This window comes from Oceanobacillus aidingensis, from assembly GCF_042654105.1.
GTDB lineage: Bacteria > Bacillota > Bacilli > Bacillales > Amphibacillaceae > Oceanobacillus > Oceanobacillus oncorhynchi.
This window is the reverse complement of record NZ_JBHSFT010000014.1, coordinates 115,344-230,686: the sequence shown is the minus strand read 5'-3', so window position 1 is coordinate 230,686 and position 115,343 is coordinate 115,344. Positions and strand designations below refer to the sequence as shown.

Annotated in this window: 114 protein-coding genes, 6 pseudogenes and 2 riboswitches (2 of these 122 cut by a window edge); of the genes and pseudogenes, 37 read left to right on the top strand and 83 right to left on the bottom strand. The window is 39.8% G+C overall.

Annotated features, from left to right (window positions below; translation table 11 throughout):
- The 10 genes from purM to ACFO3P_RS10605 all read right to left on the bottom strand — a co-directional run.
- Positions 1-746: the 5' portion of a phosphoribosylformylglycinamidine cyclo-ligase gene (gene purM, locus ACFO3P_RS10650; RefSeq protein ID WP_042533026.1), read on the bottom strand. Its footprint begins 274 nt before the window's first position; only the first 746 of its 1,020 coding nucleotides appear in the window; the start codon lies at positions 744-746; its stop codon lies off the left edge, out of view.
- 59 nt (positions 747-805) lie between these two features.
- Entirely contained in the window at positions 806-2,212 is a 1,407-nt protein-coding gene (gene purF, locus ACFO3P_RS10645) for an amidophosphoribosyltransferase (RefSeq protein ID WP_193063875.1), read from the bottom strand.
- The gene (gene purL, locus ACFO3P_RS10640; RefSeq protein WP_193063876.1) at positions 2,188-4,416 is read right to left on the bottom strand and encodes a phosphoribosylformylglycinamidine synthase subunit PurL; all 2,229 of its coding nucleotides are present in this window, start codon (positions 4,414-4,416) and stop codon (positions 2,188-2,190) included. Before purL ends, purF begins: the two co-directional genes overlap by 25 nt.
- Complete coding sequence (gene purQ / locus ACFO3P_RS10635) at positions 4,400-5,086, bottom strand: phosphoribosylformylglycinamidine synthase subunit PurQ (protein ID WP_193063877.1); 687 nt, start codon at positions 5,084-5,086, stop codon at positions 4,400-4,402. Before purQ ends, purL begins: the two co-directional genes overlap by 17 nt.
- A gap of 2 nt (positions 5,087-5,088) precedes the next feature.
- Complete coding sequence (gene purS / locus ACFO3P_RS10630) at positions 5,089-5,334, bottom strand: phosphoribosylformylglycinamidine synthase subunit PurS (protein ID WP_042533017.1); 246 nt, start codon at positions 5,332-5,334, stop codon at positions 5,089-5,091.
- The gene (gene purC / locus ACFO3P_RS10625) at positions 5,331-6,044 is read right to left on the bottom strand and encodes a phosphoribosylaminoimidazolesuccinocarboxamide synthase (RefSeq protein WP_193063878.1); all 714 of its coding nucleotides are present in this window, start codon (positions 6,042-6,044) and stop codon (positions 5,331-5,333) included. The genes purS and purC overlap by 4 nt, the downstream gene beginning before the upstream one ends.
- 13 nt (positions 6,045-6,057) lie before the next feature.
- Positions 6,058-7,353, bottom strand: a complete 1,296-nt coding sequence (gene purB / locus ACFO3P_RS10620; protein ID WP_042533014.1) for an adenylosuccinate lyase — start codon at positions 7,351-7,353, stop codon at positions 6,058-6,060.
- Positions 7,350-8,483, bottom strand: a complete 1,134-nt coding sequence (gene purK / locus ACFO3P_RS10615) for a 5-(carboxyamino)imidazole ribonucleotide synthase (protein ID WP_193063879.1) — start codon at positions 8,481-8,483, stop codon at positions 7,350-7,352. Before purK ends, purB begins: the two co-directional genes overlap by 4 nt.
- Positions 8,470-8,961, bottom strand: coding sequence for a 5-(carboxyamino)imidazole ribonucleotide mutase (gene purE, locus ACFO3P_RS10610; protein WP_212928277.1), 492 nt, complete (start codon positions 8,959-8,961; stop codon positions 8,470-8,472). Before purE ends, purK begins: the two co-directional genes overlap by 14 nt.
- Positions 8,962-9,349: 388 nt before the next feature.
- A riboswitch (purine riboswitch) is annotated at positions 9,350-9,450 on the bottom strand.
- A 65-nt stretch (positions 9,451-9,515) separates the two neighbouring features.
- Positions 9,516-10,136, bottom strand: coding sequence for a DUF2179 domain-containing protein (locus tag ACFO3P_RS10605; protein ID WP_042533008.1), 621 nt, complete (start codon positions 10,134-10,136; stop codon positions 9,516-9,518).
- A gap of 480 nt (positions 10,137-10,616) precedes the next feature.
- On the opposite strand from ACFO3P_RS10605, the gene ACFO3P_RS10600 reads away from it, so the two are divergent.
- Positions 10,617-11,147 (top strand): DUF4269 domain-containing protein, encoded by a 531-nt coding sequence (locus tag ACFO3P_RS10600; RefSeq protein ID WP_289584854.1) that lies wholly within the window; start codon positions 10,617-10,619, stop codon positions 11,145-11,147.
- A gap of 62 nt (positions 11,148-11,209) precedes the next feature.
- Here the strand turns inward: ACFO3P_RS10600 and ACFO3P_RS10595 are convergent, their stop codons facing one another.
- Complete coding sequence (locus tag ACFO3P_RS10595; protein ID WP_256705989.1) at positions 11,210-11,458, bottom strand: hypothetical protein; 249 nt, start codon at positions 11,456-11,458, stop codon at positions 11,210-11,212.
- A gap of 77 nt (positions 11,459-11,535) precedes the next feature.
- Positions 11,536-12,033, bottom strand: coding sequence for an MOSC domain-containing protein (locus ACFO3P_RS10590; protein ID WP_246528968.1), 498 nt, complete (start codon positions 12,031-12,033; stop codon positions 11,536-11,538).
- A gap of 157 nt (positions 12,034-12,190) precedes the next feature.
- Between ACFO3P_RS10590 and msrA the strand changes: the two genes are divergently transcribed.
- Together msrA and ACFO3P_RS10580 are read left to right on the top strand one after the other, a co-directional pair.
- A complete protein-coding gene (gene msrA, locus ACFO3P_RS10585) occupies positions 12,191-12,721 on the top strand; it encodes a peptide-methionine (S)-S-oxide reductase MsrA (protein ID WP_042533002.1) in 531 nt (176 codons plus the stop codon).
- Positions 12,722-12,745: 24 nt separating this feature from the next.
- The gene (locus ACFO3P_RS10580; protein WP_042533000.1) at positions 12,746-13,189 is read left to right on the top strand and encodes an SRPBCC family protein; all 444 of its coding nucleotides are present in this window, start codon (positions 12,746-12,748) and stop codon (positions 13,187-13,189) included.
- Positions 13,190-13,253: 64 nt separating this feature from the next.
- On the opposite strand, the gene ACFO3P_RS10575 is transcribed toward ACFO3P_RS10580, so the two are convergent.
- The 3 genes from ACFO3P_RS10575 to ACFO3P_RS10565 all read right to left on the bottom strand — a co-directional run bounded on the left by ACFO3P_RS10575 (position 13,254) and on the right by ACFO3P_RS10565 (position 16,470).
- On the bottom strand, positions 13,254-13,967 hold the full coding sequence (locus ACFO3P_RS10575) for a gamma-glutamyl-gamma-aminobutyrate hydrolase family protein (protein ID WP_042532998.1): 714 nt from the start codon (positions 13,965-13,967) through the stop codon (positions 13,254-13,256).
- Positions 13,968-14,142: 175 nt separating this feature from the next.
- Positions 14,143-15,447, bottom strand: a complete 1,305-nt coding sequence (locus ACFO3P_RS10570) for an NCS2 family permease (protein WP_042532997.1) — start codon at positions 15,445-15,447, stop codon at positions 14,143-14,145.
- 166 nt (positions 15,448-15,613) lie between these two features.
- A riboswitch (purine riboswitch) is annotated at positions 15,614-15,714 on the bottom strand.
- A 192-nt stretch (positions 15,715-15,906) separates the two neighbouring features.
- Complete coding sequence (locus ACFO3P_RS10565) at positions 15,907-16,470, bottom strand: LOG family protein (protein ID WP_042532995.1); 564 nt, start codon at positions 16,468-16,470, stop codon at positions 15,907-15,909.
- Between the two features lie 123 nt (positions 16,471-16,593).
- Here ACFO3P_RS10565 and ACFO3P_RS10560 point away from each other — a divergent pair, with 123 nt between their 5' ends.
- Entirely contained in the window at positions 16,594-17,250 is a 657-nt protein-coding gene (locus ACFO3P_RS10560) for an alpha/beta fold hydrolase (protein ID WP_289584855.1), read from the top strand.
- A 67-nt stretch (positions 17,251-17,317) separates the two neighbouring features.
- Here ACFO3P_RS10560 and ACFO3P_RS10555 read toward each other — a convergent pair whose 3' ends face one another.
- A complete protein-coding gene (locus ACFO3P_RS10555) occupies positions 17,318-19,213 on the bottom strand; it encodes an ABC transporter permease (protein ID WP_042532991.1) in 1,896 nt (631 codons plus the stop codon).
- Complete coding sequence (locus ACFO3P_RS10550) at positions 19,188-19,952, bottom strand: ABC transporter ATP-binding protein (RefSeq protein ID WP_042532989.1); 765 nt, start codon at positions 19,950-19,952, stop codon at positions 19,188-19,190. Before ACFO3P_RS10550 ends, ACFO3P_RS10555 begins: the two co-directional genes overlap by 26 nt.
- A gap of 292 nt (positions 19,953-20,244) precedes the next feature.
- On the opposite strand from ACFO3P_RS10550, the gene ACFO3P_RS10545 reads away from it, so the two are divergent.
- Positions 20,245-21,654, top strand: coding sequence for a catalase (locus ACFO3P_RS10545; protein ID WP_193063885.1), 1,410 nt, complete (start codon positions 20,245-20,247; stop codon positions 21,652-21,654).
- Between the two features lie 76 nt (positions 21,655-21,730).
- On the opposite strand, the gene ACFO3P_RS10540 is transcribed toward ACFO3P_RS10545, so the two are convergent.
- From ACFO3P_RS10540 to ACFO3P_RS10530, 3 genes are all read right to left on the bottom strand, one after another.
- On the bottom strand, positions 21,731-22,723 hold the full coding sequence (locus tag ACFO3P_RS10540; RefSeq protein ID WP_042532987.1) for a sensor histidine kinase: 993 nt from the start codon (positions 22,721-22,723) through the stop codon (positions 21,731-21,733).
- A gap of 76 nt (positions 22,724-22,799) precedes the next feature.
- Positions 22,800-23,237: a GNAT family N-acetyltransferase gene (locus ACFO3P_RS10535; protein ID WP_042532985.1), complete on the bottom strand. Its 438-nt coding sequence runs from the start codon at positions 23,235-23,237 to the stop codon at positions 22,800-22,802.
- A gap of 20 nt (positions 23,238-23,257) precedes the next feature.
- On the bottom strand, positions 23,258-23,956 hold the full coding sequence (locus ACFO3P_RS10530; protein ID WP_042532982.1) for a response regulator transcription factor: 699 nt from the start codon (positions 23,954-23,956) through the stop codon (positions 23,258-23,260).
- Positions 23,957-24,161: 205 nt separating this feature from the next.
- On the opposite strand from ACFO3P_RS10530, the gene ACFO3P_RS10525 reads away from it, so the two are divergent.
- The gene (locus tag ACFO3P_RS10525; RefSeq protein ID WP_193063886.1) at positions 24,162-24,503 is read left to right on the top strand and encodes a DUF1093 domain-containing protein; all 342 of its coding nucleotides are present in this window, start codon (positions 24,162-24,164) and stop codon (positions 24,501-24,503) included.
- Between the two features lie 111 nt (positions 24,504-24,614).
- Here ACFO3P_RS10525 and ACFO3P_RS10520 read toward each other — a convergent pair whose 3' ends face one another.
- The 3 genes from ACFO3P_RS10520 to ACFO3P_RS10510 are packed head-to-tail and all read right to left on the bottom strand — an operon-like array spanning position 24,615 to position 28,317.
- Positions 24,615-26,168: a PASTA domain-containing protein gene (locus ACFO3P_RS10520; RefSeq protein ID WP_042532978.1), complete on the bottom strand. Its 1,554-nt coding sequence runs from the start codon at positions 26,166-26,168 to the stop codon at positions 24,615-24,617.
- Positions 26,161-26,832 carry an ABC transporter ATP-binding protein gene (locus tag ACFO3P_RS10515; protein ID WP_193063887.1) on the bottom strand — a complete coding sequence of 224 codons (672 nt, stop codon included), beginning with the start codon at positions 26,830-26,832 and terminating at the stop codon, positions 26,161-26,163. The genes ACFO3P_RS10520 and ACFO3P_RS10515 overlap by 8 nt, the downstream gene beginning before the upstream one ends.
- A 15-nt stretch (positions 26,833-26,847) precedes the next feature.
- Positions 26,848-28,317: an ABC transporter permease gene (locus ACFO3P_RS10510; protein ID WP_193063888.1), complete on the bottom strand. Its 1,470-nt coding sequence runs from the start codon at positions 28,315-28,317 to the stop codon at positions 26,848-26,850.
- Positions 28,318-28,711: 394 nt separating this feature from the next.
- Between ACFO3P_RS10510 and ACFO3P_RS10505 the strand changes: the two genes are divergently transcribed.
- Both ACFO3P_RS10505 and fosM read left to right on the top strand, forming a co-directional pair.
- Positions 28,712-28,933: a hypothetical protein gene (locus ACFO3P_RS10505; RefSeq protein ID WP_193063889.1), complete on the top strand. Its 222-nt coding sequence runs from the start codon at positions 28,712-28,714 to the stop codon at positions 28,931-28,933.
- Between the two features lie 34 nt (positions 28,934-28,967).
- The gene (gene fosM, locus ACFO3P_RS10500; RefSeq protein ID WP_042536117.1) at positions 28,968-29,390 is read left to right on the top strand and encodes a FosM family fosfomycin resistance protein; all 423 of its coding nucleotides are present in this window, start codon (positions 28,968-28,970) and stop codon (positions 29,388-29,390) included.
- Between the two features lie 175 nt (positions 29,391-29,565).
- Here the strand turns inward: fosM and ACFO3P_RS10495 are convergent, their stop codons facing one another.
- From ACFO3P_RS10495 to ACFO3P_RS10480, 4 genes are all read right to left on the bottom strand, one after another.
- A complete protein-coding gene (locus ACFO3P_RS10495) occupies positions 29,566-32,160 on the bottom strand; it encodes an ABC transporter permease (RefSeq protein ID WP_193063890.1) in 2,595 nt (864 codons plus the stop codon).
- A complete protein-coding gene (locus ACFO3P_RS10490) occupies positions 32,157-32,831 on the bottom strand; it encodes an ABC transporter ATP-binding protein (RefSeq protein ID WP_226894902.1) in 675 nt (224 codons plus the stop codon). Before ACFO3P_RS10490 ends, ACFO3P_RS10495 begins: the two co-directional genes overlap by 4 nt.
- A 134-nt stretch (positions 32,832-32,965) precedes the next feature.
- Entirely contained in the window at positions 32,966-33,973 is a 1,008-nt protein-coding gene (locus ACFO3P_RS10485; RefSeq protein WP_042532968.1) for a sensor histidine kinase, read from the bottom strand.
- A complete protein-coding gene (locus ACFO3P_RS10480) occupies positions 33,960-34,661 on the bottom strand; it encodes a response regulator transcription factor (RefSeq protein ID WP_042532966.1) in 702 nt (233 codons plus the stop codon). Before ACFO3P_RS10480 ends, ACFO3P_RS10485 begins: the two co-directional genes overlap by 14 nt.
- Positions 34,662-35,018: 357 nt before the next feature.
- Here ACFO3P_RS10480 and ACFO3P_RS10475 point away from each other — a divergent pair, with 357 nt between their 5' ends.
- The 4 genes from ACFO3P_RS10475 (at position 35,019) to ACFO3P_RS10460 (ending at position 37,672) form a co-directional block, all read left to right on the top strand.
- Positions 35,019-35,510 (top strand): RNA polymerase sigma factor, encoded by a 492-nt coding sequence (locus ACFO3P_RS10475; protein WP_193063893.1) that lies wholly within the window; start codon positions 35,019-35,021, stop codon positions 35,508-35,510.
- A complete protein-coding gene (locus ACFO3P_RS10470; RefSeq protein WP_193063894.1) occupies positions 35,507-36,190 on the top strand; it encodes a zf-HC2 domain-containing protein in 684 nt (227 codons plus the stop codon). Before ACFO3P_RS10475 ends, ACFO3P_RS10470 begins: the two co-directional genes overlap by 4 nt.
- A 160-nt stretch (positions 36,191-36,350) precedes the next feature.
- Positions 36,351-36,824 (top strand): AraC family transcriptional regulator, encoded by a 474-nt coding sequence (locus tag ACFO3P_RS10465; protein WP_042532958.1) that lies wholly within the window; start codon positions 36,351-36,353, stop codon positions 36,822-36,824.
- Positions 36,825-37,111: 287 nt separating this feature from the next.
- A complete protein-coding gene (locus ACFO3P_RS10460) occupies positions 37,112-37,672 on the top strand; it encodes a biotin transporter BioY (RefSeq protein WP_193063895.1) in 561 nt (186 codons plus the stop codon).
- Positions 37,673-37,820: 148 nt separating this feature from the next.
- Here ACFO3P_RS10460 and ACFO3P_RS10455 read toward each other — a convergent pair whose 3' ends face one another.
- Positions 37,821-38,372 carry a recombinase family protein gene (locus ACFO3P_RS10455; protein ID WP_042532954.1) on the bottom strand — a complete coding sequence of 184 codons (552 nt, stop codon included), beginning with the start codon at positions 38,370-38,372 and terminating at the stop codon, positions 37,821-37,823.
- A gap of 87 nt (positions 38,373-38,459) precedes the next feature.
- Here ACFO3P_RS10455 and ACFO3P_RS10450 point away from each other — a divergent pair, with 87 nt between their 5' ends.
- The 4 genes and pseudogenes from ACFO3P_RS10450 to ACFO3P_RS10435 all read left to right on the top strand — a co-directional run.
- The gene (locus ACFO3P_RS10450) at positions 38,460-39,896 is read left to right on the top strand and encodes a SulP family inorganic anion transporter (protein ID WP_193063919.1); all 1,437 of its coding nucleotides are present in this window, start codon (positions 38,460-38,462) and stop codon (positions 39,894-39,896) included.
- A gap of 15 nt (positions 39,897-39,911) precedes the next feature.
- Positions 39,912-40,331, top strand: a complete 420-nt coding sequence (locus ACFO3P_RS10445) for a universal stress protein (protein WP_042532950.1) — start codon at positions 39,912-39,914, stop codon at positions 40,329-40,331.
- Positions 40,332-40,464: 133 nt separating this feature from the next.
- Entirely contained in the window at positions 40,465-41,691 is a 1,227-nt protein-coding gene (locus tag ACFO3P_RS10440) for a hypothetical protein (RefSeq protein ID WP_193063896.1), read from the top strand.
- Positions 41,692-41,824: 133 nt separating this feature from the next.
- A pseudogene (locus tag ACFO3P_RS10435) lies at positions 41,825-42,331 on the top strand (ArsB/NhaD family transporter); the annotation flags it as partial.
- Between the two features lie 220 nt (positions 42,332-42,551).
- On the opposite strand, the gene ACFO3P_RS10430 reads toward ACFO3P_RS10435, so the two are convergent.
- Positions 42,552-44,036: a hypothetical protein gene (locus ACFO3P_RS10430; RefSeq protein WP_042532946.1), complete on the bottom strand. Its 1,485-nt coding sequence runs from the start codon at positions 44,034-44,036 to the stop codon at positions 42,552-42,554.
- A 195-nt stretch (positions 44,037-44,231) separates the two neighbouring features.
- On the opposite strand from ACFO3P_RS10430, the pseudogene ACFO3P_RS10425 reads away from it, so the two are divergent.
- Positions 44,232-44,468 (top strand): annotated as a pseudogene (locus ACFO3P_RS10425) (ArsB/NhaD family transporter); the annotation flags it as partial.
- Here the strand turns inward: ACFO3P_RS10425 and ACFO3P_RS10420 are convergent.
- The 15 genes and pseudogenes from ACFO3P_RS10420 to ACFO3P_RS10350 all read right to left on the bottom strand — a co-directional run.
- Positions 44,463-44,807 (bottom strand): annotated as a pseudogene (locus tag ACFO3P_RS10420) (ArsB/NhaD family transporter); the annotation flags it as partial. The pseudogenes ACFO3P_RS10425 and ACFO3P_RS10420 overlap by 6 nt on opposite strands.
- A gap of 197 nt (positions 44,808-45,004) precedes the next feature.
- Positions 45,005-45,922 (bottom strand): heme o synthase, encoded by a 918-nt coding sequence (gene cyoE, locus ACFO3P_RS10415; protein ID WP_042532942.1) that lies wholly within the window; start codon positions 45,920-45,922, stop codon positions 45,005-45,007.
- 301 nt (positions 45,923-46,223) lie between these two features.
- On the bottom strand, positions 46,224-46,679 hold the full coding sequence (locus ACFO3P_RS10410) for a hypothetical protein (protein ID WP_193063898.1): 456 nt from the start codon (positions 46,677-46,679) through the stop codon (positions 46,224-46,226).
- Positions 46,680-46,905: 226 nt separating this feature from the next.
- Positions 46,906-47,820, bottom strand: a complete 915-nt coding sequence (locus ACFO3P_RS10405; RefSeq protein ID WP_193063899.1) for a glycine betaine ABC transporter substrate-binding protein — start codon at positions 47,818-47,820, stop codon at positions 46,906-46,908.
- A gap of 419 nt (positions 47,821-48,239) precedes the next feature.
- Entirely contained in the window at positions 48,240-48,947 is a 708-nt protein-coding gene (locus tag ACFO3P_RS10400; protein ID WP_193063900.1) for an ABC transporter permease, read from the bottom strand.
- Complete coding sequence (locus tag ACFO3P_RS10395) at positions 48,944-49,951, bottom strand: LytTR family transcriptional regulator DNA-binding domain-containing protein (protein WP_193063901.1); 1,008 nt, start codon at positions 49,949-49,951, stop codon at positions 48,944-48,946. The genes ACFO3P_RS10400 and ACFO3P_RS10395 overlap by 4 nt, the downstream gene beginning before the upstream one ends.
- A gap of 72 nt (positions 49,952-50,023) precedes the next feature.
- On the bottom strand, positions 50,024-50,248 hold the full coding sequence (locus tag ACFO3P_RS10390; protein ID WP_193063902.1) for a hypothetical protein: 225 nt from the start codon (positions 50,246-50,248) through the stop codon (positions 50,024-50,026).
- Positions 50,249-50,343: 95 nt separating this feature from the next.
- On the bottom strand, positions 50,344-50,841 hold the full coding sequence (locus ACFO3P_RS10385) for a small multi-drug export protein (protein ID WP_193063903.1): 498 nt from the start codon (positions 50,839-50,841) through the stop codon (positions 50,344-50,346).
- 327 nt (positions 50,842-51,168) lie between these two features.
- On the bottom strand, positions 51,169-52,656 hold the full coding sequence (locus ACFO3P_RS10380) for a sodium:solute symporter family protein (protein ID WP_193063904.1): 1,488 nt from the start codon (positions 52,654-52,656) through the stop codon (positions 51,169-51,171).
- On the bottom strand, positions 52,653-52,901 hold the full coding sequence (locus ACFO3P_RS10375) for a hypothetical protein (RefSeq protein ID WP_042532932.1): 249 nt from the start codon (positions 52,899-52,901) through the stop codon (positions 52,653-52,655). The genes ACFO3P_RS10380 and ACFO3P_RS10375 overlap by 4 nt, the downstream gene beginning before the upstream one ends.
- Positions 52,902-53,220: 319 nt before the next feature.
- A complete protein-coding gene (locus ACFO3P_RS10370) occupies positions 53,221-53,976 on the bottom strand; it encodes an alpha/beta hydrolase (RefSeq protein ID WP_193063905.1) in 756 nt (251 codons plus the stop codon).
- Between the two features lie 38 nt (positions 53,977-54,014).
- On the bottom strand, positions 54,015-54,926 hold the full coding sequence (locus ACFO3P_RS10365; RefSeq protein WP_193063906.1) for an iron-hydroxamate ABC transporter substrate-binding protein: 912 nt from the start codon (positions 54,924-54,926) through the stop codon (positions 54,015-54,017).
- A 37-nt stretch (positions 54,927-54,963) separates the two neighbouring features.
- A complete protein-coding gene (locus ACFO3P_RS10360) occupies positions 54,964-55,998 on the bottom strand; it encodes a FecCD family ABC transporter permease (protein ID WP_193063907.1) in 1,035 nt (344 codons plus the stop codon).
- Positions 55,995-57,029, bottom strand: coding sequence for a FecCD family ABC transporter permease (locus ACFO3P_RS10355; protein WP_042532925.1), 1,035 nt, complete (start codon positions 57,027-57,029; stop codon positions 55,995-55,997). Before ACFO3P_RS10355 ends, ACFO3P_RS10360 begins: the two co-directional genes overlap by 4 nt.
- A 46-nt stretch (positions 57,030-57,075) precedes the next feature.
- Positions 57,076-57,912 carry an ABC transporter ATP-binding protein gene (locus tag ACFO3P_RS10350; RefSeq protein ID WP_193063908.1) on the bottom strand — a complete coding sequence of 279 codons (837 nt, stop codon included), beginning with the start codon at positions 57,910-57,912 and terminating at the stop codon, positions 57,076-57,078.
- 748 nt (positions 57,913-58,660) lie between these two features.
- Here ACFO3P_RS10350 and ACFO3P_RS10345 point away from each other — a divergent pair.
- From ACFO3P_RS10345 to ACFO3P_RS10330, 4 genes are all read left to right on the top strand, one after another.
- Positions 58,661-59,281: a TetR/AcrR family transcriptional regulator gene (locus ACFO3P_RS10345; RefSeq protein ID WP_042532920.1), complete on the top strand. Its 621-nt coding sequence runs from the start codon at positions 58,661-58,663 to the stop codon at positions 59,279-59,281.
- A gap of 68 nt (positions 59,282-59,349) precedes the next feature.
- Positions 59,350-60,081, top strand: a complete 732-nt coding sequence (locus ACFO3P_RS10340) for an ABC transporter ATP-binding protein (RefSeq protein ID WP_042532918.1) — start codon at positions 59,350-59,352, stop codon at positions 60,079-60,081.
- A complete protein-coding gene (locus tag ACFO3P_RS10335) occupies positions 60,053-61,615 on the top strand; it encodes a hypothetical protein (protein WP_193063909.1) in 1,563 nt (520 codons plus the stop codon). Before ACFO3P_RS10340 ends, ACFO3P_RS10335 begins: the two co-directional genes overlap by 29 nt.
- A gap of 11 nt (positions 61,616-61,626) precedes the next feature.
- Positions 61,627-61,824: a DUF1648 domain-containing protein gene (locus tag ACFO3P_RS10330; RefSeq protein WP_244882379.1), complete on the top strand. Its 198-nt coding sequence runs from the start codon at positions 61,627-61,629 to the stop codon at positions 61,822-61,824.
- Between the two features lie 58 nt (positions 61,825-61,882).
- Here the strand turns inward: ACFO3P_RS10330 and ACFO3P_RS10325 are convergent, their stop codons facing one another.
- The 6 genes from ACFO3P_RS10325 to ACFO3P_RS10300 all read right to left on the bottom strand — a co-directional run bounded on the left by ACFO3P_RS10325 (position 61,883) and on the right by ACFO3P_RS10300 (position 67,074).
- Complete coding sequence (locus tag ACFO3P_RS10325; RefSeq protein WP_042532911.1) at positions 61,883-62,818, bottom strand: YitT family protein; 936 nt, start codon at positions 62,816-62,818, stop codon at positions 61,883-61,885.
- 409 nt (positions 62,819-63,227) lie between these two features.
- Positions 63,228-64,226 (bottom strand): acrylyl-CoA reductase family protein, encoded by a 999-nt coding sequence (locus tag ACFO3P_RS10320; protein ID WP_042532909.1) that lies wholly within the window; start codon positions 64,224-64,226, stop codon positions 63,228-63,230.
- A 57-nt stretch (positions 64,227-64,283) separates the two neighbouring features.
- Positions 64,284-65,081, bottom strand: a complete 798-nt coding sequence (locus tag ACFO3P_RS10315; RefSeq protein WP_193063910.1) for a MerR family transcriptional regulator — start codon at positions 65,079-65,081, stop codon at positions 64,284-64,286.
- Positions 65,056-65,985 carry a DUF2268 domain-containing putative Zn-dependent protease gene (locus ACFO3P_RS10310; RefSeq protein WP_193063911.1) on the bottom strand — a complete coding sequence of 310 codons (930 nt, stop codon included), beginning with the start codon at positions 65,983-65,985 and terminating at the stop codon, positions 65,056-65,058. Before ACFO3P_RS10310 ends, ACFO3P_RS10315 begins: the two co-directional genes overlap by 26 nt.
- Positions 65,986-66,169: 184 nt before the next feature.
- Positions 66,170-66,595 (bottom strand): DnaA N-terminal domain-containing protein, encoded by a 426-nt coding sequence (locus tag ACFO3P_RS10305; RefSeq protein WP_212928254.1) that lies wholly within the window; start codon positions 66,593-66,595, stop codon positions 66,170-66,172.
- A gap of 23 nt (positions 66,596-66,618) precedes the next feature.
- Positions 66,619-67,074: an 8-oxo-dGTP diphosphatase gene (locus ACFO3P_RS10300; protein WP_042532902.1), complete on the bottom strand. Its 456-nt coding sequence runs from the start codon at positions 67,072-67,074 to the stop codon at positions 66,619-66,621.
- Positions 67,075-67,215: 141 nt separating this feature from the next.
- Here ACFO3P_RS10300 and ACFO3P_RS10295 point away from each other — a divergent pair, with 141 nt between their 5' ends.
- Together ACFO3P_RS10295 and ACFO3P_RS10290 are read left to right on the top strand one after the other, a co-directional pair.
- The gene (locus ACFO3P_RS10295) at positions 67,216-67,851 is read left to right on the top strand and encodes a pentapeptide repeat-containing protein (RefSeq protein WP_042532900.1); all 636 of its coding nucleotides are present in this window, start codon (positions 67,216-67,218) and stop codon (positions 67,849-67,851) included.
- A gap of 519 nt (positions 67,852-68,370) precedes the next feature.
- Positions 68,371-69,303 (top strand): aldo/keto reductase, encoded by a 933-nt coding sequence (locus ACFO3P_RS10290; RefSeq protein ID WP_256705977.1) that lies wholly within the window; start codon positions 68,371-68,373, stop codon positions 69,301-69,303.
- Between the two features lie 60 nt (positions 69,304-69,363).
- On the opposite strand, the gene ACFO3P_RS10285 is transcribed toward ACFO3P_RS10290, so the two are convergent.
- The 7 genes and pseudogenes from ACFO3P_RS10285 to ACFO3P_RS10255 all read right to left on the bottom strand — a co-directional run bounded on the left by ACFO3P_RS10285 (position 69,364) and on the right by ACFO3P_RS10255 (position 74,399).
- Complete coding sequence (locus ACFO3P_RS10285) at positions 69,364-70,545, bottom strand: aminotransferase (protein ID WP_193064986.1); 1,182 nt, start codon at positions 70,543-70,545, stop codon at positions 69,364-69,366.
- On the bottom strand, positions 70,542-71,036 hold the full coding sequence (locus ACFO3P_RS10280) for an Lrp/AsnC family transcriptional regulator (protein ID WP_042532894.1): 495 nt from the start codon (positions 71,034-71,036) through the stop codon (positions 70,542-70,544). Before ACFO3P_RS10280 ends, ACFO3P_RS10285 begins: the two co-directional genes overlap by 4 nt.
- Before the next feature lie 223 nt (positions 71,037-71,259).
- A complete protein-coding gene (locus ACFO3P_RS10275; protein ID WP_042532892.1) occupies positions 71,260-71,886 on the bottom strand; it encodes a LysE family translocator in 627 nt (208 codons plus the stop codon).
- A gap of 18 nt (positions 71,887-71,904) precedes the next feature.
- Positions 71,905-72,327: a DUF2000 domain-containing protein gene (locus tag ACFO3P_RS10270; protein WP_042532890.1), complete on the bottom strand. Its 423-nt coding sequence runs from the start codon at positions 72,325-72,327 to the stop codon at positions 71,905-71,907.
- Positions 72,327-73,155 (bottom strand): annotated as a pseudogene (locus tag ACFO3P_RS10265) (AraC family ligand binding domain-containing protein). The gene ACFO3P_RS10270 and the pseudogene ACFO3P_RS10265 overlap by 1 nt, the downstream one beginning before the upstream one ends.
- 127 nt (positions 73,156-73,282) lie before the next feature.
- The gene (locus ACFO3P_RS10260; protein ID WP_193064987.1) at positions 73,283-73,705 is read right to left on the bottom strand and encodes a disulfide oxidoreductase; all 423 of its coding nucleotides are present in this window, start codon (positions 73,703-73,705) and stop codon (positions 73,283-73,285) included.
- Between the two features lies 1 nt (position 73,706).
- Complete coding sequence (locus ACFO3P_RS10255) at positions 73,707-74,399, bottom strand: thioredoxin domain-containing protein (protein WP_042532884.1); 693 nt, start codon at positions 74,397-74,399, stop codon at positions 73,707-73,709.
- 442 nt (positions 74,400-74,841) lie between these two features.
- Here ACFO3P_RS10255 and ACFO3P_RS10250 point away from each other — a divergent pair, with 442 nt between their 5' ends.
- Both ACFO3P_RS10250 and ACFO3P_RS10245 read left to right on the top strand, forming a co-directional pair.
- Entirely contained in the window at positions 74,842-75,045 is a 204-nt protein-coding gene (locus ACFO3P_RS10250; protein ID WP_042532882.1) for a helix-turn-helix transcriptional regulator, read from the top strand.
- Between the two features lie 7 nt (positions 75,046-75,052).
- Positions 75,053-75,520: a DUF2178 domain-containing protein gene (locus ACFO3P_RS10245; RefSeq protein ID WP_052485013.1), complete on the top strand. Its 468-nt coding sequence runs from the start codon at positions 75,053-75,055 to the stop codon at positions 75,518-75,520.
- Positions 75,521-76,182: 662 nt separating this feature from the next.
- On the opposite strand, the gene ACFO3P_RS10240 is transcribed toward ACFO3P_RS10245, so the two are convergent.
- The 6 genes from ACFO3P_RS10240 to pgsB all read right to left on the bottom strand — a co-directional run bounded on the left by ACFO3P_RS10240 (position 76,183) and on the right by pgsB (position 81,884).
- On the bottom strand, positions 76,183-76,815 hold the full coding sequence (locus ACFO3P_RS10240; protein ID WP_193064988.1) for a LysE family translocator: 633 nt from the start codon (positions 76,813-76,815) through the stop codon (positions 76,183-76,185).
- Between the two features lie 303 nt (positions 76,816-77,118).
- Positions 77,119-77,418 (bottom strand): hypothetical protein, encoded by a 300-nt coding sequence (locus tag ACFO3P_RS10235; RefSeq protein ID WP_042532880.1) that lies wholly within the window; start codon positions 77,416-77,418, stop codon positions 77,119-77,121.
- 20 nt (positions 77,419-77,438) lie between these two features.
- The gene (locus ACFO3P_RS10230) at positions 77,439-79,082 is read right to left on the bottom strand and encodes a gamma-glutamyltransferase family protein (protein WP_193064989.1); all 1,644 of its coding nucleotides are present in this window, start codon (positions 79,080-79,082) and stop codon (positions 77,439-77,441) included.
- The gene (locus ACFO3P_RS10225; RefSeq protein WP_193064990.1) at positions 79,072-80,235 is read right to left on the bottom strand and encodes a CapA family protein; all 1,164 of its coding nucleotides are present in this window, start codon (positions 80,233-80,235) and stop codon (positions 79,072-79,074) included. The genes ACFO3P_RS10230 and ACFO3P_RS10225 overlap by 11 nt, the downstream gene beginning before the upstream one ends.
- A gap of 11 nt (positions 80,236-80,246) precedes the next feature.
- The gene (gene pgsC, locus ACFO3P_RS10220) at positions 80,247-80,696 is read right to left on the bottom strand and encodes a poly-gamma-glutamate biosynthesis protein PgsC (RefSeq protein WP_042532875.1); all 450 of its coding nucleotides are present in this window, start codon (positions 80,694-80,696) and stop codon (positions 80,247-80,249) included.
- A 12-nt stretch (positions 80,697-80,708) separates the two neighbouring features.
- On the bottom strand, positions 80,709-81,884 hold the full coding sequence (pgsB, locus tag ACFO3P_RS10215) for a poly-gamma-glutamate synthase PgsB (RefSeq protein WP_193064991.1): 1,176 nt from the start codon (positions 81,882-81,884) through the stop codon (positions 80,709-80,711).
- Between the two features lie 822 nt (positions 81,885-82,706).
- Between pgsB and ACFO3P_RS10210 the strand changes: the two genes are divergently transcribed.
- Together ACFO3P_RS10210 and ACFO3P_RS10205 are read left to right on the top strand one after the other, a co-directional pair.
- On the top strand, positions 82,707-83,141 hold the full coding sequence (locus ACFO3P_RS10210) for a YndM family protein (RefSeq protein ID WP_042532871.1): 435 nt from the start codon (positions 82,707-82,709) through the stop codon (positions 83,139-83,141).
- Between the two features lie 115 nt (positions 83,142-83,256).
- Positions 83,257-83,823 (top strand): spore coat protein, encoded by a 567-nt coding sequence (locus ACFO3P_RS10205; protein ID WP_193064992.1) that lies wholly within the window; start codon positions 83,257-83,259, stop codon positions 83,821-83,823.
- 60 nt (positions 83,824-83,883) lie between these two features.
- Here ACFO3P_RS10205 and ACFO3P_RS10200 read toward each other — a convergent pair whose 3' ends face one another.
- The 3 genes from ACFO3P_RS10200 to ACFO3P_RS10190 all read right to left on the bottom strand — a co-directional run bounded on the left by ACFO3P_RS10200 (position 83,884) and on the right by ACFO3P_RS10190 (position 86,106).
- Entirely contained in the window at positions 83,884-84,432 is a 549-nt protein-coding gene (locus ACFO3P_RS10200) for a GNAT family N-acetyltransferase (RefSeq protein WP_042532867.1), read from the bottom strand.
- A 4-nt stretch (positions 84,433-84,436) separates the two neighbouring features.
- The gene (locus ACFO3P_RS10195; protein ID WP_042532866.1) at positions 84,437-85,042 is read right to left on the bottom strand and encodes a TetR/AcrR family transcriptional regulator; all 606 of its coding nucleotides are present in this window, start codon (positions 85,040-85,042) and stop codon (positions 84,437-84,439) included.
- Between the two features lie 209 nt (positions 85,043-85,251).
- A complete protein-coding gene (locus ACFO3P_RS10190) occupies positions 85,252-86,106 on the bottom strand; it encodes an MBL fold metallo-hydrolase (protein ID WP_193064993.1) in 855 nt (284 codons plus the stop codon).
- Positions 86,107-86,363: 257 nt separating this feature from the next.
- Between ACFO3P_RS10190 and ACFO3P_RS10185 the strand changes: the two genes are divergently transcribed.
- Positions 86,364-86,744 (top strand): hypothetical protein, encoded by a 381-nt coding sequence (locus ACFO3P_RS10185; protein WP_042532863.1) that lies wholly within the window; start codon positions 86,364-86,366, stop codon positions 86,742-86,744.
- Positions 86,745-86,870: 126 nt separating this feature from the next.
- On the opposite strand, the gene ACFO3P_RS10180 is transcribed toward ACFO3P_RS10185, so the two are convergent.
- From ACFO3P_RS10180 to ACFO3P_RS10170, 3 genes are all read right to left on the bottom strand, one after another.
- Positions 86,871-88,367, bottom strand: a complete 1,497-nt coding sequence (locus ACFO3P_RS10180; protein WP_042532862.1) for a DHA2 family efflux MFS transporter permease subunit — start codon at positions 88,365-88,367, stop codon at positions 86,871-86,873.
- A gap of 164 nt (positions 88,368-88,531) precedes the next feature.
- Positions 88,532-89,419, bottom strand: coding sequence for a TetR/AcrR family transcriptional regulator (locus ACFO3P_RS10175; protein WP_193064994.1), 888 nt, complete (start codon positions 89,417-89,419; stop codon positions 88,532-88,534).
- A gap of 859 nt (positions 89,420-90,278) precedes the next feature.
- Positions 90,279-91,172: a LysR family transcriptional regulator gene (locus ACFO3P_RS10170; protein ID WP_042532858.1), complete on the bottom strand. Its 894-nt coding sequence runs from the start codon at positions 91,170-91,172 to the stop codon at positions 90,279-90,281.
- A gap of 116 nt (positions 91,173-91,288) precedes the next feature.
- Between ACFO3P_RS10170 and ACFO3P_RS10165 the strand changes: the two genes are divergently transcribed.
- The gene (locus ACFO3P_RS10165; RefSeq protein WP_193064996.1) at positions 91,289-92,317 is read left to right on the top strand and encodes a YeiH family protein; all 1,029 of its coding nucleotides are present in this window, start codon (positions 91,289-91,291) and stop codon (positions 92,315-92,317) included.
- 131 nt (positions 92,318-92,448) lie between these two features.
- Here the strand turns inward: ACFO3P_RS10165 and ACFO3P_RS10160 are convergent, their stop codons facing one another.
- A complete protein-coding gene (locus ACFO3P_RS10160) occupies positions 92,449-92,574 on the bottom strand; it encodes a hypothetical protein (RefSeq protein WP_379542408.1) in 126 nt (41 codons plus the stop codon).
- A 124-nt stretch (positions 92,575-92,698) separates the two neighbouring features.
- Here ACFO3P_RS10160 and ACFO3P_RS10155 point away from each other — a divergent pair.
- The 3 genes and pseudogenes from ACFO3P_RS10155 to ACFO3P_RS10145 all read left to right on the top strand — a co-directional run.
- A pseudogene (locus ACFO3P_RS10155) lies at positions 92,699-92,932 on the top strand (ribosomal protein L7/L12); the annotation flags it as partial.
- Positions 92,933-93,016: 84 nt separating this feature from the next.
- Positions 93,017-93,097: pseudogene (locus ACFO3P_RS10150) on the top strand (ribosomal protein L7/L12); the annotation flags it as partial.
- 91 nt (positions 93,098-93,188) lie between these two features.
- Entirely contained in the window at positions 93,189-93,605 is a 417-nt protein-coding gene (locus ACFO3P_RS10145) for an NUDIX hydrolase (protein WP_379542407.1), read from the top strand.
- Between the two features lie 66 nt (positions 93,606-93,671).
- On the opposite strand, the gene ACFO3P_RS10140 is transcribed toward ACFO3P_RS10145, so the two are convergent.
- Together ACFO3P_RS10140 and ACFO3P_RS10135 are read right to left on the bottom strand one after the other, a co-directional pair.
- Positions 93,672-93,869 (bottom strand): hypothetical protein, encoded by a 198-nt coding sequence (locus ACFO3P_RS10140; RefSeq protein ID WP_042532852.1) that lies wholly within the window; start codon positions 93,867-93,869, stop codon positions 93,672-93,674.
- Positions 93,870-94,011: 142 nt separating this feature from the next.
- Positions 94,012-95,025, bottom strand: coding sequence for an NADP-dependent oxidoreductase (locus tag ACFO3P_RS10135; protein ID WP_042532850.1), 1,014 nt, complete (start codon positions 95,023-95,025; stop codon positions 94,012-94,014).
- Between the two features lie 195 nt (positions 95,026-95,220).
- Between ACFO3P_RS10135 and ACFO3P_RS10130 the strand changes: the two genes are divergently transcribed.
- On the top strand, positions 95,221-95,925 hold the full coding sequence (locus tag ACFO3P_RS10130; protein ID WP_212928249.1) for a phosphatase PAP2 family protein: 705 nt from the start codon (positions 95,221-95,223) through the stop codon (positions 95,923-95,925).
- Between the two features lie 217 nt (positions 95,926-96,142).
- Here the strand turns inward: ACFO3P_RS10130 and ACFO3P_RS10125 are convergent, their stop codons facing one another.
- On the bottom strand, positions 96,143-97,465 hold the full coding sequence (locus ACFO3P_RS10125) for a replication-associated recombination protein A (RefSeq protein ID WP_193064999.1): 1,323 nt from the start codon (positions 97,463-97,465) through the stop codon (positions 96,143-96,145).
- 952 nt (positions 97,466-98,417) lie between these two features.
- Here ACFO3P_RS10125 and ACFO3P_RS10120 point away from each other — a divergent pair.
- The gene (locus tag ACFO3P_RS10120; protein ID WP_379542406.1) at positions 98,418-98,843 is read left to right on the top strand and encodes a hypothetical protein; all 426 of its coding nucleotides are present in this window, start codon (positions 98,418-98,420) and stop codon (positions 98,841-98,843) included.
- A gap of 219 nt (positions 98,844-99,062) precedes the next feature.
- On the opposite strand, the gene ACFO3P_RS10115 is transcribed toward ACFO3P_RS10120, so the two are convergent.
- Positions 99,063-100,022: a substrate-binding domain-containing protein gene (locus ACFO3P_RS10115; RefSeq protein WP_379542405.1), complete on the bottom strand. Its 960-nt coding sequence runs from the start codon at positions 100,020-100,022 to the stop codon at positions 99,063-99,065.
- A gap of 26 nt (positions 100,023-100,048) precedes the next feature.
- Positions 100,049-100,780, bottom strand: coding sequence for a metallophosphoesterase family protein (locus ACFO3P_RS10110; RefSeq protein ID WP_379542404.1), 732 nt, complete (start codon positions 100,778-100,780; stop codon positions 100,049-100,051).
- A 485-nt stretch (positions 100,781-101,265) separates the two neighbouring features.
- On the opposite strand from ACFO3P_RS10110, the gene cax reads away from it, so the two are divergent.
- A complete protein-coding gene (gene cax, locus ACFO3P_RS10105) occupies positions 101,266-102,324 on the top strand; it encodes a calcium/proton exchanger (RefSeq protein ID WP_175297043.1) in 1,059 nt (352 codons plus the stop codon).
- Positions 102,325-102,450: 126 nt separating this feature from the next.
- On the opposite strand, the gene ACFO3P_RS10100 is transcribed toward cax, so the two are convergent.
- A complete protein-coding gene (locus tag ACFO3P_RS10100) occupies positions 102,451-103,284 on the bottom strand; it encodes an SDR family NAD(P)-dependent oxidoreductase (RefSeq protein ID WP_379542403.1) in 834 nt (277 codons plus the stop codon).
- 110 nt (positions 103,285-103,394) lie between these two features.
- Here ACFO3P_RS10100 and ACFO3P_RS10095 point away from each other — a divergent pair, with 110 nt between their 5' ends.
- Positions 103,395-104,357, top strand: a complete 963-nt coding sequence (locus ACFO3P_RS10095; RefSeq protein WP_379542402.1) for a helix-turn-helix transcriptional regulator — start codon at positions 103,395-103,397, stop codon at positions 104,355-104,357.
- Positions 104,358-104,464: 107 nt separating this feature from the next.
- Positions 104,465-106,267, top strand: coding sequence for a cation:proton antiporter (locus ACFO3P_RS10090; RefSeq protein ID WP_042532833.1), 1,803 nt, complete (start codon positions 104,465-104,467; stop codon positions 106,265-106,267).
- 597 nt (positions 106,268-106,864) lie between these two features.
- Here ACFO3P_RS10090 and ACFO3P_RS10085 read toward each other — a convergent pair.
- The 7 genes from ACFO3P_RS10085 to ACFO3P_RS10055 form a co-directional block, all read right to left on the bottom strand.
- The gene (locus ACFO3P_RS10085) at positions 106,865-108,292 is read right to left on the bottom strand and encodes a 6-phospho-beta-glucosidase (protein WP_379542401.1); all 1,428 of its coding nucleotides are present in this window, start codon (positions 108,290-108,292) and stop codon (positions 106,865-106,867) included.
- A gap of 74 nt (positions 108,293-108,366) precedes the next feature.
- Positions 108,367-110,289 carry a beta-glucoside-specific PTS transporter subunit IIABC gene (locus tag ACFO3P_RS10080; RefSeq protein ID WP_379542400.1) on the bottom strand — a complete coding sequence of 641 codons (1,923 nt, stop codon included), beginning with the start codon at positions 110,287-110,289 and terminating at the stop codon, positions 108,367-108,369.
- A gap of 375 nt (positions 110,290-110,664) precedes the next feature.
- Positions 110,665-111,522, bottom strand: a complete 858-nt coding sequence (gene licT, locus ACFO3P_RS10075; protein WP_379542399.1) for a BglG family transcription antiterminator LicT — start codon at positions 111,520-111,522, stop codon at positions 110,665-110,667.
- A 548-nt stretch (positions 111,523-112,070) separates the two neighbouring features.
- Positions 112,071-112,919 carry a tryptophan 2,3-dioxygenase gene (gene kynA / locus ACFO3P_RS10070; RefSeq protein WP_212928243.1) on the bottom strand — a complete coding sequence of 283 codons (849 nt, stop codon included), beginning with the start codon at positions 112,917-112,919 and terminating at the stop codon, positions 112,071-112,073.
- 2 nt (positions 112,920-112,921) lie between these two features.
- Positions 112,922-113,554: an arylformamidase gene (kynB, locus tag ACFO3P_RS10065; protein WP_379542398.1), complete on the bottom strand. Its 633-nt coding sequence runs from the start codon at positions 113,552-113,554 to the stop codon at positions 112,922-112,924.
- Positions 113,554-114,828: a kynureninase gene (kynU, locus tag ACFO3P_RS10060; RefSeq protein ID WP_379542397.1), complete on the bottom strand. Its 1,275-nt coding sequence runs from the start codon at positions 114,826-114,828 to the stop codon at positions 113,554-113,556. The genes kynB and kynU overlap by 1 nt, the downstream gene beginning before the upstream one ends.
- 250 nt (positions 114,829-115,078) lie before the next feature.
- Positions 115,079-115,343, bottom strand: partial view of a protein adenylyltransferase SelO gene (locus ACFO3P_RS10055; RefSeq protein WP_379542396.1) — the 3' portion only. It continues 1,193 nt past the right edge of the window; the window shows 265 of its 1,458 coding nt (coding positions 1,194-1,458); the start codon falls outside the window, past its right edge; its stop codon occupies positions 115,079-115,081.

Below are 115,343 nucleotides of genomic sequence, written 5' to 3'. Positions count from 1 at the left end.
AACCCGCCGCCGGTAATGTGTGCAATTCCTTTAATATGTACCTCTTCTTTTATAGCTTTAACCGCTTTTGCATAAATCTTCGTCGGTTCCATCACGGCTTCACTTAGAGGTTTTGATAATCCATCAGGAGTTTCTTCAAAATCCAGACCTTCAATCAGCTTACGGACAAGCGAGTAGCCATTGGAATGAATTCCGCTCGAAGCGAAGCCAATCAGCGTATCTCCCTCTGCAATGGTTTTTCCTGTAATAATCTCTGCTTTCTCGACGATACCTACCACAAAACCAGCTAAATCATATTCATCTGCATCATACATCCCCGGCATCTCTGCTGTCTCACCGCCGATTAATGCAGCGCCGGCCTCCTGGCACCCTTCGGCAACACCAGAGACAATCGCTTCAATCCTCGCCGGGTCATTTTCTCCGCATGCAATATAATCTAAAAAGAAAAGCGGATCGCCCCCCTGAGCAACAATATCATTGACACACATCGCTACTAAATCAATCCCTACCGTATCATGCTTATCCAGTTCGATTGCTAGCTTTAATTTGGTGCCGACGCCATCTGTCCCGGAAAGCAGGACAGGCTCTTGATAGGATAAGGAGGATAAATCAAATGCTCCTGCAAAGGAACCTAAAGAGCCCAGCACCTCTTTACGATGTGTTTTTTGAATATGTTTTTTCATTCGCTCTACTGCTTCGTAGCCTTTTTCAACATCTACACCTGCTTGTTTATAAACATCTGACATCTTTTCGCCCTCCAACATGGTTTTGATTCTAGTGTGTGTTTCAAATGGAATATCCTCTTCTAGCAGTTTGATATGTCCATTTCCTTCTCATCTGCCGGAGCAACTGGATACAAGCCTGTCATACAAGCCATGCAGACACCTTGATTGATCGTTTTATCTTTGACGATGGCGTTCTCTAAGCCTTCTTCAGACAGATAAGCGATACTGTCTGCCCCAATGATTTCTCCAATTTCTTCAATGCTGTTGTTTGCTCCAATCAATTCTTCCTTCGTAGACATATCGATTCCATAATAACAAGGGTCTGTTATCGCCGGAGAAGCAATCCGTACATGCACTTCCTTTGCACCAGCATCTTTTAACATTTTTACAATTCGTCTGCTTGTTGTTCCCCGAACAATCGAATCATCAATCATAATGACACGTTTTCCCTCTACGATTCCGCGGACTGGAGAAAGCTTCATCTTTACACCAAGCTCTCTCAGCTCCTGGGAGGGCTGAATAAATGTTCTTCCAACATAACGATTTTTGATAATCCCCATTTCATAAGGCAGCTTGCTTTCCTCTGCGTAGCCAATGGCAGCTGAAATACTGGAATCCGGTACTCCTATCACTAAATCTGCATCAACCGGCGCTTCCTTAGCCAGCTCTTTTCCCATCCGTTTCCGGGATGCATGGACATTGACATAATTTAAATCACTATCCGGTCTGGAAAGATAGACATATTCCATCGCACACATTTGTCTCTTGCCACGCGGAGCAAACCGGAAGGAAGTAAGACCGTCTTGGTTAATTTTTATTAATTCACCCGGCAATACCTCCCGCTCAAAGGTTGCACCGATTTGATCGAAAGCACATGTTTCCGAAGCAACGACATACGCTTCTCCTATTCTTCCAATAGAAAGTGGTCTGATTCCAGCCGGGTCCAGCGCAGCATATAAAGTATCATCCTCTAAAATAAGATAGGCGTAAGCTCCTTTGACACGGTTGAGCGCTTCCGAGATGGTTGCTTCCGTGACCTCTCCGCTTCGTTTCATTAAATGAGCTAACACTTCTGTATCTGAGGTCGTTTGAAAAATGCTTCCCTCTTTTTCAAGCTCCTCACGCAATGCGGTAGCATTCATTAAATTTCCATTATGTGCTAAAGCCATCCCGCTGGTAAGTGACTGGAAAAGAAGGGGCTGTACATTTTCCAGCCCTTTTCCGCCCTGGGTAGCATACCTTACATGCCCTAAAGCAATTTTTCCGTTTAAATCATCAAATTTTACTTGCTTAAAAACATCATTAACCAGTCCAAGCTGTTTATAGCCTGTTAATTCCTTATCTTTGCTGACAACAATTCCGGCACCTTCCTGCCCGCGATGCTGCATCGAATGCAGACCGTAATAGGTTAATTCTGCTGCTTTCTCATGTCCCCAAATTCCGAATACGCCGCATTCCTCGTTTATGCCTTTGATTTCAGCAAGCATGGAATAGCCCCTTTCCAAAGTGCTTTTAACGCTGCTGCATCTTCCTGTAGAATCATCTCGTTATTTGCCGTAACCGTTAGTTGATTATCTGCTGTTACCTGACCAAGTCTGGCTGCATCCGCAAATACATCTTCAAAAGCGGCCTGGTGCTCCGGCTTTACGGTAACAAGAAAACGTGATTGGGTTTCACTGAATAACGCAACCGTTGCATCTCCTGTAAGTGTCACTTCTGCACCCAGCGCTTCACTGGAGAATAATGATTCCGCTAATGCAACTCCTAACCCGCCCTCTGCAAGGTCATGCGCAGATTGGATTTTACCCTGCCTGATTAAAGAGAGCATTTTTTCCTGACGTTCCGCTTCGATCGTTAAATCCAGATGCGGTGCTTTTCCTTCGTATTTTCCATCCTGGATAAATTGCAATTCACTGCCGCCAAATTCATTTTTCGTTTCCCCGATAAGATAAATATTGTCGCCCGCTTTTTGGAAAAAGCTTGGCGTAATATGCGCCGTAGATTCATGCAAGCCAACCATGCCGACAACCGGTGTCGGATAAATCGATTTCCCTTTGGACTGATTATATAAGGAAACATTTCCACTGATAACCGGCGTTTGTAATGCTTTACAAGCCGCACTCATTCCATCCACGCTTTTTTCCATTTGCCAGAAGATTTCCGGGTTTGTCGGATTACCGAAATTCAATCCATCTGTAAGACCTAATGGCTTCGCTCCGGAGCAGACAATATTGCGGGCTGCTTCTGCAACAGCAATCTTCCCGCCTTCTTCCGGATCTAAATAAATATAGCGGGAATTACAGTCGGTTGTGATGGCCAAGGCTTTATCCGTACCTTTGATACGAACGACTGCTGCGTCAGAACCAGGTGTAACAACCGTATTGGTCTGCACCATGGAATCGTATTGGTCATAGACCCACTCTTTACTTGCAATCGTCGGACGCTGCAGTAATTGTTTCAACGTTTCTCCATGATGATTCACAGCTGGTGTTTGGACATCGATTTGCTGAAAAGCTTGATAATAAGCAGCTTCCTTCGATGGCATATGATAGACTGGTGCATCATCCGCCAAAGAATCCACTGGAATATCGGCTACAACCTCATCGTGATGCTTGATACGGAAGACTTTTTCCTCGATAACCTTTCCGACTGGAACAGATTTCAAACCGTACTTTTCAAAAATAGCTATGATTTCTTGTTCCCGGCCAGCTTTCACACAAAGCAGCATTCTTTCCTGTGACTCAGACAGCATCATTTCATAAGCGGTCATATTTTGCTCGCGCTGCGGCACAAGATCTAAGTTCATTTCCAGCCCGGTACCTGCTTTACTCGCCATTTCACTGGCAGAAGAGGTTAAGCCGGCTGCTCCCATATCCTGCATGCCGACAAGGGCGTCAGAATGAATGACCTCCATACATGCTTCAATCAGCAATTTTTCCATAAATGGATCGCCGACTTGTACAGCAGGCCGGTCCTTGTTGGAATCCTCTGCTAAATCATCTGATGCAAAGGTCGCGCCATGAATGCCGTCTCTTCCTGTTGGCGGTCCTGCATACAAAATCGTATTGCCGATTCCCGCAGCAATTCCCTTTTGTACTTCATCATGATTGATCAGTCCCACACACATGGCATTGACAAGCGGATTATCTTCATAGCTGTCATCAAATTGTACCTCTCCGCCGACGGTTGGAACACCAACACAGTTTCCATATCCAGCAATCCCGGCAACAACTTCAGAAAATAGATACTTGGTACGATTCGTTGTTAACGGACCAAAGCGCAAAGAGTTCATTAACGCAATCGGGCGTGCTCCCATGGAGAATACATCACGGATAATGCCGCCGACGCCTGTTGCTGCTCCCTGATACGGCTCAACAGCGGAGGGATGATTATGACTTTCCACCTTGAAAACAACTGCCTGCTCATCGCCAATATCAATGACTCCTGCACCTTCTCCAGGTCCCTGCAAAACATTCGGGCCCTCTGTCGGGAACTTTCTTAAGAGAGGCTTTGATGTTTTATAGCTGCAATGCTCTGACCACATAACAGAAAAGATGCCTGTCTCCGTAAAATTTGGACGACGGCCAAGGATCGTTTTGATTTTCTCAAACTCTTCATCACTTAAACCCATATCCTGATACAATCTATCTTGTTCAATTTTCTCTGAATCCATATTATGCGTTAACTGCATTGCTGCTCCTCCAATTCGCGATCATAGATTGAAATAGCCTTAAGCCGTCTTCACTTCCTAATAAAGCTTCCACTGCCCGTTCCGGATGCGGCATCATACCCAGCACATTACCTGCTTTATTGCGAATACCGGCAATATCCTCGACAGAGCCATTTGGATTGTTTTTATAGGTGAATACGATTTGGTTATTTTCCTTTAATTCCTGTAACGTTTCCTCATCACAGAAATAGTTGCCTTCTCCATGGGCAATCGGAAAACGGACGACCTCGTTTTTATCATACAACGTTGTAAAAACCGTTTCATTATCCTCCACAACCAATTCCTCCTGATGACACATAAATGAAAGATTTTTATTGCGCATTAATGCTCCCGGCAGGAGGCCTGCTTCCGTCAATACCTGAAATCCATTGCAAATTCCCAGTACAGGCTTGCCTTTTTCCGCATGCTCTCGAATCTTGTTCATAATATCCGATGTAGATGCCATCGAACCAGACCGTAAATAATCTCCATAAGAAAAACCGCCCGGAATCAGAATGCCATCCACATCACCTAACAAATGCGTATCTGTATACCAGACAAGGCTGGCTTCAGCACCTGCAACCTCTCCGGCTGCATGATACATGTCCCTGTCACAGTTGGAACCTGGAAAAACAATCACAGCTACCTTCACAATTATCGTGCCTCCTCTAGCTCAATCCGATAATCTTCAATAACCGGATTCGCCAATAATTGCTCACACATCTGCGTTACTCTTCCCTCTAATCCAGGCCCATCCTCTACTTGAAGTTCAATATATTTTCCGACACGAACATCTTCCACCTCTGGATAATCCAAAGAATGAAGCGATGTTTGAATTGCCTTTCCCTGCGGGTCTAACACACCTTGTTTTAATGTAATATATACCTGTACTTTTCTCATAGCTGCGCCTCCAAACGATTTAATATTTCTTCATATACAGTAATCAAATCTCCTGTTCCTTGACGAAAAACATCTTTATCTAATTTTTCATTGGTTTCGATATCCCATAATCTGCACGTATCCGGGGACACCTCATCAGAGAGCAGAATATTACCTTCCTTGTTTCTGCCGAATTCCAATTTAAAATCGACCAGACGGACACCGATAGCAGCAAAAATTTCTGTTAAAGCCGTGTTCACTTTTCTTGCCTTCTCTTTGATACCAGCTAATTCTTCCGCTTTAATATCTGTTAGATAAAGCGCATGCTCATCATTAATCAACGGGTCTCCTAAACGATCATCCTTATAAAACAGTTCTGCCAGCGCAGGCTCAAAAGGCGTTTTCTCCTCGATGCCGAGACGCTTGGTAATACTTCCTGTCGCAATATTCCGAATTACCACTTCTAGCGGAATAATATCTGTTTTCTGAACTATTTGGGTAGTGGAATCCAGCCGCTCGATAAAATGCGACGGAATTCCTTTGTTATCTAATGCTTGGAACAGGAGGGAAGAGATCTCATTGTTGAGTCTCCCCTTCCCGGTAAACTGAGCTTTCTTCTCTCCATTAAAAGCTGTTGCATCATTCTTATACGAGAGAATCAAGTGATTTTCATCCGTGTCTGATTGATAAACCTTCTTTGCTTTTCCTTCATACAAAAGCTCGAGTTCCATATGGGAATTCCTCCTAGGCAAGTCCAATTTTTGTAAAGATTTGATCGACGTTCTTTAAATGGTAGGTATAGTCAAAGCAGCCATCGATTTCTTCCTGGGTTAATTTACTTGTAATCCGCTCATCCTGCTCTACCAATTCCTTAAAGGAAGTCGCTGTTTCCCAGGCTTCCATTGCTTTTGGCTGTACGATATCATAAGCTTCCTCACGCGCCAATCCTTTATCGATCAGCGTTAACAATACACGTTGTGAGAAAATAACCCCGTGAGTACGGTCAATGTTGCGCTTCATATTTTCAGGGAATACTGTTAAATTCTCTACAATATTTCCGAAGCGGTGCAGCATATAGTCGAGTGCAATCGTCGCATCCGGCAAAATGACACGCTCTGCAGAGGAGTGCGAGATATCACGTTCATGCCACAAAGCCACATTTTCATAAGACGTAACCATATAACCGCGGATAACGCGTGCCATCCCTGTCATATTTTCAGAGCCAATCGGGTTACGTTTATGCGGCATCGCAGAAGACCCTTTTTGGCCTTTTGCAAAGCGTTCCTCTACTTCTCTTGTTTCTGTTTTTTGCAGGCCGCGGATCTCCGTTGCAAACTTTTCAATCGATGTAGCAATTAATGCCAGTGTAGATAAATAAGCTGCATGACGGTCACGCTGTAAGGTTTGTGTGGATACCGGTGCCGGCGATGTTCCCAGCTTTTCGCAGACATATTGCTCTACAAACGGATCAATATTGGCATAGGTCCCAACCGCTCCAGACATCTTTCCAAACTCTACATTACTTGCAGCAAGCTCAAAACGCTCGACATTACGCTTCATTTCTTCATACCATAAGGCCATTTTCAAGCCAAAGGTCGTCGGCTCTGCATGCACACCATGGGTCCGCCCCATCATCACCGTATGTTTATGTTCTTTCGCTTTTTCTTCTAAAATACGGACAAAGCGATTCAATCCATTTCTTAAAATGTCATTTGCCTGTTTCAATATATAAGAAAGAGCTGTATCCACCACATCGGTTGAAGTCAAACCATAATGGACCCATTTTCTTTCCTCGCCTAATGTTTCCGATACAGCGCGGGTGAATGCAACCACATCATGGCGTGTTTCCTGCTCGATTTCGTAGATACGGTTGATATCAAAGGAAGCATTCTTACGTAGTTTGTTAACATCCTCTTTCGGAATAAATCCAAGCTCGCTCCATGCTTCACAAGCCAAAATTTCCACTTCCAGCCATGCTTTGAATTTATTTTCCTCCGTCCAGATATTGCCCATTTCTTCTCTTGTATAACGTTCGATCATTGGTTTGCTGCCTCCTCAAAAATATCTAATTGTTTCCGTAAAGCTTCTGTTGTTTCTGCTGTAAATGTGATGTGTCCCATTTTACGTTTTTCTTTCGGTTCTTCTTTTCCATACAGATGAAGAAAACCAAAATCATGATTCGCAGTAAATTCGATAGCTTCCGGAAGGGATTCTCCTAAGATATTGATCATCGCGGTCGGCTGATGCAAGCTGACTGGAATAAGCGGCAGTCCGCAAATTGCCCGGATATGCTGCGTAAATTGCGATACATTACATCCTTCGATTGTATAATGTCCGGAATTATGCGGTCTTGGTGCCATTTCATTCATATAAATCGTACCCTCGCCGACAAACATCTCAATCGCAAAAGTCCCGACAATCTCCATGCGTTCCGCAATTTTCGCTGTCATCGCATACGCTTTTTCTTCAAGAACCGCCTCTATCTCTGCCGGCACCGTTGTTTTGTACAGAATATGGTCACGGTGTTCGTTCTCAGCGATAGGGAAGAAGGTGATATATCCTTGCTGCGACCTTGTAAAGACAACCGAAATTTCCTTATCAAAAGGAACCCATCGCTCTATTATACAATAGCCATGCTCTTGGAAAAACGCTAATGCTTCCTTTTTATCTTCTTCTGTTGTGAGTTTCAGCTGTCCTTTTCCATCATACCCTCCCCGGCAGGTTTTAATGACTGCCGGAAGCGGAATAATGGATAGCGCTTCTTTACAAGCTTCCTCTGTTTTCACGATGCGAAATGCCGGCACGGAAAGCTCTAACTCATCCATCAGCAGCTTCTCTTTTTCCCGGTTCTGTGTAACCTCTAATGCCAACGCACCCTGCGGAAGCTTTCCTGCGTTCTGGATAAGCTCTGCAGCATCTAAATCGACATTTTCAAATTCATATGTAATCACATCGGTTTTTTCAATCAATTCTTTTACAGCTGTAATTTCTGCATAGTCTGCTACAATCTGCTCATCGGCAACCTGCGCAGTCGGGCAGTTCGGTGTCGGGTCTAAAACAACAATGCGGTACCCCATGTATCTGGCAGCAATCGCCATCATTCTGCCAAGCTGACCGCCGCCAATAATTCCAATTGTCTGAGGTGGCAAGATTTGTTTAATAGGTTGCAAGCTGATCCCTCATTTCCTGAACAGCGTCTTTCATTCCTGTACGGTATGCTTCTAATGCCTTTTCTGCCTCTTTATCAAACGTACTGATAATCTGCGTTGCTAAAATAGCGGCGTTTTTTGCCCCCGCTTTGCCAATGGCAACTGTTGCAGTCGGGACGCCGCCGGGCATTTGAACAATCGATAAGAGTGAATCGACTCCTTGCAGGGCTTTGCTTTCAACAGGGACGCCAATAACCGGCAGCGTTGTCTGTGAAGCAACCATTCCTGGCAGATGTGCTGCCCCGCCTGCACCGGCAATAATAACCTTCAGCCCTTTTTCCCGCGCGCCTTGAGCGTAGGTAAACATATCACCTGGCGTACGGTGGGCGGAAATAACTTCTTTTTCATAGCTGATATTTAGCGTTTCAAGTTCTTTGCAGGTATGCTGCATGGTTTCCCAATCGGATATACTTCCCATAATGACACCAACTTGAGCCATCAAATCCCTCTTTCTTAATTTTTATTGTTTTTACGGATTTTAAAAGATAGTTTTTAAGATAATGTTCGGATTTTGGTTGAAATAATGAAATATTGAGTTATAATTTCCCGCTGCAGAAATACACTACGCTTTCCCGCAGGAGTCTCCGTGAATTTCTTCTGCTAGCTATGCTTTTACATCTCAAACTCCCTAAAACTTCTGAAAAACAAACTAAAATATGCTCTTAAAAACCTTACTGCATCAATAAAATATAAACCATTAAAAAAGTCCATTCACCTTCCATAAGGGAAGATGAATAGACTTAGGTTAAAAGTTGTTCAAAGCGTAGTTAACTGGACTTTTGAACACCCTTATTATAAGCATCATTCAACATCCGCTGTTTTTTAAACAACGGCTCATCCTCCCTCATAGTCCGGTCATTTACGGTGCCGGGTAGAAACTTTTGAGCCATATTCTCAAGTATATATGAGGCATTTTTCAATTGTTGGCTTTAGCATACCAAAAAAAAATGAAAAATGCAAGATAATGTCGAACAATTTTAGCTTTACATGAAATTAATGTTCGGTTTTTGAAGATTGTTCTTTTGACTGGCTTTCATTTTGTGTCTGTTCTTTATTTTTATTATTATTCTCTTTACGCATTAATTTTCCTTTACGAACCTGCTTTACCCAGAATCCGCCGTGAATTCGTTTTGGTTCATAAGAAATAATAAATGCTTTCGGATCAATTTCGTGAATGGTTTCATATAATCTCAATTCATACTTTCTCGGTGTTAAAATTTGAACGGAAAGTCTGTCTCCATCCATTCCATAGGAGGACCAGCTTGTTACGCCATATCCCTTTTCACGAAGACGCTGTGTGAAATTTAAATCTGGATTAGCAGAGACGACATTTACGGTAATGTAGCCGAGGGCAAGCTTTTCTTCAATTTTGGAACCAATGATTAACCCTGTTGCGAAACCTACTGCATAAGCAATCACATTTTGAAATTGGTTGAGATTATCTAATACGAGCATCAGCCCAACAACATACATAACCATTTCAAATATACTCACAAATGCGGCAATATAGGTTCTTCCCTTTAGTGTTAAAATCATACGAACCGTCATAATTGATACGTATAGCACATTCACTATAAATATAATGGCCACCATAATAAGCGCATTCTCTAACATATTGATTCCCCCTCTTTACCTCATATTAAGTGAAAATTTATTCAGTGAAGGTTGAGTATATCCCTCCCTAAATAAGGAACAAAGATTACGATCACAGCTTTCTGGTCGTCATCTCTTTGTGAATTACAGCCAGTTACACTGTGGTAGAATATCCTTACAAACAGAAGAAAATACATTCAAATAAATTACAGACCTTGTGAATATTTCCCTTTATTTCCTAAAATAAAACACATTGATTTTAAGTGAAACAGGGTTACTTTAATTTACCATAATTATAAATCATTACGCTACAGATTTTTGATAAAATAAAACTTTGATCAACGGGAATTTTATGAGCGCTTCTCCGTGATAAAAGTTCTTACTCATATTATGATATTTTATAAATACGTAGACCAAGTTCATCCTTTCTTTCAAAAGTTTCTTTTTGTATATTTGGAAGTAGCTTATCCCACAATCTCCATACAAGGGAAGTGTGTTATTTTGTTAAAAAATATAGCGTATCTGGAATTCGGAAACGAAAAACAGAAAAGAGCGTATAACGTGATTCATCAATTAAATATAATGAAAGATTTAAAATCATACTCTCCAATATTATGCGGAACTATACCGCTGGGAATCGACACAGCAAGCTCTGATTTAGATATGATTATGGAAGTGCACCACCTGCAGGACTTTGCAAAGATTATACATAATTATTATGGCTCTTACTCAGGGTTCCGGTTAAAGAATAAAACAATCCGGGGAAAACCCATCGTAAAAGCAAATTTCACTTATCAGGAATTTGAATTTGAACTATTTGGTCAACCCCAGCCTGTCGCAGAGCAGTATGCTTATCTGCATATGATTATTGAAAAATACCTGCTGGATGAACATCCATTGTGGAAAAGTACGATTTTTGCGTTAAAAGAAGAAGGGCTTAAAACGGAGCAGGCATTTTGCGCTATGCTTGGGTTAACTGGAGATCCTTATGAAGCCTTAATAGATTACGGGCGTAAAAGACAGATAATCTGAAGTATTTTGATTTCCCCTTCTCAATAAGCATGAAAAAAAGGAGATTTCCCTCCTTTTTTTCATTACATAGCTATTCTTTTACGCACTAATCTTGTAAGACCAAAAGTAACTGCCAATGATGTTACAGCAATAATGAATGGGGAAGCAGCACTTGCTTTTATAAGTGCCGTCTCCGAAGATAAAGCACCTGCCTGCTGCCAGGCCGCACTGATATCAGGAGTATAAAGCAGCGTCCATATCATCCCTGCAGCAACTTGAAGTACTAAAAAAGAAACACAGAAAACCCCTGCAAAAACCAGATATTTTTTCATGAATATTTTCCTCCCTTTATCTGCCTTACGATTTAACAAGGCTTAAAGATTCAAATTTTCATTAGAAATCTATCTTCCTAGAATCCTCTCAATCTCTTTCGCAATGTCTTCCTCCAAATAATTCCTAAATCTGTACAATGAAATAGTTTATCCGCACTCCATAAATTTTCACGGTCTAAATACATGACCTCATTACAAGCTGCAATTGACCACTGGGGATTGGGACGTTCTATCAGTTGTAAATCTTTCTTCGGCTGGATTTTACCTGCTTCCAGCACGCGAAAATACCATCCTGTTTTTAAGCCGTTTTCCATTTCCTTCTGCGATACGATGCCAGGCTGAGATACTTGAATCGTTGCTTCCCCTAACTGATAAATATCGCCAATAAAAACCGTATGCTCATCCATTTCCAGCACAGAGAAATTTTCTTTCTTCTCGCCTGCACGTTCTGTAAATAATTTCTTTATACCCGGTTCATTATAATGCTTCACTGGAAAAGCAAAAATACTTTTATCAAAGATAGCTTTCTTTTTTTCCGGATTCTCTTTGGCAAATCCTAATTTAGATAAATACATAATATTTATTATCTCTTTCTGTTTACTAGTAAGAATCCTATGTACAAATGGTTCTTCCATGATGTCACCTTATTTCTAAAAATACTTAAATTATGTTATATTAATTCCATTCTACAAATTATCGTGACTTTTGAAAAGCCTCAAGGAGGAAGTTAACATGACAATACAAAAAGCAACGTTTGGCGGAGGCTGCTTCTGGTGTATGGTGAAGCCCTTCGACCAATGGGACGGCGTACACCAAGTGATATCCGGTTACACAGGGGGACATATCGATAACCCTTCTTATGAGCAAGTCAAGCAGGGAAATACGGGACATTATGAAGCGGTAGAGATTACGTATGATGATTCCTTCATCGATTATCAAACAATCCTCGATCTATACTGGCCGCAAATCGACCCGACTGATCCGGACGGGCAATTTCAGGATAGAGGCGAGCAATATCGAACAGCTATCTTTTATCATAATGAAGTCCAAAAAGAATTGGCTGAAAAATCAAAGCAGCAGCTTGCTGAGAGCGGCAGGTTTGCCAAGCCGATTGTAACAGAAATCAAAGCAGCAGCACCCTTTTATCCTGCAGAAGATTACCATCAGGATTTTTATAAAAAAAGTAAAAAAGAATATGAAGAAGACCGCGCTAAATCAGGCAGGGATGAATTTATCGCTAAAAATTGGCAAGCATCATCCTGAACAAACTTATTTGGAGGAATTTCAGTGGAAAAACAACTTATTGTCACCGAAGAAATAACCATTCATGCATCCTTAGAGAAGGTTTGGGAAGTATTAACACTTCCAAAATATGTAGCACAATGGGATGAGCTGCCAGAGGACTATCCTTCTGAACCAATGACGGAAGGCAGCAAAGTAGTCTGGGACCTGCCAAATGGAGAACAGTCTATTACTACGATTATAAAAGCAGAAAAAGAAAGAGAGCTTATCATCGATTTACACGGAACTGGCTGGAAATTCAAGCCCGAACCAGGAGAGGTTGCTTACCGTTATTTATTAGAACCTGCGGGCAACCACACAAAATTAGTTATCGAAATTGGTGACTTCTCTCTTTTAGATCAAGGGAAGGATTATTATGACGCTTCCGTTGATTTTGCAAAAGAATCCTCTAACGTGATAAAAGCTTTAGCCGAAAATGAATCGAAATAGCATGGATGAAGAGACTTGATAACGAATAGGTTAGATGGTCTCTTTTTGCATGTAATCCATCAACCTACCTTTCTTTACACGCTTCAATAAACCCCTTATAAATTGACAGAGACGGGTCATTCTCAAGATGAATCATGCCTTCTGGATGCCACTGCACCCCTAAAACAAAGCGATGTATTTTACTTTCAAAGGCTTCCATCACACCATCTCCTGCCACAGCCGAAATCATAAAATCCTTCCCCAGAGAGCGGTTTGCCTGATGATGATAGCTGTTCACCTTGATTTCCGATGCCTGCACCAGCTTTTCCAATAAAGAAGCTGGAGTTATCTTGACAGCATGCGACCGGTGATGAAAATCTGCTTTTTGAGTATGCTGTATCAACTGTTTTGGATATTGCGAATCTAAATCCTGATACATGCTTCCGCCAGTAACAACATTTAAAATTTGGCATCCTCTGCAAACGCCCAATACCGGCTTATCCTTCTCTAAAAAATAAGGGATAATCTTCCTTTCCACGCGGTCTCTTTCAGGAATGATCGTACCCAGTGCAGGATTCGGCTCCTCTTGAAATAAAGAAGGATCAATATCATAGCCCCCAGGAAGATAGAGTCCGTCTAATTTATCAAGCAATGCTGCAATCTCCTGATAATCGCTGTAATACGGCAGAATAACAGGGATACCGCCGGCTTTTTCGATAGCTCTTACATTTCGCAGGTTCATTTTATATTCCATGCCGTCTATTTCCATCGATGCGGTTAACCCAATGATTGGTTTCATTTGTACATTACCTCCTTGTATATTTTATATGATTTGCATTTGGTGTATTCTATACATGCGAAGTGTATTCTGTGAATCTATTGAATACTATTTTTCTCAATGGATTAATTTCCAGTATACAACAAAGGGAGAGTGCTATCATAACGCACTCTCCCTATATATTTCAGTTTTATTTTTACGTCAAAAAGATAAAATACAATGCAAAAATAACAAACAAGACATACATAATCGGATGAATTTCTTTCGCCCGTCCTTTAACAAGCATGGTGATCGGATAGAATATGAATCCAATCGCAATCCCCGATGCGATGCTGGCCGTCACCGGCATCATCAGTACAGTAAAGAAAGCCGGTACAGCAATCTCAAATTTATCCCAAGGGATATCCTTCAAGCTGCTTGCCATTAACACACCGACAATAATTAATGCCGGAGCAGTCACTTCATTCGTTACCACACTTAATAATGGAGAGAAAAATAAAGCTAACAGGAAGAACAAGCCTGTGACAACCGCTGTAAAACCGGAACGTCCGCCTACGCTTACGCCGGATGTAGACTCTACAAAAGAAGTAGTTGTAGATGTACCGACAGCAGCCCCAACAACACTTGCAGACGCATCTGCAAAAAGTGCTTTCCCTGCTCTTGGCAGCTTATTGTCCTTCATCAATCCTGCTTTTGTTGCAACGGCAACAAGCGTCCCTGCCGTATCAAAGAAATTAACAAACAAAAACGTTAAAATAACAATCAGCATTTGCATGGTAAAAATCTGATCAAAATGAATGAATGCCTGTCCAAATGTCGGCGCTAGGCTTGGCGCACTGCTGACGATTCCGCTGAGACCAGAAGGCACGGGAATCAATCCAAAAATCATCCCAACAATCGAGCTGATAATCATCCCGTAAAAAATACCTGCTTTAACACCAACCGTAATTAAAATAACTGAAACAGCAATCCCAAAGATAGCTAATAATACCGTCGGCGAGGATAAATCACCGAGTGCAATAATGGTTGACGGATCAGCCTGAACAATTTCTGCATTCTTTAAGCCGATAAATGCAATAAACAAGCCAATCCCAGCTCCTACCGCCTGTTTTAAACTTGGCGGGATAGCATTAATAATAATTTCACGAATTCCGGTTAAGGTTAAACCAATAAATATAATTCCTGAAGCTAACACACCTGCAAGTGCTGTTTCCCAAGGGACACCAAAGCCAATTACGACGGTATACGTAAAAAATGCGTTCAGTCCCATCCCAGGCGCAAGTGCTACTGGATATTTAGCGAGAACTCCCATAACAATGGAACCAAATGCAGCCGCGATTGCTGTTGCAGCAAACACTGCTTCATGGTCCATTCCCGCTTCTCCTAAAATACTCGGATTAACAAATAAAATATAAGCCATTGCTAAAAAGGTCGTTAAACCCGCGATAAACTCTGTTCGAAAATTCGTACCCAGTTTTTCAAACTCAAAAAATTTACTCATGAACTTTTTTCCTCCATTTTTTATCGGAATTTATATTCATCCCTTAGATAGAAAAGTTCCAAAAATGCTATGTATTCAGCACGATCATGTTTTGTAAACAGTGCTTATTAAAAAAACTCTTAATCAAATTAAGAGTTTCCATAGGAACAGCAGATAATAATCTAAAATAAAATTATTTCCGCTGCGTAGTCAGACCATTTACGGCAGTCTGGTAGAAACTCTGGGCCATATCCCCGAAATTATACGCATTTCTATTAAGTTCACATCATTATATTACTAATGCACCTCCTATTTGTCAATAAAACACGAACAAAAACATTCTTTTTCATCTTAACATTCGTCGATAGACTTTCCCACGTAACATAAAGCCGCTATTTTATACATTAAAAACATAGAAATGCTGTAATGACAGCTTTTCTATGTTTTTTCTAACACGTCTAATTAATCGCACGATACATTTTACGTATATTGTCGTATTTCAGGCGGTACGTAACTGGAAATAAACGCTTCAATTTCTTCCAGAGAATCAGAGAATAAAATGCGTTCTCTGTCCTGCATGGATAAAAAGCCGTTTTCCACCATTTCATCGTAAACCCTTGCTAAACTGTCATAATACCCATTCTGGTTAAAGAGAATGCACGGGTTATTATTCTGCCCCACTCTTGACCAGGATATCACTTCAGCTATTTCTTCCAGCGTTCCCGGCCCGCCTGGAAGGGCTATGTAGCAATCACCCAATGATATCATTTTATTCTTTCGTACAGTCATTGAATCAACAATTTCTAATGTCGTTAACTTTGGATGACTTAGCTCTCTTTCCACTAAGAAGTCAGGAATAACTCCAATCGCTTCTCCTTTGTTCGCCAATACCTCATCCGCAACGACACCCATTAAACCAGCTTTTCCGCCGCCGTAAACCAACGTGTGCTTCTTTTCAGCAATCCACTTTCCAACCCGCTTAGCCGCTTTCTGATAGGCTGGATCTGTACCAAGACTTGCCCCGCAATACACAGCAATATGCATATAAATCCCCCTTCTAATCCATCTCTTTTTTCTAGTAAACATAACTTATTTTACAATGTAACCCTGACTTGATTCAATATGCTGTATACTAATAATCAAAATCATTAGAAGGGTGATAAAAACATGAACTGTATATTCGTCCATGGTCTTGGTCAAAATGCTGCCAGCTGGCAAAGAATTATTGATTATATAGAAACAGGCTCTCACCAAATAGCTTCTCCTGACCTATTTCTATCTCTTGAAGAAGGGAAAGTCGATTATCATCATCTATACCAGCGTTTTTACGATTATTGTGAACGTCTTAAGGGCCCGGTTCACCTGTGCGGTCTTTCCTTAGGGGCCATCCTTTCTTTAAATTATGCAATCGATCGCCCGAAGAAGGTCCAATCTCTTATTTTAATAAATGCACAGTATAAAATGCCCCGCTTTCTTCTCTCACTTCAAAATGTCGTTTTTCGGATGCTCCCCAGCCCGGTTTTTCAAAAAATGGGGCTGCCTAAAAAGGATGTGATTCAATTAACTACATCCATGAAGCAATTAGATTTCAGCAGGGAATTAGCAGATATATCATGTCCAACGCTTATTCTGTGCGGGGAAAAAGATAAGCCCAATAAAAAAGCTGCGGAACAGCTAAGCAGCCTGATAAATGGTGCAAGCTTAAAAATAATCAGGAAAGCCGGACATGAAGCTAACACAGATAATCCGAAAGAGCTTGCAGAAATAATAAATGATTTCTGGAATACCTCCGTATCATATCCGTCTAAACATGAAAGTGTGTAAAAAACTGCATACAGCAGAAGCGCCCAAGCTTCCTGTTGTATGCAGTCTTTTATTTTGAAACATGTCATTATCGCAAGGCCTGCTTCACCTGCCGGATATAGTAGAAACGAACAATAAAGAAATACACGATTTGAATAGCTAAAAACATTCCGAGTACCATTGCCGATTCCTTTACCAGACTGTAGAAGAACATATTGGAAAGCGCCGTTAATGCGACAGCTCCATGAACCAGCGCAACAGCAATCGGCGCAAAGAAAAGAAGCGCGGTTTGTCTGTTCAATACTTTTTTCAATTCCTTCTCGGTTAATCCCATTTTCGTGATTGCCTGGAATTTCTTTTTATCTTCATCTAAATCAGAGTAGAGTCGGAAATAGAGAAAGCTTCCAGCCGATACGAAAAAGACGATTCCGATAAATAAGCCGACGAACAGGATGGGTCCATACATTTTATTGATAACATATTCTTCATACTCACCAATCCGGATTCCCTCTGTAGATAACGCATCATCTAATTTTTCTGCTACGCCTAAAGGAATTTCTTTATCCTCTGTCTCCTGCCAAGCATAGTAGTTTTCCTCCATAGCAGGCTCAGGCAGGCTCTCGAAATCATGATCGGAAACAACATAATATTTTTGGGTAGCAGGCAGTATACTAGATTCTACCAGCTGTACTGGCTCTAAAACAGTGTTTCCCAGCTCCAGCTCCGCATCCTTTAATATTTCCGCTTCCTCTTTATTCGAATTATCCCCGCCGATATTAAGAAAAATAACTTCAGGTCCCATCAAAGCCGGAGCACCGTCTTCTATCTGAACCGTTTCATTATCACTTAATTCCGCAATTCGGTTATAATCTGACTCCTTTGTAACCATAACCTGCGATTCATCAGGCAGCTCATAATAATGGAGCGTTACCTGCTCTTTATCCACGTCAACATTTGCTTCCCGCAGCGTTTCATCAATATACGAAACATTCGCTTCCTCATTTCCTGTATCATAGTCCTGATAAGAAATCGTAGTTTGGTTCATCTGCTTGATTCCTGCAGTGATATACGATTGAAACCCATACAGCGATCCAATCGCACTAAAAGCGACGGTTGAAATAATCGCTACTAAGAAAAATGATCTTGCATTGTCCTTCATCCTAAACGATAGATCGGATAAAAGAATCATATTTGTTTTATACCAGAATACATTCTCTTTCTTTTTTAACCGCCGGATGATAAATACACTTAATTGGGTGAACAGAAGATAGGTGCCAATAATCACGACAATAACAACTGGAACCAGTGCGGCAATCACCTTTAATCCATCGACTGTTACAGCAACCACATATCCTGTTCCGAGCAAAAGCACTGCCAGAATGGTTAAAAATAAGTTTGCTTTCGGCTCCCCTTTTGACTTTTTATCGCCCTTGATTAAATCAATCAATTTCCGGCTTCGTAAAATATATGATACAAATAAAGAAATCAGGAAAAATAGCACCATAAAGCAGCCAAAGGTAATCAAAATAGGCTGTGTTGGAAAATAAAATGGCAGTTCATTATCAATAATGAGTACATTTTCAGCAATCAATAAGATACCTTTAGAAAAAACCAGTCCTAATCCAATACCGCCAATCGTAGCCAGCAAACCGATAAACATATTTTCCAGGAAAACCATCGAGCGGATTTGTTTCATGCTCATTCCTTGAATCATCAATAAGCCGAATTCTCTTTTCCTTGATTGCAGGAAAGAACTCATCGAGTAAAGCACAAAGAAAAAAGAAAATACATAGATAATCCCTGCGGCAACATTCATTCCAAAGCTGACATAGGAATCCATATTATTTCCTGTCAGCTGCGGATGAGAAGCAAAAATAGAAAAGGTAAAGAAAACCATCACGGTAAAAAGGCTGGTTAGAAAATACGCAGCATAAAGCCGTTTATTCCGGACGACATTATTAAACGCGAACTGACGAAAAGTCATTGGAATCCCCTCCCATTAATGAGAGTGTGTCGATAATCTTTTGGAAAAACGCCTGCCGGTTATCGCCGCGGTGAATTTCGGAATAAAACTTTCCGTCCCGGATAAATACCACACGATTACAATAACTCGCAGCCTGCGGATCATGCGTAACCAAAAGCATTGTTGTCTTTTCCTTTTCATTAATGGATTCCAGCAATTCCATCACATCTTTAGAGGACTTGGAATCCAGGTTTCCCGTCGGTTCATCTGCCAAGAGCAGCTTTGGCGTATGAATCATTGCCCGGGCAACAGCTGCCCTCTGCGCCTGCCCGCCGGAAATTTCATAGGTTCGTTTATTCATGATTTCCGTTATCCCCAGCTTCGCAGCAATTTCCTTTGCCTTTTTCTTCATTTCACTTACCTTTTTGCCATCAAGAGTTAACGGCAGCACCATATTCTCTTCCACGGTCAGTGTGTGGAGCAGGTTAAAATCCTGAAAGACAAACCCTAATTCCCGTCTGCGGAATTGAGCAAGCTTTTCTTTTTTGAGACGATGCGGGTCCTTCCCGTTAATTAAGATTTCCCCTGTCGTCGGTTCGTCAATCGTAGCAATCATATTTAACAACGTTGTCTTACCGCTTCCAGACGGCCCCATAATTCCTACAAATTCATTATCCTCTACGGTCAAATCAATATCTGACAAAGCACGGTAGGAGACTTTGCCTTCATAAACTTTACTGACTTGTCTTACTTTCAACATATAAATCCTTCCTTCCTTATCATTTCATTTAACCATAGTATATCGCTGCTCTTAAGGAAGAAACTATCGAAATTTCTTTCAATTACCTTACAGCATTGTAAGATAAGTATCTATTGTTTTAAAGAGATTTTCCTCCGTGCATCATCTTAATTCGTCTTTTCAATTACCAAAATCTATTTTTTACCTTTTGATTTCCCAATCTTCTGATTATTTTTTTACTAATAATGCATATTGAAACAAGCAATATTCATAACATTATTAAGGTAGATTATATTTTCACAAGGAGGAACTAATGAGCGATAACAATCATAATCCGCAACAAGGAAAACGTCATCCTGTTCCAAAAACAGAAGCAGCAGATAACAAGCACGCGACACGCCAACATAACTCATCCAACACTTCCGGCCCGATGCACTCCCAAACGGTTGGTAAAGATGGTCCGATATTGGAACAGGATAACATTTTGCATGAAACACTGGAAACCTTCATTCACGAGAAGATTATCGAACGTCCTTTACATGTGAAAGGGTATGGTGCATTTGGGTATTTCGAAACACTGAACAGCATGAGTAAATACACAAAGCTTCCTTTTCTTCAGCATGCTGGCCAAACCGTTCCTGTCGCGGTTCGTTTTTCACTTGGAGCGAGCAATAAAGGCACCCCGGATACCTCGCGAAACATACGTGGATTTTCAACGAAGTTCTATACAGACGACGGGATTTTTGACCTTATTTGTAATGATATCCCCGTCTTTTTATTGCGTGATCCGATGCGTTTCCCAGAAAGTATCAAAGCTCTTTCCCCATCACCTAAGAACAACCTGATGGATCCGAATTCGCTTTGGGAATTTGTCGCCAGGCACCCGGAGTCCACCCATTTTATCGTCCGTCTCTTTTCTAACCAGGGCACAGCTAAAAGTTTTCGGCGAATCCCCGCTAACAGCGTCAGTACGTACGTGTGGCGAAACGCAGAAGGAAAACGGCATTATATTAAATACCAGTGGATTCCATTTGAGGGTGTACAATTCATTACAAGCAGCGAGGCAGATAAAATTGCAGCGGCCAATCCGGATTATTCCGGAGAAGATCTCTACAACACGATTGCAGACGGGAGCTTAGTAGAATACGGACTGTATGTACAAATGATGAATCCTAAAGATGCGGGGCAGCTTCCGTTCGATCCGCTTGATGATACGAAAGTATGGGATCCAAAGATGTTTCCTTTTCACCCTGTCGGAAAGATGGTGCTTAATCGCAATCCAGACGATTATATGGAGCAGGTGGAAAAGCTTGCGTTCTCCCCGTCAAACTTGCTGGACGGAGCAGAATTGTCCGATGATAAAATCGTACAAGGGCGGGCGAATGTATATTGGGATTCGCAGCGCTATCGTATCGGACCGCGGTTCCGAGATGTGCCGGTAAATGATCAGAAGCATTGGAAGCCAAGCAATTTACAGACGAGCGGAGAAGGCAGGTATGTGGAAGGCGAGCTCATACGCTCGGATATTGTAAAGCAGGATGATTTTACCCAGGCAGGGGAATACTATCAATCTTTATCGCAAACAGGAAAAACGCAGCTTGTCTCGAATCTGGTTACTGGACTGACAGGAGTACGGCGAGACTTGCAGGCAAAGGCAATAGAGTATTTTTCGCTTGCTTCTCCTCAGCTTGGCGAACGCGTAGAGGATGGATTACGATCCTAACACATAGCATGACATCTGCCACAGCAGCATCATTGCGGCAGATGTCATTTCTTTTATATACTATTTTACTTTATATTCATCGCTTTTGCGTTTCCGAAAAAAGAATCCGGAACGTGGTGCCCTCTCCCACCCTTGACTCAAATTCAATCCGATGATGGAGATACTCCACGGATTCTTTGATTAAATACAATCCCATTCCGGTAGATTCTCTAAATTTCCTGCCGTTCTCACCAGTATAAAAAGCATCAAAAATACGTCTCTTATCCGCTTCCGGAATCCCGACACCAAAATCCTTCACTTCCAACACAGCTTCTTTCTCCCTTTCATAAATAGAGATAAGAATGGAATTGCTTTTGTCTGCGGAGTACTTTACAGCATTTAAAACAAGCTGGGTCAGGATAAAGTAAAGCCACTTTTCATCTGACTGTACTGTCAACCCTTCCGTTCGTTCTTCCACTTTAGGATAAACCTTATTGCGTATGTAGAATCGTTTGTTTTCACCGTTTACCTCATGGACCAATGATTTCAAATGTATCGGCTTGATATGAAAATCCTGCTCAATTGTCCGCAGCCTTGCCATATAAAGAATTGTATTTAATCCCGATTTCATCCGCTCCGTTTCCTCTCGAATACTGGAGGAGTCTGGCTCATCCAGATTCTGTGCGGTAAGCTCAATGACAGAGATAGGTGTTTTCATTTGATGCACCCACTGATCCATCAGCTTAAGATGCTCCTCCCTTTCCTTTTCAATGGTATTGATCTGCTGCTGATACTGTTTATACTGACTTCGCAACAAATCGTTCATTGCTTCGGAAACAGGATGCGGACTGCTTTTCTGCAAGGATTCATCTAAGGTTTCCATCGGATGGCTTAAACGGTGATAAAATGTCCGGCGGCTGAAATACTGATAAAAAAGATAGCAGACAAGAAAAAAGAATCCAATAAAAATCGCGTACAATGCCGGCAGTAAATTCCGGTAGCCATCCAGCCAGTAAATAAGCAGGATAGCCGTAAACTGCACGATATTAAGTAAAATCAATAAAGCATGTTCCTTTAAAAATAACTTCATTTTCAACCTCCTTTAAGAGGATGTTCAAAATGCCCAATGAAAATGACTTTTTGAACACGCATGGTAAACATCTGCTTCAAACTTCACGACTGAGAAAAACAAGCCTTTCTATTTCTTTAAAGCCATTTCTTTTATAAAATGCTTCTGCCGGTATTCCCCGGTCCGTCAAAAGAGAAATAGCAGTAATTTCATTTGAATCTATCACTTTCTCCAAATGAGTAAGGAGCTCCTTCCCTATTCCTTTATTTTGTCTGTCCGTATCTACACACATTTCATTGATAAAAAACTCATCGCCATTCCACCAAGCCCGGCGTGTCCCAAAAATAAATCCAATAATCTCTTCATTTTCTATCGCTGACACACCAAAAAATCCAGGAGTCCGGTAAAAATCTGCCAGATACTGTTTGGCTTTTTCTAACGTCCATTTATCATTCCATGGTTCCCCATTAAAAACGGTTAAAAATAATTTACTGCATGAAATCAAATCTGCTTCCACAACGGATTTAAATTGCATAGGAATCCTCCCCATTTACATTATTCTTCTTTCAACAGGCTTTTTAAGCGGTAGCCGACTCCTCTAACCGTCTCCACTCCATCTGCAATCCCGACAGACTGCAGCTTTTTCCGCACTCTTGTTATATTGACGTTCAATGTGTTTTCATCCACATAGGTCTGGTCGTCCCAAAGCTTCTCCAGCAAATCTTCCCTGCCGGCAACACGCGGATAACGATTCATTAAGGTTTCCATAATATCCGCTTCTTTTTTTGATAAAAACGTATCCTCTCCGGCGAAGGTTAATTCCAGCCGTTCCGGGGAAAGCTTTAACCCTTCCACCTCTAAGAAACGCTCCTTTGCGTCCTGAGCATACGCTCCATATGCCCGGCGCAGCTGACTGCGTATTTTTGCCATCACGATTTCCGCACTGAACGGTTTTGTAATAAAATCATCGCCTCCGTTTTCCAGCGCCATTACCTGGTCCATCTCTCCTGTGCGGGCAGAAATAAAAATGACCGGACAGGTAGACAGCTGGCGAATTTGCCTGCACCAATAAAAACCATCATAGCTTGGTAAATTAATATCCAGAAGCACTAAGTCAGGCTTTTCCTCTTGAAATACTTCCATGATCCGTTCAAAATCCATGATAAAAGACACCCGATAACCATATTTTTCAATATAATCCTGCAGATGCTTTGCAATCTTCGGGTCATCTTCTACAATCATAATGGTTTGCATCCGTATCCCCCCTCCCCGTTTTTAACTAATTATGGCACAGATTGGATGGAACCACAAAAATAGAGAAAGCATTTTCACCTTACAATTCTGTAAGCTAATTGTAAGAGAAAGCGATTTTTTCAATCTGCCTCCTTCTTTACAATAAAGATTAGAATAAAGCACGTAAAAAAGGAGTGTCATGATATGAAAAAAGCAGTACAAAGTATTGATTGGAATACTCATTCTCTTCACCCTCGCCGCTGTTGCCATCCAAAAGACGACAGCCGGCATCATTCCATTAACAGACTGGTTGTTACAGCATCCGATAGAAACCTATTATGCAGAAACAGCTGATGATAATTACGAAAAGCTGTGGACCGGCAATTACAAGTATGTCTTTTCAGGGTATAACGCGGATGGCAAAGAACAGCAAATCACAAAAGTAATCGATAGAGAGCTCCGGCCAGGTGCTTTTCTGCGCATTGATGCATCGGGCAGCTATGGAAAAGGCTGGACAGAGGTAAGAGAAGAGGATGTTTCAGAAGAAGCGCTGCTGCAGTTAAATTAAGAACTGGAAGTTTCCAATGCTATATCGGAATATTTTACTTTCAAAAAACAGGAGTAGTTCCATGACAATTGGAAATTACTCCTGTTTCGATATCATATTTATTTGTGTTTATTACTCTTCCGTTTCCTCCAATGAATCCGGAGACTCATCTGCACCAAGCTCTGGTTCAAGTTCTTCCAGTCCATCAGCTCCGCCTGCTCCGGGCTCCGGATAAATATCTTCCGGTCCTTCATCAAATGCCGGCGGATTTGGCGGTGCAGAAGCATTATTGCTAATTCGGACCTCCACCGTATACGTCATGGGCACAAATTCATTAAATACCCCCATATCCACGACGGTTCCCTTTACTTCCGGGGAATCAACATACTTTACAATATAGTTGATGTCCGCACCCTTTGATTGATATTCCTCATAAAACAGTCTTGGCAAATCCCCTTCTGTCTGTCCTCGGAAATCATGCAAATATGGTCTGCCCTGAGAGTACGTTACGGTAACATCCTTGTCATCTTTATTTGTCAGCTTTGTATCTGCTTCAACAGATTGTGAAATCAGCGTTCCATAGGCAACGTCTGCATGAAAAGCATGTTTTACGGTGACATTTAAATCTGGATAATTCATCGCTGCTTCTTCCGCAGTTACCCCTCCAAAATTCGGAACGACCACTGCTTTACCGGCTGATACAACCACTTCCATCTCGTCTCTTTTCGCGATTTTCTCATCCGCCGGTTCACTTTGACTGATAATATTTCCTTCTTCGACGCTGTCCGAATCAGCCTCTTCATAGGTCATCTCAATTTCATTGGTCTCTGCCCATTTTTCCACTTCTTCTTTGGCAGCTCCGGTAAAATCAGGGATAGTAATATTCTTTTCGAAAACTTCTTCCCCTCTTGAATAATAGACAGCAGCACTATCCTTCCGTTTGTATTCCGATTCATCAATACTGCTATCCTTGATGGAAAACTGAATAAAGCCCCCCGCTTCGATATCATCACTATATTCTGTGACCAGCTGCAGGTTTTCTGCTTTATTTTCTTCAATCCAGATTTGTGCTTCTTCTTGGGACATCTCTGAAAAATCAACCAGCGGAATAACTTCTTCTGGATCAGCACCTAAACTGCTGGTTAATTGCAGCGTTTTTCCTTTTTTAATCTTGTCCCCTTCAGAAACACTTTGTGAAATAACATGGTTCGCATCATGCTCCATGCTGTATTCCTGTTCTAATTCGATTTCCACATCGTTCTCCTCAGCCCAGGCCCGCACATCTGCCACAGGCTGACCCTCAAAATTTTCTACCTTCACATGAACAAGCAGATAATAAATGAAGAAAATCAGGATACAAGCCAAAACGGCTCCAGAAATAAGCAGCCACATCCGGCGTTTTTTCTTCCTCCGGTAATCTAAGTCAATTTCCACTTCTTCTTCTGCATCTTGACGGCGGCCGCTTCTGGAGGAAAGAGAGGAAGAAGCAGGGACGGGCTCATGCTTTTTATATACGGGCTCTTCCTTTTCCACAGCAGAAGCCTGTTCCTCGTGCTTCTGCTGCGGTACTTTTTCTTCCTGTTTCTGTTCTTTCTTATTGTCACTGCTCTTTATTTCCTTGTCTTCTTTTTCATTTACCAGATCATCATATTTATCTTTATTAAACTTGGATAAAAAATCACTCATAGGAAGACAGAACACCCTTCCTCAATTGGAAAGCCTGATCAGACTGTTCGGCAATTTCATTGGAGTGAGTTACCACAATGACACATTTTCCATGCTCATGTGCCAATTTTTTAAAGATATCAATGATTTCCTGCTCCATCTCTTCATCAAGATTTCCAGTAGGTTCATCGGCAAGAATTAATTCCACGTTCGTTGCCAGCGCACGGGCAATGGCAACACGCTGCTGCTCTCCCCCGGACAGCTGATTAACCAGACGGTCTGCTTTATTTTTTACAATCCCGATATAATCCAGCAAATTATACGCTACGGTTTTGGTATCATCCGGAATTTCATTTTCCGTGATTGACATCGGGACCAGTACGTTTTCAATAGCTGTAAAAGTCGGAATTAAATTATAGCTTTGAAAAATAATCCCCACATTATTACGACGGTATTTTTCATATCCAATTTTCTTAATATTCTCCTCGTTAAATAACACTTCTCCGCTATGCGGTGAATCCAACGCACTGAGCAAGGATAACAAGGTTGTCTTTCCTGAGCCGGACTGCCCTAAAATCGTATAAAACTTTCCCTTCTCAAAAGAGATAGATGTATCCTTTAAAATATAACGGCGCTGTTCGCCGTCCTGATAATAATAATTTAAATCCTTTGCTTCTAATATCATCTTCTCACCTCACCATCACATCAGTATTTTCTTTGGATTCAACCGGACAATATAAATCAGCGGGATAATCGTTGAAATCAAAATCGTTAACAGACCGATTCCATAAAAACCGAGCACATAGCTGGAATTAAGACTGACCTCATATGAATCTATCACATCTTCTGCCGTCAAATTGGTTTCTATCCCTTCATAATAAATAACACCTTCATAGCTTTCTTCTTGCGTATCATCTGCTTTCATCATCGTATCTGATACTTGCCCTGCTAAGAGATTTCCAGTAAATAATGATAATGTAATACCAACAAAGGCAACGACGATTACTTCAATTAAAATCTGTCCGACAACCTTACCCCGCTTCTCACCTAAGGATAAGTAAATCCCTAATTCACGCTTGCGGTCCCGCAAAAATAGTAAAACGACTAATCCAGTAATGAGTACGGTCGCAATCACAGCCACTAATAAAACATATTTTGACAGCGTGGACATGGATTCCATCGGTCCTGAAATATCATCATATTGGTCACTTGCGCTAATTACCGTATAAAGCTCCGGCAATAACGGCGCCACCTCTTCTTCAAATGGCTCTATGTCCTCTGGATTATTTAAGTAATAGATTGGCGTATAGTATTCCATCGACTCTTCTTCCAGCATTTCAGCAATTTCCGGATCGTCTTCAGCATATACCTCCCAGTAATACTGTTCTTCGGCAGATATAATGGCATTAGGAACATATACGGTATTCTGATAGTCGATATCCTCCATCAGGAACATATCGCTATCTTCCTCTTTACTCTCTGTCTCTTCCTTTCCAGATTGCGGATCGAATAATCCAATCACTTCTAAAACAATATCTCTGGAATCCAATACGGTCTCTTCACCCGTCTCTTCCGAGTAATCATACACAGCACTTAATAATGTAAATGTATCTCCTACCTCTAAATTATTTTGCTCTGCCAGTTTTTGAGAAATGATTGCCACGGACGTGCCATTCTCAATCTCTTCCTCTGTAAACACCCGTCCGTCTGCTAACTCCCCTTTTCCTTCTTCAAAATCAATAACTGGAGCGTAATTGATCCCTTTCAGGCTAAAAGGGATATTATCTTCATCCCCATACATAACATCCTCTTCCAGTTCTTCTTGATAAGGTTCTATACTCTCTGACCCCATCCAGGTGGTCATGCTGTAATCATAGTATTTCACATAAGGAAGCTCGCCAATCTGCTTAATCAGATCAACGCCCAGCTCTTCCATCTCCAAGGTTTCCAGTTCTTCCTCAGACATGGACTCCCATGCTTTATAATCCATGTCAACCGTTGCTGCAGTACCCAGTCTCTCTTTAATGGTGGTCTCTACATTGCCGGTTGCCTGCTGAATCGCAATAGCTCCAGAAATCAAATTTCCTAAAATAAAAATAACTGCAAGTAAAATTAAAGACTTTCCTTTTTTTCTAGTAATCTCTAAAAAAGCCCGTTTCATAAAATTCATAACTAACCCCCTCAACAACTTCTAACAATAAATTCTTTTTAAGTATAAATATTACAATTATAATAAAGTAACTATCCAAGCTACTACTTGAATATAACCCCTCACCTCGTTCTAATGATGTATTTTTGTCATACTGTATTAATACACTAAGACACATATTTAAATGTATTATATTCTTAATACAGAAGAAAAACAATAATTTTTTTAAAATATACAAAATTTTCTTTTCCTTAGGATGGAACGGAAATGATTTTTCGTAAATACGCGTACATCGGAAATTAACATGTGCTTTTGCATTAATAGAGTGGGCTCTTTAACGTAAGAAAACTTTTTGGTAGAGTTAAAGAATGAATATAAACGAAGTTGATTAAATCATTTAAAGGAGAGAAAGATTTTGAAGAAGGTTCTAGTATTTATACTTTGTGATTTTTTTCTTTTGGCAGCCTTATCCGCTTGTCAAAAAGAATATACCGGCGAATACACCGAGTGGGGAGAAAAGACAAACAGCAATGCTACGGAATTGTTAGAAAACCATGATATACCTTACGAAATAAGAAATGAAATCATCTATACTCCGGAAGATGCTTTTGATGCAGCTATTTATTGTTGTTCTTAGAAAAAATGAAACTAATCATATTGAGGTGATAAAGTTGTTTATAAAGGGAGTAAATCATTTTTTATTTTCTGTTTCTGATTTGGAAAAGTCCATACGTTTTTACCAGAATGTGTTTGATGCTAAATTACTGGTCAAGGGAAGAAGCACAGCTTATTTTGATTTAAATGGCATGTGGCTGGCTCTTAATTTGGAGAAGGACATACCCCGGAATGAAATAAGCCAATCCTATACACATATTGCTTTTTCCATTGAAGAAGCTGATTTTGACAGCATATATAACAAATTAGAGGAATTAGACGTAAATATGTTAACGGGCCGTCCCAGGGATGAAAAAGATAAGAAATCGATCTATTTTACAGACCCTGATGGTCATAAGTTTGAATTTCATACTGGCACGTTACAGGACAGAATGAATTATTATAAGCAGGAAAAGCCTCATATGGAGTTTTATATTTAAACGGATAGCGTTGTTTGTTTCGCTGCTTCTCCTATTCGAAACATGTTCATCTATGGATCTTTTTCACTATTAGCACGAACAGCCACGTTATGATAATTTTAAAGCCCAGCATTCTAAATAACAAAAAAACAAGCTATCTCAGATATTCCCACCCGAGATAGCTTGTTATGTTGCTCTAAATATTTTCCTGTCTTAACGTCTCCAAAATACTATCCTTCTTCAATTTCGACATCGAGTATAGCATGGCTGCTCCAACAATCAGGAATACAGATAGAATCGCAATGCCAATATACATCCATGGAATGTTGAAGCTGTAATCAAAGGCGTATTGTGTCTGCCAGTAAATAATATACATTACCACGAAACTGATTGGCAGCCCATAGAGCAAGGATTTTATTCCATAAAACAGGCTCTCAAAATAAATCATTTTACGAAAAGCTTTTGGCGTCATGCCAATCGATTTCATCGTTGCAAACTCTCTTCTCCGCAGAGCAATACTTGTTGAAATGGTATTAAAGATATTAGCAACGGAAATCAATGTAATCAGGATGATAAAACCGTAAACAAAAATAGACAGCACCCGTGCGAATTGTTCATTATCCTGCCTGACTTCATACTGATTGTAAATAGATACCTCATCCGCAATCCCCAGCGCTTCTATATCCTCTTGCGCCTGGTCCGGATCATCAGAGGTGACATATATCTCGGATAAACTTGTTCTTTCATTTGGAAATGATTCCATTGTATTCTCAAGCACTTGCTCCGGTACAATAAGATAAATAGTGTTCGAATCGGCATAGGAATTTCCAACGGGATATTGATTCGTCAGACCAAGCAGCTCGATGTCTTCTCCCTGTTCGAAGTTCCAATCGTCTCTTTCTTCATTGTAGCTGTTCACTTGAAGCGGCAGCATATCACCCGTATCCACTTTTAACATATCTGTTTCGATGTATTGCGTGCCATCATTATAGGTGACATGGTTTACTAAAACACCGCGAAAATCACTTTCTGTCCTATCTGTTATATCATTATCGGCTAGATATTGTTCCCAATCCTCATCAGATAAGCCCACTAATTCCAGGTAATACGGGAGACCTTCTGCTGTTTCAGGAGTTCCATCCCTATTTTCATAGTTCTCTCCAGCCATTTGCTCTGGAAAATACGCCTGAAGCTGGGCTGTTTTGTAAATGAAACTTTCCTCCACACTATCTAAATCTTGTATGTCTTGATAGATTTCCCACAAAGGATTGGAATCATCTATTTCTCCCGTGCCGCTAATGGAAATATCATATTCCAGTTCCTCCGACAGTACTTCATATGATTTTGTCAGCGAATTGGTATAGAACCCTACAGTTAAGAACAGAATAACGCTGATCATGAGTGAAAAAACAGTCACCTGGTAACGTTTCTTATGTCTCTTTAAATTCTTCAAAGCAATTTCCGCTTCATAGCCAAAGAGTTTACGGACGATACGGTTTGTTTTCACTTTCTTTTTCGTTAATTTGACATCCTTTGCCTGACGGATAGCATCAATTGCCGTTACTTTAGATGCTCTGACTGCAGGTATCCATGCAGAAATTAAAATGGTCATCATAGAAACTCCGACAGCTATCCCGATTAAAGGAAGAGTAACAACCAGCCGGAAATCTGTCTCAAGCCCTACATTTTGTAAAATCTGATTCACATAATGCAGCGTGATGCCAATGCCGGCAAAACCCGCTCCAATTCCAATAGGAATACTGATCAATCCGATTAAGAGCCCTTCAAATAATACGGAATTTCTTTTTTGCCGTTTCGTTGCTCCAACGCTCGCAAGCATCCCTAAATACCGTGATCTTTCTGATACAGAGATAGCAAATGCATTATAAATTAAAGCCATTGAACCAATTACGATAATCAGCATAATAACCGTTAATAATCCGGATAAAGTAGAAACCGTCCCGCTGTTCAAGGAAACAAGGTACGTATTCAATAAAGTCGTGTTAAAATTATACGCATCATCCGCTACATCCAATTCTTGCGCCAGCAAATCTACATCATCGAAAAGGGTTATCCCTAAATCATTCACTTTTACAAAAGCACGGTCCACCACAGATGACGCTTGTGCATCCGTATAAGCTAACACGGTATATCCTGGAGACCACGGCTCGTCCCATATCGGTTCTTCGATTTCACCAACAATGGTAAAGCTGTATTCGGTTTGCTCACGTAATTCTTCATCTAATTGCCCTTCAATAACCAAAAGGGAATCATTTTGGCCTAACGCACGATTTTCCATACCTTCCGTTCCTGTATAACGTCTTTCTCCTATGTCTAACTCAATCGTATCTCCAATTTGGTAATCAAAATCCTGTCTCTTTAATTCCTCAGAGATCACTACCTCCTTTTCACTTGCCGGGAGCCGGCCTTTCGTCAGATTCACTTGCATCTGCTCCATAGCCGTTTCATCCATGCCCCGGACATACAGGTATCTTTTCAATAATTGGTCATTCAACGGTGCATACCCATATTCCTTCATCACACCGACAGAACCTGTATTGGCATCGGTTTGAATTTTTTCCAGCTGCTCTGAATTGAGCTGATCCATGCTGTAATGCCAATTTCCTTCATTAGCAATCGCATCCCGCTGCTGCATATCTATAAAAGAAATTCCCAGGGAAGCTACTCCTGTAATCATCGCAACAGAAATAATGACACCAATGATAGTAATAAGCGTTCTTCGTTTATTTTCTTTTAAATGCCTTAACGTAACTTTATTGACAATATTCATTTGCGAATCACCTCGTCCTTGGCGATCACACCATCCTCAATGGAAATAATCCGATCAGCCTGAAGGGCAATTCGTTCATCATGGGTAATGACGACCAATGTCTGGTGATATGATTTATTAAATAGTTTTAATAAATCAATGATTTCTTTACTATTCTTACTGTCTAAATTCCCCGTCGGCTCATCCGCAAGAATAATAGACGGATTACTGATTAGAGCTCTGCCAATGGATACACGCTGCTGCTGGCCCCCAGATAGCTGATTCGGTAAATAATCTAATCGGTCTTTAAGCCCAAGAATCTCTATCAATTCCTTAAAGTGCTTTTTTTCCACCTGATGAGAATCTAACAGCATTGGCAACGTAATGTTTTCCTCAACAGTTAAAATCGGCAGGAGATTGTAAAACTGATAAATTAAGCCAATCTGTCTCCTGCGAAAAACAGCTAACTGTGTTTCATTTAATTCATAGATATCTGTATTCTCTATAAATACCTTGCCATCCGTCGGCCGGTCCACACCACCCAGCAAATGAAGCAGTGTCGATTTCCCGGAACCAGACGGTCCAATAATTGCTACAAACTCCCCCTGCTCCACGGAAAATGATACATTATCCAATGCTTTTACTGCCGTGTCACCTTTTCCGTACACTTTAGACAAATTTTCAACCCGCATTAATTCCACTACAATTTCCTCCTTATTTTCCTTTGTTCCCTACTTTACCTGTCTAAGGTGACGGGATGGTGACAATAACAGTGACAATATTGTCACTTATGATGACATAACCTGCTGATAAAGTGAAACTTCATTTAGCGAGCTGCTTCTCCCTGATAGAATTTAATTAAAAAAGTGGTTCCTTTTCCAGATTCACTTATTACTTCAATATCTCCCTGCTGATTAGCAACAATCGAATAAGCCATCGCCAAACCAATACCAACACTGCCATCAGCCGCCTGACTTCCTTTATAAAAACGTTTAAAAATATGTGGAAGCTCTGCTTTCTCGATACCTTTGCCATTATCATTAATTCGTATTTCTGTAAAAATAGCATTTTCCTCATAAGAGATGGAGACTTTTCCGCCATGCGGGGTGTGTTCTATTGCATTCTTTAAAATATTAATACAAGCCTCTTTCGTCCAATTTTTATCGCCTATAAAAGTCACCCCCGGCTTTTCTTCTATCTCCAGCTCTATCTCCTTCAGCTCCACAGGAATCTCCATTGGTGCAACAACTTCTTGTATAAGCTGGTCCACTTCAACCTTTTCCTTGCTGAATAAAGTAGTTCCCGCATCGATTTTGGAAAGCTTTAATAACGAGGATACAAGCCATTCCATCCGTTCTAATTGCCTGCGAATATGATATGTAAATTCATGCCGCTTTTCCGTCTCGATATTCGGATTGCTTAATAAATCAGCCATTACGGTCATCGAAGTCAGCGGCGTTTTGATTTGATGAGAAATATCGGAGATTGCATCCGTGAGTTTTTCTTTATCCTTCTGCAGCCCTTCCTGCTGTTCAGATAGCATCCGGGTCATTTTATAGATTTCATTTTTTAATATACTGAGGTCCCCTTCTCTATTATCCCGGACATCGAGCGCGGTATCTCCTGCCATAATTTTTCGTAAATAACCGGATAACTGGATAATCCGCTGATAGCGCCAGGCCATCCATACCATATAGCAACTCGCCAGGCTCCCGCCCACAATCACAATATAGACAGCTGTGACAGGAGAATGCATATATCCTAATAGCATGCCGATTCCTAAAATCAATACCGTGGAAGTGAGAAAAAAACAGATTTCTTTATTTCGTAACATCTTCTGCCGCCATTCTGTATCCCAGCCCTCTGACTGTTTCTATGATTGCCGGCTGCTGCGGATTATCTTCAATTTTCTTTCGAAGCCGTTTAATATACACCGTAAGCGTATTATCGTTGACAAACTCGCCAGCCACATCCCATATCTGTTCCAGCAGCTGTTCCCGAGACAATATCTGCCCGCGGTGGTTGATAAAAATCATCAACAGCCTATATTCCAGTGCGGTTAATGCAAGTTCTATATTTGCTTTATATACTTTTCCTTCTAACGGAAATACCTCCAGCGAATCAAGGTGGACAGAATCCTTCTCCTGCGTGTTATTTTTTTGATAACGCCTGAGCACGGTTTTAATCCGTGCACTTAATTCACGTATACGAAATGGCTTGGTAATATAATCATCTGCCCCTATATCCAGTCCCATTACCACGTTCACTTCATCATCGGCAACGGTTAGAAATATAACCGGGACATCTGCACTTTCTTTGACACGCCGGCATAAATCATAGCCGCTGCCATCAGGCAAAGATAAATCAAATAAGCATAGAGAAATGCTGTCTATCTCTGTGTCTATCCTTTCCTCTGCTCCTTGCGCATGATGACAGACGATTACTTCATAGCCTTCTTGGCTTAGGGAATACTCCAAGCCGGAAGCAATTGTTTTATCGTCTTCTACAATGAGTAATTTCATAGCTGTCCCTCCATTTATCTGTTTCATTGCTGTTAACTGATATCTATGGTCATTATACAAATGAATTTCAAGAATTTATAGGATTAATATATATTTTCCACTTTTCTTTTAATATGTTCTATGAACGATGAGACTGTTTTTGATTCGTTTGTTTATCATTTAGAGACCTATTATTCTCCCGATACAGCTGTGTTCCCTCTATTTAGACCTGCTGCTCATTGTTTACAGAAGAAGGTAAATAGCAGAAAATAATAGAGTTGGAAAAAAATATTGTAACGAATCAGTAAATTCTTGGATATATAGATGATTAAACATTTAACAATCATTAATTAGATTACCATTGAGAGGAGGTAAAAAGTGAACACAGAGGAGGTTTATCAGGAATATGGAGACTTTATTTTTAAATACTTATTAACACTGACCAATAATAGTCAGACGGCTGAAGAACTGACGCAAGAAACATTCTATCAGGCTATTAAATCCATCGATAACTTTCATAACAATGGAAGAGCTAAATTTTCTACCTGGCTGTGTGCTATAGCAAAAAATGTCTGGTTACAAGAACTGCATAAGGAAAAGAAAAGGAAACAATTAGAAGAATCGCTCCAGAATGAGGATACGCTATCTTATCATTTGGAGGAAGAATATTTTAAGAAGGAAAATAAAATCAATTTTTTCAAGCAAGCCCATCAGCTTGATGAGAAAAAGCGTGAAATTATTTATCTCAGGCTGCTGGGGGATTTATCTTTCAAAGAAATAGGATTGATTTTCGGAGAATCAGAAAACTGGTCCCGGGTAACATTTTATCGAGCTAAACAACAATTACGAAAGGGTGGCCAAAAGGAATGAACCATAGTGTCTTCAAAGATTTAGTACCTAGTTATATTGAAAACCTGACAAGTGATGAAACAAATAAACAGATGGAAGAACATATGGAACAATGTGCGGAGTGCCGGGAATACTTTAAAGAAATGCAAGAGGATTTGATAGTAGAACACACCCATGAGCAAAAAGATGAGAAAAGAAATATTGATTATCTGAAAAAGGTTCGGTCAAAAAACAGAAGAAAGATTTTCATGATAACAGGATCGCTGCTGGCACTATTTCTTCTTCTATCTATTGGTTATTATTTCCTTTTTGTCCATATGTGGATAGCAGATGAAAATAATGTGGAAACAACCATTCAGCAGCAGAATCAAACAACTACGCTGACTTTTCAATCAAAAAATGATAACCGCTACCTTTTAGCCATGCTGCAGCCAGGAGATAAAGAGTATATTGATACAATTATTATCTATGAAAATTGGAATATCCTTGCAGATACGAAATTAAATTATTTTTCAGAAGTGGCAAGTAATCACCAAAATGGAAGTGAGATTACGTATACATTTTTAGATGAAAATACGTTATTGCTACCTGATGGAACAGAAAAGAAATTGACAGAGGAAGATATAATACACATTCAATATAAAGACCGTACGAAAGAAATACAATTAAAGGATTTATACAACGCAGAAAATAATAATTAATTGGAGAGAATCGTCATCAGATAACCTTTCACCTAAAAATAATAAAATTTCAAAATATCATTTTTAAAATTATTTTAAAACTCTGGTTGTTTTTCATTTTAAAGGGACTTATGATGTTCATAGACGCCGGCGTACTTATATTTTTAGGAGAATGTTTATTATGAAATTAGAACAAATTTCAGATCTGCCAATTGTCTATATGCGGAGAACTGGTGCATACGGAGAGGAAAATAATCAGCTAATGGCTAGATTTAAGCATTGGATGACCTATAACAATGTTTCAAAGGGTAATTTATTGACAGATAATGCAGTTGTATTAGGTATTATTTGGGACAATCCAGCACATGTTCCTCCCGAGGCGTGCAGATACGATACAGCGCTTGTATTGTCTGCCCAACAGGAAATAACTGATGAATGTGTCCAACAGGCTATTTTACAAGGCGGCAGCTATGCTGTTTTCACTATTGAACATACTCAGGAAGCAATGAACAGAGCATGGCAGGTTATTTTTTCTGAATTAGCTGGTGCTGGCTATCAGTTAGATGAGACAAGACCGATTTTGGAGCGGTATATGCCTTTCATGCTTGAAAAACATGTTTGTGAAATTTGCTTGCCTATCCAGAATAGAATCTAAAAGAAGAGGCTTTTTAATGTGTGAATACTGGCTTTACTATAACTAAATTTGATATAGAAATATAATTATTCTCTAGAATTAAGGATTAAATTAAATTTCATTCCTCAGTAGTTTCCCTCTGTCCTTATACATAGCCTTGTTACTGCTTTTGAATATAAGGAGAGGTTCTCCTGAGGATTTATTATATTTCCGCATTTCATTGTCACCCATTTTAAAATAATGGTTGACAATTAAGTATATATTCCCTTATTCTATTAATATCAAAACTAGAAAGCGTGGGAATAAAATTGAAATTAAGAGATATGATGTTTATGTCGCTATTCGCAGCAATCGTGGGGGTTCTGGCTATTTTCCCTCCTATTCCCGTTCCTTTTATTCCTGTACCGATTGTGGTACAGACGCTTGGCATCATGCTTGCAGGCGGAATATTAGGAGCAAAACGAGGCGGACTCAGTGTCTTGCTTTTTGTTTTTCTCGTTGCGGTAGGAGTCCCCTTATTAACCGGCGGACGCGGCGGTTTAGGCGTGCTTATCGGACCGACGGGAGGATATATTATATCCTGGCCGATCGCAGCATGGATTATCGGGTACTTAACAGAAAAAAGTTTTCGTCACCTGACCTATTGGAAGCTCGTATTAATTACAACCTTTGGCGGGGTTATCATTGTAAATATTATCGGTGTTACCTATTTATCTATTTTATCTAACCTTCCATGGGGACCGACCGCTATTTCTGCCTTGGTCTTTTTACCAGGAGACATTTTAAAAGCACTGATTGCCAGCGCCGTTATTATAAAAATCACTCAGGTGTATCCTCTGATTGATAGGAAAAAGCGTGTTACATATTAAGGTGAAAAATACTTGGACAATAAACGATTAGAAATAGCATCTTTTAGGCAGAAAACAAAATTAAATTAGAAAACCTGACGCAGGAAGATATTGGACTAGAAGAACCTCATCTGCAAATATCAATAGATAGCTCCAATATCTTCCCAAATCAATTTTCCCCTTCAAATGATTCCAAATAACGATAAAGCGTTGACTTACTTATCCCTGTTTCATTTTTAATATCAAATAATTTAAAGCCATCCTGATACATCGCAATCGCCTTTTTAATATTTTCATCCGATTTCTTAGGACGCCCAATGGTTTTCCCCTGCTGCTTCGCCTCATACATCCCTTGCGTTGTAGATTGTTTAATACTGTCTGATTGGAATTGCAGAATATATGCCATCATGTCCTGTAAATGAATGTTTAGCAGCGTATCACTTTGAATATCCTCATTCAGAAAATGGATTTTCACATTATCTTTTTCACATACTTTTAATACTTCCATCAAGTGGTGAAAGGTATCCGCTAAGGCAATCATTTTTTCTACAAGGATACTGTCTCCTGATTGCATCTCCATCAATAGATTCTCCAGCTGGATTCGTTTTTTCGGCGTTCCATGTGCTTCTTGAAAAATCCGGTCACATTTTCCCTTTAAAGATACTAGTTGATTTTGAGAATGTTTATCGTTATATAACGGTCTTGTATAGCCATATATCATATTATCCGCTCCTATTTATTTCCCTGAAGGGTTCCTTTTTGGGAAAGTTAGTGCTACAATGTGAAAAGAATTTTAGAAAAGGAGTTTATCATGCAAACTTTAAAACAACAATGGTTCGGTAATATCCGGGCTGACATCTTATCCGGCATTGTCGTTGCGCTCGCTCTTATTCCGGAAGCAATAGCTTTCTCCATCATAGCAGGTGTTGATCCAATGGTCGGATTATATACCTCATTTATTATTGCTGTAGTCATTTCTTTTGCCGGCGGCCGGCCGGGAATGATTTCCGCAGCTACCGGAGCAATGGCATTACTTATGGTTCCGCTGGTCAGAGATTATGGTCTCGACTATCTTTTGGCAGCCACCATTTTAACAGGTATTATTCAGCTTATCTTTGGTATTTGCAAGGTTGCTAAAGTCATGAAATTTGTTCCAAATGCCGTCATGATTGGCTTTGTCAATGCATTAGCTATTTTGATTTTTATGGCCCAGCTGGAGCATTTTATCGGTATATCGACCATGACTTATCTATTTGTGGGGATTACGTTAATCCTATTATATACTTTACCACGGTTTATCAAAGTAATTCCAGCTCCATTGATTGCTATTGTCGCATTAACATCCATTGCCATATTCAGCGGCGTCAACCTTAATACAGTAGGGGATCTTGGAACAATCACTCAGACACTTCCGTCTTTTTTTATTCCGAATGTACCGTGGACATTTGAAACGCTGCAAATTATATTTCCATATGCGTTATCCATGGCGATTGTCGGGTTGCTGGAAACCCTGCTTACCTCACAGATTGTCGATGATATGACTGGAACGGAAAGCAATAAAAACGGGGAAGCGCGCGGGCAAGGAATAGCCAATTTTATTACCGGATTCTTTGGCGGAATGGCCGGCTGTGCGATGATCGGCCAGTCGGTGATTAATGTAAAATCTGGCGGGCGCGGACGTTTATCTACGTTCATTGCCGGTATTTTTTTAATGTTTCTCATTATTGTACTGGGTGATCTGGTTGTTCAAATCCCCATGCCTGTTTTAGTCGGCATTATGATTATGGTAAGTATCGGAACATTTGATTGGAGCTCCTTTAACTATTTAATAAAGGCTCCACGTACAGATGCCATCGTGATGTTAACTACTGTTATCATCGTCGTCTACACCCATGATTTATCCAAAGGAGTTCTTGCCGGAGTGCTGTTAAGTGCTATTTTCTTTGTAATAAAAATTTCAACTGTTAAAATTTCCAAAGACGGTAATCGTTACAGCATTCATGGGCAGCTCTTTTTCGCTTCCATCGATGGATTTGTTGATTACTTTAAAAAAGCGAATATCCAGAGTAAAAAAATCCAGATTGATTTCTCTGACAGCCGCGTTTGGGATGATTCTGGTGTCGGCGCCATTTTAAAAGTATCGGAACTGTTAAAATCCAAAGGAATTCAGGTGGAGCTTGTCGAACTGGATAGTTCAAGTAAAAAAATAATGGATAAATTAAATGGGGTTCTATCCTCACATTAAAAGGAGAGATATTTCATGTATAAACATATCTTACTTGCTTCAGATGGTTCAGAAAACGCGGTGCGTGCTGCTCAAGAAGCGGTTAAAGTGGCTTCATTTGATAAAGAATCCGTTATTGACGTGGTGTATGTCATTGATATTGAAAAATCAAAGTCAGATGTTCTCCATGCAAATTCCAGTGAAGCCGTTGACTTAGAACGCCGTAAAAAGAATTCGAAAGTCATCCAGGTTCTAAACCAGGCAAATGCAGCCTATCAAACAACGATTCTGCGTGGAAAGCCCGGTCCCGAAATTGTTCAGTACGCCAATCAGCAAAAAGTAGATATGGTTATCATCGGCAGCCGCGGTTTAAATACGCTTCAGGAGATGGTTTTAGGAAGTGTCAGCCATAAAGTGATGAAGCGGGTGAACTGCCCGGCGCTGATAGTAAAGTAATCTAATACAGCAGCTGATGTTTTCAACTATGCCACTATGACCAAGGGTTAACAAATAATGAATTGTAGGATATAATTATTTTTCGATATTTAATTAGCAAAAGAATTAATTTTCAAATAAAGGATGGAATTGGATGAAAAAAAGATTTTTTTACGGTCTGATAATTATTTTATTTGTTATCCTTGCCGGGTGCAGCGATTCAGAGGAGCAGTCGGATAAAACTGCTGACAAAGCTTCTGATGACGAAACAAAAGAAACCACAGAAGACAATAGTGAATTAACAGAACAACTGAAGAAAGAACTGGATGAATTAGATGATGGGCTGCCGAGGGACGCAGCGGAATTCTTACTGGAGGAATTCGGAGAAACTGCCAACGTGGATTCCACACTCGTTTCAGATGATTTTTATATACTGGATAAACGAGAAGCTGATGGTAAGTTAATGCGATTTTATGAGGAACCGCGTCATTTAGTGTCTGAGATTGCCCAATATGATGATGACGGAGGAGAGACAAACGGGCTGTTTGTAAACATGCTGGGAGATATCGAAGCAGATTCGGAAACAACTTATATAGAACGTTTAAAGGATACGAAAAAAATACTTGATTTTTTATTTGCCTATAGTGATCAGGAATATGATATTCATACAGTGATATGGTCCTATCCGATAAAAGGTCATGCCGCTATGGAGCAATATGGAAGTATCAGCAGCACCATCATAGCCGAGAGAATAACAAGAGAGCAATATGAAAATGAATGGGAATCCGTTGATTTTGATCATATAACGATGGATGAGATACGTGATATGGAAAATACACCGATTGTCGATAATAGTCTGCTCTACCCTTTTACAGACCGGCTTGACCGGCACGATGTTCTCGGGCAGACATATGAAGTTAATGATTTAAGTGTTACGCTGGAAGAAGCAGAAAGATTAGATGAATATGACGGTGTATCTATTGATGAATTTTGTGCTGCAGAAGATGAAGATCGTAGCTGCAATTCTTTTATAAAAGCAAACTTTGTCATTAAAAATGACCGTGATTATGATATGGCTGGTTTTTCAACATTTTTGTTTGGTTTGAGCTGGACAATGGATGATGGTCAGATCCAAGAGACCTCTCCCTTAACTGATACAGCGAATGGATTTGATTTCCCCAATTTGGAGTATGATATTTTTCTACCTTCCGGTGAGGAGAGAGCGTTTGAGGTAGTCTTTGCTGACTATAATGATGTTGAGCACGTAACCATCAACTTTAACAACTATGTATTTGATGAGGTTAATAACACCAGCAATGATTCGATGGGGCCGATGGATCAAGACCTTAATTTGTCCTGGCTGCTGGAAGAAATTTTATAAAACATATAAGGATAGGTTTCACTTTTCTCCTCGTTTAAGTGTAAATCTATCCTTTTTTTGATAAAATGAAAGTCTGTATTTTTAATAATTTGTATAAGTTACATTTCAGTTAATTAAAATAAAGGAGATCACCATGACACCTACGCTTATACTTGCACTTATTATTTTTTTCATCACACTTATTTTCGTCATTTGGCAGCCTAAAGATTTAAATATTGGCTGGTCTGCAACAGGCGGAGCAATTCTTGCCATTGTATTTGGAGTTGTCGAATGGAAGGATGTTCTGGAAGTAGTTGGCATTACCTGGAATGCTACCTTAGCCTTTGTGGCCATTATTTTAATCTCCTTAGTTTTAGATGAGATTGGCTTATTTGAATGGTCTGCACTGCATATGGCGAAAGCAGCCAAAGGAAACGGCCTGAAAATGTTTATTTACGTCGGTACATTAGGCGCAATCGTAGCCGCGTTATTTGCCAACGACGGAGCAGCCCTTATCCTGACACCAATCGTACTGGCTATGGTTCAGCACCTGCATTTTAAAGCACATATGATTTTTCCGTTTATTATCGCCGGAGGATTTATTGCTGATACAACCTCCCTCCCTTTTATCATTAGCAATCTGCTGACAACTCCCACAGCTAAAGCAGTGGGGTTCTAAGGTACTCATACACTTCTTAACAGTGCCCTGATCTTTCTATAAAAAAGAGTTTCCACTGAAATACTGATGTATATTCTCTTAAAACATTTACGGACGTATTGCGAGGTTGCAAGGCACTTCACCAAGTCAGCCTGAAAAGACCTCTTGTGTGCTTGTCGTTCCGCTTCTCTTGGACGTTGTCATGACCAATCAGGTTTGTTTTTTAAGCGATAAACGAAAGTATTGTTTTACTTCCCTTCTGTTTTAACCGTTCTATTTCAGAATGATGCAGTTCTATAAAACGATTCCATTTAGCATGGCATAAATCGATATCAACAGCATCAAGGGTTTCATTTGTATTAGCTATTAAAAAGGCGCTATATAAATCACGTTGTATACGAAATTCTCCAAAATCATTCCAACGTTCTGAAAGTTGTTTCTTCTCGTATTTTCCTGTTACATGATTAAACTGACTAGCTTTGATGGCATAAGTATCTACCTTCTTCATCTCAATTTTCCGATAATTCAATTTTCGTTCTATAATAGTGAGCAGCATTGCGGGGGCGCGCTTAGCAATGGATTTTCCAAACCGTTTTTTTTGATTAATCTTTCCGTTCGTGTTATTTCGTGTCGTATTTTTCGCGCGTTTTTGTAATGATTGAAATCGCATGGTTTCTACTCGAATATCGGAACCAAGAGAAAGTATATCGTTTGCTAGTTTCTCATGAGACATTTTTCGCCTGCCAGCAGCTTTGCGATAGTGTTCTTTCTGTTTTTCACGCAGCCTTTCATATCTTTTGGAGTAATTCCAAGTTAATCTGCCTTTTTTGATGGTTCCATTTTCATGAAAGTTGTTCGGATTGGTGCTTCGTTTAGACCTATCCATTTTGCGTTGGATTCTTCTTAGTTCTTTTTCATCATGGTGACACGCTGGAGCAAGTTCACGAAGTTCGACTTGGTTGTCACTGCTAATCGCAATCGTAGATGTACCAATGTCTAATCCAATACGTTTTGTTTCGTCATTAGCAACTTTTCTATTTCTTTTGGCTGGTGGATAACCTTCTTGAATAAGTTGAACAAAATAGCGTGTTTTTCCACGGATTTCTCTTTTTAGAATACGCACATATTTTGTTCTGTCCTTAAGAGCTAAATGGGCATATTCATCATCATCCTTAGGAGAAACCGGCATGCACAGCCAATTTTTTGGTTTAGGTATTCTCTTGGTTGGTTTATCGCCCCAAAGAATTTCTCCTTCTCTATATCTCAATCCAGTTTGGTTTGATTTGTTTTCTATAGAAATATCATCGTTTGCATGTTTGAAATGTACTTTTTTGGCTTTTCCAAAATGAAGCTTTTCAACAGTTTGAAAAGCCCTTGTTGCTAGTTTCTGAGCCTCCAAACTGCCAATGTGTTCTTTGAATTTATGTTGGGCTTTCTTTATAAAATGATGGATTCCATATGCAGAAAAGCCATATTCTAAACGGATATCCGCTAATTTCTTTTGACGTTCTTTCGATTTAGGTTCATTCAGCAATGCGCGATAACGCTTATCACTTTTCACTGTTTTATGTCGTTTCAGAGCTTCCCCCAGACAAGCATTATAGAGCATTCTTGCGATGTTGAATTTCTTTTCCAACCGATGCTGTTGCCAAAGGGGTATATGCAAAGGAAATTCAATCGTATAACTTGGTGTATGCTTTCTTGTCATAGGTCCCACTCCCCTCTCGTTTCGTTATTTCGGTTTCGTCTTCATACGAACTGTCGTTCCGTTCATTGTATCAAACAAACGTTCTTATTAAAAGCTATTTTCTATAAAAAAGGAATTCATTTTATTTAAATTTTAAGATCATCTCTCTATCATCCCACCTCTAAAGTAAAAAGATATGATTTATCCAAATTAAAGGAACCAGCGGAAGCAATCAAGGATAGGTAGCTCTTTCGTTTATCCTGGTATGTTCTTGGCTTATTAATTATTGGATACTTTACAAGTGAATGGATACATATTCCTGTTTCCATCATTGCCGGCTTGATTGCAATGATTTTTATACTTTTAGCAAGACGCAGTCCGGCTGTCCATGCAAAGAATGTAATTACAAACGCTCCATGGAATATCGTTATCTTTTCTATTGGTATGTATGTCAATCTTAAAGTACTCTCCCCATAGTATTTTTATCCCTTTTTGTGACAGCACATGCAGCCAGACCAAGGTAGCGAGCGAGCCTATCGGCGTAATTTTCGGCCCTAAATCAGATCCGATGACATTTGCATAAATAAGTGCCTCTCTTAGAATCCCCGTTGTATTTGTTTCCGCTATAGCAAGCGCATCAATCATCACCGTAGGCAAATTATTCATTACAGATGACAGGACTGCTGCGAGAAAGCCCATGGCAAACGTGGCAGCGAATAATCCTTGATCAGCAGCAGCCTGAATCAGGACGGCAAGGGCGGAGGTGAGGCCAGCGTTTCCCAATCCATATACATTGGTATTATTTTAACTTTCCCTATTCTCTTTATTACGCTGCTCGGACTGTATCTGACTCTGGTTATTTTTTAAAAAATCCGCTAATAAGAAATCCAAACACCTTCAAAAAAGTGTTTGGATTTCTTATTAGATTCAACAATTTCTTTTCAAAAGAGCAGCTTTTTTGATGAATCAATTTCATATTTTCATTTACACTACAATTTAAAAATAATCCCCATCAACGAATAAATAATCACGGTTGAAAAAACAACCGTCATATGAATCAAGGAATAAATAAACATTGATTTTGCCCATTTTTCTGAGTCCATTCGCTGATAGCCAAAAACACTCAACATAAGCCAGCCGAGACTCATTATAAGAGATACAAGCATCAGCCCGACACTTAATGAGCTCAATAAAAAGCTGATACCAAACATCACGATTAAATAAATATTCGTCTGGATATAAGTCCGTCTGACTCCTTTTACAACAGGAAGCATCGGAATTCCAGCTGCTTGATACTCCTCATGTCTTCGAATTGCGATCGAATAAAAATGCGGCATTTGCCAAATAACTGCAATAACAAAAAGACCTAAAATCGCCGGATGCGTAATATCCGGATACATCGCAGCCCACCCGATTAAAGGAGGCATCGCTCCAGAGATACTGCCGATTTCTGTATTATATACGGTTCTCCGCTTACTCCACATCGTATATGGGAAAACATAAAAAAACAGTCCCAGAAAGCCTAATAGCCCTGCCAGCGGTGTTGTCAAACAAAGCAGGATAATTCCAGCTACAGCCATGATGATACCGAGCCATAGCACTGTTCCAGGCTTGATTTCCCCTGTAACTGTCGGCCGGCCTTGTGTTCTTTTCATAATTGCATCGATTTCCCGATCGTATAAATTATTGAAAGCTCCAGCTGCTCCTATCACGAAAATAGAACCTAAAAACGCAAATAAGATTTCCAAGAGCTTGTCTGTAATACTAATCTGGTACGTGTATAAAGACAATGTTAATCCTGCAAACATCGGAACCAGGTTGGAGCGTATAATACCTGTCTTCACTGTTTGCGAAAGTATCTTTAATAATGGCGTTTTTTGATTTTGTCCATTGATTGTTTCTGCCATTTCGAATCTAATCCCCTTTTAACTATCTATCTGAAATGAATACCTTTGCTTTAAATAAGGATAAAGCAAGAAGTAATAAATTTTAAGCACTATGAAAAATATATACCATACACCATTTTAATTCCAGTGAATTTGTTTGTATAGCAGGTTTTATTAAACAAATTTGTGAACATTAGACGAACGCGTTTTTATAATGTTCTCATTTTTGTTAATGAAATCCTGCCATAGTGGGTTTTATTATTTCCGGAAATACATTAAGAAGAGCAAATACCACTATCTGATATTTGCCCTTCTTTACTCTTCACCCTATAACATTCCCTGCTCTTCGATGCTTTACCACCGTGACTATACCAGCAATAAGATAACCAATACTGCCTAAGATTCCAATAATTCCTAGAACTAACGTCAAAAGAACACTTAATCCTCCTAGCACAATCAGCAGAATCCCTGTAAGCTTGACTCTTATTTTTTTCGTTAAAAAAACGGCAGCGACAATGCCTAACAAGGCATAGATAATAGAAACAATAATCACAAATGTTATGATGCTGCTAAAAATTTCTATCTGTTCTTCCAGTGTTATTCCTCCAAGATCATCTCCAGCCGCTTGCAGATTTTCCTCAATATATTCCCGGAATTCTCCGTCAGATTCTATGTTGCCAAGCATACTGTAGGAATTCATTGCCAAAAGAGCATATGATAGAATAGCAATGATAATAAACACAATACTGACATTATATTTTACTTCTCCAGTTCTCAAAATTTGCACCCCCTGTTTGTACATATTATAAATTATGTAAGTTTCATTTCAGCTCCTTCCTCTATATTAAATCATATACTGGAGGTTTGAAAAGAATGTAGCGATGGTTATGTGTTTTTTCTTCCTTTAGATTATTCGGGTGTGAAAATGAAAAACCTTATACGAATGAATCTGCGAATTAGCCGATTCTTTTCGTATAAGGCTTTCCTCTTTTATTGAATTATTTTTAGTTTGCCTCTAAATCCTCAATCGAATCAATATCCATGTATTCAGGAACGACAAGACCAATTTTAGCGCCTTCTAAATTAGGTCCTAAATCTTCAAAGTTGTCCTGATTCGCTTCATAGAATTCACTATGTGTTAATGGTAACCAGGCAGCTAAAGTAGCATCGACATCGCCAGAAGCAACCGATTCAAAAACAACCGCTACATCTACCTCCGTTACGGTCACTTCAAAACCATGCTGTTCCATTGCCGCTTTTACGACGTTGGAAGAAGCACGCTCTGAATCCCATGGTGTAGACGCAAGCTCTATTTCAGCACCGTTTCCTTCATTGACTCCTTCTGCCCATGCATCTACTCTGTCTTGATTATCCTCTACCCATTGTACCGCTACATCTTCAATATCTTCACCAGTTTCTTCTGCTTCATACATAATTTCTTCCATATCCTCTACTTCCCATTCAAACTGGTCAATAAATTGATAAGCATCTGGATTATCGTCTCCCAATCCCAGTCTTGCTAAAGAATTAAGCGTTTCTTCTCCCCCATAAATCTCTTGAGGATCTTCCAGGTACTTCATATCTGGATAAAGCGCAAACATCCAATGCGGATTCCATCCAGTAATAACGATTGGTTCTTCATTCTCAATAGCTGTTCCTAACTCAGACATCATTGCTCCGGTAGATGACATCTCCACGTCCCAGCCATCTAAATTCTCATATTCTTCTAGAGCATTTTCCGTAGCTACAGAAATCCCGGCTCCGGGTTCAATACCAATAATCGTATAATCTACCGCTTCACTGTAATTTGTTTCGCCGTCCTCTCCAGTAGATTCATCATCAGAACCTCCACAAGCCGCAAGTAAGAATACAGCTAAAATAGAAAGAATAAATCCAAGTCCCTTTACTTTCTTCATCATAACCATTGCTCCCCTTTCTAAAGTATGTAAAATAAGCCTATATCCTCTTTTAAAAGGAATTTTTTCATGACAAATTACATTCTACCTTTCTATCACAACTCCTTCAAATGGCGTAAGCCGGCAAATAATCGGATAAATCAGCAAATAGTTGAATCTTTTATACCTCATCATACAAAAGCATACGTTTAGTACTTATATCTTATATTTGAATCTTTTTATTTAACTCACAAAAAATTCTGTCTTTTTATCATTTCAAGAGTGCAGCGTTTATTTCTTAAAATCTCTTATAAACCTTGGCATACATTATTCCTTTGGACGAAAGCCTTTGTTGTATTTAGGCAGCCGGGAAAATCTAATAACTTTCCTAGCTGCTCAAAAACAGCAGATAACTCATCTGCTGTTTTAATGGATTTACTTTCCTAGTTAAAATGCTGCTTTTTATACCAGGTTATAAACACTACTATTCCCACTGCCATCCAAATCACTGGTACCGTTAAATAAGAAAGAAACGGCTCCTTGTTATAGATCTGATCAATTCCATAATGAATATGATAATTTGGAAAAATAGCTAACCAGGGCATCTCCTCCCGGCTGCTATTCATCAAAAGACCTTCCAAGAAAAAATAGAATATCATGATTGGCGATCCATAAAGACTGACTTCAATTGTGTTCTTTGTTTTTATTCCTAAAAAAGTACCTGCGACTAACATTATCATTATAATAGGCAAAACAAGTATAAATAGTTGCAAATGAAACAGCATATGATTTCCATAAAGTACAAAGAAAAGAATCAATATGAGGACCGTTGTCATAAATGTTATCATCATTTTAGAAAACAGAATTTCTTTTAGCGAGAATCCAGCCTGCTTCAAACGCCGGATGGTTCCTTGCTCCTTTTCTTCTACTACTAAATTCCCCTGCATCAGCAATGTCAGCATCCCAAAAACAAATGCAAACACAAACGAAATCGGAATTTCCCCGTGTGGGAGCAAGGCAAACAACGAAATCAAAATAGCACCTGTAATCAGGTTAAAGAGCACCTGCCCATTCCAGCGCAAATCACAAATGTCCTTATAAAGCAATGCTCTGAAGCGATACAAATATCCCATTTTTTCATTTTTCATCATAAATGGATCAACTCTTTCAGCTTACTATAGTTTCCTTTTGATAATGGAATGGTGCTTTTTGATGGATTATCCAGACTGAGACTATAGCTGTTTTTGCTCCAAATAATAATTTCCCGTACCCATTGCAGGTTAACCAGATAGGATCTGTGACAGCGAAAAAATCCCAAAGGCTGCAGCCGGTCCTCTAAACTTTTTATCGTATTGGACGAGGCAAATTCCTCATTATTCACAAAAAGATATGTCTGCCCATCACGAGCTTCTATATAATCAATTTCAAGCGGATTAAAGAGAATAATTTTATCCTCAATTTTTGCACTGATTTTATCCAATTGCACCTGCATACTTGTTATTTCATCCTCAGGTTCTTCTTCCGCCGTATTTTCAGCATCTTCTATATCCTGTTCCAGCTGCTGAACGCCCCGTTCGGAATATCGATAAACCGAGCTGCCAAGTCGAATGGCTTCTTCCAAGGTCGGAGTGAACAATAATACTGCTGCACCTTTATCCGCTAAATGAAGCAGCAGATTATGAAGCACATGCTTGGATTGAAGGTCCAATCCAAGAGAAGGATCTTCAAAAATATATACAGCAGCCTCCTGAATCAATGCGGAAGCAAATAACAAACGCTGCTGTTCAGACAATGTCAGCTGTTTTGTTTTCTTCGCTGCACAATGCCGCAATTCACATAGGTTTAAAACGAATTCTAAATCTGCCTGATGCCGATATAATTTGCACCAAAATAGAAGCATCTGCTTCACGTTTAACCGTTTATATAAACCGTCCGTCTGCTGAAACAAATACACATTTTGAAATCCGCCTTCTGGCAAGGCAATCGCTTCTTGTTGGATATGCTCCGGATGATTTAACAGAGTAAACAGGCGACCAATATACTCATTTTCACACTGAACAGCAATGATGTCCCCTTTTTGAACAGTCAAGCTCAACTCCGGCAGCAGGACTGTATTTTGTTCAATTTTTCTTAGCTTGTTAAAAGACATTACCATCCAAACGACTCCTTTGTTCGATCCGTTATCTAGTTTCAATATTATAGGAAACATCCTCATTTAACCATTATTTTAATACTTGCCCGAATCTCCGTTTGAGCTTAAAGAGGCTAACAAAAACGAAAGAGCAACAATCAGAGCAATGCTGATAAAGCCGGCAGGAATGAACCACCCGGGAGCTTCATACTTTGGCAAGGCGGGAATAGATTGTGACAACGGCTCATAGATAACCAGAAATGGAATAACCGCAAACAAAATCATCAGGACAGCTACACCTGTCTGTTTTATTTTTTTCATGATGTATCTTCTCCTTTTTAAAATTTGAAATAGATGAAGGAATATCTAAATATTTCTGTTTCTACTCACATCCAACGGTCTCTTCCACTTTAACTTCAAGAAAATGGATTTAGATTGGGAAGGTATTCCAAAAGATTGACACCATAATGAAAAGCTGCCCCCAATGCAACAGACCATGCGCCTATACCGATTGTCTGCCAAATACTCACATATGATTTTTTTGCTCCTGACGCAATAGATATTGCTGCACATACGTGATAACAAATAAGCGGACCAGCAAAGGATAAACCTGCAACTCCATATTTATTGAATATATTTTGTGCACGATTTTTCCGTTTACTTCCTTTATTTTTCTTTCCAGCTATTTTCTTCCGCAAACCAGAAATAAGCCAAATAAACACCATGACAGACAACCAATTGCCAAATGCACCAATCAGGACAACCTGCATACTTGGAAAACCAAATACAATCCCAATTGGAATGGCTACATAGGATTCAAAAAAAGGCACAATAGAGATAAGAAACACACTTACATACTGCACCCATGTTTCTGCTTCCATCAGCTTAACTAGCAGGTCTTGAAAAAACTCCATAAACTAATTCACTCCTCATTTGTTTGCTGTTTCAAGCATATGGGAGAAGTAATGTTGCAGCATTAAATTCCGGATGAAGAGAGGGAAAACAGGACGGAGCGGAAGCTGGATCATGATGAATGGTACTCGTTTTTTTATGAAAGTCGGTTGGGTGTAAGATGGCAGTACAAAAAATAAAATACTAATAAAGCTAAATCAAATAGGATTAGCAATCCCTTTATGAAATATGTAATAAGTGCCGTTCTGGTAAATTTCAAATTCATCCAATAAATTCACAAAAATAAAAGAGAGACTGATATCCATCATCAATCCCCCTTTATATAATAATTAAGATATTTCTTTTTGCAGCAATTCTACTTCACTTTTAGGAACTTTTAAGAAGAAGCTTAAACCAACACATAACATAAAGTTAACAGCTAATCCCCATAAACCGCTGGCAATACCTAAAGGCTGCTGGCCAGTAAATGCCATGACCGATGCGATAATCGTTCCAGCAAGCATACCTATGAACAATGCATGACGGTGAAGCTGTTTCCAGTAAAGCCCTAAAAGGAAGGCTGGAGCAATTTGAATCAATAATTCAAATTTCAGAATAAATATTCGATACAAGGTTGCCGGCGGATACCAGGCAATCAAAAGTAAAATAATAACAAGGGCAACCCCTGTTAATTTACCGACTAAAATTTGTTTCTTATCACTGGCACTTTTATTGATATAGCGTGCATAAATATCTTTAGAAATAACCGATGACAAGGTAAGTAATACCGAATCCGCAGTAGAAATAATCGCAGCTACAATTCCGCCAAATAACAGAACCATCGCCCAGTAAAAGAAAGGATTTTGCATCGCGATATGGTTAGCCATCATTCCCACTAATTGTTCGGAATCTCCTTCACTCAAGCCCGGAAAAGCTTGAATACCGATAATTCCAATGATAAAAACAAAACCGGAAGTAACAAAAGGCATCCATGCCATCCAGGATAATGATTTCTTTAATGATTTTTCACTTTTGGCAGCAAAAATTCTCTGGATTGCATGGGGATAAATGGCCGCTCCGATCATAACGAGAATCAGCATACTGAACCAGCTTACAAGCCCATTGCTATCCGGCACACCAAGTTTCTCCGGTGAAATCGTTGCAGCATATTCCGTTGCAGAAGGCAACCCCCCAAAGTAAATCATGGAGCCAATCAGCAGCACGGCGACCCCAAATAGCAAGGCAATCCCCTGCATCGTATCCGTATAAGCTACAGAGCGCATTCCCCCAAGCCAGCCATAGATAATCATTACAGTAACGAAAAATACCACAGCAGCCTGATAGGGAATGGTTCCTCCGGTCAATCCGCTGACGCCATGTCCAATAGCAATAATCTGCTCTAATAAATAATTGCATAATCCATATAGCATTAATAAGGAGGCGAGCAGTGTAACTGCTTTCGATTTAAATCGCTTATCAATATAATCTGACGGAGTAATAAATTGATGTTTTTTACTCAGTGCATAAAGCCTCGGAGCAAACATTAAATACCCCACTACGATTAAAATAAAAAAAGTAATGGACTGCATCCACATAAAACCCATCCGATAGGCAGTCGGCGCATAGCCAACCACTGTATTTCCGCTATACTGCGTTGCAAAAAATGTAAAAAATAACACAAAGACGCTAAGGTTCCCGCCGCCTAAATAAAACTCTTTATTCGATTGATGAAGTCCTCTGTTTCTCCAATATGTAATAAAACCGATAAAAAGCATGAGAAAACCATAGAAAAGCATAATAATAATACCAGAAGTTCCTGAAAATGCGAGATTGCTCATTGTTTCTCTTCCTCCTCCTGCATTTCTTCCTCATCGGTCATGTACCAGCAATGCTTTAAAATAAGCGTTAAAACAATGGATATGATAAGAGAAACTCCCAATATAATCCAAGCCCAATAAGGCAACCCTAAAATAAACGGTTCATAAGACCCTGTTGGCAAATACCATGGCACACTAAAAATAAGCAAAACAATTAAAATAACCCAAATTTTCCAATTTTTAATCGGTTCCTTTTTTTGCGTCATTCTTTTCCCTCCTATTCTTCTAATTTAGCAAAATAAATTTTTTCACAATTAGAACATTTCAAAGATAGTTAAATTTAACTTTATAAAAATCCATTCATTATGTCAATCTGAATCGAGTATTTTTTTATGAATTATGAAAATTTATTCTCCAGTTAATTCCTCGGACATTCTTTTTACTAGAATTAACTTCTAGTACACTACCTAAATAATCTTTGGCTAAATGATTTACATCGGCTCTTTCGGAACTATACATTGTATTATGTATAAATTCGGCTATTCACTACAAAAGGAACCCCCTCACAGAGATTCCTTTTGTATTCTATCCATGCAAAAACCGCATCCCCCTGCTAAACACAGCAGGCACAATAGACATATGGTTCTCCCCTTCTGGTGCAAAAAAAGCTGTTTTTAAATCTTTATTGCACTCAGAAAGATTTTCATACATGGCAAGACCGTTTGCATACATTTGCTTGTTTTCCACAGGCTCTGCAGCAATAAACAATCCCTTAACATGTTTATCATTGATATTTGTTTCATAGGATAGAATCGCCTGCTTATTCCACCATATGGAAGGACTGCAAGCGAAATAATGGCTGAAAAGGCGGGAACGCTGAAATAATGTATATAAAACAAATAAACCGCCAAGTGAATGGCCAAAGATTGTTTGTTTCTTCTGATTTGTTTTATATTTTTTATCGATAAATGGGATTAATTCCGCTTCTAGAAAATCCATGAATTTCTCTGCTCCGCCATGCTCCGGCCAAGAAGACCCGTCTGACCTTGCCGGCAGTTCTACCTTTACAGCAGGTGGAGTAAAATCATATACCCGATTAGAATGAAACGGCTCCCCGCCCTCATATTCGATACCAACTAACAGCATCGGCTCAATCCCTGTCTTCTCTGAGCGCCTGCTTTGCAGCTTTATCATTTCACTGAAAAGTGTGCCATAAGCATTTCCATCCAAAATATACAACACAGAAAATCCGTTGTCTGAAACCGGCTGCTCCGGGATGAAAACATTTATAATATAAGGGTGATGCTTTCCAAAAAACTGAAATCTTTCGTTGCGATACATGGAATGACTACCTCCTGTGATGAACTAGAAAAGCTTTCTTATTGAAGAAATCCTTCTTCAAAAATGTCCAGTAAATATTCCAGTGTTGCCGGGTCGCTGTAGCTTGCCTCTTGTGTATCAATTTCGATTACCTGATTATTTTCCACTGCCGGAATTGACTGCCATGTTTCACTTTTTGTAAATTCATTCTCTCCGCCCATACTGCTTAAAACGATAAAATCTCCAGCATATTCTGGCAGTGTCTCCTGCGATAAGTTGTAATAGCCGTCAGCAAGTGCATCCTCCTGCACTTTTTCTGGCATCTCCAGCTCCATTGTCTGGTATAATATTTCTGTCCCGCGGGCCCAATTATCTCCAAAGACAGAGAAATTTTTAGAATCTGTTTCAAATACAGATACGGAAACATCTTCCCCATGCTTTTCCTTTATCTTGTCACCGACTGCTTTCGCACGTTTAGTGAAGTCATCCACCCATTCCTGTGCTTCCTCCTCTTTATTCAGAAGTCTGCCAATCTCTATTTGCTGCTCCAGATAATCCAGCTTTCCCCATGTATAAATAACAGTCGGAGCAATCTTTTCTAACTCATCCAGATTCTCCATATGTGATCCGGCGATAATTAAATCCGGTTCCAGTGCCAAAATACCTTCTGGATCATTTTCCGAAACTATTTCTATATCTGCCATCTTTTCTTCAAAAAGCGGACTCGCTTTTGTCCATTCATCGACCCCTACTAAATTTCCGTCTAAAGCGAAAACATTCGGTCCATTTGACAGTGCTACAATTCGCTGCGGTTCAGCAGGTATTTCCACCGGACCTGTCTCTGATTCATACGTAACGGTTTCATTTGATGCTTCTTCTTTCCCGTCATTTTGTTTGCCGTCTGACTGATTGCTGCAGCCTGTAATAACTAGACAAAGTAAGCATCCAAAAAGAAATAGTAACTTTTTCATTTGTTTTCCCTCATTCTATTTTTATTGTTTTAAATTATTAATCTTTCAGCCTCGCTAATAAATATAAAAAGTATGGCGCTCCAATCACAGCGACGATAATCCCTGCCGGCACTTCCGGCTGTTTAATGAATCCGCCGATCATATCTGCTAAGAGCAGTAACAGCGCCCCCATCAAGCCTGAAACTGGAATCACATACTCATGCTTGTCTCCAACCAGCTGTCTGCTGAGATGCGGAGCAATGAGTCCGATAAATCCAATTCCGCCGCTGACAGAAACACTCGCTGCTGCAAGACCGACAGCGGAAGACAGTAACACACGCCGCTCTTTTTCTAAATTTGCTCCTAGCCCAATGGACGTTTCTTCCCCTAAGTGGAGAATATTCAGAACCGTTGCTTTGGAATAAACAAACGGTACCAGAATAACAAGCCACGGAAGTAATGCTAGAACAAACTGCCAATTAGAGCCCCATATGCTTCCCGCAAGCCAGGTTGCCAGAAATTGATAGGTTTCCGGATTTAATCGCAGTGTTAATACAATCATTAACGCATTGATACCGGCTGCAACTGCAATCCCTGTCAATACCAGCCGCATCGGCGAAATTCCCTCAGACCGCTTGTAAGAAAGCAAGTAGATGATAAGGGCAGCACCTGCTGCTCCAAAGAAAGCTAAAAACGGCATCAGAAAGACAGATATTGTTGTTGTTACTGCAAAGAAGGATAAAAAAAGCATAATGGATAAACCTGCTCCAGCATTAATACCAATAATTCCGGGATCTGCCAATGGGTTCCGAACAATCCCCTGCAGCACGGTTCCTGAGATTGCAAGTCCCATTCCTACCAGCAAAGCAATAATCATACGCGGCAAGCGAAAATCAAATAAAATAAGCGCCTGCTGCTCTGTACCTTGTCCAAATAAAGTAAAAATAACCTCTTTCGGTGTTAAGTAAATGCTCCCTGTATTTAAGCTGATAAAAAATATGATAATAATCAGAAAGACTAAGATAACACTGACCAGCCCTGCTCTTCTCGCTTTTCTGACTTGGCTATGCTGTTTGTTTTTCTGTGATGTCATACCAATCCCCCGCCCTTTCTTGCTAAGTATAAAAAGAAAGGTACGCCCAATAAGGCAATTAAGGCACCAACCGGCATTTCATGAGGAGGGCTGATGATACGTGCTGCTAAATCCGCTAACACAACCAGTAACGCACCATAAATGACCGTTCCGGGAATAATCCAGCGGTAATCGTACCCAAACAGCCAGCGGACCATATGCGGTACAATCAATCCCACAAAACTCACCGCGCCGACGACAGAAACAGCCAGACCAGCTAATACAACAATAATCAAGGCAGCAGTTAATTTAATGCGTCCAGTTTTCGTACCCAGCCCAACCGCAACTTCTTCTCCCAGGCTCAATAATGTAATTGAGCGGGATATTATCACTGCAGCGATAACTGCCAGCAGCAGCCAAGGTGTAATGATTTGCAAATGGCCCCAGCTTGTACCGGAAATACCGCCTGCATACCAGAATGCTAAATCCTGCCCAATTTCATAATAAAGCGCGATTCCTTCACTTAATGCTCCCAAAAGGGCACTGACTGCTGCACCAGCCAACACTAAACGGATTGGTGTCAGACCATTTTTTGATAAAGAACCGATGCCATATACAATTCCAGCACCAAGTGCAGCACCGAGGAATGAAAATAAAATTATATATACATACGAAAGATGCGGAAAAAATGCAAAACAGCATGCGAGCATAAATACGGCTCCGGCATTTAGTCCGAGCAATCCGGAATCAGCAAGCGGGTTACGAGTCATCCCTTGCATTAATGCTCCAGAAACGGCAAAACAGCTGCCGACAATAGCTGCTCCAAGAATACGCGGAAAGCGTATTTCCCTGATAATTTGATGCTGCTGCAAGTCCGGATCAAATTGAAATATGGCCTGCCAGACTGTTTTCAATGGCATATCCGCAGCGCCAAGGGATACAGCCAGCAGCAAAGATAATAGTAAAAGGAAGCTCCCCGCCGCTAAAACAAGCACATTCCGGACAGGCCGCACGGTTTCTTTGACTTTTTTTAAATCTTCTAGTTCATTCATTGTTTAGTACCTTTCATTGTTTACTTTTACTATTTATCATAAATGCTTAACCTGACACCTTTTGATGGCATGGTTTAGATGAAGCGCATGCCGATTCCGCCTGACATAACTGATACGATAAGCAAATCGGATTCGCACTATGCGGACACCTTGCTATATGTGCATCAATTTGAAAAACCTGCTGCAGATTACCACAGGTCATCACATTCTCTGGCGTACCGTCTGTCACAACCTCTCCATCACGCATCGCAATCATATAATGCGAGAAGCGGGAAGCATGGTTTAAATCGTGCAGAACCATAATAATGGTACGTCCTTCTTCTTTATTAAGGCGCTCCAATAATAGTAAAATATCTAATTGATGTGCCAAATCTAAATAAGTAGTCGGTTCATCCAGCACAAGGATATCAGTTCCCTGCGCCAAAGCCATTGCAATCCACACCCGCTGTCTCTGACCGCCGGATAAAGCACTGATTGCCCGCTCCTGAACTTCCGCTAATCCTGTCACCTCAATTGCCCAATCGATGTATTCGTAATCTTCCTTCCTTAGAGAACCCATCCCTTTTTTATAAGGAAACCGACCATAAGAAATTAATTCATATACGGTCAATCCGCCAGGCGCTTCGGCAGTTTGAGGCAGGATAGCCATGCGTTTTGCAATCTCTTTTGTATCGACCTTATGAATTGCCTCGCCCTCTAAAAATACCGCACCGCTTTTCACACTTAAAATGCGGGCAATTGTTTTGATGAGCGTTGACTTCCCACACCCATTCGGGCCGATAATCGTTGTGATTTTATTGGCCGGGATCGAAATGCTGAGGTCTTTGATAATTAACTCATTCGCATAACCGACATCAATTTCATTTATTTCAATTGCATTCATTGGTTCGCCTCCTTTTTTATGACATTTTAATTTTTGATAATGATAATCATTATCATTGATAACGATTATCATTATTGATTAAAACGATGAACTTGTCAAGATAAATTTTTAATACTCTAACAGCCTTGAATTATCTCTAAACCATCTAAAGCTATTATTATCAATAATTTACACCTAGATTTTATAGAAGGTCCTGAATAAATATGGTAAAATTGTTATAGATTATATGAAAATTGTATTTAAATTAACGGGTAAAAACAATTAGGAATGGATGAGATGGTGATGCAATATGAAAAAACATACGAAGCTTGGGAAGTCAATTTTTTGGTTAGGTTTTCTATTTTTTATGACAGGAATGATGTTTAATGAAAGGATAGGTACGATAACGGACGGTCCAGAGGTCTTCTCTACTTTTTTCTTGCCATTACTTATAACAGGAATAATTATAGTCCTCTTTTCTAATTTCTTTACAAACAAGAAGGTGTAGCTTCTTATTATTGGTTTCATTCCAAACAATCTATTATAAATTTAAGAAAACGAATTGTTCGCACCTTCAGCGAATAATTCGTTTTCTATGTATTAAATGCTCATCGTCTATACACAGGATATCTCGTCAACTGTCAGGCATCATTCATATCTTGACTATTTTTAATAGACAAGTTTCCTTTCCAATATAAAATTATGTCTACCTATCCATTGACACTTTGTCAGTCATCTGTATATACTATCTTCAAAGGAGGTATATAACATGAGAGATGTGAAATTGCCTGAAGTTCGAAAAGCAGAAATCCTGGATGCTTCGATGAAGCTGTTTACAGAAAAAGGCTACCTGCAGACAACTACACAGGATATTATCAACCAAGTAGGAATTTCACGCGGACTGCTTTACTATCACTTTAAAAATAAAGAAGAAATTCTTTATATCCTGGTTGAAAAATCTGTTAAGCCGCTTATCCTGCAGATGGAAAAAATCGTTAACGAGACTTCATTGAGCCCGGCAGAGAAATTAAAACAATTTTTACAAACAACGATTATTCAAGAAGATTCGGTTACAGAGGAAAAAGTCACCCTGCAGGAAACCGTTCAGCTGGAGGAAAACAGATATATGATGGACCGTTTTTATCATAAATTTATTGAAAAGCTGCTCCCTTTATTTACAAAAGTGATAGAGGAAGGAAAAGAACAGAATGTTTTTCAAGTAGCTTACCCTTATGAGACTGCCCATTTTTTAGTAACAGGATATGTTTTTGTTTCGAATGATATCAAGCTAAAAAAACTGGGAATAGAAGAAATGGAAATTTATTTAGAAGCTTTTAAAGGGGTTTTAGCAAAAACGCTGGGGATTGAAGAATCGATTTTAAATTGGTAACCAATGTACCTTACTTCATTGGTTTCTTTTATCACTACGACTGACACTTTGTCAATAGGAGGGAATTTATGTTAAAAGCGAATCACGTCTCAAAAATATACGAAGATGGCACGAAGGCGATTACGGATATCAACCTTCACGTTCAAAGCGGCGATATTTACGGATTTATTGGAGCGAATGGAGCCGGCAAATCCACGTTGATCAAATCAATTGTTGGCATTCACCCATTTAACGAGGGAGAAATCTCGATTGATGGCTATTCTATGAAAAATGACCCTGTTCTTTGTAAGAAAAGAATGGCTTATATCCCAGATACTCCAGACCTTTATGAGCATTTAACCGGCATGCAGTATATCAACTTTATAGCCGACATTTTTGAGGTTAATCTTACGGAAAGAGAATCATCTATCGAAAAATACAGCAGTCTGTTCGAAATGACTGGCAAGCTCCATCACAGCATCGCTTCCTACTCTCATGGAATGAAGCAGCGGATTGCAATCATTGCTGCTCTGGTACATCAGCCATCCCTGTTTATCTTGGATGAACCATTTGTCGGCCTGGATCCAACTGCTTCCTTTCAGTTAAAAAGTCTGATGCAGAAGCATGCAGATAATGGCGGTGCCGTGTTCTTTTCTACGCACGTCTTAGAAGTTGCCCAGAAGCTTTGTAATAAGGTAGCCATTATTCACAATGGAAAGCTTGTCAAAAACGGCTTAATGGAAGAGGTAGCCGGCTCAAAAACCTTAGAAGACATTTTCATGGAGGTTCGCAATGAATCAAAAAATATGGATATTATTTAAAAATAACCTTGCCAACAGCATTCATTTCCATGATTTATTTCGTTCCGGCAAGCAAGGAAATGGAGGAAAAATAACAGCTGTTGTTCTGCTTCTTATGGGAATACTGCTGCTTTCGTATAATATACTGACAGCCAAAACATTGGTCAGTATTGGCCAGACAGCTATGATTCCGGGATACATGCTTTCCGTTTCCAGTATGATGATGATTTTCTTATCATTGTTACGAGCGAATGGAACAATCTTTGGCAGCAGCGACTTTAAACAGCTGGCTGCTTATCCCGTCAGTGAAAAAGAAATTTTTATCAGCAAGCTGCTTCACCTCTATTTTTTCAATTTACTGATTGGTCTGTTATTCAACCTGCCAGCTTTACTCGTCTGGGCAGCAAATACTCTTGTCTCACCGTTTTTAATTATGCTGTTTTGCATCACAGCGCTGGCCTCCCCTGTGATTCCAATTTGTATCGGTGTCATTTTTGGAAGTCTCGTTTATCGGATGGCGGCTTATTTTCGGCAAATGAATCTGATTGCTGTCTGTTTATCTCTTTTTCTACTCGGTGCTTTCGGCTATTTTATCATGACGCAATCTAACCAAACAGATAGCATGCAAGATATCGGAACTGCTGTATATAGTCAGATGACAACTATGTATCTGCCTTCCGTCTTATTTCAATTTAACAGTTTGGCAGACAGCTTTTTTATTCTAATTTTTCTCTTTATCAGCGGTTTATTATTTTTAGTGCTTACCTTTTTCGGCAGCAGATACTATCGCAGATTGAACCTGCGCCTTCTTGCTTTAAAAAGCACAAATTATATGAAACCGCGAACCATCAAACAGCGACGTATCTTCGTTGCTTTATGGAAAAAGGAAATAACTGCTTTATTCAGCTCTTACAACTACTTGCTGAACTCGATATTAGGCACCGTGCTGTTAGTTTTTATTAGTATGGCATTACTTCTGTTTGGATTTGAAAAATTAACAACGTTTATTCCGCTTCCTGTTTCTATAGAAACCGTTACCAATCTATTTCCCATGGTTGTTGCAGCAATGCTGTTAATCAGTAATCCGGCAGCTGCTGCACTCTCCATGGAAGGGAATAAAGTTTGGATTTTAAAAACACTGCCCATTGAGCAAAAAAGGGTGGTTCATGCTAAATTAGCCTGTACCTTTTCCCTGCATTTTATTGGTTTTGCTATTAGCATCCTAGCTTATATTATCCGTTTATCTCCAACGATAGAGCAGCTGATCTGGGCCATCCTTATTCCAGTAAGCTATTCCGCTTTTATCACGACATTTGGATTGATGCTGAATTATTTCTACCCACATTTCAGCTGGAAAAACGATATGTATATTGTTAAACAAAGCCCGCCTGTTTTGATAGCAGCATTTACCGGGATGGCATTGATGATCGTGCCGCTAGTACTTATTTTATTTCAGATGCTCCCGTTGTTTGTGATTTATCTGGCACTTTGCATTCTATTGCTCGGTCTAGCTGTGTATTTTTATCAGCGGACCTGCACGATAAAATTTATATAAGGAGAATGATGATGAAAAAGGATATCACTGTATTTTTAATCATGTTCGTTATTTTGTTTGGCATTATTCTATTTTTGCCTGATTCCATTCCAATTCATTTTAATTGGCGGGGAGAAGCGGATATTGTTGTTCATAAATTTTTTCTTTTGATCGGGGTGATTATTCCTTACTCTGTTTACTGGCAATTTTTTAGAGAAAAGAGAGATTAATATCTCTATACGAAAAAAGTCTTTCCCTTAAAAATCGGAAAAGACTTTTTTCGTATAGCTATGCTTTCTCATTAGCAGTATTGTTATCTGGCGATGTAAAACTCTCTTCATCCGCCTGCTTCTTATAATAGCGGCGTTCCAGTTTCTTGCTTCGGAAGGTCTTCTGCCCAGGGTGATGAGCTTCTGCAAAGCTGCCGCCGGTCACGTCCTTCACCGTATGCACAACCGTGAATGCATTTTCGTCAATGCTGCTGACCAGCTTTTTCAGGTAGAATAACCGCTGCTTCGGGATGGCGACGTAAATCAGATTTTCCTCGACGCCATCTGCATTTTTCTCTGCTTTTAATACGGTCGTATGCGTACCCAGACTTGTTTGCAATGCATTTTCCACTTCTTTTGTTTTATTGGAAAAAATATGCACCACTCTTTTTGCTTCAAAACCTTCTAATACATAGTCCGTTACCCTTTTTCCAATAAATAGTGCAAGCACCGTATACATGGTGTACACGGGTCCAATCACAAAAATCCCGGCAACGACAACAGACGCATCCAAAACAAAATTGGTTCCTGTCAATTCCCAGCCGAATTTATAGTTTAACATGCGGGCGATGGTCGATGTCCCTCCGGTCGTGCTCCCTGAACGGAAAATAAGTCCAAAGCCGACACCGGTAAATACGCCTGCAAAGATTGCTGCCAGAAGGGGGTCTGGTATACCTGTAGCCAGGTCTTCGAGGATATAAATAAATAATGAAAATAGCGGGATGGTCACAAGCGATTTGATAATCATGTCCTTTGGCAAGTAACGAAAGCCGATCAGAAGAATAACTGCATTCAGAATAAATGTCGTCATGGCAGGCGATATATCTGTTTCATGGTAGATCAGCAGAGCCAGCCCCGGCACGCCTCCCTCTGCTAAAGAATTCGGCATCGCAAAGACTGCTACGGAAGCAGCAAAGAAAAATGTACCGGCAATTAAAAATACATAGTTCTTCATCGTATATTCCTCCTCTTATTTAGTTGTGTGAAGTTCATTTTGAACGGTTATCCTATTTTTATCCTTTAAAAACAGTATCATACCTCAAAAAGATATACCTCTATCGTATCGATAAATGAATTATCTCAGTTAAACAAAATAACCACCCGAAAAAAACCTTTCCCTAAATGCATTAGGAAAAGATTTAAAAAAATGGGCAGAACCCACTCATCAATTAAAACAGACGGCATGTAATTCTGCACTTTAACTGAGATAATCTTCTTATACTGGTTACTTTAACGTACTAAACACTTCTTTTCAACAGCTAAATGGAATTATTTCATTACTTCAGCATGTCTTAAAAAATAGTACTAAACAAAAAAGGAAGGAGAACGCCATTTCTACGCCCTCCTTCTGCATGGTACATATATTAATCGCCTAAATTCACGAGCACTCTTCCCAAATGATTACTTTCTAATACAGACGGCAGCAGCTCTGTTAATTCCTCTAATCCAGCTTCCTTATATACCATATCTTCAAGGTTATCTAATTTTAAATCAGAGGCTAAACGCTCCCAGATATGCTTCCGTTCTGCCATCGGGCAATATACCGAATCAATCCCAAGAAGGGAAACACCCCGTAAAATAAATGGAAAAACAGATGACGGTACATTGACACCAGCTGCCATTCCGCTGACGGCAACACTGCCCCGGTACTGAATTTGCGCCAATAATGCTGCTAACGGCTTCCCGCCTGCTGCATCGATTGCTCCTGCCCATTTCTGCTTATCCATCTTTTTCAGTTCTCCATTATAAACTTCTTTTCTGTTAATAACTTCATCTGCACCTAATTGTTTCAGATAAGCAGCCTCCTCGGTTTTTCCTGTACTGGCTGCTACCTGATACCCTTTCTTTTTCAAGAGGGAAATAGCAATACTTCCGACGCCGCCTGTTGCTCCAGTGACAAGAACAGGGCCATTTTCCGGCTTCAGTCCATTCTCTTCTAATCGCTGGACAGATAAAGCAGCTGTAAAACCGGCTGTTCCTAATATCATGCTTTCTTTTAAGCTCAACCCTTTTGGAAGAGGCACAACCCATTCTGCGGGAACACGTGCATATTCACTATAGCCGCCAAAATGGGAGACACCTAATTCGTAGCTGGTAACAATAACTTTATCGCCTGCTTTATAGCGTTCATCCTTGGAATCAATTACTTCACCGGCTAAATCAATTCCCGGAATAAACGGATATTCCTTTACAATATTTCCATTTGGATGAGCAGCAAGCCCGTCTTTATAGTTGATCCCGCTGTACTTTACATCGACTAGAACATCGCCCTCAGGCAAATCAGAAGGTTCGATTTCTTTTACATTCAAATTTAACTTTTCATTTTCTTTTTCTACGACGAGTGCTTTAAATGTGTTTGCCATGATATAACCTCCATCTAACTATATATTCTAATTGATTTTTCCCTGAATTTAGGTGCTTCAATCCTGTATTGATTTGCTATTTTTATGTGACAGCTTTTCATCTTCACAATGGTATAAAATAGCTTGATGAATAAATTCATTCAATGTATCGTTTCCGAATTGATTGATATATGCTTTAAAGCTTTTATCTTCCTTATACGTATAAGCAATACATTGCAGGATTTCTGTATCACCTATCATAAACTGTTCGAGATAACTTTTCCATTCTAGAACGATTTGCTGTACTTTTTCAGAAGCAGGTGATTCCTCTGAGAGCTTGGCAAACTGCATGAATACATCCTGCATATTCTGATCAAAAGCTTCAAATACAGCAGCTCTTTCTTCTTCGGGAATTTGTTTGATATTTTTTTCATATTCTTGATACTTATCTGTATCCCCATATACATATTTAGCTTCCATTTGATACTGTTCTTTTAATGGCAGCACGCTGCCTTCCTGAAAAATATCCAAGTTAGAGATATCTTTTCCAGAAATAAAATCATTTAAATTGGCTAATGTCCGCTCGAGGTTTTGCTTTTTTATTTGCATCGCTTCATAATGTCCGGCTAAAATCGTCCTTTGCTCTTGTTTTGGCAACTGTATAATCGCCGCTATTTCTTTCAAGGGCAAATCTAGTTCCTTTAACAGCAAAATGGTCCGCAATTTTTTGAGATCCTCCTGGTTATACAGCCGGTAGCCTTTATCTGAATAGCTATAAGGCTTTAATAAATGGATTTCATCATAATAATGCAGTGTTCTTTTCGTTACACCTGTAATGATAATCATATCTTTAACGGTGTAGTATGGTTTCTTCATCCCAATATGCTTCCACCTCGCTTAATATCCCCTGAGCCGGGAGTGTCGTTGCTTCCACAATGGATTTCCCTGTTTTTTGCAGATAATACTTCACTAAATAATAACCGCATGCATACCCGGCACTATGTGGCACTCCTCCAGCAACCGGTAACCCCTGTAATTTAGCAACTTCATCTCCATAAAGATACGCCATGATTTGCTGTAATCCTGTGATTTCTAAATGCTCTCTCAATACCGGTTTGATAATATGATTCAATGTATCAGCATCTGTTTTGCTGACCCAAGGTCCGATTAAATCTTCCCCATATAAAGAAGTCGCAAAGTTTTCTGCCAGTCCTTCACTGACAATCAATTCCCCAAGATTAATTTTATCATCCCATTTAATAAATTGATAACGGACATTATGATTACATTCATGTGCTAAAGCAGGTTTTAATCTTTTTAACGTATACTCATTTGGAAGCAAGCTTAGAATAATATAGCCGGGAATCCCTCCTTCCCCACTATATCCTTCACTTAGCTGCAAGATTTTGCTGTCCGGACTGCCTAACAAAATCGTAAATAAATATTCAGACACAGGTAAATGGATCTCATGCTGTGTAAATTGGTTTAAGCAGTGTTCCAATGTTTGCTTTAATTCACCCCATAACGCATCAGAGGAAATCTGTTTCATGTCTGATTCAACTTCAGTTGTTATCATCTCCGGTGACAGATGTGCCATATTATTTATTGTCATCACATCAAATCCATTTTCCTCCTCCGCATGGAATGGAATCTGCTGTATTTCCCACTTTTTCTTGTAAGGACCAAGCATCTCCCGTCGATACAACTCTGTTTTTTCTTCTGGTGGACTAGCTATGACCTTCTTATAAATCTTATCCGAACGTAATATGTTGATATTCATTTTATCACACCTTTTCAAAGTTTATTTTTAACTTACAGTATGACGTAACGTGAAGGTCAATATGAAAAGATGAAATAATCTGCTGCATACACATGAAAAATCTCAGCAATAGAAATTACTGAGATTTTTCTTAATTTATAAGACCAAAGTTATTACTTTTGCTATAGGAGCATTTTTTTAAACATCACTTCATCTGCTGCTCCAGCTTACTTATTTTTTCTTCCAGCAATGCAGCTCTTTCATCCAAGCGTTTCACATCGATCAGCCGCTGCACTTTCTCCTCCAGACGGTCTATCTTTGCCTCTAACCTGCTGATGCTGTCCGTTTCATATGAAAATGATTCTAAACGGGTAGTAGAAAAAATAGAGTCAGCATCCTTCTCCTCTACTGCAAAGCAGATAATATAATCTTCTCCCGTTACTTCTTTTACAGCCTCCCCAATCCGTTCACTATATTGAGTCTCCAGCCAATCAATCGTAAATTCATTCGCTGCAAATACTGTTAATTCATCTTCGTCCCATTCCACTGTTGTGTTTTTCAGCCATGTATCAAAACTTGGTTTAGATAAGTCACTGCTTAATTTTTCTAAAACTTTTCCCCATATATCCATATTGTCTTCCTCCCTCTATATAATTAAAATAAGACAACTTCTTTCTTTTCATTGCGCTGGTTATAATAGAACTCTGAAATCCTCTCATCTACAAATACCTTATACATCTCCATAAAATCAGGCGCTAATGGATAATCCGGCAATGCAGCTTTATCAATCCAAAAAACCTCTCCTTCATCCGAACTCTTTAATTCACCGGAAAAAGAATTTGTTTTATAAAGTAAAACGACATACCTTTCATCCTGGTTCGTCTGGAATTGCTTCGTTCCGCACAGCACTGGTTGTTTTATATGTAGGCCTGTCTCTTCCTCTACCTCCCGGACTACTGCATCATGGAATGACTCCTTTTTTTCAATATGCCCTCCGGGGAAAGTGATTCCCGGCCAGTTTTTATTTTGTCTGTCTTGAACCAGAATCTGTCCCTTTCCATTTTCAATCATGCACATATTGGTGAAAATTGCTGCTTCCGATCTCCCCATGCTGACTCCCCTTTTTCGTCTATATTTCCTTACTGTCTAGTATACCATTCTACAAATATCGTGAAAGAAAAATATGTTATGATGGAAAAAATGCAACAATAGAACGATAATGTAAAAGAGGCTAAGGAAAGAAGGTATAAAATGAAAATAGACATTCCAAAAATTTCTCCTGTATTAACTGAAAAAAGATTTACCGATATTTTTTTCGAAGAGGATCCGTTACTGGAAATGTGCGAAATCACTGGAGCAGAGTTTACCAATGAAGTGGTGGAGCGTGTACGGATTTATGATGCGGTCATCAAAAATTGCCAATTCAATCAGACAGACTTTGAAAATATAGAGCTGACAGATGTCCGATTTGAAAATTGTGATCTATCCAATGTAAATTTGACGAAATCTTCTATCCACCGCGTGGAGTTTATTCATTGCAAATTAGTCGGCTGTGAATTCCCGGAGTCATCCATCGGCAATGTCCGCTTTGATGATTCCACCTTAAATCTGGCTGCTTTTGGAAATGCCAAGCTCGAAAAGGTTATATTTAACGAATCCGTATTAACCAATGTCGATTTCTACAATTGTAAATTCAAAAAAATTGAATTTAACCGCTGCGATTTAAATGAAGCGAATTTTGAACAGACTACGCTGAAAGGAATCGATATCAGCTCTTCCAGCTTTGAAACATTGACCGTTTCATTAGAAAGTTTAAAAGGCTGTAAAGTTTCCTCTTATCAAGCGATTCAATTTGCTTCTCTGATTGGATTAGTTGTTAAAGAGTAAAAGAAAAAAGATACATTTGTTAGGATCAACACCGAAATCTATGGTTGGAAAATATAATTAAATATGATAAAAGCAACTAGCTAGCGGAGGAAATACACGGAGACTCCTGGTCGGCTAAGAACGGTCACGTCCTGTGACCAACGACCGACACTAGGACGTCCTGTCCGTCGTGGGAAAGCGCCATGGTCTTCGGCGGGGCGAGTAATCGCAGTCCCAGTCCCAGGGTGAAGACCCCGCAGAAAAAAAGCGTACTTCTTTTTTTCTACCCGCAGGGCATAAGTGCGACTATGCTTCTGTCTGCGCCTGTCGGCTTGCCAATCAGCAAGTCTTCTTTAAAGGAGATGAGCTCGGGGCCCATGGAAAGCGTAGTGTATTTCCGTAGTGGTCGCTTACAGCAACTTTATATCTACTATGTCACCCATAGATTTTGGTGAAGAGCCATTTGTTAATCTATGTTTAACTATCCTATTTTGTGGTATATTCATAATAGAGTAAATCAATCGGAAAAGGAGTTTTATAGTGGTTAAACATGTAAATTTAGGTAAATCAGATGTTTCTGTACATCCTATCGGCTTAGGAACCAATGCAGTAGGAGGCCATAACATTTATCCGGATATGCTGGATGAAGAACAAGGAAAAGACGTTGTCCGCACAGCACTGGATAATGGGATTAATATGCTGGATACAGCATTTATTTATGGACCGAAGCGCTCGGAAGAATTAGTTGGAGAGGTTATTCAAGAATATAAGCGTGAGAATATCGTGCTGGCAACGAAGGCAGCGCATAAATTTGTCGGCAACGATACGGTAATGGACAATTCACCGGCATTTTTAAAGCAATCTGTTGACGACGCGTTGAAGCGTACACAGACAGATTATATTGATTTGTTTTATATCCATTTCCCTGATGAAGACACGCCGAAAGCAGAAGCTGTCGGTGCTTTAAAAGAGTTAAAAGATCAAGGAAAAATCCGCTCCATCGGTGTTTCCAATTTTACGCCAGAGCAATTGAAGGACGCAAACCAGGACGGTTATGTAGACGTGTTGCAGGCAGAATATAACCTGTTAAATCGTGATGCTGAAAAAGACTTTTTCCCTTATACTGCGGAAAATAACATCACATTTATTCCTTACTTCCCATTGGAATCTGGTTTATTAGCTGGAAAATATGATAAGAACACCACTTTTTCTGATTTACGGGCAGAAAAACCAAATTTCCAAGGGCAGCAGTTCTTAGATAACCTGGAAAAAGTAAATCAGGTAAGAAAAATTGCGGATAAATACGGAGAAGAGGTTGCTCATATTGTTCTGGCCTGGTATTTCTCTCAAGACTCAGTTGATGTGATTATTCCTGGCGCAAAACGCCCAGAACAGGTGTTAAGCAACAAAAGAGCTGCTGAGATTTCATTATCTGAAGATGATATTCAAAAAATCAGCAATATCTTTGCTTAATCCTTTAAAGATAAAAACCCGCGTATTGTTTTAAATGAAAAACAATACGCGGGTTTTTGATTACAAATATTTACTAACAAAACGATTCATTCGCTTCGTAGCTTCCTGCAGGTTTTCCATCGAAGTCGCATAGGAGCAACGGATGTGCCCCTCTCCGCCAGCACCAAAGATATCCCCCGGCACCACAGCAACATGCTCTTCATATAATAATTTCTCCGCAAATTCTTCAGAGGATAATCCCGTCGCTTTAATAGACGGAAATGCATAAAACGCGCCTCCAGGCATATGGCAGGCTAAGCCCATCTCTGCGAAAGACTCTACAAAAAATCCGCGTCTCTGTTTATAAGACTGCGTCATTCTTTCCACATCGTCCATCCCGCTCTTCAAAGCCTCTAACGCTCCATACTGTGCCATTGTCGGTGCGCACATTAAGCTGTATTGATGCAGCTTCAGCATTGCCGCCAATAAATCAGGTGGTGCCATCACAAAGCCTAAGCGCCAGCCTGTCATTGCAAAAGCTTTAGAAAATCCGGAAATTAAAATCGTTCTCTCCTTCATCCCATCCAGCGCCGCAAAGCTGACATGCTTGTGATCATAGCTTAATTCTGCATAAATCTCATCAGAAAAGACAATCAAATCATGCTCTTCTGCTAACGTTGCTATTTCCTGTAAATCTTCTTTTAACATCACTGCACCAGTAGGGTTATTCGGGAAACTGATCATTAACGCCTTTGTTTTTTCTGTGAGCACCGCCCGAATCTGTTCCGCGGAGACTTTAAAATCATCTTCTATTTTTGTTCCTACCGAAACCGGCACACCTCCTGCCATGGATACAAGCGGCGCATAGGATACAAATCCAGGCTCGACAATAATGACTTCATCCCCCGGATCTAGAATAGCACGGCAGCCAATATCGATTGCTTCACTTGCCCCGACAGTTACAAGCACCTCTGTTTCCGGATCATAATCCACTTCAAAGCGCTGGTCCATATATTTTGTTATTTCCTGTCTTAATTCAAGTACACCGGCATTCGCTGAATAAGCAGTAAATCCCCTTTCCATCGATGAAATACTTGCCTCACGAATATTCCATGGTGTTGTAAAATCAGGCTCTCCGACACCTAAAGAAATAATATTATCCATCGAAGAAGCTAAGTCAAAAAATCTTCGGATGCCGGATGGCTTAATATCCTGGATACGTGATGATAAACGATTTTTCGTTTTTACACTTACTTGACTCATGGTGTCACCACAATTCTGCGATCTTCTTCGCCTTCTTCAAAAATAATTCCGTCGTGCTTATACTTCTTCAACTGAAAATGGGTTGTCGTTGAAATCACAGAATCGATGGATGAGAGTTTTTCTGAAACAAAGCGGGCAATCTCCTGCATCGTCTTTCCTTCAATCACTACCTGAAGATCGTATGCACCGGACATAAGGTATAAGGCCTGCACCTCAGAAAAGCGATAAATACGCTCTGCAACCTCATCAAATCCCACGCCGCGTTTTGGAGTTACCTTCACATCGATCATCGCTGTTACCTGTTCAGCCTGTGGCACCTTGCTCCAATCCACCACTGCAGAATAGTTTAAGATAACCTTCATTTTCTCTAATTTTTTTAAAATCGTTTGAATTTCTTCTTCACTTATATTTGTCATTTTCGCTAATGTATTGTAATCAATTCGCGCATCTTCTTCTATAATTCTCAAAATTTCTAATTCTTTTTCTGTCATTCTCCTTTGACTCCTTTACCATTTCTGTCCAATATCCAATCTCGTGTCTGGATTATATTCCATCATAACATATTCGACAGGATAAATTCATTTCTGTCCCCAAATATTTTAAATCTTTTGTTTTGTATATATCAAGCATTTCTATTTTTTGGAGATGAAATCGCAAACACATTAAAATCTGGAAGTCTATCAAAGGAAAATCTCTCTTTCTGCAGAAAAAGTTCTAAATAACCAGCTTTACGCCAAAACCCATTAATAGCAGCCCGGCACATTTTTGAAAAACCTTTTGAAATCCAGGCTTTTTCAGCCAACGCTTCATCGTATCTAAAAAATAAACCAGCATAAAAAACCAGCCTGACGCTATCAGCGTTAAGATACATCCAAGAAAAATCAGCTGCTGATTGACGTTCCCGCTTATATCTATAAATTGCGGCATAAAAGTGATGTATACTACAACCGTTTTCGGATTCAATATATTACTGATGGCCCCCTGAAAAAAAGAATCTTTATAATAAGGTTTTGCTGTTTTCCTATTATCATTTTTCTCTGATACAGCTTCCATAGAGAAAGTATCTCTTGAAAAGAAAGCACGGATACCCAAGTAAATGAGATAAGCAGCTCCAAGATATTTAATGATATTGAAAAGAAAAACTGACTGGGCAATCACAACAGACAGTCCAAAGACAGCAATCATGGTCCAGAAGGTGAGTCCAAATGCTATCCCGAGTATGGTAGCACAGCCAGCCTTTGCACCATAACGGAAGGTATTTTTCATCACCAATACCGTATCAGTCCCCGGCAGCATGGACATTATCAACGCCATCAGGATATATGCCAGTAAATTATCCATCCCACATGTTCCTTTCAGCTATCTTAGTAACGCAAGACTGCCTGTTAATTGATTCACTTTTTTCTTTTCTCCATAGATCCCCAGTCCATAATACAGATAATCTGATTTCGATTTCTCCTGAAGCTTTGCTATGTATTCCACATACGTTTTACAGCTTTGCGCTGCATTGGAAAAATCAACAACAGTCAGGTCAGCAAACGTCTCTGTCATTGTTTTATCTCTTAATTCATGAAGCAGTCCGGCATTTCCCTTTAAAATAGGAATAGGTGTTTTTACAATTCCTGCATGCTCCACACCAGATAAATCCGTTACATTCTCCCCTGCCATTTCAGGGGCTTCCTTTCCAAGTGTGACCCCGAGAATAGCTGCCGTATTGGCAATTAATCCTAAAGGCAGATTTTCATCGATAACAAGTACACATTTCGTTTCCATCGAATGCATTATATCTCTCCGTTCCGTTCAAAAATCTTCATATATTGCTTCGGTGTTAATCCAATCATGCTCTTAAAAAACCTGGTCAAATGGCTTTGATCACTGAACCCCGTCAGGAAAGCTACTTCAATCGGCTTCACTCCTTGTTCTAACAGCCTTTTTGCATGATTCACCCGAATTGTTTCCAAATAGCTGTAAGGAGAAATTCCCTTTTGTCTGGTAAAGGACCGCAATAAATAATATTTACTCCATCCTGTTAAACCGCTTAACGCTTGTAATGAAATTTTTTCAGCATAATGCTTTTCTAAATAATTGCTGATTTCCTGCACCTTTTGGGAGGATTCCACTTCTTTTTGCGGGATTGCCAGATCTGAATTTATCTCAATAAGCTCTTCCACTAAATAGAGAAACAGCTCTTCTTTTGGGAATGCATCCTCTCCCTCCGTCATTTTTAGATGAAGGTCTTTTAAAGCAGATGCTACTTCATTCTTATACAAAACATTTTCTTTAAAACGTGGAAGAACCTCCTCTCCCTTCATTTCAAACACAGCTTTCTTCATCACTTCCGCTTTTACATTAATACAGCGGTAATCCAATGTTCCTCCATCTACCTGCTCACAGCTGTGGGTATCGTACGGGTTGAAAATAAGTACATCGCCCGGCTGAATAACATATTCTTCTCCCTGGCAGATTAACTCCCGCTCTCCCTCCTCGATAAAGCCAATTACATAGTAATCATGAAAATGCGCCGGAAACTTTTGTGGTGATTCCTTTAAAACGATATGCTTCCGCTTCTAAATCCGGATCTAAATAAATCGTTCGCGTTTCATCTGCCATGCTCACTGCTCCCTCCTTGCACCTCTTTACCTTCTTCTAAACTAACAAATCATCTCTGTATTTTCTTGTATGATATTGCGCTTTTTCACATAAAACAGCCGCCGAAAAATTTTCCGGCGGCTGTTTCTTACTTTTTATTCGATTTCATAAGCAGCATAAAAATAATAATTAGAGTGAAAGCAGTGAAAGCTAAAAATGGTATCGTCATAAAACCGAACCAATTAATATATTCTGCATTACAAGGCACACCGCCAACACATGGCTTTAACGGGGCAAACCCCGGTACTTTTTGCTGAAGATAATGATACAGCGAAATACACCAGCCGATAATGGCAATGGGCAGTACATACTTTTTGATTGTAAATTCCTGCTTGAACGTAGCTACTCCAAGGATAAATGCCAAAGGATACATTGCAATCCGCTGATACCAGCATAATTCACACGGTATAAACCCTTTTATTTCACTAAAATAAAGACTTCCTAAGGTGGCTACTAAAGAAACGACCCAGGCAAAATACATATATAGCTGTCTCATATCCAGTTTATTCATCTTATTCACCTAACGCTTCGTCAATAGCTGCTTGGATAACCTCGTAATCAAACGTATCGTCATCCTCTATCTTAACATTATTAACCATAATCGTCGGCGTTGATTCCACTTCATACTGATTTCTTAAATTATCATCTATTACAAGTTCATCCATAAGTGGATTATTTTCTACATCCTCCGCCAACGCCTCTTCAATATCTTCCATTAATGCTTCCGTATCAATTCCCTCAACCCCATCAGCAATTTCCTCTATTTTATCGTTGGTTACCCATGTGGCTTGCTGATTTTCTGGCTGGTCATCAAACAGAGCATGATGGAAATCCCAATACGCATCAGGGTTCTGCACATAGACAGCTTCTGCAGCTAATGAAGCTAATCGTGACTCTTCTCCATGGAACAATATATTGACATATGAAAATTGCACGTCTCCATTATCTATATAGTCCGCTTCCAATTGTGGAAAAATAGTTTCGTCCCATGCTTTACACCCAGGGCATTTATAATCTCCAAATTCGACGACAGTTACTGGAGCGTCTGAGTCTCCATAGATTGGCTGTCCTTCTGTGGAAGGTGCTTCATCAAATTCCCTTCCAAAAGATTCTGAGTCCCGGTTTACGAGCACAACCAGTAACACCAACAGCGCAACAACAATTAATGTTATCGTTACGATTACTTTTAATGGCGATTTTTTCATATAAACATCTCTCCTATCTAGGTAAATATAACATAAAAATGTCATTTTGCTCAGCCTGAAATTACAAAAAGTAACTTTGTAACAAAAATTTAAATACAGTACCAATATACATTATTTTTTGCAGTCGTACACCTATTTGATTGTCACTTTTATGACAATATCAAATCATCTTCGTTTTGTCTAACCTTGCAATTAAAATGTTTATAAAAAAAGTACTCTATACGAGGCAAGAAGATCAAGCATCCTGTCATTTGCTAGAATTTTGAACTCCCTCTTAAAAGATAGAAAATCGATACATAAAGTAAAACTATATCAGCACGAACAAATAAGCTGTTTTATTGCAATAAAGACACATTAAAAATGTGAAGTTGACTTCTCATTTTTCTTTTGATAACATAAAATGAGAAGTCAACTTCACATCACTAAAGAGAAGAGAGATGTCATGATCGTTATCAATAAGGTGCAGACATTTAGAAAGCAAAAAAAGATGACACAGGAAGCGTTGGCAAATAAGGTCAATGTATCCAGAAAAACGATTGTTTCTTTGGAAAAGGGCAATTATACGCCTTCTTTATTGTTGGCATTACAGATAGCAAAAGTACTGGAAACAGATATTAACGTTATTTTTTATTTAGATGAGGAGTGATCCTGCTATGAAGAAAATTATATTTGAACAAACGGGGAATATCATTATGATATTGCTCCTGACCTTGGGAATGATACAAACGGTTCTAACTGCTACTGTAAATAAAGGCCCTTTTTCTTTTTCCTTTGAATTCGGCATTTTTTGGTTTTTATTTTTAGGCTGGCTAGTTATTTTTGGCATTGCCCGATTTTGGTACGGGAAGAAAAAGCATAATGAAGGCTATAGCACTCGAAAAGGAGAATTCAGCACGCAAGATGAACGGGAGGAGTTAATCTCCAAAAAAGCCAGTCTGATTACCTTTAAAATGCTGATCTCCTTATGGATTGTTCTTCTTTTTCTGTGCTTCGGAGTCGGTTTGTTCGTTACAGATATCAAAACCTTTCAAACCATGGTTATCGGCATGCTGGGAGGCAGTCTTATTATAGGGTTTCTCTCGTATCTGACTGTCTGGATAATACTTGATTCAAAGGATTAATCTGCAAGCCACATGCAATGTCATAAGATAACTATTGTTATAAGCGTTTTTATACAATTGGCAGACCTGTAATTTTGAAATCCTAAGAAAAACCGAGAATACTGCTTGGTCTTTAAAACATCTGTGTTCTCGCCGAAGAGATGTCCGCTCCGGGAAGTGGCTTTCCGTGGGCAACGGCTTAGCCTCCTCGAAAGAAAAGCCCTTTCTGCGGGATCTTCACCTGTTGCTTTTCCCGCAGGAGTCGACTTCCCTCCGCTTCCATCTAAGAAGAAATATGTATCATTTGATTTCTTACAAAAAATTGAAGCTAATTCTAGAGACGGTTTTGATGGGCGAGTAATCGCTATCCCAGGGGGAAGACCCCGCAGAAAAGAGCGTACTTCTTTTTATACCCTCGGGGCATAAGTGCGACTATGCTTCTGTCTGCGCCTGTCGGCAAGTCTTCTTTAAAGGAGATGATCTCGGGGTCCATGGAAAGTGGAATATATTTTTACTCACCCCCATGAACCCCGTTGGAGCGGCTATATTCAGCATTTTTATATACTTTCCTATTCTTAAAAAAAGAAAGCCTGTGAATCAAAAATGACTTTCTTTACGATGCAATTCAGCTTTAAGTACAATAATTCCGCTATCTATATAGTTTAATTAGGTCAGCCGCTGACTTAAATCCTATCGGTTATAACCTTAAAAAATTCATAAACAAAATACCCGGAAAAACCAATTAGTACGATACCGGCAATAATAGAAAATCCTTTGATCATTGCCCGGTTCATTACTTTCCGCGTTGTAGCTACAATCGCCAGCAAACCGATATCATGCAGTAAAATTCCTGTTAAAATCCCAGCAGCAATAAGTAAGAAATTGGATGGCTGCTCTGGATTATATGTGTTACTTAAAACAGCTCCAAAAACACTCAGCCAAAATACAACGTTTCCTGGCGAAATAGCCACAAGGAATCCATTTCGGTAGGAGGAGCGTATGGATTTAGCCGGTTTTTCCCCTGCCAATGTAATATCATTATCAGCATTTTTAATCGATTCATAACCAATCAGAAATAAAAAGACTGCGCCAATCAGCCACATAGGGATTTGTATAAAAGGTAATTGCAGAATAGATGCTAAACCTAAATAAAGCGCAGCAATCAAAACAAAATCGATTGTCATTCCGCCTAACCCCACAGCCCAGCCATGCATAAACCCATTTTTAAGCCCCTGCTTTATCATTTCAACGGTAATCGCTCCCACTGGCATTGCAATAGCAAGTCCTGCTATCACATATGTAAAAAATAATGCCATATCATTCGTTCCTCCCAAAAAGAAAATATTTTCTATCATACTATAAAACACAATAAATGTATATCTATACATTTCCTTTTATATTTATTCTTTCCGAAAAGGCGAAAAACTGCTTTCTGATGGTAAATATAAGTTAACACTCTCTGAATATCCTTTTAAAGAAAAAAAGATATAATTTATTAACACCCACCTTCTGATTGCCCGAATAAACCTCACTTTTAAAATACATAAAACGAATATGATGAATTACTCATTGCGCATATAAAAAAGAGGTTCAATATATGAACCTCTTTTTCTATCATTTTATTCCTCAGCTTCAGAAGTGTCCGTATTGTTATCTTCATTTTGCTCATCATCTTGTTCTTCTTCATTTTGCTCTTCATCATTTTCGTCATTATTTGCGTTGGCAACGTTATTTTCAGCCTGTTCTTCTTCCGGAGCATCAGCAGACTCGGAATCTGCCGCTTCAGCATCCGCAACATAATTTCGAATTTGATATCGTTCTGTGTCAGACAGGTCGTCCCATTGTTTGTAATTGGTCATGAATGTTAAAGCAAGAACAAGCAGCAAAATTGGCGTAATGCCAGTTATTATTTTCTTCACTTTACCTTCCTCCTGTTAGATTAATCATTGACTTGCACTATACCGTTTCTCCGGTTATCTGCCACACCATAAATAGAATTAGATTCATCATCGATAACAAGTGCCTGAATTCCTCCATAAAAATCGTGTTCCGTTTGATTGTAGATTTCATAGCCTCGGGCCCTCAGACCTGATTGAATATCGGTATCTAACTCGCCTTCTGTGAAAATATCATTATCTTCAATATAGAATCTATCATCCTCGACGGCATCTTCAAGTGTTTCATCAAACATCAAATATTTTACGAGCACTTGTGTCATTACCATCGGTATCCTTTTACCGCCTGGCGAGCCAATACCAATCATCCGGTCACCATTTGTCAAAATGGTTGGACTCGTGAAGCTTCTTGGTGTTTTTCCTGGCTCAATACTATTTAATGATTCATCCCTTTGACTGAAGTTTTCCATTTGATTATTCATGAAAAACCCGCCTACATCGTCACCGGAGCCAAAGAAATTCCCTAAGGTATGCGTTGCTGATACCATTGTACCATCTCGATCGACAATGACAAAATGTGTCGTATTATCGTGGTCTTCTTCATCGGATACCGAATCATTCACTTCATAGTCCTCGGATAATTCATCGAGTGAAATCGTGTCGGCCATCTGCTGTGTATGCTCAGGTGATGTCAGTTCATCAGCAGACATGGCGTCCGTAAAGAATCTGTCCCCCACATTTTCAACACGGTCATCATAGGACCGTTTGGAAATTTCTCCAATCAGATGCATATAATCTCTTTGATTATTCTCCGTCGACCCGATATTTAACTGCTCTGCCATTTGCAGAGACTGAATCAATGTAACCCCTGCTAACGGAGGCGGCGCAGAATATACATCATATCCGGCAAAGGTGCCATGCGCAGCTTCGGTTGTTTCTGCAGTATAACTGCTTAAATCTTCTGCTGTTAATGTTTCCTCATGTTCTAAGATTTGATCTGCAATTGGTCCATTATAAAAAGCATCTGCTCCGCCTTCCTGAATTTGCTGTAATGTTTCCGCTAATTCAGGCTGTACCAATGTATCGCCTGCTTCTAATATGTCATTATCCGGGAAAAATTGTTCCAGCTCTGGAACATTCATCCGGTAAGAGCCTTTACTAAGCCTGTCTACCAAATGGCCGTCAACTTGAAATCCTTCCTCCGCATAGTCAATTGCCGGCTGGATCAAGTCCTGCATGTCCATCGTACCTAAATCCTTATTGAGATCCTCCATCCCCCTTACTAAACCTGGAATAGCAAAGGTTTCCGGTTCTACACCTGATTCTGGTGCCGTTTCACGGTACTCATAAACGGTAGGCTCCTCTGCATCATGCGGGTAGACCAGCATCTCTCCGCCGCCGCCGATGCCTGAACCATAGGGCTCTACAACGCCAAGCACGTAGGAAACGACTACTGCCGCATCTGCTGCGTTCCCGCCTTCTTCCAATACTTTATTCCCTGCTTCTACTGCTAATGGATGCGAAGCGCTCACACCATATCCTTCTGACGAATTGATTGTCTCCGATTGTTCGACACCATAATCAGTCGTTGTCGTATCCGATTCAAACATTCCTTGCTGAGCATAAACAAATACCAGCCCTGCTACGACAATAACTCCCAGTATAATCATAAGTTTTTTATTGCCCATTATCAAAACTCCTTCCTTCTAAAACATCAGAATGATCCACTTCCAGAATCAGCTTCCCATCTTCTTTTTCAAAATTCTCTTCCGGCTGATTATTCATTAATTGCATATGAATTTTCATTTGATTGTATTTGTTTTCTGTTACATAAGGCTGTGCTCCATCTATACGCAGCGGCGTAATCTCAAACCTGCCTGTCCCGTCGCTTAATAGATCATACTGTACAATCGCACTATCCTTTGTCCTGGACCAGCCCTGGTCAAAAACAAAGTTGCCAAGCCCGTAAAAAATAACACCATCTTTATATTTTTCCACTTCTGATAACACGTGCGAGTGATGTCCAATAATAGCATCTGCGCCGGCATCAATCATTGCCCTTGCTAACTCGGTCTGTCTCGGGTGCGGCTGATTATCATATTCAACCCCCCAATGCATGTTCACAAAAACAAGGTCTGCTTCCTGCTTCGCTTCTTCAATCATTGGGAAAATATTATCCGGCAACGAACGGGCTACGCCTGCCCGGTAACCGAGCGCTGAGAAGCCCTCTACAAGCGCATCTGTATAACCAAGTGTTGCAATTCTTATTCCATTCACGTCCTGATAATCAACAGCAGTTGCTTCTTCTACATTTTCCCCGGCACCAACATGGGCTAAACCTGCACTATCAAGTGCCGAAATCGTATCAGTCAGTCCTTCTGCGCCATAATCCATCATATGGTTATTAGCCAGATTGAGCATGGTAAAATTCATTTCTGCTAAAGCTTGAGCTGCCTCTTCACCCGTATGTAGATGAATTCGTTTATCTATTTGCTCATAATTATCTTCATCTTGCAATAAAATCGGATTCTCAAAATTACCAGACACATAATCCGCATTGTCAAAGAAAGGCTTCACTTTTTCAAATGGATAGGTTACTCCGTATCTCTCTGTCACATCTTCCACGTGACGGCCAAACATGATGTCACCGACAAAAGTAGCTGTCAGCTCTGAATCATCTCTGCTGTCAACCTGTGCTACATCTGGTGAAAAGAAGATTTTATGTCCGATAATGAAGACAACAACAATAGCTAAACCGATGGCTACATGTTTACCGGCAGATTTTTTATGACGTTTCCCCATCCGTAATATTTTTTCTTGATATGTTAATTTTTTAGACATATTAACCCTTCCTATATGATGTAATAAACGCTTAAAATAACAAAAGTAAGTCCACCTAATAGAAGCGAACTTCCGATAGTAATAATGGCTCCTTGTTTTTGAATGGTATTGGCGATAAGACCGGGTACAATAACCCCAATCCCTCTAAACTCCAATATTTCAAACGGGAGCACCGGATAGGTATAATCGAGGAGCAGCTTCAACACAATCCCTACGGATAACATAGCAGCAAATTTTCTGCGTCCATAGAGCAGGACAATGCGTGAAAGTCCGTATGTCACAATAACATATGTTAAAAGACTGATACCAAAAATAACGGCAATAAAGATAGGCTGGTCAAAAACCAGTGCTAAATATCCAGGCACAACCAGTCCAGCCGGGACAATGCCGGTTTTCTCTGAAAAAAGTAAGCTTAGAATAACTCCAAGCACGAGTGCAATATATAAATCTGAGCCAAACATTCTATGATCCTCCTATTTCTCTGTTTCTGTGCCGGCATGGAATTTTTCAACTAATGGTTCGGCAGCACCGTGGATATTCCCTATTCCATAAATCATATTATCTGAAGATATCTCGATTAATGTTTCATAGATTTCATCCGTTGATTTCCCTTGAAGATCCATTACTTGATTAACTTCCAGTTTGCCAGATTTCACAGCATTCTTAATCGGGTCGGCCTTCTCCCCAATCAATACAAGCACATGCATCGGCAGGTGCGGCAATACATCATCCACAAATTGAATGGTCCGGTCCACACGGTCTGCCCGGCAGTTCATTACGATAATCGGGTTCTTCGCCGGATACCCTAATGACGCTACATTCTTCCAAATGTTAATGGTAGAAACAGAGTCATTGGCCGCAAAACCGTTAACGAAATAAGTTTCGGAACCTTCATGGCTCACCTGCTTAATCCACATCGCGCCCGGATCCGGCTGCGCCTTAAGCATTCCGCGAAATGCTGTTTCTTCATCAATATCCAATGCTTCCGCAACTGCTAAAGCGAGCGAAGCATTTTCCGGGAAAATCATATAATCGAATTTGCGTAAATATGCATCCGGAATTTTGCTGTTATCGGCCACAATCACTTTCGTGTTTCTTTTCGCTGCTTCTTGTTTAAAATACTCTACATAAGGACCTTCAGAGATAATTAAATGCCCATTATGCGGAATCGTCGCTGTAAAGGCTTCGGCAATCTCATCTAATGTCGGTCCCATCACGTCCATATGGTCTTCCAGCACATTAACAATTACACCAATATTCGCTTGGAGCAGCTTCTCCTGAAAAACAATTTGATAATCCGGGTTAACCGCCATACACTCACTTACCAACGCCTCGGCGCCCAAATCGGCTGCTTTTTTCACAACGATTTTCTGTTCACGGATATTCGGACCCTCAGGACGTCGGACAATAGGCTCTTCCTCCGGCGTATTCCAGTAAATCATCCTTGCTGAAGTACCAGTCGTTTTCCCGATGGTCTTATACCCCGCTTCTTTAATAATACCTGTAATCAGCCGCGTTACTGTTGATTTCCCACGGATTCCATTCACATTCACCCGAATCGGCAAAGCATTCACATGCTTTTTATGCGAATTCCACTCCATGATACCGATAACCAGTACAATAACGAGCACAATTGGAATCAATAACATAACTATACCCTTCCTTTATCATTCATCAAATCATGAAAATCGCAGAATTTCATTTCGCAATCATCAGCTGTCATGTTTAGACACACTTTGACAACACGTTAGACATTTTAACAAAAAAAATAAGTGTTACTAGGAAAAATCCTTTTTTTTATTCTATTTGTAATCTGCGTGACTAAACTGACTTTCAAATGTAATGTATTGTAATTTTATAAAATTTATGTCGATTACTCCTGCTATTTTTCAAGACTTTCTAATCTATTATATCAATTTTTATAGCATTGTCGTTTTTCAAATCCCTTCTTACACTTTATTCGCAGAAAAAAGTAATACAGGAGAATTTATCCAGTTGATGCACTGACCATAAGATGACCTTGATGAAAGCACACGCACGAAAACCGATATCGAATCATTCACATAATCAAAACCGTTATATAGCAGGAGTCTGCCGGTCTATAGTTTTCAATTCCAACAAAATTAATATTCCGATAATCAGCAAGTCGATAATTGTAAAAGAAGGGGTACTAAAAAATCAAAAAATGACGCATCAAAGTTAAGAAAATTCCGCCAAAAATGACAGCGTACAAAATGAATTGGTTTAATATACCACGTTCGAGCGAATTCTAAACCAACTGAATCACAATAAAAGAAACACTTTGACTGAGACAAATAAGCTGTACTTGTTATGAAATATACCGAGTTACTGCATAAACACTAGGATTAGAGAGCAAAATACAGTTATTAATAAAGGCGAACTTCATTGAGCAGGAGATTTTTTCTGATGAATGAGACTCTGATAATAAAAATGGAAAGGAAGGTGATTAGATGAAATACGTTTTAGCATTCTTCATTAAATTAGTTCTGACAACAGGAATATTATGGGTCACTTTAGGTTTGCTTTTTCAAATTTCTTTCAGCAGCTTGATGATAACCAGTTTGATTTTAACTGCCGTTGCATTTGCAGGTGATATGCTGATTCTTCCCAGAATAGGGAGCATAGCAGCTGCAGTAGGTGATTTTGCACTTGCTTATATCGGCATCTGGGGAATTGGCGCTTTACTGTATGACAATGCACTTTCTGTGGATGGAGCGGCATTAATAGCTGCTTTTCTAATTACAATAAGTGAACTTTTTTATCATCGATATTTGCGTAATTTTGTGTTTGATCATGTAGATGGAGAGGAGAACCACATTAATTCGGATAGCTTGCAAACAGAAGTAAGTGAAGAATTTTATGCTAAAAAAGACAAAAACAAATAAAAAACTATGTCGGCCTTATCATTTTTGCAAGTTTTTCCCGTCAACGCCTGAAAGTATAAATTAAGTCTAACGGCAAAGCATAAGAGAAATAGGAAAATAATAAGGAGTGATTCCCATGAAGTTAGCCTCTCATGAATTACATGAGCTAAGCGAGCTGATTGCAGGGTGTTATAATACAATATCTTGCATGGCAGGCTTTATTAATCAAGCCCAAGACCCTGAATTGAAGGAATTATTACAAAGGCACTTCCCGTTACATGTACAAGACTATAATCTAAAAGTAGAATTTGTTCAAAGCGAAACAACACCGGATATTACAAAATTTCAGCCTGCTCAAATAAATCCGATGTTAGCATCCTACACGCAGGCTCCCATTTCAGAATTTCCTGCTGCAACGCCGCGAACAGAAGTACAGCAGCATACCGACCGTGAAATTGCTACAGCTTATCTGCTTAATCAGAAGAGTTCTGCAAAAAATTATGGTAATGCTTCTGTAGAATGCGCTAACCCGGATTTAAGAACGTTTTTGGAACATGCCTTTTTGAACAGCAATCACCATGCTTACGAGGTTTGGCAGTATATGACAAAAAAAGGCTATTACCCATTAATGGCCGCACCGGATTATGCTATTCAGACGATAGCTTCTATCTACCAGCCAGTTGAGCAGCCGCCTCAATTATAAAAACAATTAAAAACCAGGAGCAGACTTCCAGTTTCTCGCTCCTGATTTTTTAACGAACGGCTACACTATCTTTTTTCTCTCAAAATACTCTCTTTGCAAAATTCCCATATGAATCATATCGTACCACTTCCCGTCCCGAAATAGAGCCTCTCTGCTTTTCCCTTCCAATTCAAAACCAAGCTTCTTATATAGATGAATTGCCCGCTGATTAAAGGAAAACACCCGTAAGGATATCCGGTGCAGATTCAGTTCAAGAAAAGCATAATCAAGCAGCAATTCCATCCCTTCTGCCCCGTAGCCCTTTCCCCAATATGCTTTCTCACCAATATCAATAATACATTCTGCGTTCCGGTTTTTATGATCCATGTGAATGAGAGAGACAATCCCAATAGCCGTATCCTTTTGCTTATCAACCATCATATACCCTTTTGACGTGTCCGATTTTAAAATAGCATACTCTACAAAATCCTCGGTAGCTTTTATTGGATATACATCTAAAGCAGGACTGGTTGAATGCATGACCTCTACATCATTTCTCCATTTATGATAAAGCTCTGTATCCTCTTTGGTCATCTTTCTCAATCTAAGCCTTGCAGATTCAAATAACATGCAATCACTCCTTATATAGTAATTTTTCCAAAGTAAAGCACAGAATGGATAATTGTTCCTGTACTTTTGTTTGTTTCATCCCCAGCTGAAAAGTATCGAGCATCAGTCCATTCAAAAAAGAAATCATATATCTGGAAATTCGCTCTGGTGACTGCTGCAGCTGAAATTCTTTCTTTTGTTCGCCAAGCATCAGTACTTCTTCTATCGCTTCTGTTATTTCATCGTAACGCTGGGATACATAAGAAAAATCATCTTTATGCTGTTGCGAGGTTAAAAAGAATTCGGCTTTTGCCTGAAGCAAAGACTGATTGATATTTTCAATAACCTGCTGCTGCATTTCCAGCCATCGCTGAATCTGCGGCCAAATCTGTTCGTCATTTGAGACTTCAAAAAACGCCACATCTTTTTGGTCGTCTTCTCTCAACACTTCCAAAAAAACATGCTCCAGATTATTAAAATAACGGTACATTGCTCCCCTTGATATACCTGCTTCATCCATGATATCCTGCATCGATGTTTGCACATAACCTTTCTTGATAAAGACCTTTTTCGCAGCTTGAACCAAGTTCCTTATCTTTTCTTCCTTATAAGCCTCACTTACTTTAGGCATCGAATCACCTCGGTTACAATCATTAAAATATACAACAGTGTCGTTTATTTTATTATAACGACACTGTTGTATATTTTCAAATTCGAGCTATACTGCTTTTTGTTCAGCCAGAAAGATGGCGTGATCATATAAAAAGATTGCTGAATTATATAATCCAGCAACCTTTTTTTAATAACCGTATTTCATTCTCTAATTAGCCCTCTGCGCTATTACTGTTCATCGTCCACATATCTCCCGAAATCAGGAACAGCTGTCTGATCAAATGTTTTTACTAATTTCTTCAGTCCTTCAGACAGTTCCTCCTCGTACATCGGTTCTCCGTGCCCCGTTATTGCTATTGCTGGTTTTAAGGCTTCCAGCGTTTGAACCGATTTCTTTGCTGCTTCCCAATCTGTTGTAAAATATCTCGGCGGTCCGTGTATTTCTCTGTCCTGTACCATTACTTTATATAAGGAATCCTGTTTCACAGTAATAAAAGCATCTCCAGCAATCAGTATTCGATCGGATTCTCTATATAAGGAAATATGTCCCGGAGAGTGTCCTGGGGTGTGTATCCATTTCCAGCCAGGCATCTCCGGCACACTTCCATCAGCCGGAAGCTCCGCTATACTGCTTCCAATGTCAATGGGCTCATTAGGAAACATGGAAGAAGCTTTAGCAACCAGCCCGCCCTCCACACTCGGATCCGGCTCGGGATAACTCTTTTTTCCAGTCAGGAATGGAAGCTCCAGCTTATGGGCGTAGACAGGGACATTCCAATGCTTCACTAAATTAACCAGTCCCCCTACATGATCAAAATGACCATGTGTTAAAATAATTGCTTTTGGCCTGCTGTTCTTGCCGAAGCGTTCCTCTGTCACAGCCATAATTTTATCCGCTGATTTCGGCATACCCGCGTCAATCAACACAAAGCTTTTTGTTTCTGGATCTTGCACGAAACAAATATTAACAATTTGGATAGTATGACAATAGATGTCTGACAAAACTTCTGTACCTGCACCGCTGTTCACAGACGTGGCCGGAATATATTTATAATCCGCTCCGTAAGAAAGGTTCTGATCCATTTTTTATCTCCTCCTAATATGTCATCATTTGAATGAATATATAGATACCTTTCCTTTGCATTACATTTTTATCCCTTTTGGTGAAAGATTTTTACATTTTTTCTGGATAAAGGTTTATAGCAGTCCTGCTGGGCAATGCGTTTTAATAATTATTTTCTCTGCTAAGATTTTCCATTATTTAACAAAAATCAACCGAGGCTGAACCATCGAATTTTTTAAAAAATATGTTATATTAAAACAGAGAAAGGAGTTTTACCATGTCTAAAAAGATTTTGATGATTGCTCTGACATTATTGAGTGCAATCGTCTGTATTTTATTAGCTGCGCGGCAGCCGACAGGTCCCAATACCATTTCCTATGATGATCTTGGCGGTTTATTTATTTCCATAGGGATGGTCGTCGTGTTATTTTTACCGCCCCTTCTTTTATCATTCTTCCATCATGTGGTGGTAAGAACTATTTCAGCAATTTATCAAGCCTTGATTGCCATTTCTTTTACCGGGCTTATTTTGGGAAGCTTTTTTGCATCGACGGGTGCGGCCGTTACGATTACAGCAATCATCGGAACGATTTTAAGTATTACAAGTATTTTTGTAACCCTTTATGCAGGAAAAACAAAAAATACATATAGCTTCTAAAATGGATTGGATAATTATCTTATCCATTTTTTTATGACGAAAATTCTTTTATATTAAGAAACATTTTTTCCTAAATAAAACCAGGGTGCTGTTCATTTTTCGAACAGCACCCTGGTTTTATTTAGATTATGCTTTTTCCTGTACAAGATTATCCTGTTGCAACTCTGGATTTTCCTCCTGCGTTGTTCTGCCGCGTTTAATAAAGAATGATAAAATCAACCCGATAACTGCAAATACCGTAGATACCATAAAGGCATCATTGATTCCCTGAACTTGCGCAAGGTTAGCTGCATGCAGCATATCCTGCTGGTTTGCAGGATTAAAATGGTTATCTGCAATAATACCTTCTATACTGTTTTTAGCCTGGTTCGTCATAACTGTTACTAAAAATGCCGTACCTATGGCTCCTGCTACAGAACGGACTGTGTTAACCATAGCCGTGCCATGCGGATGAAGCCTTTGCGGCAGCTGATTTAATCCAGCCGTCATAATAGGCATCATAATCATAGACATGCCGAACATACGAATGGTGTAAATGACAATCAGGTACGAATAGCTTGTTGTATCGGTAAGCTGTGTAAATAAATAGGTTGTTACGACAGTTATCGCTAAACCGAAAACAGCAAGCGGACGTGCACCAATTCGATCAAACACCTTACCAGTGATCGGCGACATAATCCCCATTACTACCGCTCCCGGCATCAACATCAAACCGGAGTTCATCGGGCTGACACCTAAGACATTTTGTAAATATAGCGGAATCAGCAGCATTGGAGCAAACATAGCTACCGTAATTGCTATATTAATCACCGTGGTCAGAGAAAAAATACGGTCCTTGAACACTCGGAAATCCAACATAGGGACATCTGCCTTTAATTCACGTAACACAAATAAAATTAATCCAACAAAGCCGACAACTAATCCTGTGATTACTGTTGCATCTGTCCATCCGTTTGTACCCGCTGTACTGAAGCCGTATAAAATACCGCCAAACCCAAGGGTAGATAGAATAACTGCTATCACATCAATATCCGGGAAGGTCTGTTTTGTAACATTTTTCAAGAAAATAGCTCCAAGAATAATTGTTAAAACAGCAATTGGGAAAATGATATAGAATAGTAATCTCCATGAGTAATGTTCTACTACAAAACCGGATAACGTCGGACCGACCGCTGGCGCGAAGATAATCGCAATACCAATAATCCCCATCGCTCCTCCGCGTTTTTCAACCGGAAACAGTGCCAGAACCACGGTTGTTAATAGCGGCATTATAATCCCTGCGCCGACTGCCTGAATAATACGTCCCGCCATCAATATAGGGAAATCTGGTGCAATCCCGCAAATTAATGTTCCCAGCGCAAATAAGCTAATTGCTGTTAAAAACAGCTGTCTTGTTGAAAATTTCTCCATTAAAAATGCCGTAATCGGAATAAGCACCCCATTAACCAGCATAAACCCTGTCGTAATCCATTGTGCTGTACTTTCTACAATATCTAAATCCTCCATTATTGAAGGCAATGCTACATTCATCAATGTCTGATTCAAGAGCGATACAAATGCGCCCAAAATGATAACAGCAAGAATGGGCCCCTTTTTTATATTGTTCATTGTTGATTCAGCCATAATACTTTCTCATCTCCTATTTCTTTTACAATTCTTTTTTCAACTAATTCCAGTCATTGATCTGGAAGATACAGCTTCACTTATTCCGCATCACAAAAGAAAAAGAATGTTAAAAAAATCACATTCCAATCCTTTCTTCTTATCTACTTCGTTTTTAAAAACGGCTACACGGTCTGCAATGTTTTTAAAAATACTTCTATCCGGTGCACAAGCGGCTGACATTCTTCTATCTCAGCTAAAAACAAAAGTAATGATTTAACCAAAAACGTTCTGGGTTTCTTTTCATGGATTTCTGCTTGTAAAGATTGTACGGCTGCAGCATACTCTTCTTTTTCCTCATCATACAGCGCCGATTTCTTTATTTTCTTCTCCAGTTCTTCCAAAAGCTGATTGATTTGCTGTTCTGGAGATTTCGGTTCCAGGTCTGCTTGAAAAGCCTCGTATTCTTTCATTTCCAAAGGTGTCAACACAGGTTCTGCCTCTGTTGTATGCTGCACAATCGTATCAAACCGCTCCACAACAAAACGGGCAACATCTTCAAAATCAAGCTCCTTGTGATCTCGAAAAATCAAGGAAGTATACTCTTTTAATGTCCCCTGAAACATCAGTGCCAGGTCCCAGATGTACGGCTCTACTTGGCTTCCATAAGCCTCCATAAAGCAATCCTTATACCAATTCATCATCGTGATTCGGATTCGTTTCATAAGCAAAGAAATTTTCGGATTGTCATGTGGAGGCAATGCAGTCAGTAACATACTCAAGTAATCTTTATTTTCACGAATCCCGTCAAACTGTACAACCACCTTTTGAATCAGCTTTTCTTTTGGAGGCAGGGAGGCATCCAGATTGAGATTTTCAGCCTGCTCCAGCATTTTCCGGTGATTGTGACGGATTACCTGTATCAATAAATCTTCTTTTGAATCAAAAAAATTATATAATGTCCCTTTGGAAATTCTGCAGTCATTAGCAATTTCCTGAACCGATGTAGCAGCATATCCTTTTTTAGAAAAAAGATGAATTGCGGATTGCATAATTTCTTCTTTTTTATCCATTATTTATCCCCTTTTTAAAATACATCTCTTCCACTTTTTGCTTTCTGATATCCCTGTTTCCTAAAATCAACTAGATTATATTACCGTTAGCTTTCTTCCATACATATGACCACTAAGTCAAATTAGTACTATTAAGTCACTGACATATTATAATTGACCAATTGGTTTTTTGTCAACTACTCAGTTCTATCATAATTAGGCGAGAGGATTCCCAACCTCAAGGCAGGCTAACGTCGCAACGTCCTGGGGTTGCGATTACTCACCCCATCGAAAAGAGTTGTTGCAACGCCTGCACTAGTACATCCTGGGACTGCGATTACTCGTCCCATTGAAAACATTTGTACGTTGGAATATGCAGGGTGAACCCCAATGAGTAGATGGGAGGTGAATTGCTTTTTTGTATTTACGAACATAAGTTTGCATGGTATAATGTTCTTGAAAGACGCTCTTTGAAAACTGAACATAGCAGGTTGTGGCGAGAATCGTTGCTTTGCCACGTAAAATGTTCAAGCCAAACATGGCAGCCAGGACACACAAACGTGTGAACCTCATATAGGCTGAAACGTAATCTCAGGAGGCAGGACCAATAGGCTAGCGGGGTTGGGTGTTTTTAGCACACCGATGTGTCAACTCCACTGGCGGTTAATCGTCATCTTGAAAGTCGACACCCCAGAAACCCACACTTCAAATTTCTTTAGAAATGAAGTCGCGGGAGTATTCATAAGTGAATAATTTATTTAAAAAGAGCCATACTTTTGTCAGTATGACTCCTTAATATGCAGCGTTAATCAACGGGAGGTTTTGTATCTCTCATTGAATATTTAGTTGAATGAATCGATTTAAATATATCCGCAAGAAACTAAAATATCCGCAGCAGTTTACTGCTTCGCAACCGCTCTATAAAAATCTCCAAGGTTTTTGTTTGGAATGGCGATTTCGTAATAATGGAAAACGCACGTGTAAAAGGAAAACCTTCCATAGGCACTATCTTCAAATCACCATATTTTATTTCTTTTTGAATCGCCCATTTCGAAAGCAGTGTAATACCTAATCCAGACGCAACGGATTCTTTGATTGATTGGGTACTGCTAAATTGCATCAATCGGACAGGCTGAATATCCGCCTTTTGAAAAAAATTTTCCGTCGCCGCTCTCGTACCTGAACCATGTTCGCGCACAACCCATGTTTCATTTGCTAAGTCACTTAGCTCTATTTTCGCTTTTTGATGGAACAGCTTATTTTCTGTCGAAGCAACGATAACCATTTCATCTTCTGCTAATTCCTCAATCATCATGTCCTTCCTGTTAAATTCTCCTTCTATTATTCCTACATCCAGCTGATGCATTGCAACCAAATCCGCTATTTCAGCTGTATTCCCAATCGTCACAGCTGGTTCGATATCCGGATGTATTTCCAGCAGGTCAGCAATAATCCTTGGTAAAACATATTCCCCAAAAGTGTAGCTTGCTCCAATGGCCAAGGGTCCATTCGCTCTATTCATCAAATCATCCACTAAATGCTGCATGGTTGTATATAAGCCCAGTATTTCCTTCCCGTAATGATAAACAATTTCTCCAGCTTTATTTAAACGAACATATTTGTTGCTGCGTTCCAATAACCGTATGCCTGCACTCTCCTCCAATGTACGAATATATTGACTGACCGCCGGCTGGGTCATGTAATGCTCCTCCGCCGCTTTGGAAAAACTCTGCTTTTCTGCAACGGTTATAAATATTTGCAAATGCTTATCCATCCCTTCACCCTCTTTCCTCTCATTTCTATTATAACAATTTACTTATCCTATTTATTATAATAAATTATTTTCCTTATTCATTTATGTTGGCTATGCTATAAGAAGGAGGTGCTTTTATGACTTCACAAGCATCACATCGAATAAAACGACAGCGCTTAAATTCTGCAAAAAACTGGATTGGCGGTATTGTATTTACCTTTTTTATTGCCTTGCTCGGGTTCTTCTTAGCAAAAGTTCCTGGCTTTAACCATGCTGGGCAGCTCGCTTGTGCTATCATTATCGCCATCATTTACAGACAATTTTTTGGTTATCCGGAAGCGCTGCGTTCTGGAATTACGTTTTCATCTAAAAATCTGCTCCGCTTCGCTATCATTTTATATGGATTAAAACTAAACATCGATACCATATTGCATGATGGGCTCGGACTCCTTGTACGTGATGCGTTTATTATTCTGTTTGCAATCAGTGTGATGATCTGGCTTGGCAAGGTATGCAAAGCAGATAAAAATATTTCGCTTCTGCTCGGAATCGGGACAGGAGTTTGCGGTGCTGCCGCCATTGCAGCTGCAGCACCAATTATGAAGACAAAGGATGAAGATATTGCTATCAGCGTCGGGATTATTGCAATGATGGGCACTGTCTTCGCACTTGGATATTCATTATTGCGTCCTGTCTTACCATTAACCGCTTTGGATTATGGAATTTGGTCGGGAATCAGCCTGCATGAGCTTGCCCATGTTGCTATTGCAGCAGAGCCGGCCGGAGAAGATGCATTAGCCATTGCATTACTTGCTAAATTAGGACGTGTATTTTTACTTATTCCTCTTTGTTTTATTCTTATTTATATAATGAAAATCAAAACAAGCGGTTCTCAAACACAAAATAAGGTTGATTTTCCATGGTTTCTGCTTGGTTTTATCCTGATGAGCCTTATTGGCAGCTATGTGCTTGGACACACCATCCCTATATCTGAAAATATGATGGAAGGAATCTCCGCAGCAACCACATGGATATTGACAGCAGCTATGGTCGGGCTTGGATTGAATGTCAGCCTGAAAGACTTGCGGTCAAAGGCTTTAAAACCGTTGCTGGCAGTGACTGTTACATCTGTTTTTCTTTCTATTATTGCTTATTTTATTATTTGAATACGTGTAATAAAAACGACTCTATCATAGATTATATGAGCCGTTTTTATTGCAATCAGGAGATCACCTTTTTCCCAACATATTCCAGCTCATTTTCTTCACACCAATTAATGGCAATTTGCCTGTATTCATTATCCCCATAGAATAAAGCTTTCCATGATATCGTAATCACTCACTTCAAACTGATTAGGGAATCTAACGTATTTTCCCGGATTTATTTCTAATTCGTCTTTAAATGTTCTTTGCTCTTCTCCCATATAATTATTGCCTATTTTATAATGATTTCTATAGAACGTTAACTAAATGCTTACTATGAATTATGGATTATAATGATTCATGTTATGATAAATGAATAAACAAAGCCATAGGAGGTAAAGACACATGTCCACGGAATTTATTCTAATTGTTGTTATTGGTCTTGCACTTATTTACCTGTCAACGTTGCGAAACAGAAATAAACCCGCTGACAGACAAGGAAGAGAGCTGAAGTCTCCAGAAGAGATACTCCCAGAAGTTCAGCAGAGGTTGGAATCAGGAGAAAATAAAATTAAATTGATTAAGCATGTACGTACCGAAACCGGGCTTGGACTGGAGGATGCGAAAAATTTAGTTGAGGGGAACTATAAAATGAAGAGCCCCATTGCAGATTCCGACCTTAAGGAAAAAGTCCAAGAAATGCTTCAATCTGGCACCGGGGAAATCAAAACAATAAAATACGTTCGCGAACAGACTGGATTGGGCTTAAAAGAAGCAAAGGATTTTGTAGACAATGTCAAAAAGAATGAAGAGATGTAAATCCGCAGAGAGACTCTGTTTTCTGCTGTCAAAATAGAAACGCAGCCAGTTATACGGAGGTAAGGGAGCTGTGATTGTGATTCCAATCCAAAAAGTATACGGTTATATAACAAGACGGAAAGAAGACAAAATACAAGTCCTTGTTTTCCGGCATTCTAATCCAGCAGCCGACGTACAAATTCCTAAAGGAACCGTGAAAGACGGAGAAGAAACAGAAGAAGCGGTCATTCGGGAAATCAAAGAAGAGACAGGATTAAAAAATTTCAAAGTCGAAACATTGATTGCAGAAGATTTTTGGAAAAATGATGATGGGGCTGTTCATCAGAGATTTTTTTATGAGATATATGTAACAGAGTCTCTTGATGAATGGGAGTATCAGCCAACAGGTGGCGGGGAAGAAAAAGGACTGACCTTCCGCTACTTTTGGATTTCTTCTCCAAACGAAACAGAGCTCGTCCGAGGGCATGGGGATTACTTAGATTATATCTTTTAGCAGAAGACTTTTTTAAAGATACATGTTGATATGATTTCTTAGGGACTGTGATTTATAATAATGACCTTATAGACTATCTGACTTGTTCCTGCTGTTTTTCTTTGCATAATACGTCCATGTATAATACACAATCCAAAATAAAGCGATGACTACAAACGCATAGAGCATTCCTTTATTTTCTGGTATAAAGATGATTAAAGAAATAGAAATGAGTAAAGACGGCGGCATAAGTATCCAATAACGTTTATTTTTAAAAGTATTCATAGCAGTCCACCTCCATTAAATCAGAAATCCATCCCGGAAAATATGATAGCCTTTCCATCATTACCTCTTTCTTAACAAATCTAGTTTTTTAAAAGAAGCCGCTTATTCAGAACATATGAATCAAGCGGCTTTCTCTGTAAACTTATTCTGCATCAGCAACTTTTACCAGCTGCTTCCCTATATTATCTCCAGAAAATAGTCCTAAAAACGCATCTGGAATCGAATGGAATCCTTCTTGAATGGTCTCTTCAAACTTCAATTCACCATTAGAAACTGCTTCTTCCAGTGCCTGATAGGCTTCATCATAGTGGTCGGCAAAGTCTCCTACCAGCAAGCCCTGCATTTTCACACGTGATTTAATAAGGAATTGCTGCACGCGCAGGCCAATATCTTTTTCTCCTTCTTCTAAATTATAGGCAGAAATCGCGCCGCATACAGGTACACGGGCGAACACATTTAATAACGGCCAGACAGCATCTGAAATTTCACCGCCGACATTTTCATAATAGACGTCAATTCCATCTGGACATGTTTCTTTCAGCTGCTCACTGACATTTCCTTTTTTGTATTCAACAGCTGCATCAAGCCCGAGTGTTTCTGTAATATAAGCAGCTTTTTTCTCTGATCCGACAATGCCTACCACTCGTGCTCCTTCTTTCTTAGCCAGCTGTCCCGCGATTTGTCCGACAGCTCCTGCTGCCCCCGATACAACAACGGTCTCTCCCTTTTTTGGCTCGCCAATATGCATCATGCCGAAATAGGCGGTGAGTGCAGGCATTCCCAACACGCTTAGAGCGCTTGATGGACTCATTCCTTTTGTAGTTACCTTTCTCACCTTATCATTTTTGACCACATTGTATTCCTGAAAATCGAGCGTACCAGTTACCAGGTCGCCCTTTTCAAAATTACTGCTGTTGGATTCGACCACCTGGCTTACTGCTGCGCCCTTTAATGGTTCCCCTACTTCAAAAGGAGCTGCGTAGGATGGACCATCAGACATTCTCCCGCGCATATAGGGGTCTACCGATACATACAACGTTTTAAGCAACAGCTCTTCTTCTGAAGGTTTACCGATTTCTGCCTTTTTAAATTGAAATGTATTTTCATCCGGCAGCCCATTTGGACGCTCTTGTAGTATTAATTGTTCTTGTGTCATCCTTATTTCCTCCTTCATCTTTACTGTTAACAAAATAAAAATTAACCTTTATGTATCTTTTCCTTTCTCTCTAAAAGATTAAACATAACTTTTTGTTTATTTCCATGCAAAAAAGCTTGTTATTATGTACAATGAAAATTTGACAATTAATTTAAATAGGGAATTGTAAATAGAGAGAGAAAGAAGGGTAGCGTTTTGAAGTCTCAAAGATTAACTCCTGCTTCTTTTTTATTGGCAGGGATTATATTTCTATTATTATTCGGCGTCATCGCCTGGGGTGTATATTTTGAAAGCAATTGGATCCGTTCCTTTGATTTATCATGGATTGAGCGGATTCAGGGAACAATTTCTGAAGGAAAAACAGCTTTTATTATGTTTATAACAGAGCTGGGAAGCATGAAAGCTGTTATCGCCATGACAATTATTATTTGTATTGTCCTCTTTTTCAAGCGTAAATTTGCAGAAGGATTATGGTTCGGCGGTACGATTCTTTTCTGCGCAGCAATCGGCGGAAAAGTATTAAAGAAAATCGTTGAACGTGATCGCCCTAACTTCTTACAACTTATTGAAAAAACAAACGAAAGCTTCCCGAGCGGACATGCCACAGCTACAACGATTTTTTATGGTTTTATCGGGATGGTACTTATTCTTTCAGTTTATCAAATATGGAAAAAAGTAATTATCAGCTTTATCACACTTGTTTGGATTGGTTTTATATTATTTACGAGAATTTATTTAGGAGTACATTTCCCTACAGATGTGCTTGCCGGATTTTTATATGGTTTAGCTGCTGTATTTATTTCCATAGGCGTCTATTTACTTATTCGGGAGCCGCTTCGTCAGCTTCTCCAAAAACTTCATTTAGCTGATCAAAGTCAGGCTTTTAAAAGAGCGAGATAGTACGAAGAAAGGCATCCGTATGAGATACGGATGCCTTTCTTTTCGAAATTTGCGGCGAAAGAACATGCAGTTCACATCTGCATATCGTACGTTGTCTCTCGGCTTACGCAAATCAGCTCATCGCAAAATAAAGTATAGCATGGTTTTAGTTAAAATACCACGCTTATTTTTTTTCCTTCCGGCTAGAAAAGCTTTCATCCCTTCATCAGCTGAGCTGTTAATTATTCCTTTTCTGCCATTCCTTCACATAATTCAATCTTTCTTTAAATTTTTTCTCATTTCCTTGCTCTGTCGGGTAATAGTACTGCTGTCCCTCCAACGAAGGCGGCATCGTTCGCATCGCAGTTAATTTATCTTTTTCATCATGCGCATACTGATAACCCTTTCCATAATCCAGTTCTTTCATTAATTTTGTCGGTGCATTTCTGATTTGCAGAGGTACGGGTTCATTAATCGATTCCTTTACATCCTTTTTCGCTTTTTGCCGCGCTAGGTACACGGCATTTGATTTGGGCGCCAGTGACAAATAGATAACCGCCTCTGTAAGATGGACATCACATTCCGGCATTCCGATATAACGGCAGGCTTGAAATACATCCGTGGTAATTGTCAGTGCACGTGTATCAGCTAAGCCGATATCTTCACTCGCAAAGCGAATCAGCCTTCTGGCAATATAGATTGGATCCTCTCCTGATTCAAGCATTCTGGACATCCAATAAATCGCGGCATCCACATCACTGTTCCGCATCGATTTATGAAGGGCAGAAATGATATTATAATGCTCTTCGCCACTTTTATCATACAGAAAGGAAGTCCGGTTAATCAGCTGTTCCAGATTCGACTCATTGATATAGAAGTCTCCAGCATTTGTGCCGCTATTTAACACCGCCATCTCTAACGTATTTAAGGCACTCCTTGCATCTCCATTTGCAAACTTTGCAATCGCCTCTAAGCTTTGTTCGGTTATATGAATATCCTTATCTCCAAATCCATACGGATGGATTATTGCATTCCTTAAAAGATTTACAACATCAGCTATTTCCAATTGGTTTAAAACAAACACCTTACTTCTCGACAGCAATGCCGCATTTACTTCAAAGGAAGGGTTCTCCGTTGTTGCCCCGATTAAAATAATACTGCCATTTTCGACATAAGGCAGAAAAGCATCCTGCTGCGCCTTGTTGAACCGGTGTATTTCATCAATAAAAATAATGGTTTTTTCACCGAAATCGCGTCTTGTTTCCGCTTCCTTCATTATATTTTTGATATCCTTGATGCTGCTGTTTACTGCAGACAGGTTAATAAATTTTGATTCTGTCTTATGAGCAATAATTTCAGCCAGCGTTGTTTTGCCAACGCCAGGCGGTCCCCAAAAAATAATCGAAGTCACCTGGTCATTTTCGATAAATTCACGCAACACCTTCCCCCGCGCCAATAAGTGCTGCTGACCGACAAATTCATCCAGTGTTCTGGGACGGACACGGCTGGCAAGCGGGGAATTTCTTTTATTATCCTCACCAAAAAGCGATTCCTGTTTCATTGGACTCACCTCTCATTTCAGCAAATTGATTGTTACGGAGTAATTATATTTATTTCAAACGTCTAAACTCAACTTTCGCACATTAAAAAGTAACTTTATCTCTATAGAAACAGGAGTTGATTGTTCCTTGGATAACTTCCTTGACAAAGAATAGAAGGTGAAGTGTAAAACACCGCTGCGGAAAAACACTACGCTAGTAGGATATTCTATACATGGATAACACCTCACCAAATAGATGTTTAATCAGATAGAACATATTTTTCATGCTACATGGTAAAATGTTCCGCCAAGATTACTTTCTGTGCATCGAAGCGATTCCCTGTATTTGATATCCATACTGCCATGATTGGGTTGTTCAGGCGAAAGCTGCTATTTCGTCCAACTTATCAAAATGTTAGTTCCTTCATTCGCTGTAGAATCCTATCAAAGCGCAGGCCAACCACGCAGACTCCTATGGGAACAGGGCGAGCTGAAGATCCACTTGAAAAGCGGGTTTCTTTTCAAGTTAGCTGAAGCCGTCCCCATGGAAAGCGGAGTGGTTGGCCGGAGCGGAGCTACGCACAATCATCAATTCCAAAAAGGCAGGATATTTCACCAAAATGCAAGCATGGTAATCGAGAACATGTTCATCCTAGAATAACAAGATATATATGCTTATTCTTAGGTGCGAAAGTTGAGGTCTAAACTTTAAAGCTTTCGTCTTCGTTATTTGAAGTGATCAAAACCACCAAAAGAACGTTTGTTCCATTATAACAAACGTTCTTCGATTTGCAAAGCTTTTAAAACAAGGAAAAAGTATTCGTTACAGCCGCAAACAGCCCGATTAACCTAACTGCCAGCGGTTTTAACAAAAAGCGTAAGCGCCTCCTGCAGTTCTCACTTTATCTCCGATTAGAAGTTAATTGCCTTTATGCTATAATAAAACAAAGTATTTGCTGAAGGAGGATGACATATGCTTTTTATACAAATCTTTTTGATTATTGTGATCGTTGCCGGAATAATCTATTTATTATTTTTACGTAAAAGAAATAAATTCAATCCATCCCAATCACAAAGAGATCCTTTCGAGGTTATTCTAGAGGCTACAGAGATGATTGAAGATAATAAAAATAACGCATCGCCTTTAAAATATCTGCGAATCATGAAATATGTACGGCAAGAAACCGGTATGGGCTTCTTCGAATTAAAAAGATATGTAAATAATTCGGCCTCCCCCTATCTGAAATTAGAAGATCCCGAGGTTGTAAGCCATTTAAAAGATATGCTTGAAAATCATGAGGATGAGCATCAGGCTGTAAAGTATGTGCAGGATCGCAGTGGATTAAATTTCGAAAAAGCAAAAGATTTTGTTGATAAATTTAAAAAGGCGGATATATAAAATAAAAAAACACTTGACCTGAAAACGATATCAGAAAGTAAACTCAAGTTAGAGAACAATCCGGCGGCATGCGGCATAGATTTTGGATATTGATATGAGTGTAACTGAAAAGGCATGATCATATCATATACCATGATTTTTGCCGGGCCCGGATTGTTTTTTATGTTCATGAAAAGCAGCAAATATCCTCAAGACCTTGCTGCTTTTCATACGTTTTCATCAAACTGTTGACCTTTCCATTAACTCCGTTGAAACTTCTTTATGGGAAATCTCTTCAGCTATGGCCTGTTCAAACAAAATCTGCCCGATAGAATATAGCGGGATATTAACGGAAGTAATTTGCATAGCACGTGCTATCGGCTGATCATCAAAGCCAATAACTGCTAAATTATGCGGAACCTTGAGTGCATATTTTGAACTGGAAGTAATTATACCCGCTGCTACTTGATCACTTGTAGCTAGAATAGCTGTAGGACGTTCCTGAAATGCAGCTATTTCTCGTAAAATACGTTCCCCATCTTCTATATTGAGACATTTTTTAAAGATATATTCTTTGTGAAAAGGGAGTCCTTTTAACTTTAAAAAATCACGGTAGGCACGTTCACGCTGGCTGCTGTTTGCTCCGTCCAGCCGATTTATAGAAAAACCAATTTTTCGGTGTCCATGCTCATACAGATACTCCAGGGCCCTCATAAAACATGCATAATGATCGATAAACGTATAGCTCAACGGCGTATCTTCCCCATTTTCAAAAAGAACAATGCTGCCATATTGCTGATAATGTTCTACTGTTTCTAAAGATATTTTTCTGGAACAAATGATTAAACTGTCAATTTGCTTTAGCTTTAACATTTCTAAAGCTTCTTTTTCCTGATGCTCGTCATATCCAGTCTGGTACAGCACCAATTTATATTGATGAACAGAAGCTGCCTGTGATATCCCTTGAACCAGCTGTGAAAAATACGGCACATCTAAAAATGGCAAAACAATGCCTACAAGATGCGTCTTTCCTTTCTTTAAATTAACCGCATTAATATTCGGAATATAGCCTGTTTCTATAATTGCTTTTTTCACAGCCTCTGCTTTTTCCTTTTTGACATAAGGATGATTATTCAGCACGCGCGAAACCGTACTGACAGATACACCTGCAGCTTTCGAAACATCATGAATATTTGCCATCTCCCTGCCCCCTGCCTACTACAGATTTACGCTTCGATATGGTTGATATACGTCGTTTCGTATGAATCTCCCGTTATTATTAAACAATTTAATCTTCCACCATAAGCACATGCACCGTCGATATCAATTTTTTTATTCCCAAAAAATATGCTATTATCATTTTTTCCGCGAAGATACTGTGTCGGTGTATGACCATGCACGACGGTAAAATCGTGGGGATGATCAAAGCCTAAAAATTCTTGACGAATCCAGATTTTATCAAAATCGGGCGTCTCCTTCCAATCATCCAATGCAGGGTCAATACCTGCATGAATAAAGAGATGGTTTTCCGTTTCATAATAATACGGCAGGTTAGATAAAAATTCTAAATGCTCGCTATCATCTTCTTTGATTTTTTCCTTGGCAGCCTGCAAATGCTCCCCTGCAGCATTACCTGGAAAAAAGTCTTCTCCCACATACGATTCTATCGTATCCATCCCGCCATTAATTAAATAACGCCGTTCCTTATCTGGATTGTTGCTGAATATACACTCCAAAAACATCTGATCATGATTTCCCCGCAAAACAATGGCTCCTTCTTCTGCCAGTTTCATAATATAAGCAACCGTCCGCTTTGGCTCAGGACCTCTGTCGATATAGTCTCCCAGAAGGATAAGCTGGTCTTCTTTTGGGTTATAATGATTTAATTGCAATAGCTGCTCAAGCTCATGATAACAGCCATGAATGTCGCTGATGGCAAGGATTCTTTTGTTTGACATAATAAATCACTCCTCTTTTCGTTTGACATTTTTTCCATGGTGTTTGAATAGCTGTTATTACAAATCTGCCTCCTGGTAAACATTATATTATGCAGAAGGCTCGTTTACATGGCCTTATAATAAATGATCCAATTCACCTTTTTTAAATATGGCTTGAGCGTTATATTCATCCGTGAAATTCTATTCCTCCCAGCTCATACCTATTCTTTCTGACTATTTTATACTTTTTTTGAGGCAGCTTCTAGAATAAATTCTCCATTCTCTACAAATACAAAATATCTCATTCTATTATACCCTTATTTAACTCCAGATAAATCTGTAATAACAAAGTGAATAGCACCTTTTTTACTGCGCAAGTGTAAATAATGTGATCTCTCTTTATTTTAATACCGTTTACGTTAAGCGGAATTATCTTCCTCCAAATAATATCGAATCAATCGGGGTAATCTATAGCTATCCAGATATAGAAAAACGGAGGGACTTTGATGAATAAGTTATTTATGATACTCGTGTTGATTGGACTGCCGCTTTCCATCATCGGCTCCATCTTTCATTGGTCTGCTATCATCATGTTTATCATCTATTGCTTGACGATTATTGCTTTAGCGGGCTTTATCGGCAGAGCTACGGAAAGTTTAGCAATCGTTTTAGGGCCGAGAGCTGGAGGATTGCTAAATGCAACCTTCGGAAATGCGGTTGAACTTATTATTTCTATCTTTGCATTAAAAGCCGGACTCATCGGAATCGTACTGGCTTCATTAACGGGCTCTGTATTAGGGAACTTACTGCTTGTCGGCGGCTTATCCTTTTTTGTCGGGGGACTAAAATATAAAAGACAATCCTTTAGCGTACACGATGCGCGCCATAATGCCGGTATGCTGATTTTTGCTGTGATTGTTGCCTTTGTAATTCCAGAAGTATTCACCCAGTCGCTGAACGAACGTGATACGATGATTGTCAGTGTTGGAATAGCTGTTATTTTAATTGTGTTATATTTGGCAGCATTACTATTTAAATTCGTTACCCACCGTGGCGTGTATCATTCAGATAACGAACAAAATGAATCGAAACAGGAGGAGGAACCTGAATGGGGGAAAGGCAAAGCAATTGTTATCCTGGCACTTGCAACAGCTGCTGTTGCTTATGTTTCGGAGCATTTGGTATCGACATTTGATACTGTCGGCGCTGCCTTTGGATGGTCTGAATTATTTATCGGAATCATTATTGTAGCAATTGTCGGAAATGCAGCAGAGCACGCATCAGCGATTGTCATGGCTTATAAAAATAAAATGGACGTCGCTGTTGAAATTGCCGTTGGTTCCACCCTGCAGATTACGATGTTTGTTCTGCCGATTCTTGTTTTGTTATCCCTCTTCTTTTCCACATCCATGCCGCTTGTCTTTACATGGCCGGAGCTGATTAGCATGGTGACAGCTGTATTTTTAATGATTACCATTTCGAATGATGGGGATTCCAATTGGTTTGAAGGGCTTACTTTATTAGCTGCATATGTGATTATGGGCATCGGATTTTACTTCATCTAAGATTTATAATAGAATATACGCATTTTATAGCCAGTGGCCTTATTATATAAGAACACTGGCTATTTTATATAGAGAATACCTGTTTTCCAAGCAATCCATTCTTTTAACAATAATGTAAATCGGAATCTATATGGTAAATGGCGGGATATAACGCCCGTCTATATCTGTAAATCCATACTCCTTCGCTAACTCTCCAGCTCGGAACACCTGCCCGCTTTTCTCCATCACATTTGGATCAGCTGCTAATGCCCCTATTCCCCGTCCGACATAATAGGGTGTTTCTGTTTGCTGTAAATCATCCGCTTCCCTCCAGTTTTCTTCATCGGCGCCGTGATATTTCAATACAAGCTCAGTCCGCATAAATCCTGGCGAAACAGCAAGAACAGCAATATTATCCGCTTTTAATTCGATAGATAGCCCATATGCCATTCGCACCAACGCATTTTTTGCTAAATCATAATAAAATTGGCCAGTGTACTTGCCATAATCCCAGAATGTTGTATGAATTATCAAAGCCTGTTTATTTTCTCGAAGCAGGGGAACAGCAAAGTGATTGACAGCCAGCTGTGCTCTTACACCTGCTGTAAACATTGTATCCCAATTTTGCAAGGTCAGCTCCCAAAAAGGTTTTCCTTCCACACCTAAGTCATGTGCGCCCCACACATTATTTATCAAAATATCCAGCTTTCCCTGCTCTTTGCGAATTTGAGAAATAACAGCCTCTGTTTCTGCGTCCTTGGTATGGTCGCACTGTATTGCAATGGCTTTTCCACCGGCAGCTTCTATTTCTGAAACCGTGTCGTCCACAGTTCCCGGCCAATGATTCGTAGATGCTCCCCGAACACTGCGGCCTGTGACATATACAATTGCACCGGCTTTCCCCAGCTCTGCCGCAATGCCGCGTCCAGCTCCTCTGCTCCCGCCTGTGACAAGAGCTACTTTTCCATTCAATGGTTTCATTCTTTTCCATCCTTTCTTCCTCAGATATTTTCATTATACAAACTAATTCTTGACATCTATTGTCATATTTCATTTAATTAATATAATTCATTAGAAAAAAGGTGATGTTCATGCGAGGGGACCGTCTCATATCCATTCTTTTATTGCTGCAGTCTCAAGGTCGAATGACTGCTAAAGAATTATCTGAAAAACTGGAAGTCTCCGAACGGACGATTTACAGAGATATGGAGGTTTTAAGCGGATCTGGTATTCCCGTTTTTGCTGATCGCGGCAAAAATGGCGGCTGGTCTTTAGTTGATGGCTATCAGACTGATTTGACCGGCTTAAAGGAATCGGAAATACGCGCTTTATTCGTGCCTGCAGCTCCTCAATTACTGGATGATTTAGGATTAACCCGCACTTCTGAAGACGCCAGAAACAAAGTTATCGCATCCCTGCCTGCAGCTTACCGTGAAAGTGCAAAGGATGTATGGAGCCGCATTCATATTGATACCAGCTCCTGGAGGGGCACAAAAGAAAAAATCGCATCCTTTGAGGTTCTGAAAAATGCAATATGGAAAAATAATAAATTGAATATCCTCTATCAGCGTGGAGACGGACAAACAAATCATTATATCGTACAGCCGCTGGGACTAGTTGCGAAAGGAAGCAGCTGGTACGTGATTGCCGTAAAGGAAAATGGAGATATCCGGAATTATCGCGCTTCACGAATCCAGTCTGCTGTGTCAAGCAAAGAAACCTTTGAAAGACCGGTTGATTTTGATATTGCAGCATACTGGAAAAACTCGAAACAAGCATTTATCAAGGCCTTGCCGACTTATGAGGTATGGGTAAAGACTTCCAGAGAAGTGCTGCCGAGGCTTTCCTTTTCTACTTATTTTGTACGGATAATAGAGACTGCATCTACTGACGAAAAAGGATGGACACGCGTTAAATTAGCTTTTGATACAAAAGAAGAAGCAAAAAGATTTCTTCTTGGATTTACAGACCAAATGACCGTTACCGAACCAGAAGAACTCCATGCAGAAATTCTTCGGATGGCAGAAGCCGCTGTTGCACATTATAAGAAATAAACGATATTCAGTAATATGATCTATTCACCTTCTGACAAAATATAAGACAAACTCTCCCAGAATTGATAAACTACTTTACATGAATCTAAAAGAACGGAGAAAATGCTATGGAAAATATTGCTCTAGTCAGTATCGTTGTTATTATTGTCGTTGGTATCTTCTCGCAATGGCTGGCTTGGCGAATTCAATGGCCTTCCATTGTCATCATGTCCATTGCCGGACTATTATTGGGACCTGTGCTTGGTTTGTTCAACCCGCAAGAAGCATTGGGCAGCCTGTACAGTCCATTGATTTCGCTTGCGGTCGCCATTATTTTATTTGAAGGCAGCTCCAGCCTCGATGTCCGGGAAATCAGAGGCGTATCTAAATCCGTATTCCGGATTGTTACGTTCGGTGCTTTCATTGCCTGGATCGGCGGAGCACTCGCTGCTCATTTTATCGCAGGCTTGAGCTTGGAGATATCTTTCATTATTGGCGGTTTATTTATTGTAACCGGACCGACTGTTATTCTGCCTTTGCTGCGGAATGCAAAATTAAAACCGCGTACGGCAGCTGTCCTTAAATGGGAAGGAATTATTGTTGATCCATTCGGTCCGCTGCTCGCATTATTTGCTTACGAAATTATTAAGGTACTTACAACAGAAAGTCTGCATGCGAATTATTTAATTCATTTCTTTCTCAGTGCCATTATTGCCGTTATTCTCGGCTATGTGATCGGCATGGTAGTCAGTTTAATGATCAGCAAGGGCGTATTTCCCGAGTACCTAAAAACACCGATTATTATATCCTTTCTCCTGCTTTGTTTTACCGTAGCCGAGGTTATTATGCATGAAACTGGCATGCTGGCTGTTACCGTTATGGGATTAACAATTGGCCGTACCAAACATTATATATCCTCTATCGGCCATGAAGTCAGTCACTTTGTTGAAAATATTTCTGTCCTGCTGACATCCACTATTTTCATTTTACTGACGGCTTCTTTAACGCGGGAAACAATCGCGGAGATGTTCACCTGGCCGATTATCGGCTTTGTTCTTGTCATGTTATTTATTGTACGCCCTTTATCGATTTGGCTCTCTACTATTGGCACAGAGCTTTCCAATTCTGAAAAGATGCTGATCGGCTGGATTGCACCGCGGGGAATTGTTGCCCTGTCTGTTTCCGGTTATTTTGCAACCATTCTGCTGAATGACGGGCATGAAGGGGCTGCTATGCTGACAGCTTTAACCTTTGCACTTGTATTTATTACCGTATGCGCGCATGGATTTTCATTGCGGCCAATTGCTAAGGCGCTCCATCTTGCCAATGATACCGCACCAGGCGTCCTATTAGTAGGAGCAAACAGCTTTTCCATTGCATTGGCTTCCTATTTACAAAAGATGGATTTACCTGTATTAATCAGTGATTCTTCCGCTACACAGCTGCAGCCGGCTGTAAATAAGAAAATCCCTGTTTATCACGGTCAAATCCTGGCAGAGCACAGCGAATATGAAGTAGACCTGACGCCATATGAGACCATTCTTTCTTTGACCGGAGATGACGCAATCAACATATTGGTCAGCCAGTCCTATGCACCTAAATTTGGTCACCATCATACATTTACCCTTACCAGCAACAACTATAAACAAGAGGGGTCGAACAAAATTCCGTTTGCAGGAAAAGGACATCTCCTGTTTCATGAAGATGCTGTATTTACCGAATTAAATAAGAAAATCAATACAGGCTACACGATACAAGAGTTCCCATTAAATCAAAAAGGAAAGCTTGAGAAGGAGCAATTGCCGGAAAATACGGTTCCACTGTTTATCAAAAAGAAGAACCATACCATTCAGCTGATTACGTTAAGAAGTAAAATAATGTTAGATGAAGAAGACCAGCTCGTTGTTTTGCAGAAAAATAAACTGACTTAAACATAAGAAAAACCAAGGAGAATACTTGGTCCTTAAAACACAGCTGTTCTTGCTAAAGAGATGTCCGCTGCGGGAAGTCGCTTTCCGCGGGCAACGGCTCAGTCTCCTCGGAAGAAAACCGCTTCCTGCGGGGCCTTCACCTGTTGCTTTTCCCGCAGGAGTCGACAACATCCGCTCCCATCTAAGAAGAAATATGTTTATTTGTTTTCTTCTTACAAAGAAATGACGCTAATTCTAGCGACGGTTTTGATGGGGCGAGTAATCGCAGTCCCAGAAGAAATACACGGAGACTCCTGTGGGAATGCGCAGAGCGAAGACCCCGCAGAAAAAAGCGAACTTCTTTTTTCGAGGAGGCTGAGCTCAAGCCCACGGAAAGCGGAGTGTATTTCTGGGGTTGCGATTACTCACCCCATGAAACCCGTTGGAGCGGCTATCTTCAGCTTTTTTATATACTTTCCTATTCTTGAACAAAGCCTCGCTGAAATGATGACATTCCATCTATCAGCGAGGCTTTTGAAATACATTTTTCGTTTATATCGATTTATTTTTGATTGGAAATATTCATCTTAACAACTCTCGGTTACCCTCTAAATCAAATTATAGCTTCTCCCCATTCGAAGCAATCACCTGCTTATACCAATCAAAGCTTTTCTTTTTCGAACGTTTTAAGGTCCCTTTTCCTTCGTTATCACGGTCTACATAAATATAACCGTAACGTTTTTTCATTTCGCCGGTGGAGGCACTGACAATGTCAATCGGGCCCCAGCTGGTATAGCCGATGATATCCACACCATCTTCTATTGCTTCACCCATTTCAGCGATATGCTCCTTTAAATACTCTATACGATAGTCATCGTCAACGGTACCATCAGCGTTTAATTTGTCAATCGCGCCAAGTCCGTTTTCCACAACAAATAATGGCTTTTCATAGCGGTCATACAGCTGATTAGCCGTAATGCGGAAGCCTTTTGGATCAATTGTCCAACCCCATTCGGATGCTTTCAGATATGGATTGGCAACAGAAGCAAATACATTTCCATCTGTAATATCCTTTAATATTTCCGGATCAGTGCTTGTTGTTCTGCTGGAATAATAGCTGAATCCGATATAGTCCACTGTATGCTTCTTCAATAGTTCTTCGTCATTTTCTTCCATATCGATTTTCAAACCATTGTCCCGGAAAAAGCGTTTTGCATAACCAGGATAGTGCCCGCGGGATTGCACATCAATAAAGAAGAAGGATTCCCGGTCTCTTTCCATTGCTTTGGCAACATCATCCGGATTAGAAGTGTACGGATAGGTCGTACCTGCTGCCAGCATACAGCCGATTTTTGCATCCGGGATAATTTCATGTCCTGATTTTACAGCTAAGGCACTTGCAACGAGCTGATGATGCGCTGCCTGATATTTGATTTGCAACTCATTTTCACCTTCGTCAAACACTAATCCGGCACCGACAAATGGAAGATGCAGAAGCATGTTGATTTCATTGAATGTCATCCAATATTTCACTTTATCCTGGTAACGTGTGAAAATCGTTTTTGCATAGGTTTCAAAGAAATTCACAAGCTTGCGGTTTCTCCAGCTTCCATAGGCTTCAATTAAATGTACCGGCACATCAAAATGGGCGATGGTTACCACCGGTTCTATGTCATATTTCCGCATTTCATCAAATAAATCATCATAAAATTGAAGCCCTGCTTCATTTGGCTCTGCATCATCTCCATTCGGAAAAATACGCGCCCATGAAATCGAAACTCGTAATGCTTTAAATCCCATTTCCGCAAACAAAGCAATATCTTCTTTATAGCGATGGTAAAAATCAATGGCTTCATGCGATGGATAAAATTCGCCTTCAACGGGTTTTAATGAATCAACTTTTCCTGTCATGACCTGCCAGCGCTTTTCTCCCGTCGGCAATAAATCAACCGATGTTAATCCTTTTCCATCCTCTAAATAAGCACCTTCAACCTGGTTCGCAGCTACTGCTCCGCCCCATAAAAATCCTTTTGGAAATTGTGTCATCGTAAAAACTCCTTTGTTTAGTATGGAGAAGGAAAGACTGAATACCACCCTTTCTTCTATCTATTTGGTATCCGTTACTTTTCTAATGAAAGCAGCGGGTCGCCAATCTTAATTTGTTTTGTTTCTGTAAACGCAATATCTTTATAATCACCTGAATTCGTGATAATAATCGGTGTGGTCAGAGGGAAGCCGGCTTTTTTAATTTCTGGTATATCAAATTCAATAAGCAGCTGTCCTTTGTCGACTTTTGCACCTTGTTCCACATGGCCTGTGAAGTGCTTGCCATCCAATTGTACTGTGTCCATTCCAATATGCATTAAAATCTCAGCGCCATTTTCCGTTGTAATTCCAATGGCGTGATTTGTAGGGAACATCGCCGAAACAGTTCCAGAAACAGGTGAAATCAATTTTCCTTCTGTCGGTTCCACTGCAATTCCTTTCCCAAGCGTTCCGGAAGCAAACGCCGTATCTTCTATTTTTTCGAGTGCAATGGTTTCTCCAGTTAACGGGCTGACAATATCTTCATTTTGTATCGTAATAACTGTTTCCTCTTTTGCGGAAGCTGCTTCGGCTGCTGGTGCAGCTGTCGCTTTTTGATTAATCCCTCCGAAGAAATAAGTCAGAACAAAGGATAGAACCATCCCGACCGCTGCTGCTATGATAGTACCGATAAATGCTGTGTTTAATCCTTCCTCTGGATGGATCATGGCAGGGAATTGGAAGATACCAAGTCCGCCGAGCAAGTGAATTTTCGTCCCGAATAATCCAATGATTGCTCCACCGACAGCTGATGATATAAGCGAGATAACAAATGGTCGCTTCAATGGTAAAGCAATCCCGTATAAAGCAGGTTCCGTTACGCCGAATATGGAAGAAATAAACGCCGGCGGGCTGAGTGTTTTCGTAGTTTCATTTTTTGTTTTTATCCAAATAGCCAGTACTGCTGCTGCTAAAGCAAATGAATGCACGAAAATTAATGCCAGAATTGGATCTTCTCCGGAAACCGCAACGTTGTTAAACGCAATTGGAATAAGCCCCCAATGCAATCCAAACATAACAAATACCATCCAGAAACCGCCCAGAAAAGCACCTGCAATAATAGGGCTTAAATCATACACCCAGACAGTTACCTGTCCCAATAATTGACTTGCCCAGGTTGCAATTGGGCCAATCACAATAAAGGTTAATGGAACAATAATCAGTAACGTGAACATAGGTACAAAAAACATTTTGACAACATTAGGAGTAATTTTCGCTAAAGCCTTTTCAATTTTTGCTGCAAAAAATGTTGCTACAATAATTGGTATAACAGACATTGAATACGTCATTAAAATGACTGGTATTCCAAAGAACTCTATATAGACAGGTGACTCGAACACCGTTCCTGCAAACAAGGTATACAGCGGTTCTGCCGCTCCAGGTATTCCTTCAAGCGCAGGATATACCAATGCCATGGCAATAACCATACCTACGAAAGGCGTCCCGCCGAACTTTTTCATTGCACTGTACCCTAATATAATCGGCAAGAAATAAAACAGGGCATCTCCGGTTGCATTTAAAATTTGATATGTTCCGCCTTCTTCATTAAGCCATCCAATCGCAACGAATAAAGCATTGAACCCTTTGATCATACCGGACGCTGCCAATACTCCAAGAATCGGCGTGAAGATACCGGAAATCATATCAATAAAGCGGTTGAGCAAGCTGCCTTTATCTCCGCCATCCGCTTCATCAGCAGATCCTTTTGACTCCAAACCGCCGACTTCTACAATTGCCTTATACACATCTGGTACATGGTTGCCGATAACCACTTGGTATTGTCCGGCACTTTTCATGACGGCCACAACGCCATCCATTTCTTTTAAAACTTCTGTATTTGCCTTTTCCTCGTCTTTTAATTTAAAACGAAGACGCGTAATACAATGAACAACACTGTTAACGTTTTCTTTTCCGCCAACATTTTCAATAATATCTTTAGCTAATTGTTCATATTTCATTGTTTTCCCCTCTTTCTATTATAATAAAACAAATTAAATCTATTTTCTGATTTTATTCAGGATTATTGCCTGCATGGATTCTTTTACATATAGCGTTTGCTTAAAATATTTCCTGCGGTGTGATACTCTTCGGGATAGAGGTTACGCTTCTAAAAAAATAATAAATAATTTCGACATACAGCCTGACAACATCTCATCCATTCGTTTTATGATAATTTATAATTTGATTCAACCACCTCCTCAAAGTAATAAAAAAAACCTAAATTACACACAGCATACAGAGCTCTCCTCTGTAAACTGCGGGTAACTTAGGTTTTGCCTGCTTCATCAGTAACAATCCTAAACATAATTATTCAATTACAGGTTTCATTTATATCACGATGAAGAATCTATTTGGTGCCGATTGGTAATTCGGTGGATATGCAATGTTAAGTAAACTTTTTCATCATTGGAAATGTCCCAATCATAGTTTTTAGCAATATAGGCTGCAATTCTCTCTGTGCATTCAAATGCAGCTGTATATTTCTTTTTCACCTGTTCATACAGGAAATCATCATGCGTATTTTCTGCTTTTTCTTTTCGGATAAAACGGGTAGCAAAAAATCGCAGATGCGTCAGAAACCGTTCATAGTTGATGGAATCCTCCTCCAATTCAATTTTGAAATAGTATCTGACAATATTCAGGATATTATTAACCAGTTCCGTTACTTTAATTGCGGTATCCATGTTTTCACCGGATAGTTGACTATTGACCAAATGCAGGGCAATAGAAGCCGCTTCATCTTCTACAAGCCTTACTCCAGTATCCTCCTCCACCATATCCAACGCTTTTAATGCAATCTGAAACTCCTGTTTATAATACCTGCGAATTTCCCACAACAGCGGATTTTTCAAGTCGATGCCATTTTTATGCCTTGTAATTGCAAAGCTTAAATGATCCGTTAAGGCAACATATAAATAATTATCCAATTTATATGTCAATTGAGATTTAGCCAGTTCAAGGATTTTGTAAGAAAGATCCAAGTAGATCTCAGAAGTTTCTTTCATTAATTCCGCAAGCTTCTTAGCTACATTAGAATTCTCCAGCACAAAGGTTTTCTCCACTTTCGATGATTCAATCGCATCTCCAGTCTTTTTTTGAAAAGCCAAACCCTTGCCCATGACAACGATTTCCTGATTGGATTCATCTTTTGACATAACTACATTATTATTTAATACTTTTGTAATTTTCAATTGCATTCACACCTGAAATGAGTATTTTTTAAATTCTTCTGATACCTGTTTGTCCAGAAAAAAACCTGGATTAATCCAAAATTGTAGACAAAAAGCCATACAATCCACTGTGATTAACCCAGGTTTTGCCTGCCGAACAGTAACAATCCTTTAGTTAACTTCATTATAGATGATTACGGTTTCAAATGCAACAGGAAAGTAGATTTTTTACCTAACTGTTTAAGCACTTCCTGATATAGGTAGTAAAATATATTTATTTTTATATTCTCCATTCGTTCTTATCCATTCTATCTTAGGCTACTCTTCTATTATCTCCGTTAGCTGAACCTGGGTTTTGAATATAATATACTCAACTTGCGCACCTAAGAATAAGCATATATATCTTGCTATTCCAGGGTGAACATGTTCTCCATTACCATACTTGCTTTTTGATTAAATATCCGGCTCTTTTGGAATTGGTGATGGTGCATAGCTCCGATGCACAGGAAGTAATCTTGGTGGAACATTTAGGATAAATCATACTGGTCAACATTCGAAATATGTGTCATCTAAAGTTCTGTTCGCAGATCCCACAATTCCGGGAAAAAATATTGATCGAGTACTTTTTTCAAGTAGCTCACGCCGCCAGAACCGCCTGTTCCTTTTTTAAAGCCAATAATTCTTTCTACCGTTTTCATATGCCTGAAGCGCCATTGCTGAAATAAGCCTTCTATGTCCACCAATTTTTCAGCAAGCTCATATAACTCCCAATACTGCGCTACGTTTTTATAGACTATCATCCAGGCTCTTTTCACGCTCTCATTCGTCTGATGCGTGATACGGGCATCCCTGTTTAATACTTCTTTATCAATGGAAAACCCTGCTCTGGAGAGAGCTTGAATCGACACATCATAAAGACTTGGCGCATCGTATGCTTCTTGTAAAATTGGATGAAGCTCCGTATCATTTTCATATATTTTGAGAACATATTCTGTTTTATATCCCAGAGCAAATTCTACTAATCTATTTTGATAGGATTGAAATCCAGAAGCACTTCCCAATTTATCTCTAAACTCGATATACTCGCTTGGCGTCAGCGTAGAAAGGACGTCCCATACACTTTTTAGCTGCTCTTGTATTTGAGATACGCGTGCGAGCTTTTTAAAGGAAGACCTTAGATTATCTGCCTGTATATCATCAATAGCAGAATGAATTTCATGCAGAATCTGCTTCATCCACAGCTCGCTTACATGATGAACAATGATAAATAACATTTCGTCATGATGGCCGCTCAAACGATGCTGGCTCGATAATAACGTATCCAGGCTTAAATAATCACTGTATGTCATCTTCTCTTTAAAATCAGTTTGGATACTCTTTTCATTTTCAAAAGCTTGGTGTTGATTGACCGATTTCATTTTTAACGCTCCTCTATTGGTTTTATGACGGCACGAACAGGACACCCATCCCCTTCTTCCAACGCTAATGGCAAGGCAATCAGTTCATAATCACCTTCTTCAACCTGGTCCAGCATCACATTCTCCAAAATATAAATATCTTGCTTATACAATGCATGATGCCCGGCCAGGTCTTTACTTGAAATCGAATCCACAGATGGAGTGTCTACACCTACAAGCTTTACACCGAGCTCTTTCATATAAGCTGCTCCGTCTGCTGTTATCGGAGACACTTCTTCTGGAAAACGATCCGGTTTATTTGGAAGCGCTGTTTTAATCAGCAAACGCTCCGCATGCGAAATTCCTTTTGTCTTTAAAGCTTTTTCGCTAATTTCATTAAAATCACTTAAATCAATCACTTTACAGAGACCAATATAGCGCTCAATATCTAAATCCAGTATCCGTTTGCCCTCATTTGAAAAATGAAACGGTGCATCAACATGTGTGCCTACATGTACACTTGTTGTGATTTTGCCGATATTAACAACCCCCGACACCTCTTTCTTTACAGGCGTATCATAGTGAAATGGTTCATCTCCCGGCCAATGTGCCAGATTGTTATTTAACGGTTGGGAAACATCGATCCATTTAGACATCAGGAAACAACCTCTCTTTCATTGGAAAATTGCTCATAGGCTTTTTCTTCCATAATATTCTTTAGTATTTGTATACATTCATAAACATCCGTAAACGAATTATATAAAGCCACCGGCGCAAGCCGAATGCCAGATGGTTTTCTAAAATCCGGAATGACCTTCCTCTTCTTTAATGCTTTGCAAATTCTCGCAGCCTCCGGATGTTCAAGGTAAATATGCCCTCCACGCTGTTTTTCATTTATTGGATTACAAATATCAAAATCAAATTCCTTTAATTCATGTTCAATTAATTCCATCATATATGCGGTCAGCTGCAAGGACTTTTCACGTATTTTTTCTATTCCGGCTTCATCAAACAGCTCTAATGCTCCAATTAGCGGAGCAGCACTTAACACATGCGGTGTCCCGATTTGAAAAGCTCCGGCATCCTCGGCAGCCGCCAACGTGTGCTCCATCTCAAACTGCTTTTCTTTATCCGAGCTGAACCAGCCCGCAAGTCCAGGTGCAGTCCCGAAATGCTTTTCATTCACATAAAGCGCCGCCACACTGCCGGGCCCGCCATTTAAATGTTTATAGGTACACCAAAACGCAAAATCAACGTCCCAATCATGCAATTGATGCGGGACAGCCCCAATCGAATGACATAAATCAAAACCGATTTTTATACCGCGCTCGTGCGCTGCTATTGTCAGCTTTTCCATATCTAAGATTTGTCCGCTCCGGTACAGGACGCTCGGCAATACAATTAACGCGATCTCTTCTGTCATTGCATCTATAATGGTCTCTTCATCCAGTGTGTGCCCATCCTCACTCTGTACTTGAATAAGGTGGGAATCATCATACCCTTTTAACTTTAGCTGTGCTTTTAAAGCATAAATATCACTGGGAAAGTTTAATGTATCTGCTAAAATTTTTGTTTTGCTTCCTTTTGGTTTATAAAATGTGGACACAAGCTGATGCAGATTTACGGTTGTTGAACCAGTTACGACAACCTCCTCTTTTTCGGCACCAACAAGCACGGCCATTTTTTCACCAAGCGATTCCGATAAGTAGTACCAGGCGTTCTCTCCTTGCGTCCATCCATCAATCGCATGCTTTTTCCAGGAAGCAAGCAAATCATAGACGGACTGCTCTGCTCTTTTGCTCATCAAACCTAAGGAATTCCCATCCATGTAAACGTATTCATTTTTGAGATAAAATTCATTTCGGAAGGACCTTAATGTATCCTCCGCATCTAACTTTTCAGCATAGGTTCTTGTATATCTTTCTTCCATTTTGTCACTTCCTTTGCCATTATGCTATGGTTGAAACGTATTAAGGGATTTTTAGACTGTTTTGCTAATTATCTTCTGTTAACAGCTTACCAATAACTCGACATGAATGGAACCAATAACATAACTATTGTTAAAAATAGAAAATACTTCCCATATCAGATGGAGCAGCCCTAAAAATAAGCCCAAGAGATTATGTTGATAATTTCTTGGGCTTCTATCTGTTCCATTCTTACAACTCCAAAGTATATTATCACGTACCGCAAAACGTCTGAAAATCCTGTTCCGGCGGATCAACAGCATACTTCTCCTGCTCCTCTGTATACGCATAAGGATCTTCCAATGCTGTTAATAAAGCATGAAAAGGTTCGTAATCTCCTTCTGTCACAGCCGCAGCCAACACCTCTTCCACCAAATAATTTCGGGGAATAATCGATGGATTATGCCGTTTCATTAACTGAGAAGCTTCTTCTAAAGATGCCGTCTGACTTTCAAGCTTATCCTGCCATGCCTGATGC

Excerpts from the sequence above, each read along its gene's own strand:
- purF (WP_193063875.1), bottom strand. The coding sequence starts at position 2,212 with ATGCTTGCTGAAATCAAAGGCATAAACGAGGAATGCGGCGTATTCGGA.
- purL (WP_193063876.1), bottom strand. The coding sequence starts at position 4,416 with ATGCAGTTAACGCATAATATGGATTCAGAGAAAATTGAACAAGATAGA.
- purS (WP_042533017.1), bottom strand. The coding sequence starts at position 5,334 with ATGAGAAAAGTACAGGTATATATTACATTAAAACAAGGTGTGTTAGAC.
- purC (WP_193063878.1), bottom strand. The coding sequence starts at position 6,044 with ATGGAACTCGAGCTTTTGTATGAAGGAAAAGCAAAGAAGGTTTATCAA.
- purB (WP_042533014.1), bottom strand. The coding sequence starts at position 7,353 with ATGATCGAACGTTATACAAGAGAAGAAATGGGCAATATCTGGACGGAG.
- purE (WP_212928277.1), bottom strand. The coding sequence starts at position 8,961 with ATGGCTCAAGTTGGTGTCATTATGGGAAGTATATCCGATTGGGAAACC.
- ACFO3P_RS10605 (WP_042533008.1), bottom strand. The coding sequence starts at position 10,136 with ATGTTAGAGAATGCGCTTATTATGGTGGCCATTATATTTATAGTGAAT.
- ACFO3P_RS10595 (WP_256705989.1), bottom strand. The coding sequence starts at position 11,458 with ATGAAAAAATATCTGGTTTTTGCAGGGGTTTTCTGTGTTTCTTTTTTA.
- ACFO3P_RS10590 (WP_246528968.1), bottom strand. The coding sequence starts at position 12,033 with ATGTATTTATCTAAATTAGGATTTGCCAAAGAGAATCCGGAAAAAAAG.
- msrA (WP_042533002.1), top strand. The coding sequence starts at position 12,191 with ATGACAATACAAAAAGCAACGTTTGGCGGAGGCTGCTTCTGGTGTATG.
- ACFO3P_RS10575 (WP_042532998.1), bottom strand. The coding sequence starts at position 13,967 with ATGAAACCAATCATTGGGTTAACCGCATCGATGGAAATAGACGGCATG.
- ACFO3P_RS10570 (WP_042532997.1), bottom strand. The coding sequence starts at position 15,447 with ATGAGTAAATTTTTTGAGTTTGAAAAACTGGGTACGAATTTTCGAACA.
- ACFO3P_RS10565 (WP_042532995.1), bottom strand. The coding sequence starts at position 16,470 with ATGCATATTGCTGTGTATTGCGGGGCAAGTCTTGGTACAGATCCAGCC.
- ACFO3P_RS10560 (WP_289584855.1), top strand. The coding sequence starts at position 16,594 with ATGAACTGTATATTCGTCCATGGTCTTGGTCAAAATGCTGCCAGCTGG.
- ACFO3P_RS10555 (WP_042532991.1), bottom strand. The coding sequence starts at position 19,213 with ATGACTTTTCGTCAGTTCGCGTTTAATAATGTCGTCCGGAATAAACGG.
- ACFO3P_RS10550 (WP_042532989.1), bottom strand. The coding sequence starts at position 19,952 with ATGTTGAAAGTAAGACAAGTCAGTAAAGTTTATGAAGGCAAAGTCTCC.
- ACFO3P_RS10545 (WP_193063885.1), top strand. The coding sequence starts at position 20,245 with ATGAGCGATAACAATCATAATCCGCAACAAGGAAAACGTCATCCTGTT.
- ACFO3P_RS10540 (WP_042532987.1), bottom strand. The coding sequence starts at position 22,723 with ATGAAGTTATTTTTAAAGGAACATGCTTTATTGATTTTACTTAATATC.
- ACFO3P_RS10535 (WP_042532985.1), bottom strand. The coding sequence starts at position 23,237 with ATGCAATTTAAATCCGTTGTGGAAGCAGATTTGATTTCATGCAGTAAA.
- ACFO3P_RS10530 (WP_042532982.1), bottom strand. The coding sequence starts at position 23,956 with ATGCAAACCATTATGATTGTAGAAGATGACCCGAAGATTGCAAAGCAT.
- ACFO3P_RS10520 (WP_042532978.1), bottom strand. The coding sequence starts at position 26,168 with ATGAGTGATTTTTTATCCAAGTTTAATAAAGATAAATATGATGATCTG.
- ACFO3P_RS10515 (WP_193063887.1), bottom strand. The coding sequence starts at position 26,832 with ATGATATTAGAAGCAAAGGATTTAAATTATTATTATCAGGACGGCGAA.
- ACFO3P_RS10510 (WP_193063888.1), bottom strand. The coding sequence starts at position 28,317 with ATGAATTTTATGAAACGGGCTTTTTTAGAGATTACTAGAAAAAAAGGA.
- ACFO3P_RS10495 (WP_193063890.1), bottom strand. The coding sequence starts at position 32,160 with ATGAATATTGTCAATAAAGTTACGTTAAGGCATTTAAAAGAAAATAAA.
- ACFO3P_RS10490 (WP_226894902.1), bottom strand. The coding sequence starts at position 32,831 with ATGCGGGTTGAAAATTTGTCTAAAGTGTACGGAAAAGGTGACACGGCA.
- ACFO3P_RS10485 (WP_042532968.1), bottom strand. The coding sequence starts at position 33,973 with ATGTTACGAAATAAAGAAATCTGTTTTTTTCTCACTTCCACGGTATTG.
- ACFO3P_RS10480 (WP_042532966.1), bottom strand. The coding sequence starts at position 34,661 with ATGAAATTACTCATTGTAGAAGACGATAAAACAATTGCTTCCGGCTTG.
- ACFO3P_RS10470 (WP_193063894.1), top strand. The coding sequence starts at position 35,507 with ATGAACCATAGTGTCTTCAAAGATTTAGTACCTAGTTATATTGAAAAC.
- ACFO3P_RS10465 (WP_042532958.1), top strand. The coding sequence starts at position 36,351 with ATGAAATTAGAACAAATTTCAGATCTGCCAATTGTCTATATGCGGAGA.
- ACFO3P_RS10455 (WP_042532954.1), bottom strand. The coding sequence starts at position 38,372 with ATGATATATGGCTATACAAGACCGTTATATAACGATAAACATTCTCAA.
- ACFO3P_RS10445 (WP_042532950.1), top strand. The coding sequence starts at position 39,912 with ATGTATAAACATATCTTACTTGCTTCAGATGGTTCAGAAAACGCGGTG.
- ACFO3P_RS10440 (WP_193063896.1), top strand. The coding sequence starts at position 40,465 with ATGAAAAAAAGATTTTTTTACGGTCTGATAATTATTTTATTTGTTATC.
- ACFO3P_RS10430 (WP_042532946.1), bottom strand. The coding sequence starts at position 44,036 with ATGACAAGAAAGCATACACCAAGTTATACGATTGAATTTCCTTTGCAT.
- cyoE (WP_042532942.1), bottom strand. The coding sequence starts at position 45,922 with ATGGCAGAAACAATCAATGGACAAAATCAAAAAACGCCATTATTAAAG.
- ACFO3P_RS10405 (WP_193063899.1), bottom strand. The coding sequence starts at position 47,820 with ATGATGAAGAAAGTAAAGGGACTTGGATTTATTCTTTCTATTTTAGCT.
- ACFO3P_RS10400 (WP_193063900.1), bottom strand. The coding sequence starts at position 48,947 with ATGATGAAAAATGAAAAAATGGGATATTTGTATCGCTTCAGAGCATTG.
- ACFO3P_RS10395 (WP_193063901.1), bottom strand. The coding sequence starts at position 49,951 with ATGGTAATGTCTTTTAACAAGCTAAGAAAAATTGAACAAAATACAGTC.
- ACFO3P_RS10390 (WP_193063902.1), bottom strand. The coding sequence starts at position 50,248 with ATGAAAAAAATAAAACAGACAGGTGTAGCTGTCCTGATGATTTTGTTT.
- ACFO3P_RS10385 (WP_193063903.1), bottom strand. The coding sequence starts at position 50,841 with ATGGAGTTTTTTCAAGACCTGCTAGTTAAGCTGATGGAAGCAGAAACA.
- ACFO3P_RS10380 (WP_193063904.1), bottom strand. The coding sequence starts at position 52,656 with ATGAGCAATCTCGCATTTTCAGGAACTTCTGGTATTATTATTATGCTT.
- ACFO3P_RS10375 (WP_042532932.1), bottom strand. The coding sequence starts at position 52,901 with ATGACGCAAAAAAAGGAACCGATTAAAAATTGGAAAATTTGGGTTATT.
- ACFO3P_RS10370 (WP_193063905.1), bottom strand. The coding sequence starts at position 53,976 with ATGTATCGCAACGAAAGATTTCAGTTTTTTGGAAAGCATCACCCTTAT.
- ACFO3P_RS10365 (WP_193063906.1), bottom strand. The coding sequence starts at position 54,926 with ATGAAAAAGTTACTATTTCTTTTTGGATGCTTACTTTGTCTAGTTATT.
- ACFO3P_RS10360 (WP_193063907.1), bottom strand. The coding sequence starts at position 55,998 with ATGACATCACAGAAAAACAAACAGCATAGCCAAGTCAGAAAAGCGAGA.
- ACFO3P_RS10355 (WP_042532925.1), bottom strand. The coding sequence starts at position 57,029 with ATGAATGAACTAGAAGATTTAAAAAAAGTCAAAGAAACCGTGCGGCCT.
- ACFO3P_RS10350 (WP_193063908.1), bottom strand. The coding sequence starts at position 57,912 with ATGAATGCAATTGAAATAAATGAAATTGATGTCGGTTATGCGAATGAG.
- ACFO3P_RS10345 (WP_042532920.1), top strand. The coding sequence starts at position 58,661 with ATGAGAGATGTGAAATTGCCTGAAGTTCGAAAAGCAGAAATCCTGGAT.
- ACFO3P_RS10340 (WP_042532918.1), top strand. The coding sequence starts at position 59,350 with ATGTTAAAAGCGAATCACGTCTCAAAAATATACGAAGATGGCACGAAG.
- ACFO3P_RS10335 (WP_193063909.1), top strand. The coding sequence starts at position 60,053 with ATGAATCAAAAAATATGGATATTATTTAAAAATAACCTTGCCAACAGC.
- ACFO3P_RS10330 (WP_244882379.1), top strand. The coding sequence starts at position 61,627 with ATGAAAAAGGATATCACTGTATTTTTAATCATGTTCGTTATTTTGTTT.
- ACFO3P_RS10325 (WP_042532911.1), bottom strand. The coding sequence starts at position 62,818 with ATGAAGAACTATGTATTTTTAATTGCCGGTACATTTTTCTTTGCTGCT.
- ACFO3P_RS10320 (WP_042532909.1), bottom strand. The coding sequence starts at position 64,226 with ATGGCAAACACATTTAAAGCACTCGTCGTAGAAAAAGAAAATGAAAAG.
- ACFO3P_RS10315 (WP_193063910.1), bottom strand. The coding sequence starts at position 65,081 with ATGAAGAAACCATACTACACCGTTAAAGATATGATTATCATTACAGGT.
- ACFO3P_RS10310 (WP_193063911.1), bottom strand. The coding sequence starts at position 65,985 with ATGAATATCAACATATTACGTTCGGATAAGATTTATAAGAAGGTCATA.
- ACFO3P_RS10305 (WP_212928254.1), bottom strand. The coding sequence starts at position 66,595 with ATGGATATATGGGGAAAAGTTTTAGAAAAATTAAGCAGTGACTTATCT.
- ACFO3P_RS10300 (WP_042532902.1), bottom strand. The coding sequence starts at position 67,074 with ATGGGGAGATCGGAAGCAGCAATTTTCACCAATATGTGCATGATTGAA.
- ACFO3P_RS10295 (WP_042532900.1), top strand. The coding sequence starts at position 67,216 with ATGAAAATAGACATTCCAAAAATTTCTCCTGTATTAACTGAAAAAAGA.
- ACFO3P_RS10285 (WP_193064986.1), bottom strand. The coding sequence starts at position 70,545 with ATGAGTCAAGTAAGTGTAAAAACGAAAAATCGTTTATCATCACGTATC.
- ACFO3P_RS10280 (WP_042532894.1), bottom strand. The coding sequence starts at position 71,036 with ATGACAGAAAAAGAATTAGAAATTTTGAGAATTATAGAAGAAGATGCG.
- ACFO3P_RS10275 (WP_042532892.1), bottom strand. The coding sequence starts at position 71,886 with ATGGATAATTTACTGGCATATATCCTGATGGCGTTGATAATGTCCATG.
- ACFO3P_RS10270 (WP_042532890.1), bottom strand. The coding sequence starts at position 72,327 with ATGCATTCGATGGAAACGAAATGTGTACTTGTTATCGATGAAAATCTG.
- ACFO3P_RS10260 (WP_193064987.1), bottom strand. The coding sequence starts at position 73,705 with ATGAATAAACTGGATATGAGACAGCTATATATGTATTTTGCCTGGGTC.
- ACFO3P_RS10255 (WP_042532884.1), bottom strand. The coding sequence starts at position 74,399 with ATGAAAAAATCGCCATTAAAAGTAATCGTAACGATAACATTAATTGTT.
- ACFO3P_RS10250 (WP_042532882.1), top strand. The coding sequence starts at position 74,842 with ATGATCGTTATCAATAAGGTGCAGACATTTAGAAAGCAAAAAAAGATG.
- ACFO3P_RS10245 (WP_052485013.1), top strand. The coding sequence starts at position 75,053 with ATGAAGAAAATTATATTTGAACAAACGGGGAATATCATTATGATATTG.
- ACFO3P_RS10240 (WP_193064988.1), bottom strand. The coding sequence starts at position 76,815 with ATGGCATTATTTTTTACATATGTGATAGCAGGACTTGCTATTGCAATG.
- ACFO3P_RS10230 (WP_193064989.1), bottom strand. The coding sequence starts at position 79,082 with ATGGGCAATAAAAAACTTATGATTATACTGGGAGTTATTGTCGTAGCA.
- ACFO3P_RS10225 (WP_193064990.1), bottom strand. The coding sequence starts at position 80,235 with ATGTCTAAAAAATTAACATATCAAGAAAAAATATTACGGATGGGGAAA.
- pgsC (WP_042532875.1), bottom strand. The coding sequence starts at position 80,696 with ATGTTTGGCTCAGATTTATATATTGCACTCGTGCTTGGAGTTATTCTA.
- pgsB (WP_193064991.1), bottom strand. The coding sequence starts at position 81,884 with ATGTTATTGATTCCAATTGTGCTCGTTATTGTACTGGTTATCGGTATC.
- ACFO3P_RS10210 (WP_042532871.1), top strand. The coding sequence starts at position 82,707 with ATGAAATACGTTTTAGCATTCTTCATTAAATTAGTTCTGACAACAGGA.
- ACFO3P_RS10205 (WP_193064992.1), top strand. The coding sequence starts at position 83,257 with ATGAAGTTAGCCTCTCATGAATTACATGAGCTAAGCGAGCTGATTGCA.
- ACFO3P_RS10200 (WP_042532867.1), bottom strand. The coding sequence starts at position 84,432 with ATGTTATTTGAATCTGCAAGGCTTAGATTGAGAAAGATGACCAAAGAG.
- ACFO3P_RS10195 (WP_042532866.1), bottom strand. The coding sequence starts at position 85,042 with ATGCCTAAAGTAAGTGAGGCTTATAAGGAAGAAAAGATAAGGAACTTG.
- ACFO3P_RS10190 (WP_193064993.1), bottom strand. The coding sequence starts at position 86,106 with ATGGATCAGAACCTTTCTTACGGAGCGGATTATAAATATATTCCGGCC.
- ACFO3P_RS10185 (WP_042532863.1), top strand. The coding sequence starts at position 86,364 with ATGTCTAAAAAGATTTTGATGATTGCTCTGACATTATTGAGTGCAATC.
- ACFO3P_RS10180 (WP_042532862.1), bottom strand. The coding sequence starts at position 88,367 with ATGGCTGAATCAACAATGAACAATATAAAAAAGGGGCCCATTCTTGCT.
- ACFO3P_RS10175 (WP_193064994.1), bottom strand. The coding sequence starts at position 89,419 with ATGGATAAAAAAGAAGAAATTATGCAATCCGCAATTCATCTTTTTTCT.
- ACFO3P_RS10170 (WP_042532858.1), bottom strand. The coding sequence starts at position 91,172 with ATGGATAAGCATTTGCAAATATTTATAACCGTTGCAGAAAAGCAGAGT.
- ACFO3P_RS10165 (WP_193064996.1), top strand. The coding sequence starts at position 91,289 with ATGACTTCACAAGCATCACATCGAATAAAACGACAGCGCTTAAATTCT.
- ACFO3P_RS10160 (WP_379542408.1), bottom strand. The coding sequence starts at position 92,574 with ATGGGAGAAGAGCAAAGAACATTTAAAGACGAATTAGAAATAAATCCG.
- ACFO3P_RS10140 (WP_042532852.1), bottom strand. The coding sequence starts at position 93,869 with ATGAATACTTTTAAAAATAAACGTTATTGGATACTTATGCCGCCGTCT.
- ACFO3P_RS10135 (WP_042532850.1), bottom strand. The coding sequence starts at position 95,025 with ATGACACAAGAACAATTAATACTACAAGAGCGTCCAAATGGGCTGCCG.
- ACFO3P_RS10125 (WP_193064999.1), bottom strand. The coding sequence starts at position 97,465 with ATGAAACAGGAATCGCTTTTTGGTGAGGATAATAAAAGAAATTCCCCG.
- ACFO3P_RS10120 (WP_379542406.1), top strand. The coding sequence starts at position 98,418 with ATGCTTTTTATACAAATCTTTTTGATTATTGTGATCGTTGCCGGAATA.
- ACFO3P_RS10115 (WP_379542405.1), bottom strand. The coding sequence starts at position 100,022 with ATGGCAAATATTCATGATGTTTCGAAAGCTGCAGGTGTATCTGTCAGT.
- ACFO3P_RS10110 (WP_379542404.1), bottom strand. The coding sequence starts at position 100,780 with ATGTCAAACAAAAGAATCCTTGCCATCAGCGACATTCATGGCTGTTAT.
- cax (WP_175297043.1), top strand. The coding sequence starts at position 101,266 with ATGAATAAGTTATTTATGATACTCGTGTTGATTGGACTGCCGCTTTCC.
- ACFO3P_RS10100 (WP_379542403.1), bottom strand. The coding sequence starts at position 103,284 with ATGAAACCATTGAATGGAAAAGTAGCTCTTGTCACAGGCGGGAGCAGA.
- ACFO3P_RS10095 (WP_379542402.1), top strand. The coding sequence starts at position 103,395 with ATGCGAGGGGACCGTCTCATATCCATTCTTTTATTGCTGCAGTCTCAA.
- ACFO3P_RS10090 (WP_042532833.1), top strand. The coding sequence starts at position 104,465 with ATGGAAAATATTGCTCTAGTCAGTATCGTTGTTATTATTGTCGTTGGT.
- ACFO3P_RS10085 (WP_379542401.1), bottom strand. The coding sequence starts at position 108,292 with ATGACACAATTTCCAAAAGGATTTTTATGGGGCGGAGCAGTAGCTGCG.
- ACFO3P_RS10080 (WP_379542400.1), bottom strand. The coding sequence starts at position 110,289 with ATGAAATATGAACAATTAGCTAAAGATATTATTGAAAATGTTGGCGGA.
- kynA (WP_212928243.1), bottom strand. The coding sequence starts at position 112,919 with ATGAAATCGGTCAATCAACACCAAGCTTTTGAAAATGAAAAGAGTATC.
- kynB (WP_379542398.1), bottom strand. The coding sequence starts at position 113,554 with ATGTCTAAATGGATCGATGTTTCCCAACCGTTAAATAACAATCTGGCA.
- kynU (WP_379542397.1), bottom strand. The coding sequence starts at position 114,828 with ATGGAAGAAAGATATACAAGAACCTATGCTGAAAAGTTAGATGCGGAG.